General features: G+C 60.1%; 95 protein-coding genes, 3 pseudogenes and 1 riboswitch (2 of these 99 cut by a window edge). Of the genes and pseudogenes, 41 read left to right on the forward strand and 57 right to left on the reverse strand.

Going from position 1 to position 115,343, the window contains the following annotated elements; translation table 11 throughout:
• Together CFII64_RS24015 and CFII64_RS24020 are read right to left on the reverse strand one after the other, a co-directional pair.
• On the reverse strand, nucleotides 1-72 hold the 5' end (the start) of the coding sequence (locus CFII64_RS24015; RefSeq protein ID WP_020293457.1) for a pitrilysin family protein. Its footprint begins 1,407 nt before the window's first position; 72 of the gene's 1,479 nt are visible here — the first part of the coding sequence; it begins with the start codon at nucleotides 70-72; its stop codon lies beyond the left edge, outside the window.
• Nucleotides 69-1,421 (reverse strand): pitrilysin family protein, encoded by a 1,353-nt coding sequence (locus tag CFII64_RS24020; protein WP_020293458.1) that lies wholly within the window; start codon nucleotides 1,419-1,421, stop codon nucleotides 69-71. The genes CFII64_RS24015 and CFII64_RS24020 overlap by 4 nt, the downstream gene beginning before the upstream one ends.
• A 267-nt stretch (nucleotides 1,422-1,688) precedes the next feature.
• Between CFII64_RS24020 and ftsY the strand changes: the two genes are divergently transcribed.
• The 4 genes from ftsY (at nucleotide 1,689) to rpoH (ending at nucleotide 5,982) form a co-directional block, all read left to right on the forward strand.
• The gene (gene ftsY, locus CFII64_RS24025) at nucleotides 1,689-3,245 is read left to right on the forward strand and encodes a signal recognition particle-docking protein FtsY (protein WP_020293459.1); all 1,557 of its coding nucleotides are present in this window, start codon (nucleotides 1,689-1,691) and stop codon (nucleotides 3,243-3,245) included.
• On the forward strand, nucleotides 3,242-3,913 hold the full coding sequence (ftsE, locus tag CFII64_RS24030) for a cell division ATP-binding protein FtsE (RefSeq protein WP_020293460.1): 672 nt from the start codon (nucleotides 3,242-3,244) through the stop codon (nucleotides 3,911-3,913). Before ftsY ends, ftsE begins: the two co-directional genes overlap by 4 nt.
• Nucleotides 3,910-4,941, forward strand: coding sequence for a permease-like cell division protein FtsX (ftsX, locus tag CFII64_RS24035; protein ID WP_020293461.1), 1,032 nt, complete (start codon nucleotides 3,910-3,912; stop codon nucleotides 4,939-4,941). Before ftsE ends, ftsX begins: the two co-directional genes overlap by 4 nt.
• Nucleotides 4,942-5,127: 186 nt before the next feature.
• Nucleotides 5,128-5,982, forward strand: coding sequence for an RNA polymerase sigma factor RpoH (rpoH, locus tag CFII64_RS24040; protein ID WP_020293462.1), 855 nt, complete (start codon nucleotides 5,128-5,130; stop codon nucleotides 5,980-5,982).
• A gap of 218 nt (nucleotides 5,983-6,200) precedes the next feature.
• Here rpoH and mtgA read toward each other — a convergent pair whose 3' ends face one another.
• Nucleotides 6,201-6,911 (reverse strand): monofunctional biosynthetic peptidoglycan transglycosylase, encoded by a 711-nt coding sequence (mtgA, locus tag CFII64_RS24045; RefSeq protein WP_020293463.1) that lies wholly within the window; start codon nucleotides 6,909-6,911, stop codon nucleotides 6,201-6,203.
• A gap of 80 nt (nucleotides 6,912-6,991) precedes the next feature.
• On the opposite strand from mtgA, the gene CFII64_RS24050 reads away from it, so the two are divergent.
• Complete coding sequence (locus CFII64_RS24050; protein ID WP_020293464.1) at nucleotides 6,992-7,369, forward strand: DUF423 domain-containing protein; 378 nt, start codon at nucleotides 6,992-6,994, stop codon at nucleotides 7,367-7,369.
• A gap of 164 nt (nucleotides 7,370-7,533) precedes the next feature.
• Nucleotides 7,534-7,971 carry a DUF4399 domain-containing protein gene (locus tag CFII64_RS24055; protein ID WP_020293465.1) on the forward strand — a complete coding sequence of 146 codons (438 nt, stop codon included), beginning with the start codon at nucleotides 7,534-7,536 and terminating at the stop codon, nucleotides 7,969-7,971.
• Between the two features lie 193 nt (nucleotides 7,972-8,164).
• Here the strand turns inward: CFII64_RS24055 and serA are convergent, their stop codons facing one another.
• Entirely contained in the window at nucleotides 8,165-9,394 is a 1,230-nt protein-coding gene (serA, locus tag CFII64_RS24060; RefSeq protein WP_020293466.1) for a phosphoglycerate dehydrogenase, read from the reverse strand.
• Nucleotides 9,395-9,564: 170 nt separating this feature from the next.
• Here serA and CFII64_RS24065 point away from each other — a divergent pair, with 170 nt between their 5' ends.
• The 4 genes from CFII64_RS24065 (at nucleotide 9,565) to CFII64_RS24080 (ending at nucleotide 13,847) form a co-directional block, all read left to right on the forward strand.
• On the forward strand, nucleotides 9,565-10,959 hold the full coding sequence (locus tag CFII64_RS24065) for an FAD-binding oxidoreductase (RefSeq protein WP_020293467.1): 1,395 nt from the start codon (nucleotides 9,565-9,567) through the stop codon (nucleotides 10,957-10,959).
• Nucleotides 10,960-11,015: 56 nt separating this feature from the next.
• A complete protein-coding gene (locus CFII64_RS24070) occupies nucleotides 11,016-11,681 on the forward strand; it encodes a fumarylacetoacetate hydrolase family protein (protein ID WP_020293468.1) in 666 nt (221 codons plus the stop codon).
• Between the two features lie 177 nt (nucleotides 11,682-11,858).
• Entirely contained in the window at nucleotides 11,859-12,779 is a 921-nt protein-coding gene (locus tag CFII64_RS24075) for an SdiA-regulated domain-containing protein (RefSeq protein WP_020293469.1), read from the forward strand.
• 162 nt (nucleotides 12,780-12,941) lie between these two features.
• A complete protein-coding gene (locus tag CFII64_RS24080; protein WP_020293470.1) occupies nucleotides 12,942-13,847 on the forward strand; it encodes an SdiA-regulated domain-containing protein in 906 nt (301 codons plus the stop codon).
• A 136-nt stretch (nucleotides 13,848-13,983) separates the two neighbouring features.
• Here CFII64_RS24080 and rpiA read toward each other — a convergent pair whose 3' ends face one another.
• Nucleotides 13,984-14,655 (reverse strand): ribose-5-phosphate isomerase RpiA, encoded by a 672-nt coding sequence (gene rpiA / locus CFII64_RS24085; RefSeq protein ID WP_020293471.1) that lies wholly within the window; start codon nucleotides 14,653-14,655, stop codon nucleotides 13,984-13,986.
• Nucleotides 14,656-14,881: 226 nt separating this feature from the next.
• Between rpiA and ilvA the strand changes: the two genes are divergently transcribed.
• Both ilvA and CFII64_RS24095 read left to right on the forward strand, forming a co-directional pair.
• Complete coding sequence (gene ilvA, locus CFII64_RS24090; protein WP_020293472.1) at nucleotides 14,882-16,396, forward strand: threonine ammonia-lyase, biosynthetic; 1,515 nt, start codon at nucleotides 14,882-14,884, stop codon at nucleotides 16,394-16,396.
• Between the two features lie 142 nt (nucleotides 16,397-16,538).
• Nucleotides 16,539-16,964 (forward strand): DUF2269 family protein, encoded by a 426-nt coding sequence (locus CFII64_RS24095; protein ID WP_020293473.1) that lies wholly within the window; start codon nucleotides 16,539-16,541, stop codon nucleotides 16,962-16,964.
• A gap of 123 nt (nucleotides 16,965-17,087) precedes the next feature.
• Here CFII64_RS24095 and CFII64_RS24100 read toward each other — a convergent pair whose 3' ends face one another.
• Complete coding sequence (locus tag CFII64_RS24100; RefSeq protein WP_020293474.1) at nucleotides 17,088-17,744, reverse strand: HAD family phosphatase; 657 nt, start codon at nucleotides 17,742-17,744, stop codon at nucleotides 17,088-17,090.
• A 141-nt stretch (nucleotides 17,745-17,885) separates the two neighbouring features.
• Here CFII64_RS24100 and CFII64_RS24105 point away from each other — a divergent pair, with 141 nt between their 5' ends.
• A complete protein-coding gene (locus CFII64_RS24105; protein WP_020293475.1) occupies nucleotides 17,886-18,365 on the forward strand; it encodes an RNA pyrophosphohydrolase in 480 nt (159 codons plus the stop codon).
• A 21-nt stretch (nucleotides 18,366-18,386) separates the two neighbouring features.
• Complete coding sequence (gene ptsP / locus CFII64_RS24110) at nucleotides 18,387-20,666, forward strand: phosphoenolpyruvate--protein phosphotransferase (RefSeq protein ID WP_020293476.1); 2,280 nt, start codon at nucleotides 18,387-18,389, stop codon at nucleotides 20,664-20,666.
• Nucleotides 20,667-20,775: 109 nt separating this feature from the next.
• On the opposite strand, the gene CFII64_RS24115 is transcribed toward ptsP, so the two are convergent.
• The gene (locus tag CFII64_RS24115; RefSeq protein ID WP_020293477.1) at nucleotides 20,776-21,522 is read right to left on the reverse strand and encodes an NRDE family protein; all 747 of its coding nucleotides are present in this window, start codon (nucleotides 21,520-21,522) and stop codon (nucleotides 20,776-20,778) included.
• A gap of 207 nt (nucleotides 21,523-21,729) precedes the next feature.
• Here CFII64_RS24115 and lgt point away from each other — a divergent pair, with 207 nt between their 5' ends.
• Together lgt and CFII64_RS24125 are read left to right on the forward strand one after the other, a co-directional pair.
• Complete coding sequence (gene lgt, locus CFII64_RS24120) at nucleotides 21,730-22,536, forward strand: prolipoprotein diacylglyceryl transferase (RefSeq protein WP_020293478.1); 807 nt, start codon at nucleotides 21,730-21,732, stop codon at nucleotides 22,534-22,536.
• A gap of 52 nt (nucleotides 22,537-22,588) precedes the next feature.
• Complete coding sequence (locus CFII64_RS24125; protein ID WP_020293479.1) at nucleotides 22,589-23,560, forward strand: thymidylate synthase; 972 nt, start codon at nucleotides 22,589-22,591, stop codon at nucleotides 23,558-23,560.
• A gap of 297 nt (nucleotides 23,561-23,857) precedes the next feature.
• Here CFII64_RS24125 and cadR read toward each other — a convergent pair whose 3' ends face one another.
• Nucleotides 23,858-24,304: a Cd(II)/Pb(II)-responsive transcriptional regulator gene (cadR, locus tag CFII64_RS24130; protein WP_020293480.1), complete on the reverse strand. Its 447-nt coding sequence runs from the start codon at nucleotides 24,302-24,304 to the stop codon at nucleotides 23,858-23,860.
• Nucleotides 24,305-24,386: 82 nt separating this feature from the next.
• Between cadR and CFII64_RS24135 the strand changes: the two genes are divergently transcribed.
• Nucleotides 24,387-26,654: a heavy metal translocating P-type ATPase gene (locus CFII64_RS24135; protein ID WP_020293481.1), complete on the forward strand. Its 2,268-nt coding sequence runs from the start codon at nucleotides 24,387-24,389 to the stop codon at nucleotides 26,652-26,654.
• A 49-nt stretch (nucleotides 26,655-26,703) separates the two neighbouring features.
• Here CFII64_RS24135 and hutG read toward each other — a convergent pair whose 3' ends face one another.
• From hutG to hutC, 14 genes are all read right to left on the reverse strand, one after another.
• On the reverse strand, nucleotides 26,704-27,507 hold the full coding sequence (gene hutG, locus CFII64_RS24140) for an N-formylglutamate deformylase (protein WP_020293482.1): 804 nt from the start codon (nucleotides 27,505-27,507) through the stop codon (nucleotides 26,704-26,706).
• Nucleotides 27,508-27,517: 10 nt separating this feature from the next.
• Complete coding sequence (gene hutI / locus CFII64_RS24145) at nucleotides 27,518-28,723, reverse strand: imidazolonepropionase (RefSeq protein ID WP_020293483.1); 1,206 nt, start codon at nucleotides 28,721-28,723, stop codon at nucleotides 27,518-27,520.
• 15 nt (nucleotides 28,724-28,738) lie between these two features.
• Nucleotides 28,739-30,130, reverse strand: coding sequence for an amino acid permease (locus CFII64_RS24150; RefSeq protein WP_020293484.1), 1,392 nt, complete (start codon nucleotides 30,128-30,130; stop codon nucleotides 28,739-28,741).
• Nucleotides 30,131-30,249: 119 nt separating this feature from the next.
• A complete protein-coding gene (hutH, locus tag CFII64_RS24155) occupies nucleotides 30,250-31,926 on the reverse strand; it encodes a histidine ammonia-lyase (RefSeq protein ID WP_020293485.1) in 1,677 nt (558 codons plus the stop codon).
• Between the two features lie 11 nt (nucleotides 31,927-31,937).
• Complete coding sequence (locus CFII64_RS24160; protein ID WP_020293486.1) at nucleotides 31,938-32,768, reverse strand: glycine betaine/L-proline ABC transporter ATP-binding protein; 831 nt, start codon at nucleotides 32,766-32,768, stop codon at nucleotides 31,938-31,940.
• The gene (locus tag CFII64_RS24165; RefSeq protein WP_020293487.1) at nucleotides 32,765-33,616 is read right to left on the reverse strand and encodes a proline/glycine betaine ABC transporter permease; all 852 of its coding nucleotides are present in this window, start codon (nucleotides 33,614-33,616) and stop codon (nucleotides 32,765-32,767) included. The genes CFII64_RS24160 and CFII64_RS24165 overlap by 4 nt, the downstream gene beginning before the upstream one ends.
• 195 nt (nucleotides 33,617-33,811) lie before the next feature.
• On the reverse strand, nucleotides 33,812-34,780 hold the full coding sequence (locus CFII64_RS24170; protein WP_020293488.1) for an ABC transporter substrate-binding protein: 969 nt from the start codon (nucleotides 34,778-34,780) through the stop codon (nucleotides 33,812-33,814).
• 209 nt (nucleotides 34,781-34,989) lie between these two features.
• Nucleotides 34,990-36,675 carry a urocanate hydratase gene (gene hutU, locus CFII64_RS24175; RefSeq protein WP_020293489.1) on the reverse strand — a complete coding sequence of 562 codons (1,686 nt, stop codon included), beginning with the start codon at nucleotides 36,673-36,675 and terminating at the stop codon, nucleotides 34,990-34,992.
• A 330-nt stretch (nucleotides 36,676-37,005) separates the two neighbouring features.
• Nucleotides 37,006-37,728, reverse strand: coding sequence for an anti-sigma factor domain-containing protein (locus CFII64_RS24180; RefSeq protein WP_020293490.1), 723 nt, complete (start codon nucleotides 37,726-37,728; stop codon nucleotides 37,006-37,008).
• The gene (locus tag CFII64_RS24185; protein ID WP_020293491.1) at nucleotides 37,725-38,288 is read right to left on the reverse strand and encodes a sigma-70 family RNA polymerase sigma factor; all 564 of its coding nucleotides are present in this window, start codon (nucleotides 38,286-38,288) and stop codon (nucleotides 37,725-37,727) included. Before CFII64_RS24185 ends, CFII64_RS24180 begins: the two co-directional genes overlap by 4 nt.
• Nucleotides 38,289-38,393: 105 nt before the next feature.
• Nucleotides 38,394-38,927 (reverse strand): DUF3455 domain-containing protein, encoded by a 534-nt coding sequence (locus CFII64_RS24190; protein ID WP_020293492.1) that lies wholly within the window; start codon nucleotides 38,925-38,927, stop codon nucleotides 38,394-38,396.
• A 91-nt stretch (nucleotides 38,928-39,018) separates the two neighbouring features.
• Nucleotides 39,019-40,191, reverse strand: a complete 1,173-nt coding sequence (gene nhaA, locus CFII64_RS24195; RefSeq protein WP_020293493.1) for a Na+/H+ antiporter NhaA — start codon at nucleotides 40,189-40,191, stop codon at nucleotides 39,019-39,021.
• 219 nt (nucleotides 40,192-40,410) lie between these two features.
• Complete coding sequence (locus tag CFII64_RS24200) at nucleotides 40,411-41,004, reverse strand: HutD family protein (protein WP_020293494.1); 594 nt, start codon at nucleotides 41,002-41,004, stop codon at nucleotides 40,411-40,413.
• Complete coding sequence (gene hutC / locus CFII64_RS24205) at nucleotides 41,001-41,777, reverse strand: histidine utilization repressor (RefSeq protein WP_177325446.1); 777 nt, start codon at nucleotides 41,775-41,777, stop codon at nucleotides 41,001-41,003. Before hutC ends, CFII64_RS24200 begins: the two co-directional genes overlap by 4 nt.
• Before the next feature lie 150 nt (nucleotides 41,778-41,927).
• On the opposite strand from hutC, the gene CFII64_RS24210 reads away from it, so the two are divergent.
• Nucleotides 41,928-43,289 carry a formimidoylglutamate deiminase gene (locus tag CFII64_RS24210; RefSeq protein WP_020293496.1) on the forward strand — a complete coding sequence of 454 codons (1,362 nt, stop codon included), beginning with the start codon at nucleotides 41,928-41,930 and terminating at the stop codon, nucleotides 43,287-43,289.
• A 127-nt stretch (nucleotides 43,290-43,416) separates the two neighbouring features.
• Here the strand turns inward: CFII64_RS24210 and CFII64_RS24215 are convergent, their stop codons facing one another.
• The 7 genes from CFII64_RS24215 to CFII64_RS24245 form a co-directional block, all read right to left on the reverse strand.
• Nucleotides 43,417-43,995: a lipocalin family protein gene (locus CFII64_RS24215; protein ID WP_020293497.1), complete on the reverse strand. Its 579-nt coding sequence runs from the start codon at nucleotides 43,993-43,995 to the stop codon at nucleotides 43,417-43,419.
• Between the two features lie 3 nt (nucleotides 43,996-43,998).
• Nucleotides 43,999-44,253 carry a lipoprotein gene (locus CFII64_RS24220; protein ID WP_020293498.1) on the reverse strand — a complete coding sequence of 85 codons (255 nt, stop codon included), beginning with the start codon at nucleotides 44,251-44,253 and terminating at the stop codon, nucleotides 43,999-44,001.
• 267 nt (nucleotides 44,254-44,520) lie between these two features.
• On the reverse strand, nucleotides 44,521-45,123 hold the full coding sequence (locus tag CFII64_RS24225) for a DUF924 family protein (protein ID WP_020293499.1): 603 nt from the start codon (nucleotides 45,121-45,123) through the stop codon (nucleotides 44,521-44,523).
• A 3-nt stretch (nucleotides 45,124-45,126) separates the two neighbouring features.
• A complete protein-coding gene (locus CFII64_RS24230) occupies nucleotides 45,127-46,137 on the reverse strand; it encodes a class 1 fructose-bisphosphatase (RefSeq protein ID WP_020293500.1) in 1,011 nt (336 codons plus the stop codon).
• A 216-nt stretch (nucleotides 46,138-46,353) separates the two neighbouring features.
• Complete coding sequence (locus CFII64_RS24235; RefSeq protein ID WP_020293501.1) at nucleotides 46,354-47,736, reverse strand: DUF3999 domain-containing protein; 1,383 nt, start codon at nucleotides 47,734-47,736, stop codon at nucleotides 46,354-46,356.
• Nucleotides 47,733-50,597 (reverse strand): DUF2339 domain-containing protein, encoded by a 2,865-nt coding sequence (locus CFII64_RS24240; RefSeq protein WP_020293502.1) that lies wholly within the window; start codon nucleotides 50,595-50,597, stop codon nucleotides 47,733-47,735. Before CFII64_RS24240 ends, CFII64_RS24235 begins: the two co-directional genes overlap by 4 nt.
• Before the next feature lie 273 nt (nucleotides 50,598-50,870).
• Entirely contained in the window at nucleotides 50,871-53,321 is a 2,451-nt protein-coding gene (locus CFII64_RS24245) for a glycogen/starch/alpha-glucan phosphorylase (protein ID WP_020293503.1), read from the reverse strand.
• Between the two features lie 287 nt (nucleotides 53,322-53,608).
• On the opposite strand from CFII64_RS24245, the gene pip reads away from it, so the two are divergent.
• The 4 genes and pseudogenes from pip to mdoH all read left to right on the forward strand — a co-directional run bounded on the left by pip (nucleotide 53,609) and on the right by mdoH (nucleotide 59,882).
• On the forward strand, nucleotides 53,609-54,580 hold the full coding sequence (gene pip, locus CFII64_RS24250; protein ID WP_020293504.1) for a prolyl aminopeptidase: 972 nt from the start codon (nucleotides 53,609-53,611) through the stop codon (nucleotides 54,578-54,580).
• Between the two features lie 174 nt (nucleotides 54,581-54,754).
• Complete coding sequence (dtd, locus tag CFII64_RS24255; RefSeq protein WP_020293505.1) at nucleotides 54,755-55,192, forward strand: D-aminoacyl-tRNA deacylase; 438 nt, start codon at nucleotides 54,755-54,757, stop codon at nucleotides 55,190-55,192.
• A gap of 259 nt (nucleotides 55,193-55,451) precedes the next feature.
• The gene (locus tag CFII64_RS24260) at nucleotides 55,452-57,344 is read left to right on the forward strand and encodes a glucan biosynthesis protein G (protein ID WP_177325447.1); all 1,893 of its coding nucleotides are present in this window, start codon (nucleotides 55,452-55,454) and stop codon (nucleotides 57,342-57,344) included.
• Nucleotides 57,337-59,882, forward strand: a pseudogene (gene mdoH, locus CFII64_RS24265) (glucans biosynthesis glucosyltransferase MdoH). Before CFII64_RS24260 ends, mdoH begins: the two are co-directional and overlap by 8 nt.
• 207 nt (nucleotides 59,883-60,089) lie before the next feature.
• Here mdoH and CFII64_RS24270 read toward each other — a convergent pair.
• The 12 genes and pseudogenes from CFII64_RS24270 to ubiE form a co-directional block, all read right to left on the reverse strand.
• Nucleotides 60,090-61,715, reverse strand: a complete 1,626-nt coding sequence (locus CFII64_RS24270) for a methyl-accepting chemotaxis protein (protein WP_020293509.1) — start codon at nucleotides 61,713-61,715, stop codon at nucleotides 60,090-60,092.
• A gap of 268 nt (nucleotides 61,716-61,983) precedes the next feature.
• Nucleotides 61,984-63,033: pseudogene (locus CFII64_RS30610) on the reverse strand (methyl-accepting chemotaxis protein); the annotation flags it as partial.
• Between the two features lie 72 nt (nucleotides 63,034-63,105).
• A pseudogene (locus CFII64_RS30615) lies at nucleotides 63,106-63,900 on the reverse strand (methyl-accepting chemotaxis protein); the annotation flags it as partial.
• Between the two features lie 91 nt (nucleotides 63,901-63,991).
• A complete protein-coding gene (locus CFII64_RS24280) occupies nucleotides 63,992-64,699 on the reverse strand; it encodes a 16S rRNA (uracil(1498)-N(3))-methyltransferase (protein ID WP_020293511.1) in 708 nt (235 codons plus the stop codon).
• Nucleotides 64,696-65,493 carry a twin-arginine translocase subunit TatC gene (tatC, locus tag CFII64_RS24285; RefSeq protein ID WP_020293512.1) on the reverse strand — a complete coding sequence of 266 codons (798 nt, stop codon included), beginning with the start codon at nucleotides 65,491-65,493 and terminating at the stop codon, nucleotides 64,696-64,698. Before tatC ends, CFII64_RS24280 begins: the two co-directional genes overlap by 4 nt.
• Entirely contained in the window at nucleotides 65,490-66,002 is a 513-nt protein-coding gene (gene tatB / locus CFII64_RS24290; RefSeq protein WP_020293513.1) for a Sec-independent protein translocase protein TatB, read from the reverse strand. The genes tatC and tatB overlap by 4 nt, the downstream gene beginning before the upstream one ends.
• 10 nt (nucleotides 66,003-66,012) lie before the next feature.
• Nucleotides 66,013-66,288 (reverse strand): twin-arginine translocase TatA/TatE family subunit, encoded by a 276-nt coding sequence (locus CFII64_RS24295; RefSeq protein WP_020293514.1) that lies wholly within the window; start codon nucleotides 66,286-66,288, stop codon nucleotides 66,013-66,015.
• A 41-nt stretch (nucleotides 66,289-66,329) separates the two neighbouring features.
• Nucleotides 66,330-66,662 carry a phosphoribosyl-ATP diphosphatase gene (locus CFII64_RS24300; RefSeq protein ID WP_020293515.1) on the reverse strand — a complete coding sequence of 111 codons (333 nt, stop codon included), beginning with the start codon at nucleotides 66,660-66,662 and terminating at the stop codon, nucleotides 66,330-66,332.
• A gap of 3 nt (nucleotides 66,663-66,665) precedes the next feature.
• The gene (hisI, locus tag CFII64_RS24305; protein WP_020293516.1) at nucleotides 66,666-67,058 is read right to left on the reverse strand and encodes a phosphoribosyl-AMP cyclohydrolase; all 393 of its coding nucleotides are present in this window, start codon (nucleotides 67,056-67,058) and stop codon (nucleotides 66,666-66,668) included.
• Nucleotides 67,059-67,126: 68 nt separating this feature from the next.
• Nucleotides 67,127-68,746, reverse strand: coding sequence for a ubiquinone biosynthesis regulatory protein kinase UbiB (gene ubiB / locus CFII64_RS24310; protein ID WP_020293517.1), 1,620 nt, complete (start codon nucleotides 68,744-68,746; stop codon nucleotides 67,127-67,129).
• The gene (locus CFII64_RS24315; RefSeq protein WP_020293518.1) at nucleotides 68,743-69,366 is read right to left on the reverse strand and encodes an SCP2 domain-containing protein; all 624 of its coding nucleotides are present in this window, start codon (nucleotides 69,364-69,366) and stop codon (nucleotides 68,743-68,745) included. The genes ubiB and CFII64_RS24315 overlap by 4 nt, the downstream gene beginning before the upstream one ends.
• Complete coding sequence (gene ubiE, locus CFII64_RS24320; RefSeq protein WP_020293519.1) at nucleotides 69,366-70,136, reverse strand: bifunctional demethylmenaquinone methyltransferase/2-methoxy-6-polyprenyl-1,4-benzoquinol methylase UbiE; 771 nt, start codon at nucleotides 70,134-70,136, stop codon at nucleotides 69,366-69,368. Before ubiE ends, CFII64_RS24315 begins: the two co-directional genes overlap by 1 nt.
• Nucleotides 70,137-70,279: 143 nt before the next feature.
• Between ubiE and CFII64_RS24325 the strand changes: the two genes are divergently transcribed.
• The 3 genes from CFII64_RS24325 to CFII64_RS24335 all read left to right on the forward strand — a co-directional run bounded on the left by CFII64_RS24325 (nucleotide 70,280) and on the right by CFII64_RS24335 (nucleotide 71,998).
• The gene (locus tag CFII64_RS24325) at nucleotides 70,280-70,558 is read left to right on the forward strand and encodes a polyhydroxyalkanoic acid system family protein (protein WP_020293520.1); all 279 of its coding nucleotides are present in this window, start codon (nucleotides 70,280-70,282) and stop codon (nucleotides 70,556-70,558) included.
• A 176-nt stretch (nucleotides 70,559-70,734) separates the two neighbouring features.
• A complete protein-coding gene (locus CFII64_RS24330) occupies nucleotides 70,735-71,163 on the forward strand; it encodes a phasin family protein (RefSeq protein WP_020293521.1) in 429 nt (142 codons plus the stop codon).
• 10 nt (nucleotides 71,164-71,173) lie between these two features.
• Nucleotides 71,174-71,998 (forward strand): phasin family protein, encoded by an 825-nt coding sequence (locus CFII64_RS24335; RefSeq protein ID WP_020293522.1) that lies wholly within the window; start codon nucleotides 71,174-71,176, stop codon nucleotides 71,996-71,998.
• Nucleotides 71,999-72,147: 149 nt separating this feature from the next.
• On the opposite strand, the gene CFII64_RS24340 is transcribed toward CFII64_RS24335, so the two are convergent.
• From CFII64_RS24340 to CFII64_RS24385, 10 genes are all read right to left on the reverse strand, one after another.
• Entirely contained in the window at nucleotides 72,148-72,762 is a 615-nt protein-coding gene (locus tag CFII64_RS24340; protein ID WP_020293523.1) for a TetR/AcrR family transcriptional regulator, read from the reverse strand.
• 120 nt (nucleotides 72,763-72,882) lie between these two features.
• Nucleotides 72,883-74,568, reverse strand: a complete 1,686-nt coding sequence (gene phaC, locus CFII64_RS24345) for a class II poly(R)-hydroxyalkanoic acid synthase (RefSeq protein WP_020293524.1) — start codon at nucleotides 74,566-74,568, stop codon at nucleotides 72,883-72,885.
• Between the two features lie 173 nt (nucleotides 74,569-74,741).
• Nucleotides 74,742-75,596 (reverse strand): poly(3-hydroxyalkanoate) depolymerase, encoded by an 855-nt coding sequence (gene phaZ / locus CFII64_RS24350; RefSeq protein ID WP_020293525.1) that lies wholly within the window; start codon nucleotides 75,594-75,596, stop codon nucleotides 74,742-74,744.
• Nucleotides 75,597-75,744: 148 nt separating this feature from the next.
• Nucleotides 75,745-77,424: a class II poly(R)-hydroxyalkanoic acid synthase gene (gene phaC, locus CFII64_RS24355; RefSeq protein ID WP_020293526.1), complete on the reverse strand. Its 1,680-nt coding sequence runs from the start codon at nucleotides 77,422-77,424 to the stop codon at nucleotides 75,745-75,747.
• A 365-nt stretch (nucleotides 77,425-77,789) separates the two neighbouring features.
• Nucleotides 77,790-78,167: a gamma-butyrobetaine hydroxylase-like domain-containing protein gene (locus CFII64_RS24360; protein WP_020293527.1), complete on the reverse strand. Its 378-nt coding sequence runs from the start codon at nucleotides 78,165-78,167 to the stop codon at nucleotides 77,790-77,792.
• A gap of 102 nt (nucleotides 78,168-78,269) precedes the next feature.
• Nucleotides 78,270-79,607 (reverse strand): HslU--HslV peptidase ATPase subunit, encoded by a 1,338-nt coding sequence (gene hslU / locus CFII64_RS24365; RefSeq protein ID WP_020293528.1) that lies wholly within the window; start codon nucleotides 79,605-79,607, stop codon nucleotides 78,270-78,272.
• A gap of 67 nt (nucleotides 79,608-79,674) precedes the next feature.
• Entirely contained in the window at nucleotides 79,675-80,205 is a 531-nt protein-coding gene (hslV, locus tag CFII64_RS24370) for an ATP-dependent protease subunit HslV (protein ID WP_020293529.1), read from the reverse strand.
• A gap of 290 nt (nucleotides 80,206-80,495) precedes the next feature.
• Nucleotides 80,496-81,185, reverse strand: coding sequence for an SPOR domain-containing protein (locus CFII64_RS24375; RefSeq protein WP_020293530.1), 690 nt, complete (start codon nucleotides 81,183-81,185; stop codon nucleotides 80,496-80,498).
• Between the two features lies 1 nt (nucleotide 81,186).
• Nucleotides 81,187-82,923: an arginine--tRNA ligase gene (gene argS / locus CFII64_RS24380; protein ID WP_020293531.1), complete on the reverse strand. Its 1,737-nt coding sequence runs from the start codon at nucleotides 82,921-82,923 to the stop codon at nucleotides 81,187-81,189.
• Nucleotides 82,924-83,145: 222 nt separating this feature from the next.
• Nucleotides 83,146-85,365 carry a primosomal protein N' gene (locus tag CFII64_RS24385; protein WP_020293532.1) on the reverse strand — a complete coding sequence of 740 codons (2,220 nt, stop codon included), beginning with the start codon at nucleotides 85,363-85,365 and terminating at the stop codon, nucleotides 83,146-83,148.
• Between the two features lie 168 nt (nucleotides 85,366-85,533).
• On the opposite strand from CFII64_RS24385, the gene rpmE reads away from it, so the two are divergent.
• The 3 genes from rpmE to CFII64_RS24400 all read left to right on the forward strand — a co-directional run bounded on the left by rpmE (nucleotide 85,534) and on the right by CFII64_RS24400 (nucleotide 88,013).
• A complete protein-coding gene (rpmE, locus tag CFII64_RS24390) occupies nucleotides 85,534-85,767 on the forward strand; it encodes a 50S ribosomal protein L31 (RefSeq protein ID WP_020293533.1) in 234 nt (77 codons plus the stop codon).
• Nucleotides 85,768-85,790: 23 nt separating this feature from the next.
• Nucleotides 85,791-86,585, forward strand: coding sequence for a thermonuclease family protein (locus CFII64_RS24395; protein WP_020293534.1), 795 nt, complete (start codon nucleotides 85,791-85,793; stop codon nucleotides 86,583-86,585).
• Between the two features lie 159 nt (nucleotides 86,586-86,744).
• On the forward strand, nucleotides 86,745-88,013 hold the full coding sequence (locus CFII64_RS24400; protein WP_020293535.1) for a malic enzyme-like NAD(P)-binding protein: 1,269 nt from the start codon (nucleotides 86,745-86,747) through the stop codon (nucleotides 88,011-88,013).
• A gap of 162 nt (nucleotides 88,014-88,175) precedes the next feature.
• Here the strand turns inward: CFII64_RS24400 and CFII64_RS24405 are convergent, their stop codons facing one another.
• Nucleotides 88,176-90,635 (reverse strand): penicillin-binding protein 1A, encoded by a 2,460-nt coding sequence (locus CFII64_RS24405; protein WP_371106468.1) that lies wholly within the window; start codon nucleotides 90,633-90,635, stop codon nucleotides 88,176-88,178.
• Between the two features lie 209 nt (nucleotides 90,636-90,844).
• On the opposite strand from CFII64_RS24405, the gene CFII64_RS24410 reads away from it, so the two are divergent.
• The 11 genes from CFII64_RS24410 (at nucleotide 90,845) to hemE (ending at nucleotide 106,692) form a co-directional block, all read left to right on the forward strand.
• Nucleotides 90,845-91,909: a pilus assembly protein PilM gene (locus tag CFII64_RS24410; protein WP_020293537.1), complete on the forward strand. Its 1,065-nt coding sequence runs from the start codon at nucleotides 90,845-90,847 to the stop codon at nucleotides 91,907-91,909.
• The gene (locus CFII64_RS24415) at nucleotides 91,909-92,475 is read left to right on the forward strand and encodes a PilN domain-containing protein (protein WP_020293538.1); all 567 of its coding nucleotides are present in this window, start codon (nucleotides 91,909-91,911) and stop codon (nucleotides 92,473-92,475) included. The genes CFII64_RS24410 and CFII64_RS24415 overlap by 1 nt, the downstream gene beginning before the upstream one ends.
• On the forward strand, nucleotides 92,472-93,095 hold the full coding sequence (gene pilO / locus CFII64_RS24420) for a type 4a pilus biogenesis protein PilO (RefSeq protein WP_020293539.1): 624 nt from the start codon (nucleotides 92,472-92,474) through the stop codon (nucleotides 93,093-93,095). Before CFII64_RS24415 ends, pilO begins: the two co-directional genes overlap by 4 nt.
• Nucleotides 93,092-93,619, forward strand: coding sequence for a pilus assembly protein PilP (locus CFII64_RS24425; protein WP_020293540.1), 528 nt, complete (start codon nucleotides 93,092-93,094; stop codon nucleotides 93,617-93,619). Before pilO ends, CFII64_RS24425 begins: the two co-directional genes overlap by 4 nt.
• 56 nt (nucleotides 93,620-93,675) lie before the next feature.
• The gene (gene pilQ / locus CFII64_RS24430) at nucleotides 93,676-95,760 is read left to right on the forward strand and encodes a type IV pilus secretin PilQ (RefSeq protein WP_020293541.1); all 2,085 of its coding nucleotides are present in this window, start codon (nucleotides 93,676-93,678) and stop codon (nucleotides 95,758-95,760) included.
• A gap of 4 nt (nucleotides 95,761-95,764) precedes the next feature.
• Nucleotides 95,765-96,283 carry a shikimate kinase AroK gene (gene aroK / locus CFII64_RS24435; protein WP_044901649.1) on the forward strand — a complete coding sequence of 173 codons (519 nt, stop codon included), beginning with the start codon at nucleotides 95,765-95,767 and terminating at the stop codon, nucleotides 96,281-96,283.
• Between the two features lie 129 nt (nucleotides 96,284-96,412).
• Complete coding sequence (gene aroB, locus CFII64_RS24440; RefSeq protein ID WP_020293543.1) at nucleotides 96,413-97,516, forward strand: 3-dehydroquinate synthase; 1,104 nt, start codon at nucleotides 96,413-96,415, stop codon at nucleotides 97,514-97,516.
• A 10-nt stretch (nucleotides 97,517-97,526) separates the two neighbouring features.
• Nucleotides 97,527-99,158 (forward strand): AAA family ATPase, encoded by a 1,632-nt coding sequence (locus CFII64_RS24445; RefSeq protein ID WP_020293544.1) that lies wholly within the window; start codon nucleotides 97,527-97,529, stop codon nucleotides 99,156-99,158.
• Between the two features lie 356 nt (nucleotides 99,159-99,514).
• Entirely contained in the window at nucleotides 99,515-103,963 is a 4,449-nt protein-coding gene (gltB, locus tag CFII64_RS24450; protein WP_020293545.1) for a glutamate synthase large subunit, read from the forward strand.
• 114 nt (nucleotides 103,964-104,077) lie between these two features.
• Nucleotides 104,078-105,496, forward strand: coding sequence for an FAD-dependent oxidoreductase (locus CFII64_RS24455; protein ID WP_020293546.1), 1,419 nt, complete (start codon nucleotides 104,078-104,080; stop codon nucleotides 105,494-105,496).
• 131 nt (nucleotides 105,497-105,627) lie between these two features.
• Nucleotides 105,628-106,692: a uroporphyrinogen decarboxylase gene (gene hemE, locus CFII64_RS24460; RefSeq protein WP_020293547.1), complete on the forward strand. Its 1,065-nt coding sequence runs from the start codon at nucleotides 105,628-105,630 to the stop codon at nucleotides 106,690-106,692.
• A gap of 73 nt (nucleotides 106,693-106,765) precedes the next feature.
• On the opposite strand, the gene CFII64_RS24465 is transcribed toward hemE, so the two are convergent.
• Nucleotides 106,766-107,992, reverse strand: coding sequence for an MFS transporter (locus CFII64_RS24465; protein ID WP_020293548.1), 1,227 nt, complete (start codon nucleotides 107,990-107,992; stop codon nucleotides 106,766-106,768).
• A 159-nt stretch (nucleotides 107,993-108,151) separates the two neighbouring features.
• Here CFII64_RS24465 and CFII64_RS24470 point away from each other — a divergent pair, with 159 nt between their 5' ends.
• The gene (locus CFII64_RS24470; RefSeq protein WP_020293550.1) at nucleotides 108,152-109,042 is read left to right on the forward strand and encodes a LysR family transcriptional regulator; all 891 of its coding nucleotides are present in this window, start codon (nucleotides 108,152-108,154) and stop codon (nucleotides 109,040-109,042) included.
• 65 nt (nucleotides 109,043-109,107) lie between these two features.
• Here the strand turns inward: CFII64_RS24470 and CFII64_RS24475 are convergent, their stop codons facing one another.
• The 4 genes from CFII64_RS24475 to ahcY all read right to left on the reverse strand — a co-directional run bounded on the left by CFII64_RS24475 (nucleotide 109,108) and on the right by ahcY (nucleotide 115,027).
• A complete protein-coding gene (locus CFII64_RS24475) occupies nucleotides 109,108-111,021 on the reverse strand; it encodes a DEAD/DEAH box helicase (protein WP_020293551.1) in 1,914 nt (637 codons plus the stop codon).
• Nucleotides 111,022-111,391: 370 nt separating this feature from the next.
• Nucleotides 111,392-112,477 (reverse strand): hypothetical protein, encoded by a 1,086-nt coding sequence (locus CFII64_RS24480; protein ID WP_020293552.1) that lies wholly within the window; start codon nucleotides 112,475-112,477, stop codon nucleotides 111,392-111,394.
• 107 nt (nucleotides 112,478-112,584) lie between these two features.
• Complete coding sequence (gene metF, locus CFII64_RS24485; protein WP_020293553.1) at nucleotides 112,585-113,430, reverse strand: methylenetetrahydrofolate reductase [NAD(P)H]; 846 nt, start codon at nucleotides 113,428-113,430, stop codon at nucleotides 112,585-112,587.
• Nucleotides 113,431-113,602: 172 nt separating this feature from the next.
• Nucleotides 113,603-115,027: an adenosylhomocysteinase gene (gene ahcY / locus CFII64_RS24490; protein ID WP_020293554.1), complete on the reverse strand. Its 1,425-nt coding sequence runs from the start codon at nucleotides 115,025-115,027 to the stop codon at nucleotides 113,603-113,605.
• A gap of 21 nt (nucleotides 115,028-115,048) precedes the next feature.
• A riboswitch (S-adenosyl-L-homocysteine riboswitch) is annotated at nucleotides 115,049-115,153 on the reverse strand.
• A 93-nt stretch (nucleotides 115,154-115,246) separates the two neighbouring features.
• Between ahcY and CFII64_RS24495 the strand changes: the two genes are divergently transcribed.
• A protein-coding gene (locus CFII64_RS24495; RefSeq protein WP_256208171.1) for a patatin-like phospholipase family protein crosses the window boundary here: on the forward strand, nucleotides 115,247-115,343 show its 5' portion. 1,925 nt of this gene lie beyond the right edge of the window; the window shows 97 of its 2,022 coding nt (coding positions 1-97); the start codon lies at nucleotides 115,247-115,249; the stop codon falls past the right edge of the window.

Below are 115,343 nucleotides of genomic sequence, written 5' to 3' on the forward strand. Positions count from 1 at the left end.
CGTGAAAACACTGAGTCCGGTGCTCAACAACAGACCAAACAGCGTGTTACGTGGGCCGTTGCGCTCACTCATTTTGTTTTCTCCTCAGGCAGAACGTGCGCAACGCTGAGGCGCTCACGGGTGAAATAAGTGCTCGCGGCTTTCTGGATATCAGCCGGGGTGACGCTTTGCAGCGACGCCAGCTCTTCGTCAATCAACTTCCACGACAGGCCGACGGTTTCCAGCTCGCCAATGGTGCTGGCCTGGCTGGTGATGGAATCGCGTTCGTAGACCAGCCCGGCGATAACCTGCGCGCGGACCCGTTCCAGCTCTTCGGCAGAAGGCGGCTTGGTTTTCAGCTCGTTGAGCAGTTTCCAGATGCCGGCTTCCACGTTGGCGAGGGATTTTTTCTTCTGCACGTTGGGCGTGGCGCTGATTATGAACAGGCTGTCGCCACGGGCAAACGCGTCGTAGCTGGACGAAGCGCCGGAGACCAGTTCTTCGCCACGCTCCAGGCGCGACGGGATGCGGGCGCTGTAGCCGCCGTCGAGCAGGGCGGCGATCAGGCGCAGGGCATTGACCGAGCGCGGGTCTTCAGCGGTGGCCAGGCTCGGCACGTTGAAGCCGTACATCAGGCTCGGCATTTGCGTCTGCACATGCAGCGTGATCTGGCGTTCGCCGGGTTCGGCCAGTTCCAGGGGTTTTTTCGACGGCGGCACGTCACGACGCGGGATCGGACCAAAGAAGCGTTCGGCCAGGGCTTTGACCTCCTCCGGTTTTACATCACCGACCACCACCAGCGTGGCGTTGTTCGGCACGTACCAGGATTCATACCAGTGGCGCAATTCCTCGACTTTCATGCGGTCCAGGTCAGCCATCCAGCCGATGGTCGGCGTGTGATAGCCGCTGGCCGGGTAGGCCATGGCCTTGAAGCGTTCATAGGCCTTGGCGTTCGGTTTGTCGTCGGTGCGCAGGCGACGCTCTTCCTTGATCACTTCGATCTCGCGGCTGAACTCGTCAGGCGGCAGCTTGAGGCTGGCCATGCGGTCCGCTTCCAGCTCGAAGGCAACGCTCAGGCGGTCGCGGGCCAGCACCTGGTAATAAGCGGTGTAGTCATCGCTGGTGAACGCGTTTTCTTCGGCGCCCAGATCGCGCAGGATCAGCGAGGATTCGCCAGGGCCCGTCTTGGAGCTGCCCTTGAACATCATGTGTTCCAGCGCATGGGACAAACCGGTCTGGCCGGGCGTCTCGTAGCTGGAGCCGACTTTGTACCAGACCTGCGAAACCACCACTGGAGCGCGATGGTCTTCGCGTACGACCACTTTGAGGCCGTTATCGAGCATGAATTCGTGGGTGGGTTGCGGGTCGGCGGCCAATACTGTCAGGGGCAGACAAATTGTGCTGAGCAGCAGGCCTGCGGCGCGGCGGGCTAAAGCATTCATTCGTAATTTGAACCTGTAGGACGGCCCGCGTGAACTTAGCGTCGGCGGGCGCGGGGGTGTTAGGATACTGGTCCGTTGAGTCCGGAGCCACGGCTGAAACAGCCATCAACGTTTCGGACCTGACGAAACCTGCTCAAATCGGCTCGTACGGTACCCGTATAAAGAGCTGAAGGGTGAACAAGCAGTCGCAAACGTAGTCTGTTTTGCATGTCAGAATTTTCAGAGGCGCCGCTCTGGCGCGTCGCTACCTTGAGATAGCCGTCCTCCATGTTTGGTTCCAACGACGACAAGAAGAACCCAGCCCCGGCTGGCGAGAAGAAAGGCCTGTTCGGATGGCTGCGCAAGAAGCCGCAGGAAACCGTAGTCGAACAGCCACAAGAGCTCCCTGCAGATGCAGCCGCGCCTGAGCCGATTGTCGAATCGGCTCCGCTGGTCGCCGAGCCGCAGTTTGTCCCGGCGACGACGCCGGAACCTGTGCGCGAAGCCGTCCACGCCGAGCCGCAGCCGATCAATCCGCCTGCGCAGGCCCAGCCGTGGCTGACCTTGCCGGTTGCCGAAGAGTCGGTGGCGCTGATCGACGAGCTTGAGCCACACGTCACACCGCCGATTGGGCCGCCGGTGATTTTCCATCCGCAGCCGGCCCCGACTCCAGAGCCTGCGCTTGAACCAGAGCCGCGAATTGACGTGCCAATGGTCGAGCCCGAATCGACCATCATGCCAGAGCCGGAGCCGGAGCCGGAGCCAGAGCCAGAGCCAGAGCCAGAGCCCGTCGCTGTAGCGCCGGTGATCGTCCCGGTCGCGCCTGCTGCTGCGCCAGTGATCGCGCCTGTTGTGGTCGCTCCTGAGCCAGAACCTGCGCCTCCGGCCGTCGCGCCCGTGACCGAAGCCGCCAAAGCCGGTTTCTTTGCCCGCCTCAAGCAAGGCCTGTCGAAAACCAGCGCCAGTCTTGGCGAAGGCATGGCCAGCCTGTTTCTCGGCAAGAAAGTCATCGACGATGATTTGCTCGAAGAAATCGAAACCCGTCTGCTGACCGCCGACGTTGGCGTCGAAGCCACCGGCGTGATCATTCAAAGCCTGACCCAGAAGGTCGCACGCAAGCAGCTGACCGATGCCGACGCGCTGTACAAATCCCTGCAAGCCGAGCTGGCTGCGCTGCTCAAACCGGTTGAACAGCCGCTGATCATCGACAGCAGCCGCCGTCCGTTCGTGATTCTGGTGGTGGGCGTGAATGGCGCGGGCAAGACCACGACCATCGGCAAGCTGGCCAAGAAGCTGCAACTGGAAGGCAAGAAAGTCATGCTGGCTGCGGGCGACACCTTCCGCGCCGCCGCTGTCGAGCAGTTGCAGGTCTGGGGTGAGCGCAACAATATTCCAGTCATCGCCCAACACACCGGCGCCGATTCCGCTTCGGTGATCTTCGATGCCGTGCAGGCCGCCAAGGCCCGTGGCATCGATGTGTTGATCGCTGACACCGCCGGGCGTCTGCACACCAAAGACAACCTGATGGAAGAGCTGAAAAAGGTTCGTCGGGTCATGGGCAAGCTCGACGCCGACGCGCCGCACGAAGTGCTGTTGGTACTCGACGCCGGCACCGGCCAGAATGCCATCAACCAGGCCAAACAGTTCCACCAGACCGTTTCCCTGACCGGTCTGGCCCTGACCAAGCTCGACGGCACTGCCAAGGGCGGGGTGATTTTCGCGCTGGCCAAGCAATTCGGGCTGCCGATTCGTTACATCGGCGTGGGCGAAGGCATTGATGACCTGCGCACCTTTGAAGCCGAACCCTTTGTCCAGGCTCTGTTTGCGGAGCGGGAGCGCACATGATTCGTTTCGAACAGGTCGGTAAACGCTATCCGAACGGACACGTCGGCCTGCATGAGCTGAGCTTTCGAGTACGTCGCGGTGAATTCTTGTTCGTCACCGGCCACTCCGGTGCTGGCAAAAGCACCTTGTTGCGCCTGCTGCTGGCCATGGAACGCCCGACCACCGGCAAGCTGCTGCTGGCCGGTCAGGATCTGGGCCAGATCACCACGGCGCAGATTCCGTTTCTGCGTCGGCAGATCGGCGTGGTGTTCCAGAACCACCAGTTGCTGTTTGATCGCACGGTGTTCAACAACATTGCCTTGCCGTTGCAGATTCTTGGCTTGTCCAAGGCCGAGATCAACAAGCGTGTCGATTCCGCATTGGAGCGCGTGGCGCTGTCGGACAAGACCGATCTGTATCCCGGCGACCTGTCCACCGGTCAACAGCAGCGCGTCGGCATCGCCCGCGCCATCGTGCATCGCCCGGCTTTGCTGCTGGCCGATGAACCGACCGGTAACCTCGACCCACGTCTGGCGGCGGAAATCATGGGCGTGTTCGAAGACATCAATCGGCTGGGCACCAGCGTGCTGATCGCCAGTCACGACCTGGCCCTGATCGCCCGCATGCGCCATCGCATGCTGACCTTGCAGCGCGGCCGCTTGATCGGCGACGGGGAGGCTGGGGTATGAGTGCCACACGTTCGTCCAAGGTTTCCGATCGCGTCGCGCCAAAAGCCGCCGAACCGACGCCGCAGAAAAAACCCAAGAAAAACAGCCACGATGACGACGGACCGGATTTCGGCACGCTGTTCAACGCCTGGCTGGAAAGCCATCGCTCCAGTCTGGCCGACAGTTTGCGTCGCCTGGGCAAGCAGCCGATTGGCAGCTTCTTTACCTGTCTGGTCATGGCTATCGCCTTGAGCCTGCCGATGGGCTTGTCGTTGCTGTTGAACAACGTCGAGCGTCTGGGCGGTTCCTGGCAGCGCGCGGCGCAGATTTCGCTGTACCTCAAGCTCGATGCCAGCGCCAGTGAAGGCGACAAGCTGCGCGACGAAATCAAGCTGATGCCGGGGGTTGCCGACGCTGAATACATCAGCCGCGAGCAGGCCTTGACCGAGTTCCAGCAGCAATCGGGCCTGGGCGAGGCGCTCAAGGAGTTGCCGGAAAACCCGTTGCCGGGCGTCGTGCTGGTCACGCCGAACGAAGTCGACAAGCCCGCGCTGGAAGCACTGCGCACCCGTCTGGCGCAAATGCCGAAAGTGCAGCAGGCACAACTGGACCTGGTCTGGGTCGAGCGTCTGGCGGCAATCCTGAAACTGGGCGACCGCTTTGTGTTTGGCCTGACGGTCCTGCTGGTGCTGGCCTTGCTGCTGGTGATTGGTAACACCATTCGTCTGCACATCGAGAACCGACGCACGGAAATCGAAGTCATCAAGCTGGTTGGCGGCACCGATAGTTATGTACGGCGTCCGTTCCTTTATATGGGCGCATTGTATGGTCTCGGGGCAGGGTTTCTGTCTTGGGGGGTTCTGGCTTTTGGTCTAGACTGGCTCAACGACGCGGTTGTCGGGCTGGCCGGGCTGTATGGAAGTGACTTCGCGCTGGCCGGTGTTCCGCTCGCAGATGGCCTTTCGCTCTTGCTTGGAGCGGTGCTCTTGGGGTATATCGGTGCGTGGATTGCAGTAGCACGCCATTTGAGTGAGTTGGCACCTCGGTAAATTTTTCTTCATCTATTGACCATGTAGGACCGGCTTCAGCCGGGAGCAGGCGATTCACGGTGCGGAGGGTTTTCACGCACCTCGCGGCCAAAGCCGCTCCTGCGAGTTATGGAACTTGTCCAGCGGTTCCCGGTCAATTTCGCAGTGCTGAACTGCACGAGTCATGTGTCGGAGGTATCGTTTCGTATGACCACTTCTTTGCAACCTGTCTATGCATTAGCCCCAGGCGCGAACCTGGAAGCCTATGTACACACCGTGAACAGCATCCCTTTGCTGACGCCGGAGCAGGAGCGTGAACTGGCTGAGAGTTTGTATTATGAGCAGGATTTGGGGGCGGCTCGGCAGATGGTCCTCGCCCACCTGCGTTTTGTCGTGCATATCGCACGCAGCTATTCCGGCTACGGTCTGGCCCAGGCTGACCTGATCCAGGAAGGCAACGTTGGCCTGATGAAAGCCGTGAAGCGCTTCAACCCGGAAATGGGTGTGCGTCTGGTGTCCTTCGCCGTTCACTGGATCAAGGCGGAAATCCACGAGTTCATCCTGCGCAACTGGCGCATCGTCAAGGTCGCGACCACCAAGGCGCAGCGCAAGCTGTTCTTCAATCTGCGCAGCCAGAAGAAACGTCTGGCCTGGCTGAACAATGAAGAAGTGCATCGCGTGGCGGAAAGCCTCGGCGTCGAGCCACGTGAAGTGCGCGAGATGGAAAGCCGTCTGACCGGTCACGACATGGCGTTCGACCCGGCTACCGAAGCCGACGACGACAGCGCGTTCCAGTCGCCTTCCAATTATCTGGAAGACCACCGTTACGATCCGGCGCGTCAGCTGGAAGATTCTGACTGGACCGACAATTCAACGGCCAATCTGCATCAGGCGCTGGAAGTGCTGGACGATCGCAGCCGCGATATTCTCTATCAGCGCTGGCTGGCTGAAGAGAAAGCCACGCTGCATGACCTGGCGCAGAAGTACAACGTCTCCGCCGAGCGTATTCGTCAGCTGGAAAAAAGCGCGATGAATAAGCTCAAGTTGTCGATTGCCGCGTAAGCGCTAGCCGAACAAAAAAACGCCCCGAAAGGGGCGTTTTTTATTGGGCTGTCCGGCTCACTCTTCCGGCATCACGCAAACACTGGAATTGGAATGCATTCCGTAGGACTGGCTTTAGCCGGGAGGGGGGCGGTACATTCGCTGCGAACCCTTGGTCAGGAATGAAGCTCTCCCGGCTAAAGCCGGTCCTACGGTTCGCCTGTTTTCCGCGCGACCGGTCAAAACGTGCGGCTATGATTCAATCCGGTCAGATACTCATCCCCGCCCAACTGGCGCATCTGCTGGCGGATCCAGCCGGCTCGGCGCAGCACGTAGCTGCTCGGGCGGCTTGCGCTCCATTTGCGGGGGTTGGGCAGGACGGCGGCCAGATAGCTCGCCTGTTGCGTGGACAGGGCGCTGGCGTTGACACCGAAGTGGTGCTTTGCCGCCGCCTGGGCGCCGAACACGCCTTCATCCCATTCGACACTGTTCAGGTAGACCTCAAGAATCCGCTCCTTGGACCAGAGCATCTCGATCAGCAGGGTGAACCACGCTTCCAGGCCCTTGCGCAGATAACTGCGCCCGGACCACAGGAACAGGTTCTTCGACACCTGCTGGCTCAAGGTGCTCGCGCCGCGAATCGAACCGCCCAGCTCGTTATGGCTGATAGCAGCCTGAATGGCACCGACGTCAAACCCCCAATGCTCGGCGAATTTCTGATCTTCACCGGCAATCACGGCGATTTTCAGGTTATTGGAGATTTTTTCCCACGGTTCCCAGTCGCGTTGCAGATCGATGGGCTGGCCGTCGAACCAGGATTCAACCTTGCGCTCGACCATCAGTGCGGTGCCGGGCGGCGGCACGAAACGGAAGATCAAAACCAGAACGACGCTGCCCGCTGCAAACCAGAGCAGGCCTTTGATGAACCGTTGCACAATTAAACGCAGCATAGAGATGGCTTGGCCGAACCCGTTGAGCGGGCCATTATACAGACCGTGCGCCTTTGGACGATTTTTGACTGGAGTTCTCGATGCTTCGTAGCTTTTTAATGCTTGCCGCCTTCTTTGGTTTCACCGGCGTGGCCTTGGGCGCATTCGCGGCCCATGGCCTGAAAAACCGCTTGAGCGCTGAGTACCTGGCTATTTTCCATACAGGTGTGCTCTATCAGCTGGTGCATGCGCTGGCGTTGCTGGGCGTGGCGTTGCTCGCGGCGCAGATTCCCGGCCGCTTGATGACCCTGGCCGGTTACTCGTTCGCCGTCGGCATCCTGCTGTTCTCCGGCAGCCTTTATCTGCTGACGCTGACCGGAGTCAGCAAGCTGGGCATCATCACGCCGTTTGGCGGGCTGGCGTTTTTGATCGGCTGGGCGATTCTCGGTCTGGCCGCCTGGCGTCTGGGCGGGGTTTGATGACCGCTGCCGCAACATGAAATCTCTGACATAAAGGCACTTCGTTCAACGATAAATCCAGTGCCGCGCTATGGTAAGGATAACGCTTGAGCCTTGCGCGGCTTGAGCCGAAGCCACGGATCCAAGGTCTGATGGCTGAGTCTCATAAAAAATCTGGAGAAAACATGAAGACCTTGTTGGTAAAAACTGCTCTCACCGGCCTCTTGCTGAGCGCCTCCCTTCTCGCCAGCGCAGCCGACGTTCCGCACACCGCGTCACCTGCGGGCGCCGAGGTTTACATTATCTCGCCCAAGGACGGCGCGACCGTTCCGGGTACGTTCAAGGTTCAGTTCGGTCTCAAAGGCATGGGCGTTGCGCCAGCGGGCGTGGATGTTCCCGACACCGGTCACCATCATTTGCTGATTGATGTGAAAGATCAGCCTGACCTCAACGCGCCGTTGCCGGTGAGCGATAACATCCGCCACTTCGGCAAAGGCCAGACCGAAACCGAAGTCACCCTGGCGCCGGGTCGCCACACCCTGCAATTGATCGTCGGCGACAAGAGCCACATCCCGCTCAACCCTTCGGTCGAGTCGAAGGCGATTACGGTGAATGTCAAATAATCGGCGCCCATTACCGTAGGACCGGCTTCAGCCGGGAGGGGGGCGGTCCATTCGCTGCGAACCCCTGGTCAGGAATGAAGCTCTCCCGGCTAAAGCCGGTCCTACGGAGCGATGTTTGCCGAGCACATTCGGGTGAAATGCCCGCCACAAAAAAGGAGACCCGAAGGTCTCCTTTTTGGTTGACGCTGAGCGCCTAGAACAACACGCGGCTGCGGATGGTGCCTTTGATGTGTTGCAGTTTTTCCTGCGCCAGATCGGAATACTCGGCATCGACGTCGATGACCACGTAGCCGACTTTCTCGTTGGTCTGCAGGAACTGACCGGAAATGTTGATACCGTTTTCGGCGAAGACCTTGTTGATCTCCATCAGCACGCCCGGGATGTTCTGGTGAATGTGCAGCAGACGGTGCTTGCCAGGGTGAGCCGGCAGCGCAACTTCCGGGAAGTTGACCGAAGACACCGACGTACCGTTGTCGCTGTACTTGACCAGCTTCTCGGCCACTTCCAGACCGATGTTGGCCTGGGCTTCGGCAGTGGAACCGCCGATGTGCGGGGTCAGGATCACGTTGTCCAGGCCGCGCAGCGGGCTTTCGAAGATGTCATCGTTGGAGCGAGGCTCAACCGGGAATACGTCGATGGCCGCGCCGATCAGGTGCTTGTCCTTGATCGCGTCCGCCAGGGCGTCCAGTTCAACCACGGTGCCGCGCGCCGCGTTGATCAGGATGCTGCCCTTTTTCATGGCGCGGATTTCTTTCTCGCCGATCATCCACTGGGTTTCAGCGGTTTCCGGAACGTGCAGGGTCACGATGTCCGACATGCCCAGCAGTTCGGTCAGGCTCGACACCTGAGTGGCGTTACCCAACGGCAGCTTGGTCAGCGTGTCGAAGAAGTAAACCTGCATGCCAAGGCCTTCGGCCAGTACGGAAAGCTGGGTGCCGATCGAGCCGTAGCCGACGATACCGAGCTTCTTGCCGCGGATTTCGAAGGAGTTGGCCGCGCTCTTGATCCAGCCGCCACGGTGGCAGGATGCATTCTTCTCAGGGATACCGCGCAACAGCAGGATCGCTTCAGCCAGTACCAGCTCGGCAACCGAACGGGTGTTGGAGTACGGCGCGTTGAACACGGCGATACCGCGTTCGCGGGCAGCGTTCAGGTCGACCTGGTTGGTGCCGATGCAGAAACAGCCGACCGCGACCAGTTTCTTGGCGTTGTCGAACAGCTCTTCAGTCAGTTGCGTGCGGGAACGGATGCCGATGAAGTGAGCGTCGGCGATCTTTTCTTTCAGTTCGGCTTCCGGCAGAGACTTGGTGTGGTACTCGATGCTGGTGTAACCGGCTGCCTTGAGGACGTCCACAGCGGATTGATGGACGCCTTCGAGAAGAAGGAACTTGATCTTGCTCTTGTCGAGGGAAGTCTTGTTCATCTGCTTAAACCTGTGTCCCGGAGAAAAATGGCAGGAAGTGAAACCGTCGCTTTATCGGCCCGGAAGCTCGATTAGCGGGGGGCGTATGCTAGCATATGCACCCCGCGAAACCCCATTCCTGGACGTGAAGCGTTCTCAGGATGACCATGAATTGTTCGAGAGTTCCGTCGATGACCAATCCTGCGCTAATAGATGAGCTGAAGACCCTGGTTGAGCCTGGCAAAGTGCTGACTGATGCCAACTCCCTTGAGGCATATGGCAAGGACTGGACCAAGCAATACGCGCCTGCGCCTGTCGCTATTGTGTTTCCCAAGACCATCGAGCAGGTTCAGGCCATCGTCCTTTGGGCCAATGAACACAAGGTGGCGCTGGTGCCATCTGGCGGCCGCACCGGGCTTTCCGCCGCTGCCGTGGCCGCCAATGGTGAAGTGGTGGTTTCGTTCGACTACATGAACCAGGTGCTGGAACTGAACCTCACCGAGCGCACCGCGCGCTGCCAGCCGGGGGTGATCACCAAACAGTTGCAGAACCTCGCGGAAGAAAACGGCCTGTATTACCCGGTTGATTTCGCGTCGTCGGGTTCCAGCCAGATTGGCGGCAATATCGGCACCAATGCCGGCGGGATCAAGGTTATTCGCTACGGCATGACGCGCAACTGGGTCGCGGGCCTGAAGGTCGTCACCGGCAAAGGTGACATCCTCGAATTGAACAAGGACCTGATCAAAAACGCTACCGGCTACGACCTGCGTCAGTTGTTCATCGGCGGTGAAGGTACGCTGGGCTTTGTCGTCGAAGCCACCATGCGTCTGGATCGCGCACCGAAAAATCTGACCGCGATGGTCCTGGGGACCACCGACTTCGATTCGATCATGCCGGTGCTGCACGCCTTCCACGGCAGACTGGATCTGACCGCTTTCGAGTTTTTCTCCGACAAGGCCTTTGCCCGTGTCATGAGCCGTGGTGACGTACCTTCGCCGTTCGATACCCCGTGCCCGTTCTACGTCCTGCTGGAATTCGAAGCGACCACCGAAGACGTGGCCAACGAAGCGTTGGCGACATTCGAGCATTGCGTCGAGCAGGGCTGGGTGCAGGATGGCGTGATGAGCCAGAGCGAACAGCAACTGCAAAACCTGTGGAAGCTGCGCGAATACATCTCCGAAACCATCTCGCACTTCACGCCTTACAAGAACGACATCTCGGTCACGGTTTCGAAAGTGCCGGCATTCCTGAGTGAAATCGATGCGATCGTCGCCGAGCACTATCCGGATTTCGAAGTGCTCTGGTACGGCCACATTGGTGATGGCAACCTGCACTTGAACATCCTCAAGCCTGAGGCGCTGGACAAGGAAGAGTTCTTCGTCAAGTGCGCCAAGGTCAACAAGTGGGTGTTCGAGACCGTGCAGAAGTACAACGGCTCGATTTCCGCCGAGCACGGCGTGGGCATGACCAAGCGCGATTACCTGACGTACAGCCGTTCCCCGGTCGAGATCGAATACATGAAGGCCGTCAAAGCCGTATTCGACCCGAACGGCATCATGAACCCGGGCAAAATCTTCGCGGTTTAAGCGGCCTTTGCTATCTATAGTGGCAACACCTACATCGATCAGAGCCAGGAGCAGCCATGAGCTATCAGCACAAGTATGTCGACGGAACCAGCATCCACTTTCCAATGGGCAAAGTGGTGTGCATCGGCCGCAATTACGCCGAACACGCCAAGGAACTGGACAATCCGGTGCCGACCGAGCCGCTGTTGTTCATCAAGCCCGGCAGTTGCGTGGTGCCGCTGGAAGGTGGTTTCACGCTTCCGACTGATCGCGGCTCGGTGCATTACGAAGCCGAAATCGTCGTGCTGATTGGCAAGCCGCTGACCAAAAGCCCGACCCGTGAAGAAGTCCTGGATGCCATTTCCGGCTTCGCCCCGGGCCTGGACCTGACCTTGCGTGATCTGCAGTCGAAGCTGAAAGAGAAAGGCCTGCCATGGGAACTGGCCAAATCGTTCGACGGCGCGGCGGTTATCGCGCCTTTCGTCCCGGCTGAAACCTACGACGACCTGACCGATATCGGTATTCGTCTGACCATCAATGGCGAAGTTCGCCAGGACGGCAACAGCAGCTCCATGCTCAACCCTATCGTGCCGATGATTCAGCACATGGCGGCGTGCTTCTCGCTGCAAGCCGGTGACCTGATCATGACCGGCACGCCCGCCGGCGTGGGGCCGTTTCAGGCCGGAGACGATCTGGTGCTGGAGCTGACTGGTCACACCCGTTTTGAAAGCAGCGTTCGGTGATACTGACCTGAACCTGAAAAGCCGTCTGCGATGCTGTCGCAGGCGGCTTTTTTATGTCCGATCCGCACTGATCCGTGCAATTGGCGTTTTTTTCACAATTGATCTGGATAATCCCGCCTCGGCCCTGCTCGGGGGCATTGCGCAACCCGCCGCTGTATCTGCCCAGGAATGTCCTCCATGTCCACTCGCTCCGGATTGTTGAAACCCAAAGGCCGTCTGTCGCGGATGCGCTGGTATGCGGGATTGCTACTGGTCGCGGTGATTGGCTACGGCGTGGCTTTCCTGCTGCATTGGGACGATCGCGGCGTGCTGTGGCTCAAGGAAGCGCTGGAAAGCCCGTCCGAGCGCGCCGCCAGCGTCTGGTTGCCCGACTATAAGGTCGATATCGACGCCAAGCTGCTGCCGGGCATGGAGAAAGACGAGGCTTCCGATCTGTCCTACAGCCCGGCGAGCAAAACCTTGTTTTCGGTCATGGGCAAGAACCCTTTTCTGGTCGAACTGACGTTGAAAGGCGATGTGCTGCGCAAGATTGCGCTGGTGGGCTGGAGCAATCCTGAAGGCGTGGCGGTGCTGGAAAATGGCCTGATTGCGATCACCGATGAGCGCCAGCACCTGCTGACCATCGTCAAGGTGGCGCCGGATACCACGACGTTGAACATCGCTGAGGCCATGAAATACGACCTCGGCCCGTCTGAAGACCAGAACAAAGGCTTCGAAGGCATCGCCTGGGACCCGCGCCGCCAGCAGATCCTGCTCGGCGAAGAGCGTCCGGCAGCGATGTTTGCCTGGAAGAGTGATGGCAGCGGATTGCTTGAGGGCGACAAACAGAAACTCGAAGGTCTGGTATTGAATCTGCGCAACCTGTCGGCACTCAGCGTCGAGCCGCGCACCGGCCACACGCTGGCACTGTCCGCGGATTCGCACTTGCTGCTGGAGCTGGACGAGAAAGGCGAGCAGGTCAGCTTCATGACCTTGCTGGGCGGCTTCAACGGCCTGAACAAAACCATCCCTCGCGCCGAAGGTGTGGCAGTTGATGAAAGCGGCACGATGTACATGGTCAGCGAGCCGAATCTGTTTTATTCGTTCAAGAAGCAGTAGTGCTTAGCGCTGCCCTGTAAATATCGTGATCCTCGACATACACCATTTGAGGTTGAACACATCCTGCAAATTCTGGTTTTTGTGTAATGGCTCAAAGCTATTAAGCTTTAATTCAGTTTGGCGTGGTATTTATGCTGCCCGTCTGATCGTCGAGCCCTCTGCATGCGTCGCTTCTTCACTGCAAAAATTGTCTACCCGGTCCTGATTCTCCTGGCGTTGCTGATGTTTTTCGTTGGCCGCGAGTATCGGTTGATGGAGCGCGCCTGGTTCAATTGGCACGTGCTGTGGCAAGCAAATGATCTCGCGACGGTCGGGCTTGGCGACTATCGTGTGGTCATCGAGGCTCAGCCTATCGTTGGGCTCGACGATGACGTTTCCGCCCTCAGCTACGATCCGGACCGCAAAAGCCTGTTCACCGTGACCAACAAGAATGCGGAAATGGTCGAGCTGAGCCTCGATGGCCGGATTCTGCGCCGCATCGCGCTGACCGGTTTTGGTGATGCCGAGGCGGTGGAATACATCAGTCCGGGCATTTACGTCATCAGCGATGAATACCAACAACGGCTGATCAAGGTGCATGTGGACGACGACACGCTGTTTCTCGACGCGGCGGACGCCGAGCAACTGACCCTGGGCATCGATGCCGGCGGCAATAGCGGGTTTGAAGGCCTGGCCTACGACACCAAGGGCCAGCGCCTGTTTGTCGCCAAGGAGCGCAAGCCGGTGCAGATCATCGAAGTGCGCGGTTTCCCCAACCTCAGCACCGATACGCCCAACGTCATCGAAGTGGCCTCCAATGCGCGGCGCGATGCGGGATTGTTCGTGCGTGACTTGTCCAGCCTGCAGTTCGACGAGCGCAGCGGCCATTTGCTGGCGCTGTCGGATGAGTCGCGGCAGATCCTCGAGCTCAATACCGAAGGGCTACCGATTGGCAATGTCTCGCTAAGCAGCGGCCAGATGGGCTTGCGCAAGAATGTGCCGCAAGCCGAAGGCATCGCCATGGGCGATGACGGCACGCTGTATCTGGTCAGCGAGCCGAATCTGTTTTATGTGTTCAAGAAGCAGTGAGGCCAGCCTCGCTCTCATCCATTGGATTGGGATGAGCTCGTAGGACCGGCTTTAGCCGGGAGCTGGGACCTCCATCCGCAGCAGCATGGTCGTCGAACTACCCTCCCGGCTAAAGCCGGTCCTACGGGTGCAGGGTTTACCGCGTCAGCGTCTTCACGCCTTCGCTGGTGCCCAGCAGCAGTAGATCAGCCGGACGCGCGGCGAACAGACCGTTGGTGACCACGCCGACGATGGCGTTGATCTGGCTTTCCAGCTCGACCGGGTGGGTGATGTTCATGTTGAACACGTCGAGAATGATATTGCCGTTGTCGGTCAGCACGCCTTCGCGGTAAACCGGATCGCCGCCCAGCTTCACCAGTTGGCGAGCGACATGGCTGCGGGCCATGGGAATGACTTCCACCGGCAACGGAAACGCGCCCAACACCGGCACCAGCTTGCTGGCGTCGGCAATGCAGATGAAGGTCTTGGCCACGGCGGCGACGATTTTCTCGCGGGTCAACGCCGCGCCGCCGCCTTTGATCAGGTGCAGATGCTCGTCACTTTCGTCGGCGCCATCGATATAGAACTCCAGATCGCTGACGGTATTGAGCTCGTAGACCGGAATGCCGTGGCCCTTGAGACGTGCCGCTGTGGCTTCGGAGCTGGCGACCGCGCCATCGAAGGCGCCTTTATGTTTCGCCAGCGCATCAATGAAACAATTGGCTGTAGAGCCGGTACCGACGCCGACGACGCTCTTGTCGTCCAGTTTCGGAAGGATGAAGTCCACGGCGGCCTGGGCCACAGCTTGTTTGAGTTGATCCTGGGTCATGCGGGCTCCGAGTCAAAGCGACCTTGCAGGAACCAACTTGTTGGCGAGGGGCCTGACGTGCTGCTTCAGGATGCCGCCTCGCCAACAGGTTCGCGCCTGCATGGCTCAAAAGGGCCAGCATTATAGCGACATGCCGCCGGGAAAACCCCGTCATTCGTGTGGTCGTCCATCAGTGTGCGCGGTAGACTTCGAGGCCTTGCCCTTTTTCGCCAGTGATGTTTCCCCGATGCTTGAACAGTACGTCAAGAAAATCCTCACCTCCCGCGTCTACGACGTGGCCGTGGAAACCCCGCTGCACGGCGCTCGCCAGCTGTCCGAACGGCTGGGCAATCAGGTGTTGCTCAAGCGCGAAGACTTGCAGCCGGTGTTCTCGTTCAAGATTCGTGGCGCGTACAACAAGCTGGCGCAGTTGAGCCCGGAAGAGCTGGCGCGTGGCGTGGTCACCGCTTCGGCGGGCAATCACGCCCAAGGCCTGGCGCTGGCGGCGAAGACGCTGGGCGTCGAAGCGACCATCGTGATGCCCAAGACCACCCCGGAAATCAAGGTCGAAGGCGTGCGTTCCCGAGGCGGCAAAGTCGTGCTGCACGGCGATTCATTCCCCGAAGCGCTGGCCTATTCGCTGAAGCTGGTCGAGGAAATGGGTTTCGTCTACATCCATCCGTACGACGATCCCGACACCATCGCCGGGCAAGGTACGGTGGCCATGGAAATCCTGCGTCAGCAACCGGGCCAGCTGGACGCGATTTTCGTCCCGGTGGGCGGTGGCGGCTTGATCGCGGGGATTGCGGCCTACGTGAAGTACCTGCGCCCGGACATCAAGGTCATCGGCGTCGAGCCGGATGACTCCAATTGCCTGCAACAGGCCATGGCCTATGGCGAGCGCGTGGTGTTGCAGCAGGTCGGCCTGTTCGCGGATGGCGTGGCGGTGGCGCAGATCGGCAAGCACACCTTCGACATCTGCAAGGATTACGTCGACGAAGTGATCACGGTCAGCACCGACGAAATCTGCGCGGCAATCAAAGACATCTACGACGATACCCGCTCGATCACCGAACCTGCGGGCGCGTTGGGCGTGGCCGGGATCAAGAAATACGTCGAGCAGTACGGCGTCAGCGGCCAGACCTTCGTCGCCATCGATTCCGGGGCCAACGTCAACTTCGACCGCCTGCGCCACGTGGCCGAGCGCGCCGAGCTGGGCGAAGGCCGCGAAGCCATCATTGCCGTGACCATTCCCGAGCGGCCCGGCAGCTTCAAGGCCTTCTGCGAAGCCATCGGCAAGCGGCAGATCACCGAATTCAACTACCGCTATCACACCGACCGCGAAGCGCACATCTTCGTCGGCGTGCAGACCCATCCCGACACCGATCCGCGTGCGGCACTGGTGGCGAGCCTGACCGAACAGGGTTTCCCGGTGCTGGATTTGACCGACAACGAATTGGCCAAGCTGCACATCCGGCACATGGTTGGCGGGCATTCCGAGCGGGTCAGCGATGAAGTGGTGTTCCGCTTCGAATTCCCGGAACGCCCGGGCGCACTGTTCAACTTCCTCAACAAGCTGGGCGGGCAGTGGAATATCTCGATGTTCCATTACCGCAACCACGGCGCGGCCGATGGCCGGGTCATGGCCGGTCTGGTGGTGCCCGAGGATGAGCGGCACCTGATCCCGGCGGCGCTGGCCGAGATCGGCTATCCGTATTGGGATGAAAGCGAGAATCCGGCGTATAAGCTGTTTTTGGGGTGAATTGCGGGTTGTGGGCTCTCGTAGGAGCGGCTTTAGCCGCGAGAGCGCCGGTGCATCCGCTATATTTGTTGAGGCGCAATGATGAGCTCCCGGCTAAAGCCGGTCCTACGGGTTTCATCTATTTCACTGGAGCATTCCGAAAATGGAACATTTCACCACGATCAAAATCCTCCACGTCGTCACCACCGTGCTGTTTTTGCTCAGCGCGTTGGGGCTGGCTGGATTTGTCATCAAACAACGCCGTGCGGGCGATGCGAGCGTGCAAAACCGCTTGTTGCAGCGGCCGTGGCTGTTCGTCTGGCTGCTGATGGGACTTTGCCTGCTGATCATGCCGATCAGCGGCTGGTGGCTGGTGCATTACGCCGGCTGGTCGTTGGGCCAGACCTGGCTGTTGTCGAGCGGCGTGCTCTACACACTTGGCACGCTGAGTTGGGCCTGGCTGGTGGCGCGGCTCAATCGCCTGCGCACCGCAGGTGGCGGCAAGCCAGCGGTCACCCTGGGTTTGGCCATCTTCAGCGCCGTGTGCTTTATCGCCATTGCCGGGCTGATGGGTGCCAAGCCGGTTTAAGTGCCTACGGATCCTGTAGGACCGGCTTTAGCCGGGAGGAGGCTGGTGGAAAATGCATCTGCGCAGGCAGGCCAACCGCCCTCCCGGCTAAAGCCGGTCCTACCTGGTTGAGATGTTTGCGTGTCAACTGCGCAACGTAATCACCGGCCAGCCACGGCGTTCAGCTTCAGCCCGCAGTTTAGGGTCAGGATCGACGGCAACCGGGTGGGCAACCTGCTCCAGCAGCGGCAGATCGTTCAGCGAGTCGCTGTAGAAGTAGCTGTCGTCAAGATTGAAGTGGTTCTCTTCCAGCCATTTATTGAGCCGCGTCACTTTGCCTTCACGAAAGCAGGGTATATCGGTGGTGCGGCCGCTGTAGCGTCCGTCGATGACCTCACATTCGGTCGCCAGCAGCGTGTCGATACCCAGCCGCGCGACGATGGGAGCAGTGACGAAACGATTGGTTGCGGTGATCACCACGAGCTTGTCGCCGGCTTCGCGATGCTTGGCGATGAGTTCCATGGCCTTGGGCAGGATGATCGGTTCGATGCAGTCGCGCATGAAGTCGCGATGCCATTCGTCCAGTTGCGCCATATCGGTGCTGCCAAGGATTTCCAGGCTGAAGTTCAGGTAATCGGTCAGATTCAAGGTTCCGGCCAGGTAATCCTGATAAAACGCATCGTTACGCGTTTTGTAGACAACCGGGTCGAGGATGCCGCGCTGGCACAGGTAATCGCCCCACGCGTGATCGCTGTCGCCGCCCAAAAGTGTGTTGTCGAGGTCGAATAAAGCCAGACGCATGCAGTTACCCGCTGAAATTGCTGAAAAAGAGCCCAAGAATACGAGGTTTTCACAAGTCTTCACATAACCTGCTAAGCCTCGTTGCTGCTTTGATCGCCTTTGTGGAACAATGCGGCGACATGCGTTTGCGAGGTTGTTGCCGTGATCGACCCCGATGGTTTCCGTCCAAATGTCGGGATTATTCTGACAAACGATGCTGGCCAGGTCCTATGGGCTCGGCGAATCAACCAAGATGCCTGGCAGTTTCCACAAGGCGGGATCAACCCTCAGGAAACGCCGGAAGACGCGCTTTACCGTGAATTGAATGAAGAAGTCGGGCTTGAGCGCGAAGATGTGCAAATTCTTGCCTGTACACGAGGCTGGTTGCGTTATCGTCTCCCGCAACGACTGGTCAGGACGCACAGCCAACCGCTGTGTATCGGCCAAAAGCAAAAATGGTTTCTCCTGCGCCTGGTCTCCAACGAGCAACGGGTGCGGATGGATTTGACCGGGAAACCGGAGTTCGATGGCTGGCGCTGGGTCAGTTATTGGTATCCGCTGGGTCAGGTGGTGACATTCAAGCGCGAGGTGTATCGACGCGCACTCAAAGAGCTTGCCCCGCGCCTTTTATCGCGCGACTGACACGGAGTTCGACCCCGAGCCATGCTCAATACGCTGCGCAAGATCGTCCAGGAAGTTAACTCCGCCAAGGATCTAAAGGCGGCGTTGGGCATTATTGTGTTACGCGTCAAAGAGGCCATGGGCAGCCAGGTCTGCTCGGTCTATCTGCTCGATCCGGAAGCCAATCGTTTCGTGCTGATGGCCACCGAAGGCCTGAACAAGCGCTCGATCGGCAAAGTCAGCATGGCACCGAACGAGGGGCTGGTCGGTCTGGTCGGTACTCGCGAAGAACCGCTGAACCTCGAAAACGCCGCCGATCACCCCCGCTATCGCTACTTTGCCGAAACCGGCGAAGAGCGTTTCGCCTCATTCCTGGGAGCGCCGATCATTCACCACCGTCGCGTGGTGGGCGTACTGGTCATCCAGCAAAAGGAGCGGCGTCAGTTCGACGAAGGGGAAGAAGCTTTCCTCGTGACCATGAGCGCGCAGCTCGCCGGGGTTATCGCCCACGCTGAAGCCACCGGTTCGATCCGGGGTCTTGGCCGTCAGGGCAAAGGCATTCAGGAAGCCAAATTTGTCGGTGTCGCCGGTTCGCCCGGCGCTGCCGTGGGCGTGGCCGTGGTCATGCTGCCGCCTGCCGATCTGGAAGTGGTGCCGGACAAGACCGTCACTGATATCGCCGCCGAACTCGCTTTGTTCCAGACTGCCCTGGAAGGCGTGCGTGGCGACATGCGCACCTTGTCCGCCAAGCTTGCGACCCAGCTGCGGCCGGAAGAGCGCGCGCTGTTCGATGTTTACCTGATGATGCTCGACGATGCCTCGCTGGGCAGCGAAGTGACCAACGTCATCAAGACCGGCCAATGGGCGCAGGGCGCCTTGCGCTCGGTGGTCAGCGAACACGTCAAACGCTTCGAACTGATGGACGACGCTTACCTGCGTGAGCGCGCTTCCGACGTCAAGGATCTGGGCCGTCGCCTGCTGGCCTATCTGCAGCAAGCCCGGCAACAGACGCTGGTTTATCCCGACAACACCATTCTGGTCAGCGAAGAACTCACGCCCGCCATGTTGGGCGAAGTGCCTGAAGGCAAGCTGGTCGGGCTGATTTCGGTACTTGGCTCCGGCAACTCCCACGTCGCGATCCTGGCCCGCGCCATGGGCATTCCGACGGTCATGGGCGTGGTCGATCTGCCGTATTCCAAGGTCGACGGCATCGAACTGATCGTCGACGGCTATCACGGCGAAGTCTTCACTAACCCCAGCGATATCATGCGCAAGCAGTTCGCCGAGGTGGTCGAGGAGGAACGTCAGCTCTCCCAAGGCCTGGATTCCCTGCGTGAGCTGCCTTGCGTGACGCTGGACGGCCATCGCATGCCGTTGTGGGTCAACACCGGTCTGCTGGCCGATGTGGCCCGCGCGCAGCAGCGTGGCGCCGAAGGTGTTGGGCTGTATCGCACCGAAGTGCCGTTCATGATCAACCAGCGTTTCCCGAGTGAGAAGGAACAGCTGGCGATCTACCGCGAGCAACTGGCCGCTTTCCACCCGCTGCCCGTCACCATGCGCAGCCTGGACATCGGTGGCGACAAGGCGCTCTCCTACTTCCCGATCAAGGAAGACAACCCGTTCCTTGGCTGGCGCGGCATTCGCGTCACCCTCGATCACCCGGAAATCTTCCTGGTGCAGACCCGCGCCATGCTCAAGGCCAGTGAAGGCTTGAACAACCTGCGGATTCTGCTGCCGATGATATCCAGCACCCACGAAGTGGAAGAGGCCTTGCACCTGATCCACCGCGCGTGGGGCGAAGTCCGCGACGAAGGCACCGACGTGCCGATGCCGCCGGTGGGGGTGATGATTGAAGTGCCGGCGGCGGTGTATCAGACCCGTGATCTGGCGCGGCAGGTGGACTTCCTGTCGGTCGGCTCCAACGACCTGACCCAATATTTGCTGGCAGTGGACCGCAACAATCCGCGCGTCGCCGACCTGTACGACTACCTGCACCCGGCAGTCCTGCAAGCCTTGCAGAACGTCGTGCGCGATGCTCACGCCGAAGGCAAGCCGGTGAGCATCTGCGGCGAGATGGCCGGCGATCCGGCGGCTGCGGTGCTGTTGATGGCGATGGGCTTCGACAGCCTGTCGATGAACGCCACCAACTTACCGAAAGTGAAATGGATGCTGCGTCAGATCCACCTGAGCAAGGCCAAGGAAATACTTGCTCAACTGATGACCAACGACAATCCGCAAGTCATCAGCAGCTCGCTGCAACTGGCGCTGAAAAACCTGGGCCTGTCGCGGATGATCAATCCGGGATCGGTCAAAGGGCATTGATTCAATAACCACCGTAGGACCGGATTTATCCGGGAGGGCGATCGTTCCGGTCACGAATATCTGCCAGATGGGCTACTGCCTCGCGGATGAATCCGCTCCTACGGTGTTGTCATATATCCAGTTCCACCTCCCCCAATCTGCCGCCATACGGCCCGAAACTGTGTTCGACGAAGCGTCGGCTGCCATCGGCATTGACGATCAACGCGCTGCTGGCGCGGGTGCCGTAGGTTGGGCTGGCGATGAAGATGCTGGAAAGCAGGGTTTCCGTCGCCAGGCTGACACCGGTATCCGGCAAATCCGCGAGCGGCGCGGTCTGCGTATCCTCCAGTATGCCCAGCAGCGCCGCGGGTTGCGGATCGTCCAGCCGGGCGGTCAACGCAGCCTTGGCCTTCACCAATTTGGGCCACGGCGTATCAAGCCCGGCATTCGATAAGCCGTAGACGCCCTCGCTCAATTGCTGTGGTTCGGGGTTCGAGCTATTGAGGTAATGCAGCGTCTGACCATCACCGATCAGCAGGTTGAAGCCGCCGTATTCGTCCGCCTTACCGGCCACCTCGAACAGATAATCCGCAACTGATGCCTGGCCGGTCAAAAATTGCGCAACCAGTTCGCCCCGGGAGCGACGGCCCAAGGGTTGGCTGGGGTCGCGAATATTGGTCAGCGCCGCAAATCGCCCCTCGGCGCTGATGCCCAGCCAGGTGCCGCCCGCTTCCAGGTCGCGACCTGCATAGACGTGCGGCGCATCGTCCCATTGCGCCAAAGGCTGGGTGGGACGCGCGTAGAATTCGTCACGATTGGCGGCGACAATCAGCGGCTGCGCGTGGGCAGGGCGCCAGGCAAAGACGATCAGACACATGCGGTACTCCTTTTTTTCATCACTCTACGCATCCACCCGGCCAACATCCATCGTGCAGGTAGAGCGCGGGACCATGCTCCGGTAACATGCCGTTCTCATTTCGCGCGCTCGGGCAGCATTGCTGTTCAGCGCAGGTTTAAGTTTGCTGCTTTAGTGTGTTCTGATTTTGTTGCTCGCAAGGGCGTTCGAATTTTTTGAGGAGTCGCAATGCTGCCTTACCCGCAGATTGACCCAGTGGCGGTGGCTATCGGCCCGCTGCAAATTCACTGGTACGGATTGATGTATCTGGTCGGCATCGGTGGTGCGTGGCTGCTGGCATCGCGACGTCTGAACAGCTTCGATCCGACCTGGACCAAAGAAAAGCTCTCCGACATGATTTTCTGGCTGGCCATGGGCGTTATCGTCGGCGGGCGGCTGGGTTACGTGTTGTTCTACGATCTGCCCGCGTACATCGCCAATCCGCTGCTGATCTTCGAGGTCTGGAAGGGCGGCATGGCGTTCCATGGCGGGTTCGTCGGCGTGATGTTGGCGGCCTGGTTTTTCGCCCGCCGCAATGGCAAATCGTTCTTCGAACTCATGGACTTCATCGCGCCGCTGGTGCCAATTGGTCTGGGCGCCGGGCGTATCGGCAACTTCATCAATGCCGAATTGTGGGGCAAGCCGACTGACCTGCCGTGGGCCATGGTCTTCCCGCCGTTCAGCGACCCGGCGCAGCTGGCACGTCACCCGTCGCAGCTGTATCAGTTCGCGCTGGAAGGCGTAGCGCTGTTCCTCATCCTCTATCTGTTCTCGCGCAAACCCCGCCCGACCATGGCGATTTCCGGGATGTTCGCCTTGTTTTACGGGATTTTTCGTTTCATCGTCGAGTTCGTCCGCGTCCCGGATGCGCAGCTGGGCTATCTGGCGTGGGGCTGGCTGACCATGGGTCAGGTGCTCAGTTTGCCGATGATCATCGCCGGTATCGTGCTGATCTGGCTGGCGTACAATCGCGCACCCGCGGTCAAAACGGTTTAACACCGAAGCGCCGGGTTTTGCTGCCCGGCGGATTCATCGATGCAGGTAATTTATGAAGCAATATCTGGAACTCGTCGCTCACGTCATCAAGAACGGCACGCTGCAAGCCAACCGCACCGGCGTGAATACCATCAGCTTTCCCGGCGCCATGCTGCGCTATGACCTGCAGGAAGGCTTCCCGGCGATCACCACGCGGCGCATGGCGTTCAAATCGGCCATTGGCGAGATGGTCGGCTTTCTGCGCGGCGTGAACAACGCTGCTGAATTTCGCGAGCTGGGCTGTAAGGTCTGGGATCAGAACGCCAACGAAAACGCCCAGTGGCTGGACAATCCGTTCCGCAAGGGCGACGACGATCTGGGCGAAATCTATGGCGTGCAGTGGCGCAAATGGCCCGCTTACAAGCGTATCGACCTGAGCAATCCGGCGGCCATCGAGCTGGCGCTGAGCCATGGTTATCAGCAGATCGCCCAGTCTGAAGAAGACGGCCAGGCTTACGTCGTGCTGTACAAGGCCATCGACCAGATTCGCCAGTGCGTCGACACGATCATCAAGGATCCTGGCAGCCGCCGGATCCTGTTCCACGGCTGGAACTGTGCGCAACTGGACGAAATGGCTTTGCCGCCTTGCCATTTGCTGTATCAGTTTCACCCGAATCAGGCGACTAAAGAAATCTCCCTGACTCTGTACATCCGCTCCAATGATCTGGGGCTGGGCACGCCGTTCAACCTGACCGAAGGCGCGGCCTTGCTCAGTCTGATTGGTCGCCTGACGGGCTACACGCCGCGCTGGTTCACGTATTTCATCGGCGATGCCCATGTCTACGAAAACCATCTGGACATGCTCAATGAGCAACTGACCCGCGAGCCGTTCCCGATGCCGAAACTGGTGATCTCCGAGCGCGTGCCCGAGTTTGCCAGGACCGGCGTTTATCAGCCGGAATGGCTGGAGCAGATCGAACCCTCGGACTTCACCCTGGAAGGTTACCAACACCATCCGGCGATGACGGCGCCGATGGCTGTTTAATGCAAAGCCTGTAGGACCGGCTTTAGCCGGGAGGCTGTTATTTCTGACCTAGGAAATGCAGCGGGTGTTCTGGCCCTCTCCCGGCTAAAGCCGGTCCTGCATACATACCCGCGAGGCTTCAATGCCCATGACTCCTGCCCACATGGGAATGCTCTGACTCCAGCGTCGCCACGCCGCCGCTGACCCGTAGGACCGGCTTTAGCCGGGAGGCTGTTATTTCTGACCTAGGAAATGCAGCGGGTGTTCTGGCCCTCTCCCGGCTAAAGCCGGTCCTACGACATACATACCCGCGAAGCTTCAATGCCCATGACTCCTGCCCACATGGGAATGCTCTGACTCCAGCGTCGCCACGCCGCCGCTGACCTCCAGTCGATCCAGAATCCCGCAATGATCCGGGGCGCCTTCGCTGCAGCGTTCTCGCAGGTCGAGCAGTTGCGTCTGCAAGGCTTGCAGGCTGGCGATGCGGGTGTTGACGTGCTGGATGTGCTCGTCGATCAGCGCGTTGACGCTTTCACATTGGTCCTGCGGACTGTCGCGCAGGTTGAGCAGGCTGCGAATCTCTTCGAGGGTCATGTCCAGGCCACGGCAATTGCGGATGAACGTCAGCCGCTCCACATGCGCCTGGGTATACAGCCGGTAATTGCCCTCACTGCGCGCTGGAGGCGGCAGCAAGCCTTCGCGCTCGTAATAGCGGATGGTTTCCACCTGCGCGTCGGTCAATTTCGCCAGTTCGCCAATCTTCATCGCGTCGATCCTGTTTTGGTGCTTGACCCTATAGTGGCTACAGGGTGTTCACTTGGCAACAAGCAAGTCAAAGGACTGGACCATGAGCCAAGCGACCCCAATCGATCCGAAACACCAACATGCCGAACACGACCATTCGGCGCACGATCATGCCCATGCGGAACACAGTCACGCCAAGCATGAACACAGCTGCTGTTCGGCGGATGCCGCACCCGCTGTAGTTACCTTCGGCGATGCGCCTGCGTCTGGCGGTCGGCTGAGCAGTTTCCGCATCGAGCAGATGGATTGTCCTACCGAGCAGACTTTGATCCAGAACAAACTGGGCAAGCTGGCCGGGGTGCAGAAACTCGAATTCAACCTGATCAATCGCATGCTCGGCGTCTGGCACGAATTGCCGTCCACTGACCCGATTCGCGACGCGATTTCGTCATTGGGCATGCAGGCCGAGCCGATTGAAGAGGGCGCCGGTACTGAGTCGGCTTCGTTGCCACCGGCGAAAAAACCTTGGTGGCCGCTGGCGTTGTCGGGCGTCGCCGCGTTGACTTCGGAAGTGATTCACTTCGCTGAGCTGGCGCCGAACTGGGTGGTTGCACTGGTCGCGTTGGTCGCCATTCTCAGTGGCGGACTCACCACCTACAAAAAAGGCTGGATCGCCCTCAAGAACTTCAACCTGAACATCAATGCGTTGATGAGCATCGCCGTAACCGGTGCCGTGCTGATCGGGCAATGGCCGGAAGCGGCCATGGTGATGTTCCTGTTTACTGTGGCCGAGTTGATCGAAGCCAAATCCCTGGACCGCGCCCGCAACGCAATCGGCGGGCTGCTGCAACTGACGCCGGAAGTGGCGACGGTGCAGCAAGCGGATGGTCAATGGCTAGAACTGGACGCGAAAAGCATCGAGCTTGGCGCCATCGTCCGGGTAAAACCGGGCGAACGCATTGCGCTGGACGGCGAAGTGGTCTCCGGTAACTCCACCATCGATCAGGCGCCGATTACCGGGGAAAGCCTGCCGGTGGAGAAGGCTGAAGGCGACAAAGTCTTTGCTGGCACGATCAATCAGTCGGGATCGCTGGAATACAAGGTGACTGCTGCGGCCAACAACTCGACGCTGGCGCGGATCATTCATGCGGTGGAAGCCGCGCAGGGCGCACGCGCGCCGACTCAGCGTTTTGTCGACAGCTTTTCGCGCATCTACACCCCCGCGGTGTTCCTGCTGGCTTTGGCCGTGGCGATCATCCCGCCGCTGTTCATGGGCGCGGTATGGTTTGACTGGATCTACCGCGCGCTGGTGTTGCTGGTGGTCGCATGTCCGTGTGCGCTGGTGATTTCCACGCCAGTGACGATTGTCAGTGGCCTGGCGGCTGCCGCGCGTAAAGGCATCCTGATCAAAGGCGGCGTTTATCTGGAAATGGGCCAGGAGCTGGATTATCTGGCGCTGGACAAAACCGGCACCATTACCCATGGCAAGCCGGTGCAGACCGACTATGTGCTGCTTCAGGAATCAGCTGGCGAGCGGGTTCCGGCGATTGTCGCCAGCCTGGCTGGCCGCTCCGATCACCCGGTTTCCCTGGCCATCGCCCAGGCAGCGGAAAAGAGCCTGACGTTGCATGAGGTCATGGCTTTGGAAGCGTTGGCCGGTCGCGGGGTGCGCGGCGAGATCAATGGCCAGGTGTATCACCTGGGCAACCACCGCTTGGTGGAAGAGCTGGGCTTGTGTTCGCCAGAGCTGGAAGTGCAACTCGATGCGCTGGAAAAACAGGGCAAAAGCGTCGTGCTGTTGCTGGATAGCAGCGGTCCGCTGGCGTTGTTCGCCGTGGCCGATACCGTCAAGGACAGCAGCCGCGAAGCCATTGAGCAGCTGCATGCGCTGGGCGTGAAAACCCTGATGTTGACGGGCGATAACCCGCACACCGCCAAGGCGATCGCTGCGCAGGTGGGCATCGATCAGGCGCAAGGCAATCTGATGCCGGCTGACAAGTTGCAGGCCATCGAGGCGCTGTACGCCCAAGGTCATCGAGTCGGCATGGTCGGCGACGGCATCAACGACGCGCCAGCCCTGGCTCGCGCCGAAATCGGTTTCGCCATGGCGGCTGCCGGTACCGACACAGCGATTGAAACCGCTGATGTTGCCCTGATGGACGACGATCTGCGCAAGATCCCGGCATTTATACAACTGTCGCGCCGCACCTCGGCGATCTTGAAGCAGAACATCATCCTGGCGCTGGTGATCAAGGCGATCTTCCTGGTCGTCACCTTTGCTGGCATGGCGACCATGTGGATGGCGGTGTTCGCCGATATGGGCGTGAGCTTGCTGGTGGTGTTCAACGGGTTGCGGTTGCTTAAAAAGTAAACAGCGAGCCTCGTGTGGGAGCGAGCTTGCTCGCTCCCACGGATTACGATTACCTACCGTATTTAGCCTTGCCCCATTGAATCATCCCCTCCAGCAACTCCTTTAAAACCACCCGCGTCGGCTCCGCCAGATCAGGCCGGTAATGAAACGGCACAAACTCTTCCATGTACGTGCTCTGGGTCAGTTCCAGTTGCACGGCATGGATATTGTTGGCCGGATCGCCGTAGTGGCGGGTGATGTGGCCGCCTTTGAAGCGGCCATTGAGTACATGGCTGTAATCGGTCGCTGCGGCGCAGATGGCTTCGGCGTGCTGGCCCAACGCTGCATCGCAACTGGCGCCGTTGAAGGTGCCGAGGTTGAAATCCGGCAGGCGGCCTTCAAACAGGTGTGGGATATGTCCGCGAATCGAGTGGGCATCAAACAACAGCGCATAGCCGAATTCGTCACGCAGCCTTGTCAGCTCTTGCTCAATCGTCTGGTGGTACGGCGTCCAGATCTGCTCCAGATAACGTGCGCGTTCTTCGGCGCTCGGCGCCTGGCCTTCCTTGAACAGCGGCACGCCATCGAACAGGATCGACGGGAACAGCCCGGTGGTCGCGCCGGCATACAGCGGTTTGTCGTCGGACGGGCGATTCAGGTCGATGACGAAACGCGAGTATTCAGCTGCCAGGGTGCTGGCGCCCAGCTCGGCGGCGAAGTCATAGAGTTGCGGGATGTGCCAGTCGGTGTCCGGCAGGCTCAACGCCTCATCCACAAGGCCAGCTTGCACCGCAGGCGTCAGCTGTAATCCGGCGTGGGGCATGCTGATCAGCAGCGGCGCGCGGCCGCGAGAAAATGTCAGAACCTTGTCCATCGGTCTCTCCTTAAATCAGGGATTCGACGCCGTGGCGCACGATGCGTTTGTCCAGATCGCCGCCCAGCCAATAGGCCAGGTCGGCTGGGCGTTCGATGTTCCAGGCCACGAAATCGGCGAACTTGCCCACTTCCAGCGAGCCATGGGTGTCGCCCATGCCCAGCGCCTTGGCGGCATTGATCGTCACGCCCGCGAGGGCTTCTTCGGGTGTCATGCGAAACAGCGTACACGCCATGTTCAGCATCAGGCGCAATGACAGCGCGGGAGACGTGCCGGGGTTGAGGTCGCTGGCGATAGCGATATCGACGCCATGTTTGCGCAGGGCATCCATGGGCGGCAGTTGGGTTTCGCGCAGGAAGTAATAAGCGCCGGGCAGCAACACGGCGACGGTTCCGGCCGCACCCATGGCGATGGCGTCGGCTTCGGTCATGAACTCCAGATGGTCCGCCGACAACGCCTGATAGCGCGCCGCCAGACTGGAACCCGCCAGGGAGGATAATTGTTCGGCGTGCAATTTCACCGGCAAACCCAGCTGGCCCGCCGTGATGAACACCTGCTCGACCTGCGCCGGGGAAAACGCCAGGTATTCGCAAAACGCATCCACCGCGTCGACCAGCCCTTCATCGGCCAGCGCGGGGAGCATTTCGCTGCAGATGTGGTTGATGTAGTCGTCGGCGCGGTCGGTGTATTCCGGCGGCAAGGCATGAGCGGCCAGGCAGGTGCTGCGCACGGTGATCGGCAATGTGTTGCCCAGGCGGCGGATGACCCGCAGCAGCTTGCGCTCATTGGCCAGGTCCAGGCCGTAGCCGGACTTCATCTCGACTGTGGTCACGCCGTCCTTGAGCAAATGCCGCAGGCGATTTTCCGCGCTGGCGTACAACTCGTCTTCGCTGGCAGCGCGAGTCGCACGCACGGTGCTGGCAATGCCGCCGCCGGCTGCGGCGATCTCGGCGTAGCTCACCCCTTGCAGGCGCTGCTCGAATTCGCCGCTGCGATTACCGCCGAACACGGTGTGCGTATGGCAGTCGATCAGCCCCGGCGTGACCCACGCGCCGTTAAGATCAACGACGCTCTCATAGTTCGCCTCGGTCAGCTGTGCTTGAGGCCCGATCCATTCGATACACGCTCCAGAGGTCACGATGGCGGCATCCTCGATGATCGAGTATTTGCCTTGCGCCATGCTTGCCACATGGCAGTGCTTCCAGAGCGTTTTCATTCGGGGCCTCCGAGGCTATCGGGTCAGGTTGGTGTTTTTTTGATTATGGATGCCGGGTTTGAACCCGACGTTGTAAGCGACCACCAGCAACATGACCCAAGCCGCACCGACGATCAGCGCCGCGCGGTTGTCCGGGAAGTAGCCGAGCACGCCGAAGATGAACAGCATGAAAACGATGGCCGCTGCCGGAGCGGCGGGCCAGAACGGCACCGGGAATTTCAGCTGCGCGACTTCTTCGCGACTCATGGCGCGGCGCATCGCCACTTGCGTCAGCAGAATCATCAGCCAGACCCAGACAGTGGCGAAGGTGGCCAGCGAAGCGATCAGCAGGAACACGTTTTCCGGGATCAGGTAATTGAGCAGCACACCACCGAGCAAGGCGATGCCCATCACCAGCACGGTCATCCACGGCACGCCTTGTTTCGACAGTCGGGAAAAGCTTTTGGGTGCCTGGCCCTGTTGGGACAGGCCATACATCATGCGCCCGGCGCCGAAGATATCGCTGTTGATCGCTGACACAGCGGCGGAAATCACCACGATATTCAGCAGCGCGGCGGCCCATGGAATCCCAAGGCTGGAGAAAATCTGCACGAACGGGCTGTTGGCCTTGGTGATCTGCGACCAGGGAAACAGCGACATCAGCACGAACAGCGTCAGCACGTAGAACAGCAGGATGCGTAGCGGCACCGCGTTGATCGCGCGCGGGATGGTGTGTTGCGGATCCTGCGCTTCGCCCGCCGTGATGCCGATGATTTCGATGCCGCCGAACGCGAACATCACCACCGCGAAACAGGCAATCAGGCCGCCGATACCGTTGGGCATGAAGCCGCCGTGGCTCCACAGATTGCTGACGCTGGGCACGGTTTCTGCGCCCGTCAGAGTGACGCCGAACAGCAACAGGCCGAAACCGGCAACGATCATCGCGACAATGGCGCTGACCTTGAGCAGCGACAGCCAGAACTCGGTTTCGCCGAATACCTTGACGTTGCACAGGTTCAGCGCACCGATCAGGAACACGATGCCCAGCACCCAGATCCAGCGCGGCACATCCGGGAACCAGAAGCCCATATAAATGCCGAAGGCGGTCACGTCGGCGAGGCAGACGATGATCATTTCAAAGGCGTAGGTCCAGCCCAGAACAAAGCCCGCCATCGGTCCCAGATACGTGCTGGCGTATTCGCTGAACGAGCCCGCCACCGGATTGTGCACCGCCATTTCGCCCAGGGCGCGCATGACCATGAACACCGCCGCGCCGCCGATCAGGTAGGCGAGCAACACTGCCGGCCCGGCCATCTGGATGGCCGAGGCCGAACCGTAGAACAGCCCGGTGCCAATCGCCGATCCCAGCGCCATGAAGCGAATGTGACGGGCCGACAGCCCGCGTTTCAAACCTTGTTGTGACGTCATTTCCAATCCAATTCCGTTCTTTCCAGCGAACTGCCAGTTGTTCAGGGCGGCAAGGATAACCGCTTGGCTGCGTTGCTCGAATCAACGTGTGTCGGGTGTCGCCTGGCTGACATCTCGTGTCACGGATGTCTATACGTCTTGGGGTCGCCATCAATGTTGTTCGTTGGAGCGAGGCTTGCCCGCGAAGAGGCCGCTGCATCCGACCGATTCGTCGCGTCTGAGCCGTCGTATTCGCGGGCAAGCCTCGCTCCAGCGGTGTTAATGGCTGCTACGTTGCGACAACTGCGATACACCGTTTCCAGCAACGCTTCACTCCTGAGCAATTCCGCGCTGGCGGCGATGTCCGGGGCGAGCCAGCGGTCTTCGTCGTAGGCCGGGACCTGTTCGCGCAGCAGGCGCCAGGCGACGTCGGTGCCGACGCCAAAACGCTGGCCCTTGAGGAATTCGAACGCCTGGGCCGCCAGTAAATATTCGATAGCCAGAATCTGCGTGGCGTTATCCAGCACCCGGTGCAGTTTCAGCGCCGCGTTGGTGCCCATGCTCAGGTGATCTTCCTGTAAGCCGGAGGTCACGTAATTGTCGGTGACCGCCGGTTGCGCCAGTTGCCGGTTTTCCGCGCACAGCGACGCGGCGACGTACTGGACGATCATCATCCCCGAGTTGACCCCCGGCTGGCTGACCAGAAACGCTGGCAAACCGCTGACCGTCGGGTTGATCAGGCGATCCAGGCGACGCTCGGCGATTGAGCCCAGTTCCGCCACGGCAATCGCCAGCAAATCCGCCGCCATCGCCACGGATTGACCGTGCGGGTTGGCCTGGGACACCACGCGATACGCTTCGGGCGTGCCCAGCAATAACGGGTTGTCAGTTGCGGAATTCAGCTCGATTTCGATCTGCCGGGTTGCATGGGCCAGCTGATCGCGAGTGGCGCCATGGACCTGCGGAATCGAACGAATGCTCAGCGCGTCCTGAGTACGAATACCCTGGCTGTTGGCGAGCACTTCGCTGCCATCGAGCAGGCTGCGCAGGTTGCTGCCGACGATCTGCATGCCGGGATGCGGTTTAAGCGCGATGATTTCTGCGTCGAAAGCATTCAGTTGGCCGCGCAGCGCTTCGAAGCTCATGGCGCCGACCACATCGGCCCAGTGCGTCAGGCGTTGCGCGTCGGCGATGGCCAGGCAGCTCAAACCGGTCATGCACGGCGTGCCGTTGACCAGACACAAGCCGTCCTTGGCGCCGAGGACCACCGGGCTCAGGCCTTCAGCGTCCAGCGCCTGCAAGGCCGGCATGATGTGGCCGCGATAGCTGACGTTGCCGACACCCAGCAGCGCGATGCCGATGTGCGCCATGTGCGTGAGGTAGCCGACCGAACCCTGGGACGGAACCTGCGGAGTAATCTGCCGGTTGAGCAAGGTCAGCAAGGCTTCGACCACTTGCCGATGCAGGCCGGACTTGCCCTGGGTGTAATTGATGATTGCCGCGCAGATGATCGCTCGGGTCTGTTCATCGGGCAGCGCCGCGCCAACGCCGCAGGCATGGCTGAGCAAGGTGTTGCGTGACAGCTGGCTCAACTGCTCGCCATGCAGCGAGACGTTGCACAACGCGCCCAGCCCGGTATTCACGCCATAAGCGCGCTCGCCGCTGGCGACGATGCATTCGACGATGGCCTGTGCATTGTCGATTCGCGCCCAGGCGCTGGCCGACAGGCTCAAGTGCGCGCCGTTACGGGCCACCGCAACCACATCCTGCCAACGCAGCGGGCCTTCGCCGATTACGATTTCTTCAACTGGCGACATCTCGAACGTCCTTACAAAGTGACCGCACGACGCTGCACGAAACGATCTACGTAATCATCTGCAGGGGAGTGGAGGATTTCTTTTGGGGTGCCGACCTGAATCAGGCGGCCATCCTTGAGGATCGCGATCCGGTTGCCGATGCGCACGGCTTCGTCCAGATCGTGGGTGATGAACACGATGGTTTTCTTCAGGGCGCTTTGCAGTTCCAGCAACTGATCCTGCATCTCGGCGCGAATCAGCGGATCCAGGGCGCTGAACGCTTCATCCATCAGAATGATGTCGGTGTCCGCCGCCAGGGCTCGCGCCAGACCGACCCGTTGGCGCATGCCGCCGGAGAGCTGATGCGGGTATTTGTTTTCGTAGCCTTTGAGACCCACGGTGCTGATCCAGTGCAATGCGCGCTCGACGCAATGCTCTTTGGTCTCGCCGCGTACTTTCAGGCCGTAGGCGACGTTGTCCTGCACGGTCTTGTGCGGCAGCAGGCCGAAACTCTGGAACACCATGCTGATCTTGTGCCGACGGAATTGGCGCAAGGCTTCCATGTCGTAGGTCAGAATGTTCTCGCCATCGACGAGGATTTCGCCGCTGGTGGGATCGATCAGCCGATTGAAATGGCGCACCAGCGTCGATTTGCCCGAGCCGGAAAGGCCCATGATCACGAAAATTTCGCCGCTGCCAATCGACAGGGACAGGTCGTTCACGCCGACCACGCAGCCTGTCTGTGCCAGGACCTGATCCTTGCTCTGATTCTGGCGGACCATGTTCAGCGCGTCCTGGGCGCGGCTGCCGAAAATCTTGTAGACGTTCTTGACCACGATTTTATTCGGTTCAACGCTCATCATTTGTTCGCCTCATGCCGTGGGCGGCCATAGGCCTGAGTGATGCGGTCGATCACCACCGCGAGAATCACGATGGCCAGACCGGCTTCCAGCCCGCGCCCGACGTTGAGTGTCTGAATCCCTACCAGTACGTCTTCGCCCAGTCCGCGAGCGCCGATCATTGACGCGATGACCACCATCGACAGCGCCATCATCGTGGTCTGGTTGATCCCGGCCATGATGCTCGGCAGGGCCAGCGGCAGTTGCACGCCAAACAGTTGCTGCCAGCGATTGGCACCGAACGCGTTGATCGCTTCCATGACTTCGCCATCGACCTGGCGAATGCCCAGGTCCGTCAGGCGAATCAGCGGCGGCGCGGCGTAGATCACGGTGGCGAAAATCGCCGGCACCTTGCCCAGGCCGAACAGCATCAGCACCGGGATCAGGTACACGAAGCTGGGCATGGTCTGCATGATGTCCAGCAGCGGCATGAGAAACGAACGCAGGCGATTGCTGCGCGCCGACAGAATGCCCAGCGGTATGCCGATGACCACCGAAATCAACGTGGCGACCAGCATCAGCGCCAGGGTCTGCATGAGTTTGTCCCACAAGCCGACCGCGCCCACCAGAAACAGCAGGCCGACGATCACGGCAGTGGTGGTCCATTTACGCGTCGCATGCCAGGCAATGCCGCCGACAATGGCGAGCAACACCCACCATGGTGCGACGCGCAGCAAACCTTCAAGCCGGACGATGGCCCACAGCAGCGTGTCGGAAATGTGCCTGAACACATCGCCATAATTGGTGACCAGCTTGTCAACCCAGTCATTGACCCAGTTGGCGATGGAGAACGTGAAGCTTTCGGGGAACATAAAGGTGCTCTCTTACTGGATTGCAGTTGACCTGTGGGACCGGCTTCACCCGGGATGAAGCCTGGATTGCGGTTGATCTGCAGGACCGGCTTCAGCCGGGAGGACGCCGGTGCATTCGCTGCACATCTCCCGGCTAAAGCCGGTCCTACGGGGTTGTGCCGCCTTCCCGGCTAAAGCCGATCCCACACTTTGCCTTTACAACGAAGCATCAACCTTTTTGGCCGCTTCTTCGCTGACCCAGGCGTGCCAGACTTCAGGATGTTCCTTGAGGAAGATCTTCGCCAGTTTCGGCGACTCGATGCGATCCTTGGTCATCCGCGCCAGGTTCTGGTTCAGCAGATCAATCGGGATGTTGACCTTTTCCATCACCGCCACCAGCTCCGGTGCCTGCTCGTGGAAGGCTTTGGACAGGCCGACCTTGATGTCGATGGTCTTGTTCACCCCGGCTTTCTCTTCAAGACGAACCATGTCCACCTGGCCCATCAGCGGCGTCGGCGACCAGTAGTACGTCAGGATCGGCTCGCCACGTTTGTAGCTGGACAGAATCGCCGCATCCAGCGCCGGGCCGGTGCCTGGGCGGAAGTTGGTGTACTTGCTTTCCAGGCCGTAGCTCTTGAGCATCTCGGAGTTTTCCAGCTCGCAGGTCCAGCCTGCCGGGCAGTTGTAGAAACGGCCCTTGTCTGGTTCTTCGGCATCTTTGAACAAGGTCGAATACTGGGCCAGATCGCTGATCGACTTGAGGTTTGGCGCCTTGGCTTCCAGCTTGCGCTTGGCATCGCCTTCGATCACATAGCGCGGCACGTACCAGCCTTCGATTGCGCCTTTGACCGGCGCACCGACACCCACGACTTTCCCGGCTTTCTCGGCCTTGTTCCAGACTTCGCTGCGGCCTACCCATTCCTCGGCGAACACCTGAATGTCATTGGTGCTCAAAGCATTTTCCATGGTGATGGAGTTGCCAGGCAGGCTGTCGACTTCACAGCCGTAGCCTTTGTTCAGCACAACCTGCAGCACGTCGGTCAGCAGCATTGCGCTTTCCCAGTTCAGACCGGCGAATTTCACCGGCTTGCCAGACTCGCACCAGCCAGCTGCCTGGCTTGCACCGGCAGCGGTGAGCATTCCCAGGCAAAGCGTCGTGGAAAGCAGGGCCTTGTTCATTTTCATTATTGAAGCTCCGAGTCAGGAAATGGGATTGGCAGTTTCCGATCAAAAACAGGCATCCGGCCCGACGCTTGGACACTTGATGGTCCTGAGCGTTGTTGTCCCTGCTGGTGTTACTGGCTCATATCAAACATCGAATGTATCCGTAGGACCGGCTTCAGCCGGGAGAGCGCCCTCCCGGCTGAAGCCGGTCCTACGGGCATCTGTTTGTTTCAGCTGCCAATCATCGGCAGGTTCAAGCCCTTCTCGTTGGCGCAGTCAATTGCGATCTGATAACCCGCATCGGCGTGACGCATCACGCCCGTCGCCGGGTCGTTATGCAGGACGCGAGCTATGCGTTCGGCGGCTTCGTCAGTGCCGTCGCAGACGATGACCATGCCCGAGTGCTGGGAAAAGCCCATGCCGACGCCGCCACCGTGGTGCAGTGAAACCCAGGTCGCGCCGCTCGCGGTATTGAGCAGGGCGTTGAGCAGCGGCCAGTCGGACACTGCATCTGAGCCGTCCTGCATCGATTCAGTTTCACGATTCGGACTGGCGACCGAGCCGGAGTCCAGATGGTCGCGGCCAATCACCACCGGCGCCGACAGTTCGCCGCTGCGGACCATTTCGTTGAACGCCAGGCCGAGCATGGCGCGCTGGCCCAGGCCGACCCAGCAAATCCGCGCCGGAAGACCCTGAAACGCAATGCGCTCGCGGGCCATGTTCAGCCAATTGTGCAAGTGAGCGTCATCCGGGATCAGCTCCTTGACCTTGGCGTCAGTCTTGTAGATATCTTCCGGGTCGCCGGACAAAGCTGCCCAACGGAACGGTCCTACGCCACGGCAGAACAACGGACGAATGTAGGCGGGAACAAATCCCGGGAAGTCGAAGGCATTTTCTACGCCTTCTTCCTTGGCCATCTGACGAATGTTGTTGCCATAGTCGAACGTCGGAATGCCCATTTTCTGGAACGCGAGCATGGCTTCGACGTGGACCGCCATGGATTGCTTGGCAGCTTTGACCACCGCAGCCGGTTCGGTCAGCGAGCGGGCGCGGTACTCGTCCCAGCTCCAGCCTTTTGGCAGATATCCATTGAGCGGGTCGTGGGCGCTGGTCTGGTCGGTGACCATGTCCGGGCGCACGCCGCGACGGACCATTTCCGGAAGAATTTCGGCAGCGTTGCCACACAGCGCGATGGAAATAGCCTTGCCTTCAGCGGTGTATCTGGCGATGCGTGCGAGGGCGTCGTCCAGGTCCACGGCTTGCTCGTCGACGTAACGGGTCTTGAGGCGGAAGTCGATGCGGCTCTGCTGGCATTCGATGTTCAGCGAGCTGGCACCGGCCATGCCTGCTGCCAACGGTTGCGCGCCGCCCATGCCGCCCAGGCCTGCGGTCAGCACCCATTTGCCCTTGAGGCTGCCGTTGTAATGCTGGCGACCGGCCTCGACGAAGGTTTCGTAAGTGCCTTGCACGATGCCCTGGCTGCCGATGTAGATCCAGCTGCCGGCGGTCATCTGGCCATACATCGCCAGGCCCTTGGCATCCAGCTCGTTGAAGTGTTCCCAGCTGGCCCAGTGCGGCACCAGGTTGGAGTTGGCGATCAGCACACGGGGCGCGTTGCTGTGGGTCTTGAACACGCCGACCGGTTTGCCGGACTGAATCAACAGGGTTTCGTCGTCATTCAGGTTGGTCAGGCTTTCGACGATCTTGTCGTAGCATTCCCAATTGCGCGCGGCGCGACCGATGCCGCCATAAACCACCAATTCCTTGGGGTTCTCGGCAACTTCCGGATCGAGATTGTTCATCAGCATGCGCAGCGGTGCTTCGGTCATCCAGCTTTTGGCAGTGAGCTGGGTGCCACGGGCAGCACGTACTTCGACGTCACGGTAGCGGGTCCAGTGTTGGTTATTCTCGGTCACGAACGAACTCCTCAGCGATCAATCCGGCCCCGCCTTCAGATGGCGAGCGGGCAATTGGGGTCAGTGCGGCGCAGGCATCGATTGACTGTAGCAGGGGTCATTCGATGCACTTGGCTTTACTTGTACATACAAGCATATGCAATTGAAGGACCAATTTTTGTGGCGGTCGTTAAGTGAGCCACAGAAAAACGCGCAAGCCCACGTATTCCGGGCCTGTTGACGCATTGTGGTTTAGGCGAGGGGATCAAGCGGCGAGTCGGGAGGATGTTACTGAAACGACGTTTTGCCTCGTTTCGGGGCGTTCGGTAACAAAACGGGGCACGCTGTTGATCAGATGACTTTTACCGCGCGGCCAATGAATTGAATCGGGCCGGTGGGTTTGCCGATGGGGGAGCCGGTGGATTTTTCCAGGGTCAGCTCGAACAGCTGGTTGGGCTGCAGCGGCGGCAGTTTGTCCAGTGGGACATGCAGCGTCTCGCCCGGTTTGACCAGGCCCAGGGAAACAGGGCCTTGCCAGCCATCGGCCTTGGTCCAGAACTCCAGCGCCTTGTCGGCTGGCACTTCGGTAACGCTGAGCGGGATCAACTGGATTTCCTGGCTGTTGCTGGCCTGAATCACCCAGCCGGGCGACTTGTCTTGCGGGGCGACGAGCACCACCAGATAAGAAGGCGCATTCAGCGAGGGCCGCATGAGCAGCGTGATGCCCAGCACCAATGACGCGGCAAGGCCGGCACCGGCAAGGCCGCGCCACAGCGACAGGCTTTGCCACCAGCGTACGATTTCGCGACGCGATGTATCAATGGGTGCAACCAGCTCGTTGACACTGCGCTCGATGCGCGCCCAAAGCCGAGGCGGCGGAGTGACCGGTTCGGCCAGATTGGTCAGCGGCAGCAGGCGTTCTTCCCACGCCTCGACGGCAGCGCGCAACGCCGGTTCGTCAGGCATGCGGCGTTGCACTTCCCGACGCTGCTCGGCCGACAAGGTGCCCAATACGTATTCGCCGGCCAATGCATCAATCGGTTCGTGGGGATCGTTGCCCGGGCTGTTACTCATCCGATGCACTCCCGTAACGCCGTGAGGCTGCGCTTGATCCAGGCTTTGACCGTGCCCAGCGGCGCGCCGAGCTTGCTGGCGATTTCCTGATGTGAGTAGCCGTCGACATACGCGTGGAACACGCAATTGCGGCGCACCGGTTCCAGTTGTTCCAGGCAGAACTCGATGCGTCCCGGATTGACTCGCCAATCGAAGCTGTCCACGGTTTGGTTCCAGCATTCCAGAGTCGCCTGTGCTTCAAGGGATTGATCATCGCCATCGTCCTGAATTTCCCGGGCGTTGTCGCGGATCGTATTCAAAGCCAGATTGCGAGTGATGCTGAAAATCCAGCCACGGGCCGAGCCTCGGCTTGGGTCGAAGCTTGCCGCGCGGGTCCAGATCTTGATGAACGCGTCATGCACGATGTCCTGCGCCAGAGCGCTGTCGCGCACCAGTCGTTGCGCCACGCCCAGCAGCCGGGCGCTTTCCTGGGCATACAGCCGCTCAAGCGCCTGCCGTTCGCCTCGGGCGCAGGCATCCAGTGTTGCTTCGTAATCAAAATGGGATTCGTGTGAAGACAAGTCGATACGCCATCGGCAGAGCACTTATGCCCTGGCCTTTAGCCAGAGCGCCCGCGCAGGAGCATAGCTCAGTTCCTGCACGGCACTCATCTGGATTGAACTGAGTTATTTAGCGGCCCAGAAGATGTAATCGGCCTGATATTTCACCACTTCTTTCGCGCCGCTATTGCTGGCTGCGCAAGCCGTGGCAGGCGCTACGCCGCCTTTGATGGCGACGCGCTGGATGTACGCGACCCCGGTCATGGCACCTTTGCCTTCGGCTGGATTGGCCTTGACCAATTGATACGGAATGTTGCCAGCGCCAGCGGGCGCTACAGCCAGTTGCGTGCCGGTCACTTTCGAGCCGTCTTTGGCTTCCCAAGTGGCGGGCGGGCCAAAGTAAGTGCCGACCTGTTTGCCGCTGCGATCATTGAGCGCGGCTTTAGGGCCGACAAATGTCCATTCCATTTCATTGGGCATGCTGGCTTTGGCGCGGCACTCGTAGGTGATCTCGCCGACGCCGGTGGTTTCCATGCTGATTTTGTGGCCGTCAGGCACACGAACGGATTCCGGCAGATTGCTTTGGGCGAAGGCGGCAGGTGCCAGGCAAGTGAAGGCCAGGGCGGCACCGGACAGGCAGAGCAAGCGTTTTGCGTTCATGCAGGTTTCTCCAGATGAGCAGCCCGATTGGCTGCTTATCTGTACTACCCGCGAGAAATCAATCTGGATGCAGTGCCTGGAAAATAAAATTTCAGTGCTTGCAGACTTTGCTGCGCAGCAGGATCACGCCGACAATCGCCGCCAGTCCCGAACCCATCAGCACGCCGACTTTCACCTCGTCCACCAGATGCGCCGAACCCGGAAACGCCAGGTTGCCAATGAACAGGCTCATGGTGAAGCCGATGCCGCACAGAATCGCCACGCCGTAGAGCTGCACCCAGTTGCTGCCTTCGGGCAACACTGCCAGACCTGCGCGTATCGCCAGTACGGCGGCGAGGAATACGCCGATCTGTTTGCCCACGAACAAACCAAGGGCGACGCCCAACGGCACAGGATCGATGAGGTTTTGCAGGGATATCCCGGACAGCGATACGCCCGCATTGGCAAAACCGAAAATCGGCACGATGGCGAAGGCGACCCAGTAATGCATCTTCTCTTCGAGAAACAGCAGCGGCGAGCGCGCTTCTTCTTCGGGTTTGCCTAGCGGAATGCACAGCGCCAGCGCAACCCCGGCCAGCGTGGCGTGAACCCCCGATTGCAGGACGAAGAACCACAGCAGCAAGCCCAGCAGCAAATACGGCAGCAGGCGGCGCACTTGCAGGCGATTCATGGCGATCAATATGCCCAAGGTCACGAACGACGCCAGCAGCATCGGCATGTTCAGGCCGGAGCTGTAGAAGAAGGCAATGATCGTCACTGCGCCCAGATCATCGAGAATCGCCAACGCGGCGAGGAATACTTTCAGCGACGTTGGCACGCGCTTGCCGAGCAAGGACAGCACGCCGAGGGCAAAGGCGATGTCAGTGGCTGCCGGGATCGCCCAGCCGCTCATGGTTTCCGGGTTGCCCCAGTTGATGGCGATGTAGATCAGCGCCGGCACCAGCATGCCGCCCGCTGCGGCAAAACCGGGCAGCGCGCGTTGCCCCCAAGTGGCGAGGCCGCCCGCCAGCACTTCGCGTTTAATCTCCAGGCCGACCATCAGAAAGAAGATCGCCATCAGCCCGTCGTTGATCCATAACTCGACGGAAAGGCCGAACCACACGCTGTGCAATAGCGAAAAATAACCTGCTGCCAAACCTGAGTTGGCCACGATCAGCGCTGCCAGCGCGGCGCCCATCAGGACAATGCCGCCGGCGGACTCGGAAGCCAGGAAGCTGGCAAGAATGGCGATGGCGCGCGGGGTTTCTTTATTGTTGTTATTCATCGTCGTCATTGGCGGGCGAGGCTCCCTGAAAAAGTCAGCCAAGTTAGCACAGGTGATTCATGACAAAGCGCGTAGTCACGTGAATTATCGCGTCAGCGTCATACACCTCGGTAGGAGGGGACTTGTCCCCGAAGATGCCGGTGCCAGCGCTGAAGATGTCTTTGGCACACCCGACGCCTTCCCGGACAAGTGCGGTCCTGCCGAATGCGCGTAGCGAATTCAGATCTTGCTGAGTTCAATCAAGCAGCAGCGGCTGGCCTTGGGTGCGTAGAGCACCACTTCCTGCAGCGTGCCGGTCTCGTTGTCCAGTTGCAGGCAATCATGTTTTTCCAGCAATTGCGGCGGGTGTTCGCCCAGGTTCGCGGCCATTTGCTGGGCAATGCTGAACAGCAGCAGCGTATGCGCGGAGGTGAACAGGCGTTGCGGTTGCAGGACATCGATCCACTTCAGGCTCGCGCGGTAGCGCTGGGGAGCGTAGATCAGATTGAAGTCGCGAATCGGGCCATCAAGCAGATTGCAGCTGACCTGGCTGTCGCCGCTGAAGGCAAACGGATCGCCGGGGAGCAGCGGCTCGGTCAGCACGCCGTCCACATCCAGGGTCATGCCCGCCCCTTGCAGCACGGTGATGATGCGTTGGTAACCGGCAAATACGGAGAACCCGCCCGACGCTTCGATATCGGCAATCGACAGCCGCCAGCCGAAAGCATCCAGGCCAACGCCTGCATCGCGGGTGATCTCTTCGGTGCTGCCGCCGCCGTTCTTCCACGGCATGCGGGGGTAATCGGCGGCGCGCAGAGCAGTCAGTCGGGTCATTTGCTGAAACGTCCTTCCAGGCGGTGGCGGGAACCGGGATGAATCAGACGGGCCGCCGTGACGGGCTGACGGCCGGACCAGGTGCGGCGGCGAATCAGCAGGCAAGGCTCGCCCGGCTCGATTTGCAGCAGCGTGCATTCGTCGGGCTCGGCAAGAATCGCCTCGACCACGTGCTCGCCTTCGGTCAGCGGTGCGACTTGCGACAGATACGCATAGGGCGTTTGCAGGGTGAAATCCTGTCTGAGGTAATCCGGCGCGACCGACGCGTTGACGAAACGGTCTTCGATTTGCACCGGCAGATCGTTTTCGAAATGCACGATCAGGGAATGAAATACCCGTTGGCCTTCGCGCATGTCCAGAGCCAGGGCGCGTTCCGAGCCGGCCGCTTCTTCATTGAGCAGGATGACCTTGCAGCTGTGGCGATGACCGCGCGCGGCAATTTCATCGGCAATGTTATGGACTTCGAACAGCGCCGACTGACTCTTGGGCTCTGCAACGAATGTTCCTACACCTTGCATCCGCACCAGCAGGCCTTCGACGGTCAGTTCACGCAAGGCACGATTGATGGTCATGCGGCTGAAACCCAGTTGGGTGACCAGCTCGCTTTCCGACGGCACGCGGTGATGCGGCGCCCAGGTTCCATTCTGGATCTGCTGGGCGATCATGTGCTTGACTCGGGCGTACAGCGGCGCCGGACTGTCACCCATCTGGGCGGCCAGTGGAGAAAGGGCAGGCGGAGTCGGCACTGGGCAATCCTTGTTTTCAATGGTCATGTCGACGCAGGTTACGTGGCGCGTCGACTGTTACGTAAGTGTGCTCACGCTAACCACTAACCGGTCCGGCGGCAAGCTTGTCGGAGTTTACTCAGCAGGCAGACGTCTGTATATGTATATACAAATCACTTCTTTTCGGGATGCAGAGCCATGTCCGCCTTCTTTGCCGAGCGTGCATTATTACCCAGTGGCTGGGCCAACAATGTGCGTCTTGAAGTCAGCAATGGCTTTATTACGCAGCTGACAACCGATGCCGACGCTCAGGGCGCCGAGTTGCTCAAGGGGCCTTTGCTGGCGGGCATGCCGAATCTGCATTCCCACGCCTTTCAGCGGGCGATGGCCGGGCTGGCCGAGGTGGCGGGCAATCCCAACGACAGCTTCTGGACCTGGCGCGACCTCATGTACCGTCTGGTCGGGCAGATCAGCCCGCAGCAACTGGGCGTCATCGCCCGTCAGCTGTACATCGAGATGCTCAAGGGCGGTTACACCTCGGTGGCTGAATTCCACTATGTGCATCAAGACACCCACGGCAAGTCTTACGCCGATCCCGCCGAACTTGCGTTGCAGATCAGCCAGGCCGCCAGCTCCGCCGGTATTGGCCTGACGCTGCTGCCGGTGCTGTACAGCCATTCCGGTTTTGGCGGGCAAGCGCCGAATGAAGGTCAGCGTCGATTTATCCACAGCACCGAGAGCTATCTGGATTTACAGGCACGCTTGCAACCGCTGCTGGCAAAACAGCCCGCGCAAGCCTTGGGGCTGTGCTTTCACTCGTTGCGCGCGGTCACGCCGCAGCAGATCAGCGATGTGCTGGGCGCCAGCGACCGGCAATGTCCGGTGCATATCCACATCGCCGAACAACAGAAGGAAGTCGATGACTGCCTGGCCTGGAGCGGGCGGCGGCCATTGCAATGGCTGTACGAGAACGCGCCGGTGGACGAGCGCTGGTGTCTGGTTCACGCCACTCACGCCCAGCCGGACGAGGTTGCGCTGATGGCCAAAAGTGGTGCTGTGGCGGGTTTGTGCCTGACCACGGAAGCGAACCTGGGCGACGGGATTTTCCCGGCTGTCGACTACATTGCCCAGGGCGGGCGCTGGGGGATTGGCTCGGACAGCCACGTTTCCCTCAGTGTCGTCGAAGAGCTGCGCTGGCTGGAATATGGGCAGCGCTTGCGAGACCAGCGTCGTAACCGGCTGTATCGCAGCGATCAGCCAATGGTGGGCCGCACGTTATATGACGCGGCGTTGGCAGGCGGGGCGCAGGCCTTGGGTCAGCCAATCGGCCAGTTGCAGGTCGGGCAACGCGCCGACTGGCTGGTGCTGGACGGCAATGATCCGTATATCGCCACGGCGTCGGGCGACGGGATTCTCAATCGTTGGTTGTTTGCGGGTGGTGATCGGCAGATTCGCGACGTGATGGTCAACGGCCAATGGGTCGTGCGCGAAGGACGTCACGCTGGGGAAGAGCAGAGCAATCGGGAATTTGCCCAGGTATTGCGGGAGATGTTGGGTTAACTCCGACGTTTGTAACGTTGGAGCGAGGCTTGCCCGCGAACAGGGCTGACGCGGTTCATCAGGCATACCGCATCAAATTCTTCGCGAGCAACCTCGGCTCCAACGGGAAATCATTTCAGGTCAGAGATCACTTCCCAGCCTTACCGATCTTCGAATCTTCAACCCGCCAGATCAGCTTGGTGGTGTCATAGCCTTGTTGCTGGGCTTTGCTCAGCAGTTCGGCCTTGGTGGCGTCCGAAACGGTGGGCGTGCGCGACAGCAGCCACAGGTATTTGCGATCCGGATTGCCGACCACGGCGGTCTTGTAACCGTCGCCGATGTACAACACCCAGTAATCGCCCTTGGCCAGGCCCGGCAGCAGGCGCGAAAACCAGTTGTCGAACACGACCCACAGCTTGTCGGTCTTGCCCGGAACCTGTGGCGATGCCGTTCCAGTTGCTTCTTGCCACTTGCCTTCATCCGTCTGGCAGCGGTTGGTCACGCCAACGTTGCCGTCGTCCTTGAGCGAATAATGAGCTTCGGACTGGGCGCAATTGCGCTGGAAAAACATCGGCAGGCGCGCCAGCTCGTACCAGGTGCCCTGATATTTCTTCAGGTCGACGTTATCAACCGTCTTTGGCTCAAGCGAGTCAGCCGAATGAGCAAAACCAATGGCCAGAAAGCTCGCCATGAGCACCAGGCTGAATCGCATCAGTACTTTGATCATGATTTACTTCAGACCCTGACCCGAAAACAGCACCACTTTGTCGGCGGCATATTGCACGCTGATAAAGCTGTTCTTGTCGCCCCAGGTGCAACTGGACATGCCCAGCGCGCCGGAACATTCAGTCGGGCTGCCGAGCAGACTCTCAACCTGGCCCTTGCCCATGCCGGCAGAAATCTTCGAATAATTTTCCTGAGTGACCTTGCTGCAAGCTGCCAGCAAAACGCAGAACGACAACAACGCGAGAGAGCGCAAAGACATGGATGAAGCTCCTGAACGGAAGGGGGCAACGTCACAGCAACGGTCCGGCGGACAAGCATGCTGGCGTAGTGCCGATAGCTTAGAAGAGAAAAACCGGATCTGGTTCCCTTGGTGGGTGAATCGATCGGGCTTTGAACCCCCGCGATACCGTAGGACCGGATTTATCCGGGAGGGGGGCAGTGTGCCAGTGGAAATTTTTGCATTTATCACGACCTCTCGCGAATAAATTCGCTCCTACAGATGATCGTCATCACAACGGTTCTATCGTTAAAACCTCGACCCGCGCCCCTTCAGGAACTCGATTTCCTCATCCGTCGAAGGGCGGCCGAGGATTTCGTTGCGGTGGGGGAAGCGGCCGAAGCGGGCGATGATTTGCTGGTGGCGCTCGGCATAGTCGAGGCTTTCTTTGAAGTAGTCGCGGTCGGTGGCGGGCAGGAGCGGGAGCAGTTCGGCGAAACGGGCGACGGCCTGATTTTGCGCGTCGATGTTTTCGCTGTGTTCCAGAACCAGATAGATAAAGGTGCGCTGCAGCGGATCGAGCAATTGGTCGCGGCCAAGTTTCAAGCCATGTTCGACCAACGCCTGAGCGCGGGCATCACCGGCGAAGGCTTTCGGGGTGTCGCGATAAATCATGCGTGGCAGTTGATCGAGCAACAGCACCAGGGCCAGCCAGCCGTCCGGGTTTGCCACCCATTCGTTCAGACCGCCCGCCGATGCCTTGTCGACCAGATCACCGAAGCGAGCGAGGGCCTCGGCGTCCTGGGCTTTTTTCTTGCCGAACCACAGCTTGCCCTTGGCCAGCACCACTTCAGTGGCGGTTTCGGCACAACCGAACCACCACTCCAGCAGAGGCAGCCAAGGGGCAATCATGGTTTATTCCTTGTGGTAGGCCGTAGCGCGCTCGACTTCTTCCTTGGAACCCAGGTAAACCGCGACGCGCTGGTGCAGGCCTTCAGGTTGAATGTCGAGGATGCGTTGATGACCGTCGGTGGACGCGCCGCCCGCCTGCTCGACCAGGAACGACATCGGGTTGGCTTCATACATCAGGCGCAGTTTGCCCGGCTTTGAAGGCTCGCGGCTGTCGCGCGGGTACATGAACATGCCGCCACGGGTCAGGATGCGATGCACATCGGCAACCATCGCCGCGACCCAGCGCATGTTGTAGTTCTTCTTCAACGGGCCTTCTTCGCCAGCCAGCAGCTCGCTGACATAGCGTTGGACCGGGGCTTCCCAGTGACGCTGGTTGGACATGTTGATCGCGAATTCCTGAGTGGATTCCGGGATGGTGATGTCTTCGTGGGTCAGCACGAAGCTGCCCATTTCGCGGTCCAGGGTGAAGCCTTTGACGCCATCACCCAGGGTCAGCACAAGCATGGTTTGCGGGCCGTAGATCGCATAACCGGCAGCAACCTGCTCGGTGCCAGGCTGCAGGAAAGCCTTTTCGTTCAGGTGTTCGTTCTGGCTGAGGTATTCATTCGGGCAACGCAGCACCGAGAAGATGGTGCCGACCGGGGCGTTGATATCGATGTTCGACGAACCGTCCAGTGGGTCGAAAACCAGCAGGTACGCACCTTTCGGGTATTTGCCCGGGATCTGGTAGGCGTTGTCCATTTCTTCGGACGCCATGCCGGCCAGGTGACCGCCCCATTCGTTGGCTTCGAGCAGGATTTCGTTGGAGATCACGTCGAGTTTTTTCTGAACTTCGCCTTGTACGTTTTCAGTACCCATGCTGCCGAGCACGCCGCCCAGCGCGCCTTTGGAGACGGCGTGGCTGATTTCCTTGCACGCACGCGCCACCACTTCGATCAGGAAACGCAAATCGGCAGGAGTGTTGTTGCTGCGGGTTTGCTCAATCAAATAGCGACTCAGGGTAACGCGGGACATGGAGAGCTCCGAATATGGGGGATAAAAACCCGCGCAGTTTAACGCGAGTGGGGACGTAATACTGCCCATAAGACTGGGTTAACACCCATTGAGTTCACGTGTTTGCTGAGCGTAGCTGGAAATCGCACATATGTGAGTCCTGCAATGCGGTAGGACCGGCTTCAGCCGGGAGGGAGTTTCTCGCGACTCAAGCCGCTCCTGCGATTCGGCGCCGACTCAGGGTTTGGGCGTCGACGCCCGCAGCGTACTCACGGCCATCCAGCCGAGGAAGATCACGCCCAAGACCAGCACTGACCACAGCCCGACACGCTTCCAGTCAATGCTGGCGGCGGGTTCGGGCTGCGCGGCAACGATGACCGGGGAACCGGCAGGTTCGGCTTTGCCCAGGGTGTTCATTTTTTGCACGCTGTAATCGGGAATGAGCGTCGACAATGGCAGATTGGCCGCTTTGGCCGCCGGATTGCCGATGGCCAGGGTGAACGGCCCGTTGCCCCGGGCCAGAAACACAACCTGAGTGGCGCGCACGGCAAAGCGTACGGTTGGCGCTTCGTTGCCCAGGCCGCCGCCACGTTCATCGACTTCCAGTTTCAGTTGGCGAACTATCTGGCCGGACAACAGCAGTTCGTCCTGCACCACGTCCTGGCCGTTCTGGGTCAGGCGATACAGCAAGCCGCTGCTGACCGGTTGCCACGCGTCCTGATCGCTGCGCCGTCCAGATAGCGTGCCCGGTGCGAGACTGTTGGCCTGGGCGATATCAAATTTCACGCGCTCGACCGGCAACCCGCTGGGCAACTGCCAGACATATTCACCCGGTTTTTCGACTTTGCCGCTGACCGGCGCTGACCAGTTGAGCGGTAATTCCGGGCGCTCGGTGGTGGCGCTGAGCAACTGCGCCGAGGTCAGGTTCGGCGCCGTCTGCGGTGCGTTCCACAACAAACGCAGATAACGCGCCGAGCGGCCCGGCAAGGCCACTTCGCGCTGTTCGACCAGCTCGTCAGCGAAGGAAAGACGCGCCACTTGCCCGTCACCCCAGGCCTTCCAGTGTTGCAGGTCGTCGCTGGCTTCGATGCTGAAACGCTGGAAGCCCTCGTGCTCGGTGTCCCAGTCGATGATCAGCTGTTCCAGCGGTGCCTTGATCGCGCTGGTGTCCAGCAACCAGCCGCGCAGCACTTCTTCGCCCGCCTCGATATCACTTTGCGGCTGCACCTCGATCACTGTGCCGCTGGCCGTACGCTGCACGCGGATGCCAGGCGCGGTTTCGGTATGGTCGGCGGCGCTGTAGAGCGCAAACCACTTCACGGCGGTGGACGGCTGGTCTGCAAGCTTTGCGGCCGGACTTAGCGTCAGCGCATAGGCCTGGGGCTGGCCTTCGCTGTTGAACACCCGCAAGTCGCCGAGGCTGTTCTGGCGCGAATTGAGCTGCACCGCCAGCGGCAGATCGACGCGATACCAAGGGCCTTCGCCGGTCAGCTTCAATGGTGTCTGGCTGGCAAAGTCGCTCAGGTTTTCCTGGGCGCTGGCCAGCGTCGCTGCCAGCAACGCAGCGCCGAACACGACAGTTTTGAACAGCAGCTGACGACTCACGAACGCGATCCTCATGGGTTTTCCGGCTCAGGATTGAGCGCGTCTGGTTTTTCGGTTACCGACGTTTTCGGCGGCAGTGGTGCGAAATATCCCACCACTAATAGCAAAACGCCAACGCCGATGAACGAGACGATGCGCGCCATGCCGCCTCGATTGCTCAGTTCGACGAAGAACAGCTTGGCGACCACCACGGCGATCAACCCTGCGCCGGCGATCCAGACTTCGCGTCTGGCGCGCACATGGCCGCCGATCATCAAGGTCAGCGCCATCAGCGTCCAGACGATGGACAGCCCGGCCTGCACTTGCATGGAATCGAGCAGGCTATGGATATCCCACGGCACGCCTGCCCAGTGATGAGCGCTGCGCGTGACCATGGCGCTGAACAGCACGAACAGCGAGGCGCCCGCTGCGATCAGGGCGACACGTTGCGCATCGGGTTCGCTCACGCCCAGTTGCGGCAGCCGGGTGCGAGTCCAGACAAATACTCCGAGCAAGGCCAGCAACAGACCAAGTTCCAGTGGATTGAGCAGCGGAACATACGGCAGCGGATTGGCTGCGCCGTCGCTGAACGCGTTGGCCAGCCAGAACCAGACCAGCATCAGCAGCGCCAACGGCGCGGCGACCCAGACGCGATACTCTTTCGGATACGCGGCAATCGGCCATGTCCAGCTGCGCGACGAGGTCATCGCCAGCAAATACAGGCTTGGCAGCAGCGCCCAGCCGAGCCAGCGCCAGGCGTTGTAATGCTCGGACAGCTGCGCCATGGCCCAGCTCAATTCCAGCGCCAATACGCTGATCGCCAGCCAGCAACCCAGGATATGCGCCAGGCTCAAGGCTTTGCCGGGCAGCATGTCTGCCAGTCGGCGCAGGGCAATCAGGTGTGCGGCGAGTAACGCAAGCCAGCCGATCCAGGCCCAGTGGGCGAACGGATGAGCGTTATCCAGCCAGTTGAAGAGCATCAGCACGCCACCGATTGGCGTCAGTGCCAGCGTCAGTTTCGCCAGGCCCGGCCAACGCAGGCGCAGGGCGATAAGTGTCCAGAGCCCGACGCTGGCGGCCGCAGCCAGCAGCATCCAGGTCGTCAGCAGCTCATCGGGGGAGAAACGCAGCGCCGCGACGGTCAGTGACAATATCCACCAGCCGCCACCCCAGAGCATCAGCAGCGGCGCCAGATATTCCGCCCGGAGCGGGCCGGAAACCGTGATACGCAGCACCAGCAGGGCGCTGATCAAACCCGCCAGGGCGATAATCATCGGCGTCCAGAAGTCGCCATGGGCCAGCAGCGGCGAATACCAGGCGTTCATTTCGTTGAGGAACACCAGTCCGGCGGCGGCTTGCAGCAACAGCCCGAAGATCCGCGCCAGCAGCCGTTGCTGGCGCATGCCCAGCCAGAACACGGCGGCGCCTTCAATGGCCCAGGCGCAGGTCGTCCATTGCGCGTCCAGGCCCAGCGGAATCGCCAGCGTTGCGAACACCACGCCCAGCGCCAGACAGGTTTCCACCAGCAACAGCGCGCGTCCCGGCGCACGACCGGCCAGCAAGCGCGCGATGCCCATATAAAGCAGGCCCAAGACCAGAGCGCTGAAGGCTGCACCCAATTCGACGGTCTGCATGAGGGCGTATTGCAGACCGAAGCCGGCGATGGGCGTGCCGAACAGCAAGGTGCCGTCCACGTAATCGCCCTGACGCCGGGACCAGCGCAGCATGGCGGCGCGGCTGTCGTCTTGCGGCGCGCTCGGCAGCTCTTGAAGCGTGCGCCGGGCAAACAGCAGGCCGATGGCCAGATACATCAGGAAGAACAACACTAGAAACGGTTCGGTGCTCCAGAACAGATCCGGCGTGTAACCGCGCAGGCCCCACGCCAGACCGATGCCGAAAGTGCCGAAGAAACCGATCAGGTTCAGCAGGCGCCAGGCCTTGAACCAGGCGATGGCGAAAATGCCAGCGTTGAGCAAGGCAAAGTAGCTGAACAGGGTTATATGACTGCCTTGCCCTGTGGAAGAGAGGATTGGCGCCGCGAAACCGCCGAGCGCCGCCGCGCAGGCCAGGGCCAGCGAGTTCTGGGTGATCGCCAGCATCGCGGAAAAGGCCGTCGCCGCCACCAGCAGGACAAACCCGAGGCTGGGATCGAGCAAACCATGGACTTTCATCGCGCCGAGCACCGTCAGGTACAGCACGCCGATCCCGGTGCCCTGCATCATCAGGGCGAAAGCCCTGTTGCGCTGGCGCAACCACCAACCCAAAGCTAACAAAGCCAAGGCGCTGGCGGCGACTCCGGCGTAACGGGCTTCAATCGGCACGACCATGCCTTCGGTGGCATAACGCAACAGAAATGCCAGACCGAGAAACAGCAACACCACGCCGACGCGCAACACGGTATTGCCGCCCAGCAGCCAGTCCCGAGCCTTCTGAATCACGGCATCGATGGGGTTAGGGCCGATGGGTTCTGCTTTGGGCTTGGCTTCAGTTGGCGCGGCGCGCGTCAAAGGCGCTGCCGGTTGTGGCCATTGCGAGTGAGCCTGGGCTTCGTCCGGCAAGTCCCAGATCAGCTCCGGGCCAGCGGATTGCGTTGCGACAATCACGGCGTCTTCGGGCAGCGGCGCAGGGGCCAACGCCGGTTCGGCTTTGCTGAACGGGGAAGTGGGTGGGAATTCCAGGCGGGTCAGGCGTTGTTGCAGGGATTCGATGTTTTTCTGTGCCGCGTCGAGTTGCTCGCGTTGCTCCGCCGATTCCTTGCGCAGCTTCGCCACACGCACCGCCAGCCAGGCGGCAAAGCCCAGGGCAATCGCCGCGCTGCTGTTCATCCAGGGAAAAAACAGGCCATCGGTCAAAAAGCCCACAGCGCCAAGCCCCACCACCAGCAAGATCCATTGCACGCAGGACATCCTTTTCGGTCAGTAGTCGTTCAGGGGCGAACGCAGCGGCGCAGTATAGCGGGCTGCGCCGGGGAATGGCGTGATGGGGTTGGCTAAGCCTTGCAGCAATACTCACCTTCACCCGTTGGAGGCTTGCCGTAGGACCGGCTTTAGCCGGGAGAGCAGTTGACGCAAGGCTTGCCGTAGGACTGGCTTTAGCCGGGAGGGCAATTGGCGCCCTCGCGACTAAAGTCGCTCCTACGGTTGCGGGGGTTGCGGGTTGCGGGTTCGCCCTTAATCCAGCGCCTTCCAGATATCGCCCGCGTATTCACGAATGGTCCGGTCCGAGGAGAACCAACCCATGCGCGCCGTGTTGAGCACAGCCGAGCGCCACCATTCCTTGGAGTCGTGCCAGTGCGCTTCGACCTTGGCCTGGGCGGCCCAATACGAGTCGAAGTCGGCGCAGACCAGGAAGCGGTCGTAGGCCATCAGTTGGTCGATCAGGCCCACATAGCGGTTCGGATCATCCGGCGAGAACACCCCGCCACGAATCGCTTGCAGCACGTCATTGAGCCGACCGGAAGCCGCCGCTGCGGCATAGGCGCTGAAATCGCCGGTCTGCTTGTGCGCTTCGACTTCCTGAGCGGTCATGCCAAAGATGAACATGTGTTCCTGGCCGATCAGCTCGCTCATTTCCACGTTGGCGCCGTCCAGCGTGCCGATGGTCAGCGCGCCGTTAAGGCCGAACTTCATGTTGCTGGTGCCCGATGCTTCCAGGCCCGCCGTGGAAATCTGCTCCGACAAGTCGGCCGCCGGAATGATGCTTTCCGCCAGACTGACGTTGTAGTTGGGCATGAACACCACTTTGAGCAGGCCGCGTACGGTTGGATCGTTGTTCACGGTCCGCGCGATGTCGTTGGTCAACTTGATGATCAGCTTGGCCGAGTGATAACTGGCCGCAGCCTTGCCGGCGAAGATTTTCACGCGCGGCACCCAATCAGTGCCTGGCTCGGCACGAATGGCCTGATACAGCGCAACGGTGTGGAACAGGTTCAGCAACTGACGCTTGTATTCATGAATCCGCTTGACCTGCACGTCGAACATCGCCGCCGGGTTGACCACAATCCCCATGCGTTCATGGATGATCGCCGCCAGGGCGCGCTTGCTGTGCAGACGCTGATCGGCAAATTGCTTGCGGAACGAGCTCTTGTCAGCGAACGGCTCCAGCTCGATCAAACGCGTCTCGGCATTGTCGAGCACCTCGTCGCCAAGGGCGTCCTTGAGCATTTCGGTCAGCTTCGGGTTGGCCTGGAACAGCCAGCGGCGGAAGGTAATGCCGTTGGTTTTGTTGTTGATGCGTTCCGGATACAGCTTGTGCAGCTCGGCGAACACTGTCTTGCGCATCAGTTGCGTGTGCAGTGCCGACACGCCGTTGACGCTGTGGGAACCGAGGAACGCCAGGTTACCCATGCGCACGCGGCGGCCGTTGTCTTCTTCGATCAGCGACACAGCGCGCAGTACGTCGAAATCATGAATGCCTTTGGCACGCAGGGTGTCGATGTGTTGTGCGTTGATCATGTAGATGATCTGCATATGGCGCGGCAACATCCGCTCCATCAGGCCCACCGACCAGGTTTCCAGCGCCTCGGGCAGCAAGGTGTGGTTGGTGTAGGCGAGGGTGCCGACGGTGATTTTCCAGGCGGTGTCCCATGCAATGCCGTGATTGTCGATCAACTGACGCATCAGTTCGGCCACGGCGATTGACGGGTGTGTGTCGTTCATCTGGATCGCCGCATGATCGGCCAGATCCAGCAGCGTGGCGTGCATGTTCAGGTGGCGACGCAGCAAGTCCTGCAGGGACGCGGAGACGAAAAAGTATTCCTGGCGCAGGCGCAATTCCTGACCGGCTTCCGTGGCGTCGTTGGGGTACAGCACGCGGGAAATGCTTTCCGCACGCACCACTTCGGCGACCGCGCCGAAGTGATCGCCGGCGTTGAAACGCTCAAGGTGCAGATCGCCCACGGCACGGGCGCGCCACAAGCGCAAAGTGTTGACACTCTTGCCGCGCCAGCCAACCACGGGCGTGTCATAGGCGATGGCTCGCACGGTTTCCGATGGACGCCAGACCTGATGCGATTCGCCCGCGTCATTGAGGACGGTTTCGACGCTGCCGCTGAAGCCGATGGGGTAAACCACTTCCGGGCGTTCGAATTCCCATGGGTTACCGAAGTCCAGCCAGTTTTCCGTTTGTTCCTGCTGCCAGCCGTCGACGATCGCCTGACGGAACAGGCCGTGTTCGTAGCGAATGCCGTAGCCGTGCCCGGCAATGCCCAGCGTCGACATGCTTTCCATGAAGCACGCGGCCAGACGACCGAGGCCGCCATTGCCCAGCGCTGCGTCAGGTTCGAGCAGACGAATGCGCTCAATGTCCACGCCCAGTTCGGTCATGGCCTCGCGAGCGATTTCCAGCAAGCCGAGGTTGCTCAGGCTGTCGTACAGCAGACGCCCGATGAGAAATTCCAGCGACAGGTAATAGACGCGTTTCTGTACCTTGCGGTAAATCTGCCGGGTGTGGTCCATCCAGTGCTCGACCATGTGGTCGCGAGCGGCCAGTGCCACGGCCTCGAACCAGTCATGCTCAAAGGCATGGTCGGGGTCCTTGCCCACCGCATAGGTGAGTTTGGCAAGTACAGCGGCGCGGAAAGCAGCCACCTCAGCGTCACGAACGAGTGGTTCCTGAGACATCAATGCGACCTCAAGTAGTCAGACGAATGAAAGATGGGTTGTTTTGACTGTAGGGCGTCTCTCCGGTTATTTCCTGAAATTTCGGAAATAACTGGGGAAGCGTCCCACGCTTCGACACAAGCTTGACGCTCTGGTTCGCGAACCCATGTAATTGGCTAAACGCTTGCATTGATCGTTCCATGCGTAAGAAAGCCTGTCATGTGACAGCATGAACATTCACCGTTTCGGGTTTATGATGCCCAACGGCAAATAGATAGAAGCCCTCCAATCGCAATTACGGAGCACCTATGCAGACCTTGTACCCGCAGATCAAACCCTACGCCCGGCACGATCTGGCCGTGGAGCAGCCGCACGTGTTGTATGTCGACGAGAGCGGGTCGCCGGAAGGTCTGCCGGTGGTCTTCATTCACGGTGGCCCCGGTGCGGGCTGCGATGCGCAAAGCCGCCGTTATTTTGACCCTAACATGTATCGCATCATCACTTTCGATCAGCGCGGTTGCGGTCGTTCGACGCCCCACGCCAGTCTGGAAAACAATACGACCTGGCATCTGGTCGAGGATCTGGAGCGGATTCGCGAGCATCTGGGTATCGATAAATGGGTGTTGTTCGGCGGTTCCTGGGGCTCGACTCTGTCCCTGGCCTATGCCCAGACGCATCCGGAGCGCGTGCATGCGCTGATCCTGCGCGGCATTTTCCTGGCCCGCAAGCAAGAGATCGACTGGTTCTACCAATGTGGTGCGAGCCGCATGTTCCCGGATTACTGGCAGGATTACGTGGCGCCGATCCCGCTGGACGAGCGCGACAATTTACTGGCTGCTTTTCATAAGCGCCTGATCGGCTCTGACCAGATCGCCCAGATGCACGCGGCCAAGGCCTGGTCCACCTGGGAAGGCCGCGCCGCGACCTTGCGCCCCAATCCGCAAGTGGTCGATCGCTTCTCCGAGCCGCAACGGGCGCTGTCCATCGCGCGCATCGAATGCCATTACTTCACCAACCAGTCGTTCCTCGAAGAAAACCAGCTGATTCGCGACATGCCCAAGATCGCTCATCTGCCGGGCATCATCGTGCATGGCCGCTATGACGTGATTTGCCCGTTGGACAACGCCTGGGAGTTGCATCAAGCGTGGCCCAACAGCGAGCTGCAAGTGATTCGCGATGCCGGTCACGCCGCCTCGGAGCCGGGCATCACCGACGCCTTGGTCCGCGCCGCCGCGCAGGTCGCTCGCCGATTGCTGGATTTGCCGCCTGAAGAGGCGTAGAGCCCGCATTTGTATCTGTAGGACCGGCTTTAGCCGGGAGGACGTCGGCGGGTTCAAATGCAAGTCTGTTGCGTAGAGTGGGCTCCCGGCTAAAGCCGGTCCTACCAGCCGATCCTACGAGCCGGTCACAAAAGCCGGTCCGGGAGCTACGTTACTGAAAACAAGGAAACCGTAATGAAAGCCTTGCTGCAACGCGTGCGCGCTGCCCGGGTCGAGGTGGATGGGCAGATTGTCGGGTCCATCGACCAAGGGTTGCTGGTGCTGGTCGGGGTCGAACCTCAAGACACGCAGGCCAGTGCCGATAAGATGTTGCACAAGCTGCTCAACTACCGGGTGTTCAGCGATGCCGAGGGCAAAATGAACCTGTCGGTACGTGATGTTGCGGGCGGACTGCTGCTGGTTTCGCAATTCACCCTGGTCGCTGACACCAAAAGTGGCATGCGCCCAAGCTTCTCCAAGGCGGCGCCTCCGGCGCTGGGTGCGCAGTTGTTCGACTATTTACTGACACAGGCTAAAAGCTCGCATGCGCCGGTTGCAGCGGGCCAATTTGGTGCAGATATGCAGGTGCATTTGGTCAATGATGGCCCAGTGACATTTTTGCTTGAGTCATAAATGACAATCTGGCCTGCGTGCCCCGAATTTATTAGGCGATAAAGCGATAAATACTTTGCTGCACCTGATGCGTTGTAACGCGTGCTACTAGATAATCCCGCGTTGCCGGTATCGGCGTTTGTAGGTCCGTTCGGCAAGGTCAGTAGGCTGGTTCGACACCGTTTGGGGAATCATTACGCCCTTTCGGAGTCGGAACAATGCTCGCCAACCCGGCACTTGATAGCTGGCCGTTGGTTTTTTCATCTGTTTTCGGCGAGGGTTGCTCGTGATTGTTAGTCCCTGTAATGCAGCAAAGACACCTGGCAAACGGTTGCGTAGCGCGCTGTTGGCAAGCTCGGCCCTGATCTGTCTGTTCGGCTCCACTTCCCTGTGGGCGTTCGATCTGGATGACGTAGCCGCCAAGGCAAAGGAAATGTCCGGGCAGAAGTTCGAAGCTCCAAAGAGCAATCTGCCTGCAGAGTTCCGCGACATGAAGTTCGCGGACTATCAAAAAATTCGTTTCCGTGAGGACAAGGCTGAGTGGGCGGCAGACAAGACGCCGTTCAAATTGTCCTTCTACCATCAGGGCATGCATTTCGACACCCCGGTCAAAATCAACGAAGTCACGGCGACCACCGTTGAAGAAATCAAGTACGACAGCAGTCGCTTCGATTTCGGCGACGTCAAAGTCGACCCTAAAGCCACCGAAAAACTCGGCTATGCCGGTTTCCGCGTGCTTTACCCGATCAACAAAGACGACAAGCGTGACGAGATCATGACCATGCTGGGCGCGAGTTATTTCCGCGTCATCGGCAAGGATCAGGTCTACGGCCTGTCGGCGCGTGGCATGGCAATCGATACCGCCTTGCCATCGGGCGAAGAATTCCCGCGTTTCACTGAGTTCTGGATTGAAAAGCCAGGTGCTGATGACAACCATCTGGTGATCTTCGCGCTGCTGGATTCGCCACGTGCGACCGGCGCGTACAAGCTGACCCTGCGTCCTGGCACCAACACGCTGGTGGACGTCGAATCGCGCATGTTCCTGCGTGACAAGGTCACCAAGCTGGGCGTTGCGCCGTTGACCAGTATGTTCCTGTTCGGTGCCAACCAGCCTTCGCGCGTGCTCAACTATCGTCGCGAGCTGCATGACTCCAGCGGTCTGTCGATTCAGGCAGCCAATGGTGAATGGATCTGGCGTCCGCTGAACAATCCGAAACACCTGTCGGTCAGCAGCTTCTCGGTGGAAAACCCGCGTGGCTTCGGTCTGTTGCAGCGTGGCCGTGAGTTCAGCAGCTACGAAGACCTCGATGACCGTTACGACAAGCGTCCAAGCGCATGGATCGAGCCTAAAGGCGATTGGGGCAAAGGCACCGTCGATCTGGTCGAGATCCCGACTGCCGACGAAACCAACGACAATATCGTTGCGTTCTGGAAGCCGGAAACGCTGCCAGCACCTGGCGAGCCGGTGAACTTCAACTATCGCATTCACTGGACCATGGATGAAAAATCCATTCATTCGCCGGATCTCGGCTGGGTCAAACAGACCCTGCGTTCGCTCGGTGACGTGAAACAGTCCAACCTGGTTCGTCAGCCCGACGGCAGCGTGGCGTTCCAGGTCGATTTCGTCGGTCCGGTCCTGGCTCGCTTGCCGGAAGACAAGACCATTCGCAGCCAGGTCACGACCGATGACAACACTGAATTGGTCGAGAACAACCTGCGCTATAACCCGGTTACCAAGGGCTATCGCCTGACGCTGCGCGTGAAGGTCAAGGACACCAACAAGCCGATCGAGATGCGCGCTTACCTGCTGCGCGAGATTCCTGCCGAACCGGGCAAGGAACCTGCACTGCTTGTTGTTGACAAAACACATGTTGAAGAGAAAAAAGCTGCGCCTAAAGAGGCTGTAAAAGTAGCCCCTAAAGAAGCACAGACTGATCTGGCCAAGGCCGCAGCCGGTACGCCGGCAGACGCTGCCAAGGCGGATGCGGCGAAGACCGAAGCAGCCAAGGCTGATGTCGCCAAGGCCGACGTTGCTAAAGACGTTGCCAAAGACAAAGACGGCAAAGAGATCCAGCAGCCTGTAGCCGAAGCTGCGCCCACCCATCCGGAACCGGCCAAGACGCTGCAAGTCATGACCGAGACCTGGAGCTACCAGTTGCCAGCCGATGAGTAATTCTCTACCGGTGCCAGAGTCGCTCAGCGAATACCTGGCACATCTACCGATGAGCGACGAGCAGCGGGCCGAACTGGCTTCCTGTAAATCGTTCACCGAGTTGCATGAACGTCTTTCGGCACAGCCGATTGCCGACCCAGCCGATGCCGCCCAGGCATCGGTGGGCTGCAAGAAGCCGAGATGCTTGGCCTTGATGCAAGCGGGCGGGTGTGCCTGAAAGCCACGCCACCGATTCGTCGGACCAAAGTCGTTCCCGAGCCATGGCGCACCAATATCCTGGTGCGCGGCTGGCGTCGGCTGACCGGGCGCACCAACCCGGTCGAGCCGGTGCCGGATCGCCTGCCCAAGGCACGCTGGCGCACGGTCGGTTCGACGCGCCGCTATATCCTGCTGATCCTGATGCTGGGTCAAACCATCGTCGCCAGCTGGTACATGAAAGGCATCATGCCGTATCAAGGCTGGTCCCTGGTTTCGCTGGACGAAATCACCCACCAGACCTTCGTGCAAACGGCGATGCAAGTGCTGCCGTATGCCTTGCAGACCAGCATTCTGTTGCTGTTCGGCATCCTGTTCTGTTGGGTGTCGGCGGGTTTCTGGACGGCTCTGATGGGCTTCCTCGAATTGCTCACCGGGCGCGATAAATACCGCATCTCCGGCGCCAGTGCTGGCAATGAGCCGATTGAGAAGGGCGCGCGCACCGCGCTGGTCATGCCGATCTGCAACGAAGATGTGCCCCGGGTTTTTGCCGGTCTGCGCGCTACGTTCGAATCGGTAGCCGCGACCGGTGACCTGGATCGCTTCGATTTCTTCGTGCTCAGCGATACCAATGATTCCGACATCGCCGTGGCCGAGCAGCAAGCCTGGCTTGAGGTGTGTCGCGAGGCCAAAGGTTTCGGCAAGATTTTCTATCGTCGTCGTCGCCGTCGCGTAAAACGCAAAAGCGGCAACCTCGATGACTTCTGCCGTCGCTGGGGCGGTGACTACAAGTACATGGTCGTGCTCGACGCAGACAGCGTGATGAGCGGCGAATGCCTGACCAGTCTGGTGCGCTTGATGGAAGCCACGCCGGACGCCGGTATCATTCAGACCGCGCCACGCGCATCGGGCATGGACACGCTTTACGCACGTATGCAGCAATTTGCTACCCGTGTGTATGGCCCGCTGTTTACGGCCGGTTTGCACTTCTGGCAGCTGGGTGAATCCCACTATTGGGGTCACAACGCGATCATTCGCATGAAGCCGTTCATCGAGCACTGCGCCCTGGCGCCGTTGCCCGGGAAAGGCGCGTTTGCCGGTGCGATTCTCTCCCACGACTTCGTCGAAGCTGCGCTGATGCGCCGTGCCGGCTGGGGCGTGTGGATTGCCTACGATTTGCCGGGCAGTTACGAAGAGTTGCCACCCAACCTGCTGGATGAGCTCAAGCGCGACCGTCGCTGGTGTCACGGCAACCTGATGAACTTCAGGCTGTTCCTGGTCAAAGGCATGCACCCGGTTCACCGGGCGGTGTTCCTGACTGGCGTGATGTCGTACCTGTCGGCGCCGTTGTGGTTCTTCTTCCTGGTGTTGTCCACGGCCTTGCTGGCAGTGAACACGCTGATGGAGCCGACCTACTTCCTCGAACCACGTCAGTTGTATCCGTTGTGGCCACAATGGCACCCGGAAAAAGCCGTTGCGCTGTTCTCGACGACGATTGTCCTGCTGTTCCTGCCCAAACTGCTCAGCGTGATTCTGATCTGGGCCAAGGGCGCAACGGGCTTTGGCGGCAAGTTCAAGGTCACCGCTTCGATGCTGATGGAAATGCTCTTCTCGGTGCTGCTGGCTCCGGTGCGCATGCTGTTCCACACCCGCTTCGTACTGGCTGCTTTCCTGGGCTGGGCTGCGACCTGGAACTCGCCACAGCGCGACGATGACTCCACGCCATGGCTTGAGGCGGTCAAACGTCACGGCCCGCAAACCCTGTTGGGCGCGTGCTGGGCATTGCTGGTGGCCTGGTTGAACCCGAGCTTCCTGTGGTGGCTGGCGCCGATTGTCGGTTCGTTGATGCTGTCGATCCCGGTCTCGGTGATCTCCAGCCGCACCAACCTGGGCCTGAAAGCGCGCGACGAGAAGCTGTTCCTGATTCCTGAGGAATACGCGCCGCCGCAAGAGCTGATCTCCACTGATCTGTACACCCATGAAAACCGCTGGCATGCATTGAAGCAGGGTTTCATCCGGGCAGTGGTCGATCCGCAGCAGAACGCCCTGGCCTGTGCGTTGGCGACTTCACGTCACCGCGTCGTCGAGCCGATTGAGTTCGTGCGTACCGAACGGGTGCGTCACGCGCTCAAAGCCGGTCCCGACAAGCTCGATAACCATGAGCGGCTGATGCTGTTGAGCGACCCGGTTGCCCTGGCTCGCTTGCACGAACAGGTCTGGAACGAAAGCCATCCAGAATGGCTGGCGGCCTGGAGAGCCTCCATCGAAGCGGATCCACACGCTCCGTTGTTGCCTCTCAAACCCGTCGAGCACGAGCCTGAACCTTCGTTGGTGCATGCTTGATAGCTGAGCGGTAAAAACAAAAAACGGCGCCCGAACAGGCGCCGTTTTTTTGTTTGAAGAATCCTGTAGGACGGGCTTTAGCCGGGAGGGCAATGTGATGCCCTCGCGACTAAAGTCGCTCCTACGAGTCGCTCCTACAAATCGGTCCTACGAGTCGCACCTACGAGTCGCTCCTACGGCCTATTCGCGGGCAAGCTTCCAACGGTCTTACGCAACCCTGAACTTCGCCACCAACCCCTGCAAATGTGTGCCCAATCTGGCCAGCTCCACGCTCGAGGCTGCGGTTTCATCGCTGGCGGCGGCGGTCTGTTCGGACACGTCCCGCACACTCAGCACGTTGCGGTTGATCTGTTCGGCGACAGTGCTTTGCTCCTCGCTGGCCGTGGCGATCTGCAGGTTCATGTCCTGAATGGTCGATACGGTTCGGGTGATCTGCTCCAGAGCGCTGCCGGCGCGGCGGCTCAATTGCACGCTGTTGTCGGTCAGGCTGCGACTGTTGTCCAGCGTCGTGGCGACTTGCTGGGTGCCGTTTTGCAGTGCGGCGATCAGCTCTTCGATCTCTTCGGTGGATTGCTGCGTGCGTTGCGCCAGGCTTCTGACCTCATCGGCAACCACCGCAAAACCCCGCCCGGCCTCACCGGCCCGCGCCGCCTCGATGGCCGCGTTCAGGGCCAACAGATTGGTTTGCTGGGAAACCGACTTGATCACGTCGAGAACTCCGCCGATCTTGTCGCTTTCTTTTCTGAGCAGGTTCATCGCTTGAGTTGAATTGGCCACTTCCTGCGCCAGTTGCTCAATCTGGTCGATGGCTTCGCCCACCACCTGATCGCCCTCACGCGCCTGTCTATCGGCATGTACCGCCGCCTCGGACGCCTGCTGCGCGTTGCGTGCCACTTCCTGCACCGATGCGGCCATCTGATTCATGGCCGTTGCAACCTGATCGGTCTCGTTTTTCTGGCTATTGATGCCGACGCTGGTTTGCTCGGTGACCGCCGACAATTGCTCGGCGGCGCTGGCGATTTGCGTGACCCCGTCGCCGATTCCGCCGATCAGATCCCGCAGGCTCAGCGTCATGGCCTGGATACTCGCTTGCAACTGGCCCATTTCGTCGCTGCGCGCGACGTTCATGTCCCGACTCAAATCACCTTTGGCGATGCGTTCGGCAGCGTCCAGGGTCAAGCGCAGCGGCGTGATGATCTGCCGGGTGATTATCCAGGCGCAGAGCAATCCCAGCAGAATTGCCAGGCTGGCGACGCCGGTCAGCGTTGTCCGGGAAGTTGCAGCTTCGGCGCTACGCTGGCCGCTTTGCAGGCTGATCAACTCGGCAACCGAGGCGAGCATTCGGTCGCCCAGTTCGTCCAGCCGCTGCTGGGCGGCTTTGATTTTGATCTGCGCCTGTTCCGATTGTTGTTCCGACATGTCGGGGGATTGGTTGCGCGCTTGATGCTCGGCGCTCAGCTCGGTGAAGGTGGCTTCCATCTTGCTGACCAGCTGACTTTGTTCGTTCAGCAACTTCAGGCTGCCGTCATCGTCAGTTTCCTTGCGCAGCGACTCCAGATGAGCCTCCAGTGCATTCAGGCGATCTGTGACGTTCCTGGCGTTTTCTGCGCTTTGATCGATACGAAACAGGATCCGCTCGGCGCGCAGATCCTTGGTCAGGTTGCTCAGCTGGCCAGTGGCGGTCAGCGATTCCGACCAATCGATCATTTTGTCCAGGCCGTGCCAGCCCGTCAGGGTGATTGCCAGCGTCAGCAACAGCACCAGCCCGAAGCCCAGCGCCAGTTTGACTTTGACGCTCGTATTGCCGAGCGCATGGTTGAGCCATCTAAACATGGAGAATCTCCTGCAAGTGATCCAGACAGGCAGGTCCGAGGCGAGCCCCGGCCTGCGTTGTCAGCGCATCGGCAGATGATTCAGAAGCGCGACCTGAAGAGGTCGTAGGAGATTTCCGAGAGGAAGAGCGGAGTGATCGGTGTCACGTTTTGAGACTTCAGTCCGTTGGAGCGAGGCTTGCCCGCGAAGGCGTCATTTCATGCGATAAAAATATCGAATGAAAATCCGATTCGCGAGCAAGCCTCGCCAACGGTGTTACGTGCAGGCATCAAACCCTGAACTTGCTCACCAGCACCTGCAGGTGACTGCCCAACCGCGCCAGTTCGACGCTGGAGGCGGCGGTTTCTTCGCTGGCGGCGGAGGTTTGTTCCGAGACGTCGCGCACGTTGAGGATGCTGCGATTGATTTCCTCGGCGGTGGCGCTTTGCTCTTCGGCTGCGGCGGCGATCTGCTGGTTCATCGCCTGGATCGCCGAAACGGTCCGGGTGATGTTTTCCAGCGAGTTTCCGGCACGGCGGGTCAGGTCGACGCTGCTGATGGTCAGTTCGCGGCTGTTGTCCATGATCGTTGCCACTTGCTGCGTGCCGCTCTGCAAGCCGGAAATCAGCTGCTCGATTTCCTCGGTGGATTTTTGCGTGCGCTGGGCCAGGCTGCGCACTTCATCGGCCACCACGGCGAATCCGCGACCCGCTTCACCGGCGCGCGCGGCCTCGATGGCGGCGTTCAAGGCCAGCAGGTTGGTTTGCTGGGCCACCGACTTGATAACGTCCAGGACGCTGCCAATCTTGTCGCTCTCGCGCTTGAGTTCGCTCATGGCTTCGGTGGAATTACCCACTTCGGCGGCCAGACGCTCGATCTGGGCGATGGCCTCGTTGACCACGCGATCACCTTCGCGTGCTTGCTGATCGGCAGCCACTGCGGCCTCTGAGGCCTCCTCGGCGTTGCGCGCGACTTCCTGCACCGTGGCGGTCATTTCGTGCATGGCGGTGGCGACCTGATCGGTCTCGACTTTCTGGCTGTTGACCCCGGCGCTGGTTTGCTCGGTCACGGCGGACAGTTCCTCGGCCGCGCTGGCGATTTGCGTGACGCCATCGCGGATGCCGCCAATCAGCTCGCGCAGGCTGACGGTCATGCGCTGGATGCTGCCCTGCAGCTTGCCCAGCTCATCCTTGCGGTCGATTTTCAGGTTGTTGCTCAGGTCGCCCGACGCCACGCGTTCGACAATCTGCAAGGTTTGCAGCAACGGTACGACGATCTGACGGGTGATGACCCAGGCGGCGATGACGCCGAACAGCAGAGCCAGTGCGGTGGCTATGCTCAGCATCGACCGGGCGTTCTGGCTTTCAGCGCCCCGTTTGGCGTATTGGTCGGCGCTCAACTGGTCGCTGACATCCAGCAGATCCTGGCCGGCCTTGGTCATTTTCTCCAGGGCCTGTTTACCGGCCAGCTGGCCATCGCGGTATTGCCCCACGGCCGCCTGATAAGCCTTGAGACCGACAGTGGCGGTTTGCAACTGCCCCAGATAAACCGGCGGGATGCTGCCTGCCAGGGCATTGATGCCGACCAACGCCTGATCGATCCCGGCATTGGCGTTCTTTTCGAATTCGGCCTTGCCGCTGTAGGTGTAACCGCGCACCTGATAACGCGCTTGCTGGATCAGTTTGCTGACCTCAACCGCGCCGTTGAATTGAAGCATGTCGTCGCCTTGCAGCAGCGACGCTTCGATCTTGTCGATCTCTGCCACCGCTTTATCGGCAGCGTCGCCCATCAGGCCTCGGCTGGCTTCCCGGGACGTAATGGCCTTGGTCATATCAGCGAACGCCTGGCGGTATTCACTGGCCAATTGTTGCTGCTGATCCAGCCACTTCAGGCTTTCGGGGCTGGCAACCTGGCTGCGGGCTTTTTTCAGCGCGGCATCGAGCTTGTCCAGAGTGGCGGCCACAGCCGCTGCCGATTCGGCGTCGTACTGCCGCTCGTAGATCAGCCGTTTGATGCGCAGCTCCATCGTCTGGTCACTGACTTCCTCAATGGACGCAAGCTTGTCGCCGCGCTCGATCAAGGATGTCACGCTCAGCCAACCGGTGATGGTAATCAGCACGGTCATTAACAACACCAGGCCGAAGCCCACTGCCAGCTTGAGACTGACGCTCATGTTTCCGAGGGCTTGGGTGAACCAGCGTGGCATCGTGCAACTCCTTGTAGCGAATAATTGTAGGCGTAGTCCTACATCGGCTGTCCGTAGGGAAACTGAAGGCGCTGGCCCCTCAAATGGGGGGCTAGAAAAGGCGGGCGAGAAGGGCGGTTACAGCAGTCTCGACACGCAGGATGCGCTCGCCAAGCTGCACAGGCTGCAGGCCGGACTTGTTCAGCAGGTCGATTTCATAAGGAATCCAGCCGCCTTCCGGACCTATCGCGAGTGTTACAGGTTGTTGCACCGCTCTCGGGCAGGCCGGGAACTGGCCGGGATGTCCCACCAGACCGAGCGTGCCTTCGACGAGCTGCGGCAGGCGGTCTTCAACGAACGGCTTGAAGCGCTTCTCGATGATGATTTCCGGCAGCACGCTGTCTCGTGCCTGTTCCAGGCCTAGAATCAGCTGCTCGCGAATCGCTGCGGGCTCCAGGAACGGGGTCTGCCAGAAGCTCTTTTCGACCCGGTAACTGTTGAGCAGGATGACCTTTGGCACACCCATGGTCGCGACGGTCTGGAACACCCGACGCAGCATTTTCGGCCGAGGCAGGGCCAGCAGCAGGGTCAAGGGCAATTTGGCAGGCGGTGCGCTGTCGAGGCTGACGCGCAGTTCCGCTTCGTGATTTTCCAGGCGCAGCAACTCGGCATTGCCCATCAATCCGCCGATCCGGCCAACGCGCAGGCTGTCGCCGACCACGGCACGATGCACCTCTTGCATGTGCTTGAGGCGCCGGTCGCGCAGGATGACCCGGTCAGCCGCAATAAAATCAGCGTCTTCGAGAAGCAGCAGATTCACGGCTGCGTCGCAGGCGGCTGGTCTTGCTTGTCTTCGTCGGCGGGCTGGTCTTCAGCGTGGTCGCCACGCTTGGTGATCATCGAGCTGCACAGCACGCCGATCTCAAACAGCAGCCACATCGGCACCGCGAGCAGGGTCTGGGAGAAAATGTCCGGCGGCGTGAGGATCATGCCGACCACGAAGCAACCGATGACCACGTAAGGGCGGATCTTGCGCAGGTACTTCACATCAACGATGCCGATCCACACCAGCAGCACCACGGCCACTGGAATCTCGAACGCCACGCCAAAGGCGAAGAACAGCGTCATGACGAAGTCCAGGTAACTGGCGATGTCCGTCATCATCGACACGCCTTCGGGCGTCACGCTGGCGAAGAAGTGGAAAATCAGCGGGAAAACCAGGTAATAGGCGAAGGCCATACCCGAATAAAACAGGATGATGCTCGACACCAGCAGCGGCACGGCGACGCGTTTTTCGTGCTTGTACAGGCCCGGTGCGATGAAGCCCCAGATCTGGTGGAGGATGACCGGCATGGCCAGGAACAGCGCGACCATCATGGTCAGCTTGAACGGCGTGATGAACGGCGAGGCCACGTCGGTGGCGATCATCGTTGCGCCTTCGGGCAGGAATACCCGCAGCGGTGCCGAGACGAAGGTGTAGATCTTCTGGGTGAAGTAAAACAGGCAGCCGAAGATTACGAAGATCGCCAGGACGCAGCGCAGCAGGCGTGAACGCAGTTCTGTGAGGTGCGAGACCAGCGGCATTTGCTGGTCGTTTTCCGGAATATCGCTCATGGGGCTCGCGGGGGCAGTGACGAATCGTTGGCGGAAGGCGCGCTGGGGATCGGCGTCGGTTCAGCGTGCGGCAATGCTTCAACAGGCGTCGCGTCGGCAGGTTTTGCCGGCTCCACCGGCGCGGTTTCGGCAGGCGTAGTCCCGGCAGGCGCGGCAGGGCCCAGCTCGGCAGGTGTCGGCGCGGGCGGGGTAACCGGCACGGTGGAGACCACCGGCTCGGTCGCTGCAGCGCTTGCCTCCACAACCGGTGCAGCGGCAGGCGGTTGCGGCGACATGATTTTGCGCGCTTCCTGTTCCAGCGACAGAATGTGTTCGTTATGCAGCTGCCGACGGATTTCGTCGGCGCCGATTTCGCGTTCAACTTCCTGTTTGATCGCATTGAAGCTGCGTTTCAACCGGCCTACCCAGAGTCCGGCGGTGCGCGCGGCACCCGGCAGACGCTCCGGCCCCAGCACCAGCAAGGCGACGAGACCGACGAGCAGCAGTTCAGAGAAGCTGATACCAAACATTCGATACGACCTAGTCTTTGCGGATTGGCTCTTCGACTTTGTGCGCTTGCGCGTCGATCGTGTGCGGCTGGTTCAGGGGCGAACCCTGTGGCGCGGCCTGCGGTGGCTGCTGCGGCTGCACCGGCGGCGGAGTCTGATCGGCTTTTTCTTCATCGCTCATGGCTTTGCGAAAGCCCTTGATCGACTCGCCGACATCAGTGCCCAGGCCCTTGAGTTTCTTGGTGCCGAAAATCAGTACCACGACAACCAGGATGACGATCCAGTGTTTCCAGTCAAAAATACCCATGAAGCATTCCTCGTAGAAGTTTCAAATTCGAAAATTGACAATCAGTCGGCCGGTCGCGCGGCTTTTTCCGCGTGGCCCGACAGGCCGAAACGACGGTCCAGCTCATCGAGCACCGCCTGTGGATGCTGACCCAGCGCGGCAAGCATGACCATGCTGTGAAACCACAGGTCAGCGGTTTCATAGATGACGTCGCTGCAATCGCCGCTGACGGCGGCATCCTTGGCGGCAATGATCGTTTCCACCGACTCTTCGCCGACCTTTTCCAGAATCTTGTTCAGACCCTTGTGATACAGGCTGGCGACGTAAGAGCTGTCGGCCGCCGCGCCTTTGCGCGACTCAAGCACTTCGGCCAGGCGGGACAAGGTATCAGTCATGTTTCAGTGTCCTGCGTGATAAATGGCGTCCGGATCTTTCAGCACCGGGTCCACGGTTTTCCAGCCCGCATCCTCGTAGACGCGGTAGAAACAGCTTTCGCGGCCGGTATGGCAAGCGATGCCGCCGATTTGCTCGACCATCATGATGATCACGTCGGCGTCGCAGTCCAGGCGCAGCTCATGCAGTTTCTGCACATGGCCCGATTCTTCGCCTTTGCGCCAGAGTTTGCCACGTGAACGCGACCAATAGATGGCGCGATTTTCGGCGGCGGTAAGGCTCAGCGCCTCACGGTTCATCCACGCCATCATCAACACGCGCCCGGTTTTGTGATCCTGGGCAATCGCCGGCACCAGGCCGTCGCTGTCCCACTTGATTTCGTCCAGCCAGTCTTTCATATCTACTCCGGCAGCCGGGCTTGGGGCCTCGGCGGGTTGAACAGTGTGCCAGCGGCCAGCGCCGCTGGCTATCGGCGCACGACCAGATACAAACCGGCAACGAGCATGATCCACGATGGCCACGCGGTCGGCGCGAGCAGTTCGCCACCGTCTGCGGCAAGCGTCGAGGCCATCACCGCGCCGCCAGCCAGCAACCCTGCGCCCAGCAGGCGCAAGGCCCAGCCGTCACCGCGCTCGCGCCATGGTGGCGGCGGATCGTTGGCGTGCGGTTGGGACATGCGCTCCAGCAGGTCGCGGGTCATGTTGGCCAGATGCGGAATCTGCTCGACCTGGGCTTGCAGGTTACCGAACAGGGTTTTCGGGCTGACGCGCTCACGCATCCAGCGTTCCAGGAACGGCTGGGCGGTGCTCCACAGGTCCAGGTCCGGATACAACTGGCGACCCAGGCCTTCGATGTTCAGCAGGGTTTTCTGCAACAGCACCAGTTGCGGCTGGACTTCCATGTTGAAGCGGCGCGCGGTCTGGAACAGGCGCATCAGCACCTGACCGAAGGAAATATCCTTGAGCGGCTTTTCGAAGATCGGCTCGCACACGGTGCGGATCGCCGCTTCGAACTCGTTGAGCTTGGTTTCCGCCGGCACCCAGCCCGAATCAATGTGCAGCTGCGCCACGCGGCGGTAGTCACGCTTGAAGAAAGCAAACAGGTTACGCGCCAGATAGTCCTGATCTTCCGGGGTCAGGCTGCCGACGATCCCGCAGTCGATGGCGATGTATTGCGGGCTCCACGGGTTCACCGTGCTGACGAAAATATTGCCGGGGTGCATGTCGGCGTGGAAAAAGCTGTCGCGGAACACCTGGGTGAAGAAAATCTCCACGCCGCGTTCGGCGAGCATTTTCATGTCGGTGCGCTGATCGGCCAGGGTCGCCAGATCGGTGACCTGAATGCCGTAGATACGCTCCATGACCAGCACTTTCGGCCGGCACCAGTCCCAATAGACTTGCGGCACGTACAGCAGCTGCGAGCCTTCGAAGTTGCGGCGCAGCTGGCTGGAGTTGGCCGCTTCGCGCAGCAGGTCCAGCTCGTCGTAGATGGTTTTTTCGTAGTCGGCGACCACATCCACCGGATGCAGCAGGCGCGCATCGGCGGACATGCGCTCGGCGGTGCGGGCCAGAATGAACAACCACGCCAGGTCCTGGCCGATGATGGGCTTGAGACCCGGACGCACCACTTTGACCACGACTTCTTCGCCGGTCTTGAGCTTGGCGGAGTGAACTTGCGCAACCGACGCCGAGGCCAGCGGCGTGACGTCAAAGCGGCTGAACACTTCGCTGATCTTCGCGCCCAGCTGCTCTTCGATCAATTTGATCGCCAGTTGCGGATCGAACGGCGGCACGCGGTCCTGCAGCAGCATCAACTCGTCGGCGATGTCTTCCGGCAACAGGTCGCGGCGGGTGGACAGCAACTGGCCGAACTTGATGAAGATCGGCCCCAGATCCTGCAACGCCATGCGCAGTCGAGCGCCGCGCGGCAGCTCCGACACCTTGCGCGGAAACCAGCGCCACGGCATCACGAAACGCAAGGCGAGCATCCACCAGGGCAGCGGCAGGGCGAACAGCAAGTCATCGAGACGGTAGCGGATCACGACACGCTGGATGCGGAACAGACGGCGGACGGCAAGCAACTTCATGCGTTATCGCTGGAATTAAGGGATTGGGCGAGGCGCTCAAAGCGCGCCTCAAGGCGTTCCAGATCGAGTTTGATCTGATCGAGTTCGGCAAAACGTGCTTCGGCTTCGTGCGTACCAACCAGTGTGCGCGATTCTTCGCTCAGGTAATCCGCAAGATTCTGACTCATGCTGGCGAAGCTTTCGCTGCTCCAGCGGGCGCGACTGCGCAGATGATTGCCCAGCAGCGTGCTGGCGACCGGGCCGAGCCAGCGCGACAGCTCGAATTCCCAGTCCAGCTCCAGGTCTTGCAGAATGCCGAACAGTTCCAGCAACACTGAACTGTCACCATCGAGCTCGACATCCGGGCCGTGCAACACGGCGGTCTTGTCCTGGCTCAAGGCCAGACGCATCAGGCTGGCGGCCGGCGCACGCAAGGTGCAATCGGCCTCGACTTCCCAGTGCGCGGCGAGCATCAGGCCTTCGTCGCTGGGCAGGATGAACAGCTGCAATGCCGGGTTACGACAGTCAACCACGATCACCTTGCCGCTCAAACGCTGCAGGCGCGGCAATGCCGTGCTGTCCAGACGCAGCACACGGTTCAGGCCGTGCTCGACACTGGCGAGCAAGCCGCGCAGCAACATCAGGGCTTGATGCCGCGATGCAGCGCGACAACGCCGGCGGTCATGTTGTGATAGGTCACGCGGTCGAAACCGGCCTCGACCATCATCGACTTCAAGGTTTCCTGATTCGGGTGCATGCGGATCGACTCCGCCAGATAGCGGTAGCTTTCCGAATCGTTGGTGACCAGCTTGCCCATCAGCGGCATGAAGGCGAACGAGTAGGCGTCATAAGCCTTGGACATCAGCTTGTTGGTCGGCTTGGAGAATTCCAGCACCAACAGACGACCGCCTGGCTTGAGCACACGCAGCATGGAACGCAGCGCGTCTTCCTTGTGCGTCACGTTGCGCAGGCCGAAGGCGATGGTTACGCAGTCGAAATGGTTGTCCGGGAACGGCAGCTTTTCAGCGTCGGCCTGGACGAACTTGACGTTGCCGGCGACGCCCAGATCCAGCAGGCGGTCACGACCGACCTTGAGCATGGAGGCGTTGATGTCGGCCAGCACCACTTCGCCGGTCGGGCCGACCAGGTGCGAGAATTTTTTGGTCAGGTCGCCGGTGCCGCCGGCGATGTCCAGCACGCGGTTGCCCGTGCGGACGCCGGACAGCTCAATGGCAAAGCGTTTCCAGAGGCGGTGCATGCCACCGGACAGCAGGTCGTTCATCAAGTCGTATTTGGCCGCGACGGAGTGGAAAACCTCCGCAACTTTTTCGGCCTTCTGGCTTTCCGGCACATTTTTGTAACCGAAGTGAGTCGTGGGTTCGGCATCGCTGCCTTTGCGCGGATCGTTCATATCGCGGTCACCGGAATAAAGTGCGGCCATTCTAATCGCCGGGGCTGGCTTTGTCTTGACAAGGCTCATCGACAACAGTTTCTTCGTCTGGAGCGGCTGTTATAGTTGCGCCACGATTTACCTTGCGCTGAAGGAGCCCTTTAATGGCCCGAATCACTGTTGAACGCCCGCACGCACTGGGCAAAGAAAAGGCCCGCGAGAAGGCTGAGGTGCTGGTGGAAAAGCTGGCGGAAAAATATGGCATCGCCCACGAGTGGAATGGCGACAGCGTCGAACTCAACGGCAAGGGCGCCAAGGGCACTGTCGATGTCGAAGACGCGCTGGTGCGAGTCAACCTTGAGCTGAACTTCTTTTTGTCGGCCATGAGCGGGCAGATTCAGGCTGAAGTCGAAAAGCAGCTGGATAAGGCGTTGCTGGCGTAATTCGCTTCAATCCCGTAGGAGCGGCTTCAGCCGCGAGGAACATCCTCCCGGCTAAAGCCGGTCCTACACATTCAACGCCACCAACCTAGGGTGAGCATTCTAATTTTTGCGCCTACTTTGTGCTTATGCCCCATTCCCACGGGGATGTCCTCCAACTTCAGAATGAGAGGTGCAGCATGGCCAAAGTAAGGTTGTTGAAGAAAAAAGCCGAAGACGAACAGGACACGGCGCTTTCCGAAGTCAGACTCTATGCACGCAAGATCTGGCTCGCCGGCCTGGGCGCTTATTCCTGGGCCGAGCAGGAAGGCAGCGAATACATCAAAGAGCTGATCCGTACCGGCGAAGAAACCGAAAAGAAAGCCAAGCGCGTTATCGACGAAAAAGTCGAGGCGGCGAACAGCGAAATCATGGCCTTCACCGATGATGTGGCCGAAGTCGCAGACGACGTTGAAAGCCGCCTGGACAAAATCGAAAACGCCTTTGATCGGCGTGTTGCCAGTGCCCTGAATCGCATTGGCATCCCTTCCAGACATGACGTCGAGACACTCTCTGCTAAGCTCGATGGGCTGACGGCATTGCTCGAACGTGTCGTCAATAAAAAATAAGGAGAGCGGGATGGCTGGCAAGAAAAAGCTTGAGAAAGAAGGCAGCTCCTGGATCGGCGGAGTCGAAAAATACTCCCGTCAAATCTGGCTGGCTGGCCTGGGTGCTTACTCCAAAGTCAGCAATGACGGCAGTAAGCTTTTTGAAACCCTCGTCAAAGATGGCGAGAAGGCCGAGAAAGAAACCAAGGCCGACCTCAGCAAAGAGGTCGATGAAGTCAAGGGCAAGGCGAAGTCGCGCGTTGGCGATGTGAAAGACCTGGCGCTGGGTAAATGGAGCGAGCTGGAAGGGGCTTTCGACAAGCGTCTGAACAGTGCCATTTCCCGTCTGGGTGTGCCGAGCCGCAATGAAGTCAAGGCACTGCACAACAAGGTTGATCTGCTGACGCGGCAGATCGAAAAACTGACCGGCGAATCGGTTCCGCCGGTTACTCGTGCGTCGGCATCCCGGCCCAAAGCCACGGCCAAGCCGTTGGTCAAGGCAGCCGCCAAGACCGTCGCGAAAACCGCGGATAAAGCGGCGAGCAAAACCGCTGCGGCCAAGCCAGCAGTGAAAGCGGCAGCGGCCAAACCGGTTGCAGCAGCCAATAAAGCGGCGACGACCACGGCCAGCAAGGCTAAAGCGGTGGCGGCCAAGGCTTCCACGCCGAAGAAACCGGCCGCGCCGAAAAAGCCTGCTGCACCGAAAGCCGCAGCCGCCAAGCCGGCCGCTGCGAAACCTGCGGCGAAACCTGCGGCCACGCCGACCGCAAGCGCGACACCGGCTGCCAGCACTACCGCAGCTTCCCCGGCAGCGAGCACCAACTCGACCTCGTCGACGCCTGCCAGCCAGTCCTGATTCAAGGCTGGAAAACAAAAAACCCGACCTGTGCAAGCAGGCCGGGTTTTTTTGAGCCCCGTAGGAGCGGCTTCAGCCGCGAGGAACCTCAGCCGCGAGCGACGTCCTCCCGGCTAAAGCCGGTCCTACAGCGAATCGTGGGTCCCACTTCACGCCTCCAGATAATGCATCGCCAACTGCTGCGCAGCATCGCGGGAGGCGGGGATCAGGTGCGGCGCGACCAGCATCATGATCTGGTAGACCACCACCTCGCTCTGACCTTTGCGGCCCAGAATGCGCTGGTAATCCAGGGAAAACAGCAAGGTCATGCTGATCTGCTCCACCAGTTGCCCCAACGCCTGGGTATCGCTGACGATCTGCCCTTCGGCTTTGAGACGCGCCAGCAGCGACGCCAGCGTGCGTTTGATGGCATTGAGCAGGTTGCGAATCCCCCGCGCCAGCTTCGGCAGGCGTGAGGCAAGATTGGACAGGTCCTGAAACAGGAACCGGTAATACGCCAGGCGCTCAACGATCAGGTGCAGGAACAGCCAGTAATCCTCTGCCGCCAGCTGCGCGTTGTCCGGTGGGTCGAGCAGCGGAGACAGTTCGGCGTGAAAGCGTTCGAACAGCTCCAGGATCACCGGCTCCTTGCCATGAAAGTGGTAATACAGATTGCCGGGGCTGATCCCCAGTTCGTTGGCAATTTCCAGGGTTGAAACGTTCGGCTCGCCCTGCTCGTTGAACAGGGTCAAGGCACATTCAAGTATGCGGTCGCGGGTTTTCATCCAGTCTTCTTGTTTTGAATTGTTGGAGCGCGGCTTGCCCGCGAAGGGGTCATGTCAGTCGATACCAATGTCGACTGATCGATGGGTTCGCGGGTAAGCCTCGCTCCAGCAGAATCACGCCTAGCGCACATGCACATAAGTCCCCGGCGCCGCTTCCATGGGCGGGTAATTGGCGTTGCCCAGGGTGGTCAGGGTTTCCCGTTGTGCGCCAGACCGCGCCTGGACCCACTCCAGCCAGGTCGGCCACCAGCTGCCGTCATGGCTTTTGGCGTCGTAATACCAGGCGCGCGGGTCGCTGCTGAGTTTTTCATGTTCGACAAAGGTCGATTTAGGATTGCCCGGCGGATTCAGGATGCTCTGCACATGGCCGCTGTTGGACAGCAGGAAACGTCGTTCGCCGCCCAGCAACAAGGTCGAGCGATAGACCGCGTCCCAGGGCGTGATGTGGTCGTTGATGCCGGCAACGTTGAAGCTGTCGACGTTGACTTTCTGCAGATCGATGGGCGTGCCGCACACTTCAAGACCGCCTGGATGAGTCAGCGGGTTGTGCTTGAAGAAGTCCAGCAAGTCGCCATGCATGGCCGCCGGCAAGCGTGTGGTGTCGTTGTTCCAGTAGAGAATGTCGAACGCTGGCGGCGATTTTCCCAGCAGGTAGTTGTTGATCCAGTAGGTCCAGATCAAGTCGTTGGGGCGCATCCAGGCAAAGACCTTGGCCATGTCGCGGCCGTCCAGTACGCCTTGTTGATACGAGCGCCGCTTGGCCGCTTCCAGCGCTTCTTCGTCGATGAACAGCGTGGCCGGGCTTTCGATCTGGCTGTCCAGCAGGCTGACCATGTAGGTAGCGCTGGAAACGCGACGCAGTTGACGCTTGGCCTGCAAATGGCCTTGCAGCGCAGCGATGGTCAAGCCTCCGGCACAGGCGCCCACCAGATTCACTTCCCGCGCACCGGTAATGGCGCGGCAGACGTTCAGGGCTTCTTCTGCGGCCTGAACATAGCTGGAAAGCCCCCACTCGCGATGACGCACATCCGGGTTGCGCCAGCTGATGACAAAGGTTTGCAGGCCGTTCTTGAGGCAGTACTGCACGAAGCTGTTATTCGGGCTGAGATCGAAAATGTAGAACTTGTTGATCTGCGGCGGCACGATCAGGATCGGCCTTGCGTACTGTTTTTCACTCATGGGTTTGTACTGGATCAGCTCCAGCACTTCATTGCGAAACACCACCGAACCGGGCGTCGTCGCCACCGTGCGGCCCACTTCAAACGCGTCCTTGGTGGTTTGTCTGGGTAAACCGTTGTTGTGCAGCATGTCGTCGAACAGATGGCTCAGGCCTTTGAACAGACTGTTGCCACCGGTATTGAACAACTCCTTGACTGCCACTGGATTGAGCAGGGTGTTGGACGGCGACACCGCGTCGTTGATCAAGGAGAAAATGAAATGCGCACGCGCCCGGTCGTCTTTGGACAGATCGCTGTCGTCGATCCAGTGCCTGACCTGATGCTGCCAGCTCAAATAGGCTTGCACGCCACGCCGGTAAAGCGGGTTGAGGCTCCACGTCGGGTCATTGAAGCGGGTGTCGCGCGGGCTCGGCGTGTAGGGCGTCTCGCCAAGCAACAGGATTCGGCTCAATTGGCGGCCCAGCGCCAGCGTGTGTCGGGCGCTGCGTAATGGATGGCGCAAGCCCTGCGCGGCCATGGTGCGCAAGGTTGAAAATAGATCCTGACCGCGCAGGCCGGTAATCGCGCTTTGCGCATTGATATAGGTCTGCGCTGTAATGTCGCTGCTTTTTACGGGCTTGTCTCGCATGGGGGCAACACTCCTTCGTCGTACCATCGAACCAATACAGCTACGCAAGCCCCTGTCCGAGCGGGCTTGCGTCGTTCTGCGCTGTGCGAAACTCCGATCTTCGCGTGCAGTCAGTGAAGCGTCTTGCCAATCGTGAATCGTGAACCTTGAGTGGTGGATTAAAGACGATGAATTCAGCGCGCGCTGGGCGCGGGGTGTGGATGCATGACGGCGCGCTGCCGTTCCTGCTCCAGAAATTTCATGATGATGGGCGCCACGGCTTCAGCCCGGGTGATCAAAAACAAATGACCGTCATCGATTATGTGTAGCTGGGCGTTGGGTATCCGCCAGGCCAGCAGTCGCATGTTGATCAGCGGGATCAGCGGATCGTCGTCACCGGCCAGCACCAGCGTTGGCTGATGGATCTTGTGCAGCCAGTGAATGCTGGTCCAGCCCATGCCCGCGAATAACTGCCAGTAATATCCCAGCTTGCCGGACGAGCGAACCTTGGCCGCATGATTCGCCGCCAGGTGCGGATCGCGCCGAAAAGCACCGCCGTAGATTTCCGGCGCGATGCGAATCACATGGGACGGCTGGATATAACGCCGCGGGCTGGCCATCAACCACAGCACGCGGGGTTTGCCCGGCACCATGACCGCGCCTGCCGCCGTAGCCGCCAGCACCAGCTTTTTGCAGCGCTCGGGATAATCGTAGGCGAACTGTTGGGCCAGCGCGCCGCCCCATGAAACGCCGATGACGTTGACCTGACCGTAATCCAGATAATCGAGCATCCGCGCCGCCAGTTTGGCCAGGCCGGGAAAGCGATACGGGCGACTTGGCGTGGAAGAACCACCGACGCCCGGCACATCGAACGCGATCACTTCCAGATCCGGGTCCAGCGCATCGACGAACGGAAACACCAACTCCAGGTTGGCACCGATGCCGTTGAAAATCAGCAAGGGTGTCAAATGAGGTTTGCCGGGGCGCACTGCGGTGCGAATGCTGTGACCATTCAAATCAATGGTGCGAAAAATAAACGGTTGCGGCATGCGCGAAAGCCCATTTGGATTTTTGAGAAGCTCGCCCTGTAGGACCGGATTCATCCGGGAAGAGGCCCGTATAGCCGCTGCATTTTCGTCGTCGCAAATGCCGCCTTCCCGGATAAATCCGGTCCCACAATAGCCAAAACACTAGCTGTCAGCGCTCGTGTACATAAGTCCCCGGTGACGCCTCGCCCGCCGGCCAGGTTTTATTGCCCAGTTGCGTCGGGGTCTTTTTCAGCTTGCCCGAACGCTCGGCCTGCCAGGCTTGCCAGTGCAGCCACCAGGAATCGGTGTGTTTGGTGCCGTTTTCTTGCCAGACTTTTGGGTCTGCGGGCATATCGGTATTGGTCATGTAGCGCGACTTGGGGTTGCCCGGCGGGTTGAGAATGCTCTGTATGTGACCGCTGCTGGACAGCACGAATTCAGTCTTGCCGCCAAACAACTGCGCCGACTTGTAGCAGGACAACCAAGGCGTGATGTGGTCGTTGGTCCCGGCCAGACAGAACACGTCGCTGGTGACCTGCTTGAGGTCAATCGGCGTGCCGCAGACTTCCAGGGCGTTGGGCCGAATCAGCGGATTGTTCTTGAACATCTCGATCAGGTCGCCATGAAACGCCGCCGGCAGACGCGTGGTGTCGTTGTTCCAGAACAGGATGTCGAAAACCGGCGGTTCGTTGCCCAGCAGGTAATTGTTGACCCAGTAATTCCAGATCAGATCGTTGGGGCGCATCCAGGCGAAGACCTTGGCCATGTCGCGTCCTTCCAGCACGCCCGCCTGATAGGAATGGCGCTTGGCCGATTCCAGGGTTTGCTCGTCGACAAACAGCGCCACATCGCTGTCCAGCGTGGTATCGAGGACGCTGACCAGCAACGTCAGGGCGTGAACCTTCTGTTCGCCCAGCGCGGCGTAATGCCCCAGCAGCGCGGTGCAGGTGATGCCGCCGGAACAGGCGCCCAGCATGTTGATGTCTTTGCTGCCAGTGATGGCCATGACCACTTCCACCGCGTCCTTGAGGGCGTCGATGTACGTCGAAAGGCCCCATTCGCGCTGGGCCTTGGTCGGGTTGCGCCAGCTGACGATAAAGGTCTGCACCTGACTGCGCAGGCAGAAACGCGCGAGGCTCTTTTCCGGGCTCAGATCGAATACGTAGAACTTGTTGATTTGCGGCGGCACGACCAGCAGCGGCCGCTCATGCACCTGCTCGGTGATCGGCTTGTACTGGATCAGCTCCAGCACGTCATTGCGATAGACCACGGCGCCTTCGGTGGTGCCCAGACTCTTGCCGACTTCGAAAGCGTCCATGTTGACCTGGCTCGGCATGCCGCCGTTGTGGACCAGATCCTTGGCCAGATGCGACAAACCATCGAGCACGCTTTTGCCACCCGTTTCGAAGAAGCGCTTGACCGCGGCGGGGTTGGCCGCACTGTTGGTGGGCGACATGGCTTCGGTCAGCAGATTGATCACAAAGTGACCACGACTGATGTCCTGCGCTGACAGATTGCTGGAGCCGACCCAGTCATGCAGCTCTTTGCGCCAGGCCAGATACGTTTGCAGATAACGGCGATACAGCGGGTTCTGGCTCCAGGCCGGATCGAGAAAACGCCGGTCGTCGCTGTCCGGTTGCAGGGCCGATTTGCCCAGCAATACGTTTTTGAGTTCGAGGCCAAAATGCGCGACATGTTTGGCGCTGTGCCAGGGTTGCTTGAGCGCCTGACGCAAGACGGTCCGCGCAGTGCTGAGTAAATCCTTACGACGCAAGCCCACCACGGGATTGAGTCCCAGGGTGTGTTCAGAAGCTTGCTTTTGCAGGTCATCGTTGCTTTTGCTACTCATCTACGACGCTCCATTGTCCTGAGACGAGCGCTGACTTCCCTGTGAAAAAAACAGCGCCACAGGCTAATGCCAGCACTAATGCTCGGGTTACCGATGATGGCTAAACACACGTGTTCCAAGGGGATCCGGCAACGCCACCGTCTTGCGCGTCTGAACAGCTGCGCTCCCTGCGACGGTTTACGATGCACACCCTTTGTGCTGCATGTTTTTCAATGCAGGGAACTTGCCAGAGTCATTGGTTACGCGAGATTTCAAAAATTCGCAAGCAGCGCCAGTCATTGGCCGCTGCGCGGAACATTGAAACAAAAGGAATTAGAAAGCGCGTCCTAAAACGCCCGGCGGCCAGGAGCTGCGGGCTAGAGCGATCACAGCATCAGCTTGACGATTTGCTCGGCAGGATCGCGGGATTTGCCGGCGTTTTTCAGCTCCAGCAAATAATCGTCCCAGAGGGATTCCTGGCGTTGCGCCAGTTGATAGAGATATTCCCAGGTGAACAATCCGCTGTCATGACCGTCATCGAAGGTCAATTTCAGTGCGTACTGACCGGCCGGTTCGACCTTGCTCAAACCAACACCGAGCTTGCCGAATTGCAGGATCGGTTTGCCATGGCCCTGAACCTCGGCGGAAGGCGAATGCACCCGCAAAAATTCAGCCGGCAGATGATATTCCTCGTCGGGCCCGTACTTCAGTGTCAGGGTTTTCGAGGCTTTGTGGAGCTGGATGGCGGTGGGGAGTTTGGTCATAGGAGGCAGCGTAAAGCTGCAAGCCACAAGCTGCAAGAGGGAGCCGCGAAGCTCCGAGCCACAAGCCGATCAGCTTGTAGCTTGGAGCTTGCGACTCGAAGCTTAAAGAATATACCGCGACAGATCTTCGTCGTTCGCCAGTTCACCCAGGTGACTGTTGACGTAGTCGGCATCGATCCGGATCAGCTCTGCACCCGGCGCGCTGGCCAGGTCACCGGCGCTGAACGACACTTCTTCGAGCAGGCGCTCAAGCAAGGTGTGCAGGCGGCGGGCACCGATGTTCTCGGTCTTCTCGTTCACTTGCCAGGCAATCTCGGCGATGCGCTTGATGCCGTCCGGCTGGAACTCGATGTTCAAACCTTCGGTCTTGAGCAGCGCGCAGTATTGTTCGGTCAACGACGCATGAGGCTCGCTGAGGATGCGTTCGAAATCCTGCGGCGTCAGGGCCTTGAGTTCGACGCGAATCGGCAGGCGACCTTGCAGCTCGGGCACCAGATCGCTCGGCTTGCTCAAATGGAACGCACCGGACGCGATGAACAGGATGTGGTCAGTCTTGACCATGCCCAGCTTGGTGTTGACCGTGCAGCCTTCGATCAGCGGCAGCAAGTCGCGCTGCACGCCTTCGCGGGAAACGTCGACGCCGCCGGAATTACCGCGCTTGGCGACCTTGTCGATTTCGTCGATGAACACGATGCCGTGCTGCTCGACGGCTTCCAGCGCCTTGGCTTTGAGTTCTTCTTCGTTGACGAGGCGCCCGGCCTCTTCTTCGCGCACCAGTTTCAGTGCTTCCTTGACCTTGAGCTTGCGGCTCTTCTTCTTGCCCTTGCCCATGTTGGCGAACAGGCTTTGCAGCTGATTGGTCATCTCTTCCATGCCCGGCGGCGCAGAAATATCGACACCGACGGATTCGCTGATCTCGATTTCGATTTCCTTGTCGTCCAGCTGGCCCTCGCGCAGGCGCTTGCGGAACAGCTGGCGCGTGTTGGAATCGCTGGCCGGCAGGGCGTCTTCATTGAAACCGGCGCGGGCTGGCGGCAACAGAGCATCGAGAATGCGTTCTTCAGCGGCGTCTTCGGCGCGATGGCGCACCTTGACGATTTCCTGCTCGCGCAACAGCTTGATGGCGGCGTCGGCGAGGTCGCGGATGATCGACTCCACGTCGCGGCCGACATAGCCGACTTCGGTGAACTTGGTCGCTTCAACCTTGATGAACGGCGCGTTGGCCAGCTTGGCCAGGCGACGGGCGATTTCGGTCTTGCCGACACCGGTCGGACCGATCATCAGGATGTTCTTGGGTGTCACTTCAACGCGCAGCTCTTCGGGCAGCTGCATCCGGCGCCAGCGGTTACGCAAGGCGATGGCGACGGCGCGCTTGGCATCGTCCTGGCCGATGATATGGCGATTGAGTTCGTGGACGATTTCACGGGGAGTCATTGACATGGTAGTTGGCGGCCCTCCAGCTGAATCGAGGTCTGCATGGCCGCTCACGGGAGCGGCCAAGGCAGGCTCATTCAGCGAGGTCCTGCTCCTCAATGGTGATGTTGTGGTTGGTGAACACGCAGATATCGCCAGCGATATGCAATGCGGTTTCGGCGATTTCACGGGCCGACAGTTCAGTCTTGAGCAGCAGGGCGCGGGCGGCGGCCTGTGCGTAAGGTCCGCCGGAACCCATGGCGATCAAGCCATCTTCGGGCTCAACGACGTCGCCGTTACCGGTGATGATCAACGAAGCGTCTTTGTTGGCAACGGCCAGCATGGCCTCAAGACGGCTGAGGGAACGGTCGGTACGCCATTCTTTGGCGAGTTCGACGGCGGCACGCACCAGATGACCTTGGTGCTTCTCAAGTTGCCCTTCGAAGCGTTCGAAAAGAGTGAACGCATCGGCTGTGGCCCCGGCGAAACCGGCGATCACTTCACCATGGTAGAGACGACGCACTTTTTTCGCGTTGCCTTTCATGACGGTGTTGCCCAGAGAAACCTGGCCGTCGCCAGCCATGACGACTTTGCCGTGGCGGCGCACTGAAACGATGGTGGTCAAGGGGAGAGTCTCCACGCAGCGGGGCGAAAATGCCCTGTGCAAACTCATATGGGGGTGGGGAAGGGTATTTCAACCTTGAGCAAGGTTGGGGGATGAATGGTGTTGAACGAAATCATCCCATTGGACCAACGCATGACTGGCTGTAGTGGGGCGGACTCGTTTTGTAGGACCGGCGTTGGCCGGGAGGACGACGGTGCGTCCACAGCCGTTCTGTCATAAGAACGACCGCTCTCCCGGCTGAAGCCGGTCCTACAGTATGGACAGATTCAGTGTGCCGCGTGCCCCGGCGATTACTTACTGCGCTGCTGCAACAACAGGTTACTAAACCCGCCGCCCGCCAATTGCTTCTGGGCAACGGTCAGCTGTTCGCGGTTGCTGAACGGTCCGACCAATACGCGGTACCAGGTTTCTTCCTTGACCGTACCCGATTCAACGCCAGCCGTTTGTCCCAGCAAAATGATCTGCGCACGTACTTTGTCCGCATCCTCTTTCTTGCGGAACGAGCCCGCTTGCAGGAAGAACTGCGTAACCGCGGCAGGTTTGGCAACCGGTGGCGGCGGTGGCGGAGTCAGGCCGCTGAGTGCTGCCTGGGCCCGTGCCGTATCAATTTTTGCGGCTTGCTCCGGCGTCACCGGAACCACCGGCGCGACCACCGCAGGCGGGGTTTTTTCCGGCACGGCTTCGTTGGGCACGATGACTTCCGATTCCGGCAGCAGCGTATAGAAATCGTACTTGGGCTTGACCGGTGCAGTCGGGCTCGGCGGCGTCTTGTTCGCTTCGGCGATCTTGGCTGCCTTGGCATCGGCCTTGACCCGCTTGACGTCTTCGCCACCCGGTTCGAGCTTCATCAGGAACACGACGAACGCACCCACGCTCAGGCCAATTACCAGCCACAACCATCCAGGAATCGCCTTCTTCGCGGGTGCCTGATGACGGCTGGCGCCGCGCTTGGGAGCCGGTTTCTTCTTCGCAACTGCCAACTTACATACGCTCCAGAGTTTCCAGGCCCAAGAGATCCAGGCCTTGCTTGAGGGTGCGGCCGGTCAGGGCAGCAAGGCGCAGACGGCTTTGTTGTTGATCCGCATTGTCGGCGCCGAGGATCGGACAGTTCTCGTAAAAACTGGAGAACAGACCCGCCAAATCATAGATGTACGCACAGAGTACGTGAGGCGTGCCTTTTTCGGCGACGTTATTCAGGATTTCGCCGAACTGGGCCAGACGCGCCGCCAGCTCGGTTTCCTGGGGCGCCTGCAACACGATCTGGCCTTTGCTGGCGTCGAACGGCGTGCCGAGCTTGCGGAACACACCGGCCACGCGGGTGTAGGCATAAAGCAGATACGGCGCGGTGTTGCCTTCGAAACTGAGCATCTGCTCGAAGTTGAAGCTGTAATCGCTGGCGCGGTGCTTGGACAGGTCGGCGTATTTCACCGCACTGATGCCCACGGCCTTGGCGATGGTGCGCAATTCGTCCTCGGCCAGCTCCGGGTTCTTCTCTTTAACCAGTGCATAGGCGCGTTCTTTGGCTTCATCAAGCAAGTCGATCAGCTTCACGGTGCCGCCGTCGCGGGTCTTGAACGGGCGGCCGTCGGCGCCGTTCATAGTGCCGAAACCCATGTGTTCCAGTTGCATGCCGTCGTGGACAAAACCGGCCTTGCGGGCCACTTCGAACACTTGCTGGAAGTGCAGCGCCTGACGCTGATCGACGAAATACAGCGCACGATCGGCTTTCAACACCTTGCTGCGATAGCGAATCGCCGCGAGGTCAGTGGTGGCGTAAAGATAACCACCGCCTGCCTTTTGCACGATCACTGGCAGCGGCGTGCCTTCGGCGGTCTTGAATTCTTCGAGGAACACGCACTGCGCGCCGTTGCTTTCCACCAGCAGGCCAGTGGCCTTCAGATCGGCGACCACATTGGCCAGATCATCGTTGTAGGCGCTTTCGCCCATCACGTCGGCCGGGGTCAGCTTGACGTTCAGCAGGTCATAGACTTTCTGGCAGTGAGAAAGCGAGATGTCCTTGAATTTTGTCCACAGGCTCAGGCATTCGGCGTCGCCCGCCTGCAACTTGACCACCAGGCCACGCGCGCGCTCGGCGAATTCTTCGGACTCGTCGAAGCGTTTTTTCGCTGCGCGGTAGAAATCTTCCAGATCGGACAACTCATCACTGGCAGCCGGCTGTTCCTGCAAATACGCCAGCAACATGCCGAATTGCGTGCCCCAGTCGCCGACGTGGTTCTGACGAATCACAGTGTCGCCAAGGAACTCAAGGACATTGGCCACGCCATCGCCGATGATCGTCGAGCGCAAGTGACCGACGTGCATTTCCTTGGCCAGATTCGGCGCGGAAAGATCCACCACAGTGCGTTGGATCGGGCCTGCTTTGTGGATCGACAATTTCGCATCGGCCAACGCGGCATCCAGGCGCGCCGCCAAAGCCTGGGTGTTCTGGAAGAAGTTGAGGAAGCCTGGACCGGCGATCTCCACGTTGCTGACCTGCTCGTCGGCAGGCAGCGCGGCAATGAGTTTTTCGGCCAGGTCACGCGGCTTCATGCCGGCCGGCTTGGCGAGCATCATCGCGATATTGCTGGCGAAATCGCCGTGGGTCTTGTCCTTGGCGTTTTCCACCTGAATCGACGGCGACAGCCCTTCTGGCAAGACGCCTTCGTTGACGAGGCGGGTCAGTGCTTGTTGGATCAGCTGGCGAATGGTGTCTTTCATGGTGCTCTCTTCGACCGCAAGCGCGGCAGCGCCTGGATGCGCGGGTGGAAAAACTGGGCATTATCCGTTGCCGGAGCCACCTTGCCAACCGCGATGGATGTGCGGTTGTAAATCACCATTGAAATGCAATGCTCTCCGTAGGACCGGCTTCAGCCGGGAGGATCACGGGTGACTGAAGAATGGCCCTCCCGGCTGAAGCCGGTCCTGCGGGGTCGCTGCAAATCAATAAAGATCCACCGGATCCACATCCAGCGACCACCTGACCTGGCGTCCGCTGGGCATTTGCTCCAGCGCCAGCAGCCAGGAACTCAGCAGCCGATGCAGTGGTGCGCGGGCGCTGGCCTGCACCAGCAGTTGCGCGCGATAGCGTCCGGCGCGGCGTTCCATCGGCGCCGGGACCGGGCCCAGCAGCTCGATGCCGCCCAACTGCATGTCGATCAACAGTTGCTCGGCTTCGGCGCAGGCTTCGTCGAGGAAACCTTCCGCCTGACCCGGCTTGTGCGCCTCGGCACGCAGCAGCGCCAAGTGGGAAAACGGCGGCAGACCAGCGGCGCGGCGTTCACTCAAGGCTTGCTCGGCAAAGGCGAAGTAACCTTGCTCGGTGAGCTGAATCAGCAACGGATGCTCAGCCAGATGCGTCTGGATGATCACCCGCCCAGGCTCTTCGGCGCGACCGGCACGCCCCGCGACCTGCACGATCAACTGCGCCATGCGCTCACTGGCGCGGAAGTCGCCGGAGAACAAGCCGCCGTCGGCATCGAGGATCGAGACCAGCGTGACTCGGGGAAAATGGTGCCCTTTGGCAAGCATCTGCGTGCCCACCAGAATGCACGGCTGGCCGCGCTGAATCGTCGCGAACAGCTGATTCATGGCGTCCTTGCGCGAGGTGCTGTCGCGGTCGACGCGCAGCACCGGGAAATCGGGAAACAGGATGCCCAGCCGCTCCTCGGCGCGTTCGGTCCCGGCACCGACCGGGCGCAAATCCACCTTGCCGCACGACGGGCATTGACGTGGCACGCGCTCGACGTGGCCGCAGTGATGGCAGCGCAACTCGCCGGAGCGCTGATGCACCGTCATCCGCGCATCGCAACGCGGGCAGCCGGACAGCCAGCCGCAGTCGTGGCACAGCAAGGTCGGCGCAAAGCCGCGTCGATTGAGGAACACCAGCACCTGTTGCCCGGCGGCCAGCGTCTGGCCGATGGCCTGCTGCATCGGACCGGAAATGCCGCTGTCCAGCGGGCGGCTTTTTACATCCAGACGCAGGAATTTCGGCTGTTGCGCGCCACCCGCACGCTCATTGAGGCGCAACAGGCCATAACGACCGGTGTAGGCGTTGTGCAGGCTTTCCAGCGAGGGCGTCGCGGAACCGAGCACGATGGGAATGTTTTCCTGCCGCGCGCGCACCAATGCCAGGTCCCGGGCGTGATAACGCAAACCTTCCTGCTGTTTATAGGAGCCGTCGTGTTCCTCGTCGATGATGATCAAGCCGGGATTCTTCATCGGCGTGAACAGCGCCGAACGGGTGCCGATAATAATGTCGGCATCGCCGTCGCGGGCGGCAATCCAGGCGTCCAGGCGCTCCCGGTCGTTGACCGCCGAATGCACCAGCGCGATGCGCGCATTGAAACGCTGCTCGAACCGCGCCAGGGTTTGCGGGCCGAGGTTGATCTCCGGGATCAGCACCAGCGCCTGCTTGCCGGCTTCGAGGGTTTCGCGAATCAGCTGCAGATAGACTTCGGTCTTGCCGCTGCCCGTGACTCCAGCCAGCAGGAATGCATGAAAACTGTCAAAGCCCGCGCGAATGGCTTCATACGCTGCGCGTTGTTCGGTGTTGAGCGGCAATTCCGGCTGAGCCAGCCAGTGCTCGTGACGTGGCGTCGGCGCGTGGCTGCGCACCTCGACCTCCACCAGCTGTTTGGCCAGCAGCAGATTCAGGCTTTCCTTATTAAGCATCAATTTGCTGAGCAACTGATGCGCCACGCCGTGGGGATGCTGGGCGAGTGTGGTCAACGCTTCACGTTGCTTGGGCGCGCGGGCGATGCGCGGGTCGTCGATACTGGCGCCGGATGCCGCTTGCCAGAAGCGCTCCTGGCGTGATTCGGCGAGTTCGCCCTGGCGCAGCAAGACGGGCAGCGCCCAGCTCAAGGTGTCGCCGAGGCTGTGCTGGTAATACTGGGACGTCCACAGGCACAGCTTGAACAACGCGGGCGGTAACGGCGCATGCTGGTCGAGGATGGTAATGGCCGGCTTGAGCTTTTCGGCGGGGACTTCGCTGTGATCGGCGACTTCTATCAGGATGCCGATCATTTCCCGACGGCCGAACGGCACCCGCACGCGCATGCCAGGTTCCAATGCGCTGCGCAGCACTCCGGCGGGGGCGCGGTAGTCGAACAGACGACGCAATGGCGAGGGCAGGGCAAGGCGCAAAATGGCGTCGGGCACGCGGGGGTTTTCCTGTTACGGAGTATGACGGATGCGCGATCTTAGCAGACGACCGGTTTAAACGGCTGCTTGCGTGTTCTGCATTCTCTGGTACTATCCGCAGCACTAATTACGTGCGGTATTCGACAATAGTGTTGGATGGCGGCACGCTAGCCCGAGGAAGTACCGATGAAAGCTGATATCCATCCAGTTTACGAAGCCATTGACGCTACTTGCAGCTGCGGCAATGTCATCAAAACTCGCTCCACACTTGCCAAGCCGCTGAGCCTGGACGTGTGCAACGAATGCCACCCGTTCTACACCGGTAAGCAGAAGACTCTTGACGTCGGCGGTCGTGTTGACAAGTTCAAGTCGCGCTTCGGTGCTTTCGGCGCAACCAAAGCTCCTGCTGCTGCAGAGTAAGGTTGGCCGTTCTGGGATCTCCAATGGATTTCTCCAGGCTGCTTAAAAAGGCGTCCCTCGCGGGCGCCTTTTTTATGTCTGCGATTTGGCTGTCCAGCGCCCAGGCGCTGTGCCCGGCGCCCGCTTCCCTGCCGGTTTATCAGGTTGAGCGCGTGGTCGATGGCGACACGGTGCGCCTGACCGATGGTCGCAGCGTACGCATGATCGGCTTGAATACGCCGGAGACCGGCAAGCAAGGCCAGTCCGCCGAGCCATTCGCCGAAGTCGCCAAGCGCCGGTTGCAAGCGTTGGTCGCGGAAAATGACGGCCGGATCAGCCTGCAAGTGGGCGAGCAGGGCAAAGACCGTTACGGCCGGACGCTGGCCAATGTCTACGGGCGCAACGGCGCCAATCTTGAAGCGCAGTTGCTCAGCGAAGGCCTGGGTTATCTGGTGGCGGTCGCGCCCAATGTGGCGTTGGTGGGTTGTCAGCAGGCCGCCGAGCGCATTGCGCGGCAGAGTCGGCTTGGGCTGTGGCGTAATTCTCCAGTGCAGGCCGCGCAGCAGATCGATAAAGGCGGCTTCGCGGTGGTCGCGGGGCAAGTCATCGATGTGCAGCAAAACGGTGGCGGCCTGTGGATCGAGCTGCAGGGCGAATTGGTGCTGCGCATCGCGCCTGACCTTTTGAAACAATTCGACGTTGCGGCAGTTCGCCGCATGAAAGGCCAGCAGATCGAAGCTCGTGGCTGGATCATAGATCGCGCACGAGGTGGCGGCCTGGCTTCAGGGCAGTCGCGCTGGATGATGCCGATTACCCATCCGGCGATGCTTGGCCTGTAGCTCCAACGAATCTCCGGCGTACAAGTTGGCTCCTATTTAAGCGTAAAGTCGTAATCCTCGCCCCTTGACAGTAGTGACCGGCCAGTCTTGTTAGGACTTTGCATCTTGCGTATCCTCGGCGGTCCGTCTGTCCCACAGTAAAAAAAGCGGAATGCCCACATGTCTGATTTGAAAACTGCCGCGCTCGAATATCACGCCAACCCGCGTCCAGGGAAACTGAGCGTCGAACTCACCAAGCCAACCGCAACCGCTCGTGACCTGGCCCTGGCTTACAGCCCTGGCGTCGCTGAGCCGGTGCGTGAAATCGCCCGTGATCCCGAGCTGGCCTACAAATACACGGGCAAGGGCAACTTGGTAGCAGTCATTTCCGATGGCACCGCCATTCTCGGTCTGGGTAACCTGGGCCCACTGGCTTCCAAGCCAGTGATGGAAGGCAAGGGCGTTCTGTTCAAGCGTTTCGCCGGCATTGACGTGTTCGACATCGAAGTCGACTCGGAAAGCCCGCAAGCCTTCATCGATACCGTTAAACGCATCTCCATCACCTTCGGCGGCATCAACCTCGAAGACATCAAGGCGCCAGAATGCTTTGAGATCGAGAAAGCACTGATCGAACAATGCGACATCCCGGTTTTCCACGATGACCAGCACGGCACCGCGATTGTGACGGCGGCCGGCATGATCAACGCCCTGGAAATCGTCGGCAAGCGCCTGGAAGACGCCAAGATCGTCTGCCTGGGCGCTGGCGCTGCGGCCATCTCCTGCATGAAGTTGCTGGTGAGCATGGGCGCGAAAATCGAAAACATCTTCATGGTTGACCGCACCGGTGTGATCCACGCCGAGCGTACTGACCTGAACCAATACAAGGCGGTGTTCGCCCACGCCACTGAAAAGCGCACGCTGTCCGACGCCCTCGACGGCGCTGATGTGTTCGTCGGTCTGTCCGGCCCGAATCTGCTGAGTGCTGAAAACCTCAAGCTGATGGCCAAGGATCCAATCGTGTTCGCCTGCTCGAACCCGGACCCGGAAATCGCCCCGGAACTGGCCCACGCTACCCGCGACGACGTGATCATGGCGACCGGCCGTTCGGATTACCCGAACCAGGTCAACAACGTGCTGGGCTTCCCGTTCATCTTCCGTGGTGCTCTGGACGTTCGCGCCAAGCGCATCAACGAAGAAATGAAAATCGCTGCGGCCAATGCCTTGCGTGAACTGGCCAAGCTGCCTGTACCGCAGGAAGTGTGTGACGCCTACGGCGGTATCAAGCTGGAATTCGGTCGTGAGTACATCATCCCGAAGCCAATGGACACCCGCCTGCTCGGCCTGATCGCCGACGCAGTGGCCAAGGCTGCCATCGAAAGCGGCGTTGCCACCCTGCCGTATCCAAAGCACTACCCGCTGACCAGTGTTGATGACGTGTTTAACGGCTAAACGCTGATTCGGAAACACAAAAAACCCTGCAGCGATGCAGGGTTTTTTTGTGACCTCCATTTGTGGGGCCGGCTTTAGCCGGGAAGAGGCCGGTGCATCCTATGCACAAGTTGTGTCAGGAGTGCAGCCCTCCAGGCTAAAGCCAGTCCTACGGTTCTCGGTTCAGAACAAATCAATCGGCGCCGACTCGTCCGCTGGCAGCGGGCTGCCCGGTGCGCTGCCGCCGCCCAGTTCGTTGACGCTTGGCGGCGTGTCTTCGCTCTTGAACATCTCGAAGAACGCATTCGGCGTGCTTGGCGAAGCCGCGCGGCCGCTGATCGGGTCGACGCGCAGACTGAGGATGCCATCCGGCTCGGCCTGAACATGCGGCGGCTTGTCTTTCAACGCGGCGCTCATGTAGGTCATCCAGATCGGCAGCGCCACGGTACCGCCAAATTCATGACGTCCCAGGCTTTCCGGTTGGTCGAAGCCGGTCCAGACGGTGGTCACGTAATCGGCGTTATAGCCGGTGAACCAGGCATCCTTGGATTCGTTGGTGGTACCGGTCTTGCCCGCGATGTCCGGACGATTCATCGCCAGGGCGCGACGACCTGTGCCGCGCTTGATCACGTCCTGCAACATGCTGTTGAGGATGTAGGTGGTACGGCCATCGACAATCCGTTCGGCCACGGCCGGGGCTTTCGGATCGACCGGCGGTGTCGCCGGTGGCGGGCCTTCGGTCGAGGAGGTCACGAGCGCCGGGCCGTTGGCGACGGCAACCACTTTGGTGTCCGGGGCGATCTTGCTGTCGACGGCGGGCACGGTTGGCGGGTTGGCCTCGAACAGCGTGGCACCGTCGCGGCTTTCGATTTTCTGGATCAGGTACGGGCTGACTTTGTATCCGCCGTTGGCGAACGCACTCCAGCCGCTGACGATTTCCATCGGCGTCAGCGTTGCAGTACCCAGCGCCAGAGACAGGTTGCGCGGCAAGTCGTCCTTGTTGAAACCGAAACGGGTGATGTAGTTGATCGCGGTGTCGATGCCCAGTTGTTGCAGCAGGCGAATCGAAACCAGGTTGCGAGACTTGTACAACGCTTCGCGCAGGCGGATCGGGCCGAGGAAGGTGCCGGTGTCGTTCTTCGGACGCCAGACTTTATCCAGGTATTCGTCGACGAACACGATCGGTGCGTCGTTCACCAGGCTCGATGCGGTGTAACCGTTGTCCAGTGCCGCGCTATAAAGGAAGGGCTTGAAGCTCGAACCCGGTTGGCGCTTGGCCTGCATGGCACGGTTGTAGTTGCTCTGCTCAAAGGCAAAACCACCCACCAGGGCCCGGATCGCGCCGTTTTGCGGATCAAGGGAAACCAGCGCGCTTTGCGCCACAGGAATCTGGCTGAATTTCAGCGAGCCATTTTCCTGGCGTTGCAGGCGCACCAGATCACCAACATGAGCTACGTCAGCTGGTTGCTTTGGATTTGCGCCCAGACTGTTGGTGTTCAGATAAGGCCGCGCCCATTTCATGGTGGCCCACTCAACGGTTTCTTCCTGTTCGCCATTGCGGGTCAGCACGCGCAGGCCGGTCTTGTCGACCTGAGTCACGATGGCCGGCTCAAGGGTGCTGATGGTGCGCTGTTTTATCAGTTCCTGCGCCCAGGCCTCGCGAGTCATGGCCGGGAAGCGGCTTTCAGGGCCACGATAACCGTGGCGCTGGTCGTAATCGATCAAGCCGTCCTGAACCGCCTTGTTGGCGTGTTCCTGAAGGTCGCTTGGAACTGTAGTAGTGACGCGGAAGCCTTCGGTATAGGCTTCGCTGCCGTAACGGCCGACCATCTCGGCGCGGGCCATTTCGGCGATGTACGGCGCGTTAACTTCAGGCGTCGGTACGTGATAGCTGGCGTTGATTGGCTCGTTGAGCGCGGTCTGATAAGCGTTCTGGTCGATCTTGCCGAGCTTGAACATGCGGCCCAGGATCCAGTCGCGACGTTCTTTGGCGCGAACCGGGTTGGCCAGCGGGTTGAAGCGCGAAGGTGCCTTGGGCAGGCCGGCGATCATCGCCATCTGCGCCAGAGTTACGTCGCGGATGGATTTGCCGTAATACACCTGCGCGGCCGCCTCGATCCCGTAGGCGCGGTTGCCCAGGTAGATTTTGTTGACGTAGAGCTCAAGGATTTCATCCTTGGTAAGTTGGCGCTCAATTTGCAGGGCCAGAAGTATCTCGGTGGTTTTGCGCGAGAAACTGCGTTCGCTGGTCAGGAAATAGTTTTTCGCCACCTGCATGGTGATGGTACTGCCGCCTGATTGAATGTGGCCGCTCTTCACCAGTTGTGAAGCGGCACGCATCAGGCTGCCAGGGTCGACGCCGTAGTGATTGGCGAAGTTGTCATCCTCGGCGGACAGCAGGGCATTGATGAAGCTGGGCGGTATTTCGGCGAAACGGATTGGAGTGCGGCGCATTTCGCCAAATTCAGCAATCAATTTGCCGTCGCTGCTGTATACACGGAGCGGGATTTGCAGTTGGATACTGCGCAGCGCGTCTACCGAGGGCAGGCTTGGGCTCAAATAAAGGAATGCACCGCTCAAACCGAGCAACAGCCCGCAGAATATAGCGACGAGAGACCACCAGAAAAACTTCAGCAGGCGTATCAAGGCTTTTGGATTTCCAGAAAAAAGAATGGGTTAAGCGTAGGCCGTTACAATTGAACACGCCTTGAAGCTTGGTTAAACGAAAAAAACGCTGGGCATTATAAGCATTTTTCGTCCCCGAGCGTTATTTGCGCTACTGTCAAGACTGCCGACAGTGGCTTTGCACAGAAAATTATCCGTAAGTGACGGAAACTCATAGGAATTAGGTTGTGTTCGAACTCTTCAGTAAGAAGGCCAATACCCTTCTAGGGATCGATATAAGCTCCACCTCGGTAAAACTCCTTGAGTTGAGTCGTTCCGGCACCCGGTACAAGGTCGAGTCTTACGCGGTTGAACCGCTCCCGGCCAATGCCGTGGTCGAGAAAAATATTGCCGAACTCGAAGGTGTCGGCAATGCGTTGTCACGCGTGCTGATCAAGGCCAAGACCAACGTCAAAGGCGTCGCCGTTGCGGTAGCCGGATCGGCCGTGATCACCAAGACCATCGAGATGGACGCCGGTCTGTCCGACGACGACATGGAAAACCAGCTCAAGCTCGAAGCTGATCAATACATCCCTTATCCGCTTGAAGAAGTCGCCATCGATTTTGAAGTCCAGGGCTATTCGGTGCGCAATCCCGAGCGTGTCGAAGTGCTGCTTGCCGCCTGCCGCAAGGAAAACGTCGAAGTCCGCGAAGCTGCGCTGGCGCTGGCCGGGCTGAATGCCAAGGTCGTGGATGTCGAGGCCTACGCGCTGGAGCGCGCCTTCGGTCTGCTGTCGGCGCAACTGGGCAACGGCCACGATCAGCTGACCGTCGCTGTCGTCGATATCGGCGCAACCATGACCACCCTGAGCGTGCTGCACAACGGCCGCATCATCTATACCCGCGAACAGCTGTTCGGCGGGCGCCAGCTCACTGAGGAAATTCAGCGTCGCTACGGCCTCTCGATGGAAGAGGCCGGGCTGGCGAAGAAGCAGGGCGGTCTGCCCGACGATTACAACGCCGAGGTGTTGCAGCCGTTCAAGGATGCCGTGGTTCAACAGGTGACGCGTTCGCTGCAGTTCTTCTTTGCTGCCGGGCAATACAACTCGGTGGACTACATCATGCTGGCGGGCGGCACGGCCTCGATCGCCGGCCTCGACCATCTGATTCAGCAGCGCATCGGCACGCCGACGCTGGTGGCCAACCCGTTCGCCGACATGGCCCTGAGCGCCAAGGTCAACGCGGGCGCTCTGGCCAGCGATGCGCCCGCCCTGATGATCGCCTGCGGTCTGGCCCTGAGGAGTTTCGACTAATGGCCCGGATCAACCTTCTCCCCTGGCGCGAACAGCTTCGCGAAGAGCGCAAGAAACGCTTCCTGACCGCATTGGCCGGTGTGCTGGTCGCGGCGGTCGGTACGCTGCTGCTGGTCGATCAGTACGTCAGCAATGCCGTGACTCACCAGCTCGCGCGCAATGCCTTTATCCAGAAGGAAATCGTCCAGCTGGACGAGCGCATCAAGGAAATCAGCGAACTGCGCGCGCGCCGCAAACAGCTGCTGGAACGCATGAAGATCATTCAGGACTTGCAGGGCAACCGCCCGATCATTGGGCGAATCTTCGATCAGATGGCGCGCACGTTGCCTGATGGCGTGTATTTCTCTGAAGTGAAAATGACCGACAAGTTAATCAGCATCAACGGCGCGGCCGAATCCAACAACCGTGTTTCGGACCTGATGCGCAACCTTGATGCGTCCGACTGGCTGGAAGCGCCGGTGCTCAACGAGGTCAAGGCCAACGCCGACAACGCGACGGATCGGGCCAATTCCTTCCAGTTGACGGTACGCCAGACCCAGCCGGCGATTGAAGGAGCCAAGCCATGAATCTTTCGGAATCCCTGGAAGGGCTGCGGCGGATCGACATCAGTGAGCTGGACCTGAATAACCTCGGTTCGTGGCCTGCTGCGGTCAAGGGCATCGCGGGCGTGTTGCTGCTGGTTCTGGTGCTGGCTTTGGGTTACTTCTTTTTCATTCAGGACCTGGAAGTCCAGCTTGATGGCGCGCGCGCCCAGGAGGCCACGCTCAAGGAGCAGTTCACCACCAAGGCGTTCCAGGCCGCGAACCTGGTGCCTTACAAGACCCAGATGACCGAGATGGAAAACACCTTCGGCGCCTTGCTGCGTCAGCTGCCAAGTGACACCGAGGTGCCGGGGCTGCTTGAGGACATCACCCGTACCGGCTTGGGCAGCGGGCTGGAGTTCGAGGAAATCAAATTGCTGCCCGAAGAGGCCCAGCAGTTTTACATCGAACTGCCGATACAAATCACCGTGGTCGGCGCGTATCACGATCTGGCGACGTTCGTCAGTGGCGTCGCCAGCCTGCCGCGTATCGTCACCTTGCATGATTTCGACATCAAGCCGATGGACCCCAAGAGCCCGACCATGTTGCGCATGAGCATTCTGGCCAAGACCTACCGCTATAACGATCAAGGGCTGAAGAAATGAGGGCGCCGCGACTGTTGTCCATCGGCATCGTGCTGATGAGCCTGGCCGGTTGTGAGGGAGACAGCGCCTTCACCGACCTCAGCGCCTTCATGGACGAGGCCCGCGCACGGCCTTCGGGCACTATCGAACCGTTGCCCAAGTTTCGTCCTTACGAAGCCTTCACCTACAACGCGGCGAACCTGCGCAGTCCGTTTCAGCCGCCGATCAAGATCGATATGATCAACCGCCCGAAAGGCTCGCGTCTGGTCAAGCCCGATGACGCACGTCCTCGGCAGTTTCTCGAAGGATTCAATATCGAGTCGTTCGATATGGTCGGCACCATGGCCAACGATTCCGGTACCTTCGCCCTGCTCAAGGGCGCTGGCGGTGTACACCGCGTAAAAGTCGGGGATTACCTGGGACGCAACAATGGCCGGATCATCTCGATCAACGAAGCACAAGTCGATGTCATTGAAATAGTTCCTGATGGAGAGGGGGCATGGTTGGAAAGGCCGCGCAGTATTTCCCTGAAAGAACGCTCATGAAATGGGCCAAGCCAAGCACGCAACAGACCCTCGTGTCAGCAGGACGGAAATTGAACATGACTAGGATTCTCTCGATTATCGGCGTGTCGCTATGGATTGCGATGACGTCGCCGATTGTCCAGGCTGCCAACCTCAAAACGCTGGATGTCGCTGCGCTGCCGGGTGACCGGGTCGAGCTCAAGCTGACGTTCGACGCTCCCGTTCCTGCCCCGCGCGGCTACACCACCGAGCAGCCGGCACGTATCGCCCTGGATCTGCCGGGCGTGACCAGTCAGCTGGCAACCAAGACCCATGATCTGGGTACCGGCAACGCGCGCAGCGTGGTGGTCATCGAAACCAAGGATCGCACGCGCGTCATCATTAACCTGACGGCGCTGGCCCCTTACAGTTCGCGGGTCGAAGGCAACAAGCTGTTCGTCGTCATTGGTCAGGGCGCGGCGGCTGCCCAGGCATCGCAACCTTCCAGCGCCCAGGGCGCGACGCGCGTAGCGGTCCCGCCTCCTGCACCAAAGCCTTACGTGCCGGTGGGCAAGGCAGTGAAGAATGTCGATTTCCAGCGCGGCGAGCTGGGTGAAGGCAATGTGGTCATCGAACTGACCGATCCAAGCATCGCCCCGGATATCCAGGAGCAGGGCGGCAAGATTCGCGTCGATTTCCCCAAGACCCAGCTACCGGAACGACTCCGTGTGCGCCTGGACGTCAAAGACTTCGCGACTCCAGTGCAGTTCATCAATGCCAGTGCTTCCGGTGACAAGGCCAGCATCAGCATCGAGCCTTCCGGCGCATTCGACTATTCGGCGTACCAGACCGAAAACAAACTGACCATCAGCGTGCGGCCGTTGACCCACGAAGACCTGGATCGCCGCAATGCGGAAAAACCGGTCTACACCGGCGAGAAGCTGTCGCTTAACTTTCAGGACATCGACGTGCGCTCGGTGCTGCAACTGATCGCGGATTTCACCAGCCTCAATCTGGTGGCCAGTGACACGGTTGAAGGAAATATCACGTTGCGGTTGCAGAACGTTCCATGGGATCAAGCACTCGACCTGGTCTTGAGAACCAAAAGCCTGGATAAACGCCTCATTGGCAACGTCTTGATGATTGCCCCCGCTGCGGAAATATCTGCGCGCGAATTGCAGGAGATGGAGTCTGCAAAACATGTATCTGAGCTAGCGCCGCTGCGTCGAGAGCTGATGCAGGTGAATTACGCAAAGGCTAAAGACATCGCGGAACTTTTCAAGTCTGTAACGAAGCAGGAAGGTAACGCCGAAGACGGTCAGCAGGAGCGCGGCTCGATCACGGTCGATGATCGCACCAACAACATCATTGCCTACCAGACTCAGGATCGCCTCGACGAACTGCGCCGCATCGTTTCGCAGCTGGACATCCCGGTGCGTCAGGTGATGATCGAAGCGCGCATCGTCGAAGCGACGGTCGGTTACGACAAGGCGCTGGGCGTGCGCTGGGGCGGTTCGAGCACCAACGGCAACTTCACCGCGGGCGGCGGGACTGCCCAGCCGACGACGTTGACCGGCCAAAGCACCAGCGCACCTTATGTTGACCTCGGCGCTGCCGGCGCCACTTCCGGCATCGGCATCTCGTTCCTGACTGACAACACCACGCTTGACCTGGAACTGAGTGCCATGGAGAAGACCGGTAACGGCGAGATTGTCTCTCAACCGAAAGTGGTCACCTCCGACAAGGAAACCGCGAAAATCCTCAAAGGTACGGAAATCCCGTATCAGGAATCCAGCTCCAGCGGCGCGACCTCGGTATCGTTCAAGGAGGCTTCGCTGTCTCTGGAAGTGACCCCGCAGATCACTCCGGATAACCGCATCATCATGGAGGTCAAGGTGACCAAGGATGAGCCGGATTATCTGAACATGGTCAATGGTGTGCCGCCGATCAAGAAAAACGAGGTCAACGCCAAGGTGCTGGTTTCCGATGGCGAGACCATCGTGATCGGCGGAGTGTTCTCCAACACGCAAAGTAAAACCGTCGACAAGGTGCCATTTCTTGGCGATGTGCCGTATCTTGGCCGCCTTTTCCGGCGCGATGTGGTTTCAGAGGACAAAACCGAGCTGTTGGTGTTTCTCACTCCGCGTATCATGAACAACCAGGCGATTGCGGTGAGTCGTTGATTCTGTGCGAAATTTAATTCTTGTAGGACCGATGGGGGCTGGCAAAAGCACCATCGGTCGTTTGCTGGCTAAAGAGCTGAGGCTGCCGTTCAAGGATTCCGACAAGGAAATTGAACTGCGGACTGGGGCGAATATTCCCTGGATTTTCGACAAGGAAGGCGAGCCCGGCTTTCGCGACCGCGAGCAGGCGATGATTGCCGAACTCTGCGACAGTGACGGCATCGTCCTGGCGACAGGCGGCGGTGCAGTCATGCGCAGCGAAAACCGTCAGGCGCTGCATGCCGGTGGGCGTGTGGTGTATCTGCACGCGTCGGTCGAACAGCAGGTCGGACGCACGGCGCGTGATCGCAATCGTCCTTTGCTGCGCACCGGCAATCCAGCCCAAGTGCTGCGCGATCTGCTGGCGATCCGTGATCCGCTGTACCGGGAAATCGCCGACGTGGTGATTGAAACCGACGAGCGGCCGCCGCGAATGGTGGTGATTGACATCCTGGCGCGCTTGGCAGAGCTTCCTCCCCGTTAAAGCGCAGACGGAAATGCGCTATCCTCGGCGACCATAAAAAGCAGGGTCGTGACATGGCATTAAGCCATTTTTTACGCGGACGCCAAGATGCGTGCGCGAACACCCATTCGGTAATCAATGTGGGGACACATGCAGACACTTAAGGTCGAGCTTGGCGATCGGAGCTACCCGATTCACATTGGCGAAGGATTGCTGGATCGCCCTGAATTGCTGGCGCCGCATATCGTCGGCAGGCAGGTCGCGATTGTTTCCAATGCCACCGTCGCGCCGCTTTACCTTGAGCGACTGACGCGCACCCTGGCCGGCTATAACGTGCTGCCGGTCGTGCTTCCCGATGGCGAAGCCTTCAAGAATTGGGAAACCCTGCAAACCATTTTCGACGCGCTGCTCACTGCCCGCCATGATCGTCGTACGACGGTTATCGCGCTGGGCGGCGGTGTGATCGGCGACATGGCTGGCTTTGCTGCTGCGTGCTACCAGCGCGGCGTCAATTTCATCCAGATCCCGACCACGCTGCTGTCCCAGGTGGACTCATCGGTGGGCGGCAAGACCGGCATCAACCATCCGTTGGGCAAAAACATGGTCGGCGCGTTTTATCAGCCGGGCGTGGTCCTGATCGATACGACGACGCTCAATACCTTGCCGGAGCGCGAGCTGTCGGCGGGCCTGGCGGAAGTCATCAAATACGGCTTGATCTGCGATGAGCCGTTTCTGACCTGGCTCGAAGAAAACGTTGATCGCCTGCGCGGGCTGGATCAGGCCGCGCTGACCATCGCCATCGAACGTTCATGCGCCGCCAAGGCGCTGGTGGTCGGCGCCGATGAGCGTGAGTCGGGTGTGCGCGCTACGCTTAATCTCGGCCATACGTTCGGCCACGCCATTGAAACCCATATGGGCTACGGCGTCTGGCTGCACGGTGAAGCGGTTGCGGCGGGCACGGTCATGGCGCTGGAAATGTCCTCGCGCCTGGGCTGGATCAGCACCGAGGAGCGTGATCGTGGCATTCGCCTGTTCCAGCGCGCCGGTTTGCCGGTGGTGCCGCCAGAAGACATGACCGAAGACAATTTCCTCGAACATATGGCAATCGACAAAAAGGTGATCGACGGTCGCCTGCGTCTGGTGTTGCTGAGCCGGATCGGCGAAGCGGTGATCACCGACGAATATCCGAAAGAAGTATTACAGGCCACGCTGGTTGCGGATTACCGCGCTCTCGTGGATCAGCTTAGAGGTTAACGAAAAATCCATGACTAGTTTGCACGCGGACGAGGCCTTCCTCGGCCATTACCAGTTGAGTCATGACCCCTTTGCAACGCGGGTGCCTGGCTTCAAGTTTTTCCCTGCCCAGCGCAAGCCTGTACTGGGTCAGCTCCATCATCTGGCCCGTTACAGCCAGTTGCTGCTGGCGGTTACCGGTCCTCAAGGCAGCGGCAAGACCTTGCTGCGTCAGGCATTGGTGGCAAGTACCAACAAGCAATCGGTGCAGAGCGTCGTGGTTTCGGCGCGTGGCGCCAGCGATGCGGCCGGGGTTTTGCGTCAGGTTGCGCAAGCGCTCAGTGTCGCTCAGGCCGAGATGCGCGCCATCCTTGCCCAGGTCGTGCAATTGGCGCTGACCGGCCAGGAAGTCTATTTGTTGGTGGACGATGCCGAACAACTGGGCGAATCCGCACTCGAAGCATTGCTGGGTCTGGCGGCGGGTACGCCGGAAGGTCGTCCGCATGTGTTCCTGTTTGGCGAAGCCTCGCTGATCGATCGTCTGGAACAGCTGTGTGCCGAGTCTGAAGTCGAGGGTGAGCGCTTTCACGTCATCGAGCTTGAGCCTTACACCGAAGACGAAACCCGGGAATACCTGGCGCAGCGGCTGGACGGTGCGGGACAAGGCATCCAGCTGTTCACGGCCGAGCAGATTACCGACATTCACGAGCATTCCAATGGTTGGCCAGGTGCTATTAACCAGGTGGCTCGAGATTCAATGATTGAAGCGATGATCGCCAGTCGTACTGCGGTCAAGCGTCCAAGTATGGGGTTCAAAATGCCGAAGAAACACGTATTGGCTCTGGGTGCGGTGGTTGTGGTGGGGGTTCTGGCAGCAGTGCTGATTCCCGGCCGCGGCAACAACACCACAGCGCCAGCCAACGCGCCTGCCAATGCCCAGGCGCAATTGCCTCTTGGGCAGGGCACGCCAACGACTCAGCAATCGAACAATGGCGCTCCGGCTATCGAATTCGCCGGTAATTCACAGCCAGTGCCGTTACCGCTGGGCGGAAACTCGCAGCCGGTCATGCGCGGTCCGCTGGCCGAAGCGGCGGGTTCCGGTGATGGCGACGATGACGGCGTGCCGGTTTCGTCTGCTGCACAGCCGCCAACGGTTACCACCACCGCGCCACCTGCTGGCGTAGCGGCGGGTGCTACACCGCGATCTTCCATCGCCCCGCCTCCGGCAGCTGCGGCTGCTGTGCCTAAGCCAGCCGCTCCGGTAGCCAAGCCAGCGGCCGTGCCAACGCCGCCGCCGGTGCAGGTCGCCACGGCCAAGCCCGCAGCCAAACCTGCAGCGCCGGCGCCCGCCGCTGCGGCTGCAAAACCGGCTGCCGGCGGCAGTTGGTATAGCGGCCAGGCTCCAGGCCATTACGTCGTGCAGATTCTGGGTACCAGCTCCGAAGCCACCGCTCAGGCTTTCGTGGCCGAGCAAGGTGGCGAGTACCGCTACTTCAAGAAAACCCTGCAGGGCAAGCCGCTGTATGTGATCACTTACGGTAACTTTTCTGACCGTGCTGCCGCCCTGGCAGCCATCAAGGTATTGCCAGCCAAGGTTCAGGCTGGTAAACCTTGGCCTCGTACTGTCGCCAGCATCCAACAGGAGCTCGGCGCAACTCGCTGAAGTCGCAGCGGCTTTATCCAGGCCGCTCACCCAGCAACCCTGTTTTAACGCTTGAGCGTGCTGCCAGTTGGCAGCGCGCCTTGTGCTGTCTGCGTTGCAGGCGCATCGTGTTTTCAGGGAGCCTCGGTCAATCTCGCAAAAAAGATTTTGACTAGCACACCATCTCGCTATAAACCTTCATAAATGCGACACGAATTTACGACTGTTCGTCGTTAAATTTGTGACGCCTTCGGTCGGTGTGTACAATGACCTCCCTTTTGCCCCCGCTAAGCTGACGTACGTTCAGCGCGAGAGGTAACTGGTTGAATTGAAAAGAAATTTGCCTCGAATAGAGGCAGCCTGGTGAGAAAGCGTCTATGAAAGCAGGTCTGTACCATCCAGATGAATTCAAGGATAACTGTGGTTTTGGCCTGATCGCCCATATGCAAGGCGAGCCCAGTCATCACCTGTTGCAGACGGCCATCCAGGCCCTGACCTGCATGACCCACCGTGGTGGGATCAACGCTGACGGCAAGACCGGCGACGGCTGCGGGCTGTTGATTCAGAAGCCAGATGCATTCCTGCGCGCCATTGCCAAAGAGCACTTTGGTAACGAGCTGCCGGGGCAATATTGCGTGGGTATGGTGTTCCTCAATCAGGACGACGCCAAGGCTGAAGCGGCCCGCGAGAACATGAATCGCGAAATCCTGGCTGCCGGCCTGACGTTGATCGGCTGGCGTCAGGTGCCTATCGACACCAGCGTGCTGGGTCGTCTGGCGCTGGAGCGGTTGCCGAAAATCGAGCAGGTGTTCATCGGTGGTGAAGGCCTGAGCGATCAGGAAATGGCCATCAAGCTGTTCAGCGCCCGTCGCCGTTCGTCGGTGGCCAACGCTGAAGATACCGATCACTACATCTGCAGCTTTTCCCACAAGACCATCATCTATAAAGGTCTGATGATGCCGCGCGACCTGACGGCATTTTTCCCGGACCTGAGCGACGAGCGCCTGCAAACCGCGATCTGCGTGTTTCACCAGCGTTTCTCGACCAATACCCTGCCGAAATGGCCGTTGGCGCAGCCGTTCCGCTTCCTCGCCCACAACGGCGAGATCAACACGATTACCGGCAACCGCAACTGGGCTCAGGCCCGGCGCACCAAGTTCGCCAACGAACTGATGCCGGACCTCGACGAATTGGGCCCGCTGGTCAACCGCGTCGGCTCCGACTCGTCGAGCATGGACAACATGCTCGAACTGATGGTCACCGGCGGCATCGACCTGTTCCGTGGCGTGCGCATGATCATTCCGCCTGCGTGGCAGAACGTTGAAACCATGGACCCCGATCTACGGGCGTTCTATGAGTACAACTCCATGCACATGGAACCGTGGGACGGCCCGGCTGGCGTCGTGATGACCGAAGGTCGCCACGCGGTCTGCCTGCTCGACCGTAACGGTCTGCGCCCGGCGCGCTGGGTCACCACCAAGAATGGCTACATCACCCTGGCGTCGGAAATCGGCGTGTGGGACTACAAGCCCGAAGACGTCATCGCCAAGGGCCGTGTCGGTCCGGGCCAGATCTTTGCCGTGGACACCGAAACCGGCCAGATCCTCGACACCGACGCCATCGACAACCGCTTGAAGTCGCGTCATCCGTACAAACAGTGGCTGCGCAAGAATGCTTTGCGTATCCAGGCGACCATCGAAGACAACGACCACGGTTCGGCTTTCTATAATGCCGATCAGCTCAAGCAGTACATGAAGATGTACCAGGTCACCTTCGAAGAGCGCGACCAGGTATTGCGTCCGCTGGGCGAACAAGGCCAGGAAGCGGTCGGCTCCATGGGCGATGACACGCCAATGGCCGTGCTGTCGCATCGTGTGCGTTCGCCTTACGACTATTTCCGCCAGCAGTTCGCGCAGGTCACCAACCCGCCGATCGACCCGCTGCGTGAAGCCATCGTCATGTCGCTGGAAATCTGCCTCGGTGCCGAACGCAACATTTTCCAGGAATCGCCAGAGCACGCTTCCCGCGTGATCCTCAGCTCGCCGGTCATTTCCCCGGCCAAGTGGCGTTCGCTGATGACCCTGGAGCGTCCGGGTTTCGAGCGGCAGATCATCGACCTCAACTACGACGAGCACATCGGCCTGGAAGCAGCGGTGCGCAACATCGCCGATCAGGCTGAAGAAGCCGTGCGCGCCGGTCGGACCCAGATCGTCCTGACCGACCGTCATATCGCGCCGGGCAAACTGCCGGCTCACGCTTCGCTGGCTGTAGGCGCTGTGCACCACCGCCTGACTGAAAAAGGCCTGCGCTGCGACAGCAACATCCTGGTTGAAACCGCAACGGCCCGCGATCCGCACCATTTCGCGGTGTTGATCGGTTTCGGCGCCTCGGCGGTCTATCCGTTCCTGGCCTACGAAGTGCTGGGCGACCTGATCCGTACCGGTGAAGTGCTGGGCGACCTCTACGAGGTGTTCAAGAACTACCGCAAAGGCATCACCAAAGGTCTGCTCAAGATCCTGTCGAAGATGGGTATTTCGACCATCACCTCGTACCGTGGCGCGCAGCTGTTCGAAGCCATCGGCCTGTCCGAAGCGGTCTGCGACCTGAGTTTCCGTGGCGTACCGAGCCGCATCAAGGGCGCGCGTTTCGTCGATCTGGAAGCCGAGCAGAAAGCCCTGGCCGCCGAAGCCTGGAGCCCGCGCAAGCCGATCCAGCAAGGTGGTCTGCTCAAGTTCGTGTTCGGCGGTGAATACCACGCCTACAATCCGGACGTGGTCAGCACCCTGCAAGCTGCCGTGCAACAAGGCGACTACAGCAAGTTCAAGGAATACACCGCGCTGGTGGATAACCGTCCGGTTTCGATGATCCGTGACCTGTTTCAGGTCAGGACCCTCGAAACGCCGTTGTCCATCGACGACATCGAGCCGCTGAGCGAAATCCTCAAGCGCTTCGACTCGGCCGGTATTTCCCTGGGCGCGCTGTCGCCGGAAGCTCACGAAGCACTGGCTGAAGCCATGAACCGCCTGGGCGCGCGCTCGAACTCCGGTGAAGGCGGCGAAGATCCAGCCCGTTACGGCACGATTCGCAGTTCCAAGATCAAACAGATCGCCACCGGTCGCTTTGGCGTTACGCCTGAGTATCTGGTCAACGCCGATGTGTTGCAGATCAAGGTTGCCCAAGGCGCCAAGCCGGGTGAAGGCGGGCAACTGCCGGGCGGGAAAGTGAACGGCCTGATCGCCAAGCTGCGTTATGCAGTGCCGGGCGTGACGCTGATTTCGCCACCGCCGCACCACGACATCTATTCCATCGAAGACTTGTCGCAGCTGATTTTCGACCTCAAGCAGGTCAACCCGGCTGCGCTGGTTTCGGTCAAGCTGGTGGCCGAAGCGGGCGTCGGTACGATTGCCGCGGGCGTCGCCAAGGCGTATGCCGACCTGATCACCATTTCCGGTTATGACGGCGGCACCGGCGCATCGCCACTGTCGTCGATCAAATACGCCGGCGCTCCTTGGGAACTCGGCCTGGCCGAAACTCACCAGACCCTGCGCGGCAACGACTTGCGCGGCAAGGTTCGGGTCCAGACTGACGGCGGTCTGAAAACCGGCCTCGACGTAATCAAGGCGGCCATTCTCGGCGCTGAAAGCTTCGGCTTCGGTACCGCGCCGATGATCGCCCTGGGCTGCAAATACCTGCGTATCTGCCACCTGAACAACTGCGCCACCGGTGTTGCGACCCAGAACGAAAAGCTGCGCAAGGATCACTACATCGGCACCGTCGACATGGTGATCAACTTCTTCACCTACGTGGCCGAAGAAACCCGCGAGTGGCTGGCCAAACTGGGCGTGCGTTCCCTGGAAGAGCTGATCGGACGTACCGATCTGCTCGACATCCTGCCGGGCGAAACCGCCAAGCAGCAGCACCTGGACCTGACGCCGCTGTTGGGCAGCGATCACATTCCGGCTGACAAACCGCAGTTCAGCCTGGTGGACCGCAATCCGCCGTTCGACAAAGGCCTGATGGCCGAACGCATGGTTGAGCTGGCCAAACCGGCCATCGTCAGCATGAGCGGCGGCGAGTACGCCATGGATATCTGCAACTGCGACCGGTCCATCGGCGCGCGGATTTCCGGCGAAATCGCCAAGCTGCACGGCAACCAGGGCATGAACAAGGCACCGATCACGTTCCGCTTCAAAGGCACGGCCGGGCAGAGCTTCGGCGTGTGGAACGCGGGCGGCCTGAACATGTATCTGGAAGGCGACGCCAACGACTACGTCGGCAAAGGCATGACCGCTGGCAAACTGGTCATCGTTCCGCCCAAAGGCAGCCCGTTCAAGACTCAGGACAGCGCCATCATCGGCAATACCTGTCTCTACGGCGCCACCGGCGGCAAGCTGTTCGCGGCCGGTACGGCGGGTGAGCGTTTCGCAGTGCGCAACTCCGGTGCCCATACCATCGTCGAAGGCACCGGCGACCACTGCTGCGAATACATGACCGGCGGTTTCGTCTGCGTGCTGGGCAAGACCGGCTACAACTTCGGCTCCGGGATGACCGGTGGTTTCGCCTACGTGCTGGACCTGGACAACACCTTCGTTGACCGGGTCAACCACGAACTGGTGGAAATCCAGCGCATCAGCGGCGAGTCGATGGAAGCCTATCGCAGCCATCTGGAGCGTGTTCTGGCCGAGTATGTCGAGGAAACCGACAGCGAGTGGGGCCGTAACGTCTGGGAAAACCTTGACGATTACCTGCGCCGCTTCTGGATGGTCAAGCCCAAGGCTGCGACGCTCAAATCGTTGCTCTCCAGCACCCGCGCCAATCCACAGTAACTGCAGCCACAAGCGGCAAGCCTGAAGCTACACGCTTGCCGCTCTGTGGGTTGAACAGAATTTGATTTCTTGCAGCTTGAAGCGTGTCGCTTGAAGCTGCCGAAGAGGCACAAAATGGCTGAACGTCTCAGTAACGACTTTCAATTCCTCGATGTCGGGCGCAAAGATCCGAAGAAGAAACTGCTGCGCCAGCGCAAGAAAGAGTTCGTGGAAATCTACGAACCTTTCAAGCCTCAGCAGTCGGCCGATCAGGCCCACCGCTGCCTGGGTTGCGGTAACCCGTACTGCGAGTGGAAGTGCCCGGTACACAACTTCATTCCCAACTGGCTCAAGCTGGTTGCCGAAGGCAACATCCTCGCGGCCGCCGAGCTGTCGCACCAGACCAATACCTTGCCGGAAGTTTGCGGTCGGGTGTGTCCGCAGGATCGTCTGTGCGAAGGTGCCTGCACCCTGAACGACGGTTTCGGCGCGGTAACCATCGGTTCGGTGGAGAAGTACATCACCGACACCGCGTTCGCCATGGGCTGGCGTCCAGACATGTCCAAGGTCGTGCGCAACGGCAAGCGCGTCGCCATCATCGGTGCCGGTCCTGCGGGCCTGGGCTGCGCCGACGTGCTGGTGCGTGGCGGCGTGACGCCGGTGGTTTTCGACAAGAATCCGGAAATCGGTGGTCTGCTGACTTTCGGTATTCCGGAGTTCAAGCTGGAAAAAACCGTGCTGAGCCATCGTCGTGAAGTGTTCACCGGCATGGGTATCGAGTTCCGCCTCAATACCGAAGTCGGCAAGGACGTCACTGTCGATCAACTGCTTGAAGAATACGATGCGGTGTTCATGGGCATGGGCACCTACACCTACATGAAAGGCGGTTTTGCCGGTGAAGACCTGCCGGGTGTGCACGACGCACTCGACTTCCTCATCGCCAACGTCAATCGCAATCTGGGCTTCGAAAAGTCGCCGGAAGATTTCGTCGACATGAAGGGCAAGAAGATTGTCGTGCTCGGCGGTGGTGACACGGCCATGGACTGCAATCGGACGTCGATCCGCCAGGGCGCCAAGTCGGTGACCTGCGCGTATCGTCGCGACGAAGCCAACATGCCTGGCTCGCGCAAGGAAGTGAAGAACGCCAAGGAAGAGGGCGTGAAGTTCCTCTACAACCGCCAGCCAATCGCTATCGTTGGCGAAGATCGGGTCGAAGGCGTGAAAGTCGTCGAGACGCGTCTTGGCGAGCCTGATGCACGCGGCCGTCGCAGCCCTGAGCCGATTCCGGGCTCCGAAGAGATCATCCCGGCTGACGCCGTGGTCATCGCTTTCGGCTTCCGTCCAAGCCCGGCGCCGTGGTTCGAGCAGTTCAGCATCCAGACCGACAGCCAGGGCCGCGTCATCGCCCCGGAACAGGCGCAGTTCAAGCACCAGACCAGCAACCCGAAAATCTTCGCCGGTGGCGACATGGTGCGCGGCTCTGACCTGGTGGTGACCGCAATCTTCGAAGGCCGCAATGCGGCGGAAGGGATTCTGGATTATCTGGGCGTGTAACGGCTCCAACGGGTGAAGTGTTTGTTGTTCTTATGCGACAAATCGCCACGATAGATAAAAGGCACGGCTCTTGCCGTGCCTTTTGCGTCCGTGTCTGAGAAAATGCCCGCACTTTTTTTGCGGATGCCGACATGACTGCCTTGAAGAACGACCGTTTCCTTCGTGCCCTGCTCAAGCAGCCCGTGGACGTGACGCCTGTCTGGATGATGCGCCAGGCCGGCCGCTACTTGCCTGAGTACCGCGCCAGCCGGGCCAAGGCCGGCGATTTCATGAGCCTGTGCATGAACCCGGAGTTCGCCTGCGAAGTCACGCTGCAGCCGCTGGACCGCTATCCGCTGGATGCCGCGATTCTGTTTTCCGACATCCTGACCATCCCTGATGCCATGGGGCTGGGCCTGTATTTCGAGACCGGCGAAGGTCCGCGCTTCAAGAAAACCGTCAACACCCTGGCTGAAATCGAAGCCTTGCCGATCCCGGATCCGCAAAAAGACCTCGGCTATGTGATGGATGCCGTCAGCACCATCCGCCGCGAGCTTAACGGCCGTGTACCTTTGATCGGTTTCTCCGGCAGCCCGTGGACACTGGCCACCTATATGGTTGAAGGCGGCTCGTCGAAAGACCATCGCAAGTCCAAAGCCATGCTCTACGAAAATCCCCAGGCCATGCACCTGTTGCTGGACAAGCTGGCGCAGTCGGTGACGTCGTACCTCAACGGCCAGATTCTGGCTGGCGCGCAGGCTGTGCAGATTTTCGACAGTTGGGGCGGCAGTCTTTCCGATGCGGCGTATCAGGAATTCTCGCTGGCCTACATGCAGAAAATCGTCAACGGCCTGATTCGCGAGAATGACGGGCGCAAAGTGCCGGTGATCCTGTTCACCAAAGGTGGCGGTCAGTGGCTGGAAAGCATGGCTGACACGGGTGCCGACGCTTTGGGACTGGACTGGACCACCCACATCGGCGACGCCCGCCGTCGCGTGGGTGGCAAAGTCGCGCTGCAAGGCAACATGGACCCGTCCGTGCTGTACGCCAGCCCGCAGGCGATTCGTGCCGAAGTGTCACGTATCCTCGAAAGCTACGGCAGCGGCAACGGTCACGTGTTCAATCTGGGCCACGGCATCACCCCGGAAGTCGACCCGGCCCGTGCAGGTGCGTTCATTGAAGCAGTGCATGAGCTTTCGGCGCAGTATCACGGCTGATTGCAGTAACTGATAACGAAACCGGTAGGAGGGGACTTGTCCCCTCCTACACAGTCTGTACGGGTTCGTTTCGTTATAGCTGCACTTTCGCTTCCAACGGCGGCAACTTCGCCAGGCGCAATGCCACGGCCAGGGCCACCAGCAGCAGCGCGCCGATGAACAGGCCGATGCCGTTCCAGCCTGCGTAATGCCAGAACACCCCACCGCCGGTCCCGGCGACGCTCGATCCTACGTAATAACTGAACAGATACAGCGAAGACGCCTGACCCTTGGCGGTTATTGCGCGGCGGCCGATCCAGCTGCTGGCCACCGAGTGCGCGCCGAAGAAGCCGAAGGTGAACAGCAGCACACCGATAATCACCATCGGCAGCGGGGTGAACATGGTCAGGCTGACGCCGATCAGCATCATCACGATCACTGCCCATAACACTTGGCGACGGCCCAGCTTGTCGGCCAGCGAACCGATTTTCGCCGAGCTGTAGATCCCCGACAGGTACACCACCGAAAACAGCCCGACCACCGCCTGGCTCAAGTGATAAGGCTCGGCCAGCAAGCGATAGCCGATGTAGTTGAACAGGGTCACGAAGCTGCCCATCAGCAGGAAAGCTTCGATGAACAGCAGCGGTAGGCCAGCGTCGCGGAACTGCACGACGAAGCCTTCCAGCAGGCTGCGCGGATGCAGCGAGCGGGCGCGGAAGTTACGCGACTCCGGAAGAATCTTCCAGAACACTGCCGCTGCAATCAACGCCAACCCGCCGACCACCATGATTGCCGCGTGCCAGCTGACGTAATCGATCAGTACGCCGGTAATCACCCGACCACTCATGCCGCCGATGGCATTGCCGCCGATATACAGGCCCATCGCCAGGCCAATGTGATTGGGGTGAATCTCTTCGCTGAGGTAGGTCATCGCCACCGCTGCCAGCCCGCTCAGGGACAAACCCACCAGCGCCCGGGTAATCAGCACGCCTTCCCAGCTCGGCACCATGCCGCCGGCCAAGGTGAAGATCGCTGCGGAAAACAGTGACAACACCATCACTGGCTTGCGTCCGAGGCGGTCGGAAATCGGCCCGGTGATCAGCAGGCCCAGGGCGAGCATCGCCGTGGAAACCGAGAGAATCAAACTGCTCTGCGCGGCATTGATGGAAAACTCGCGGGACAACACCGGCATCATCGGTTGCACGCAATACAGCAGCGCGAAGGTCGCGAAACCGCCGGAGAACAAGGCCAGGACCGTGCGCATGAACATCGGCGTGTCTTTTTCGATGTAGGTGTCGCCCAGCGGAACAGCCGCTTGCATGGGCGTGGACACAGTGTCGGATGGAGCAACAGCAGGATTCACAATGGACCTCGGAGACGATTGGGCAGGCGATGACGAAAAAGAATATAGCCCGCTAATGATTCTTTCCAATATATTGTTCGACCTGTTTGATATCTAAAACGACCTAATGGAAGGCTCATGGAATTACGCCATTTGCGCTACTTCATCGCCGTCGCCGAAGAGCTGCATTTCGGGCGCGCCGCGCAATTGCTGGGGATCTCACAACCGCCGTTGAGCCAGCAGATTCAGGCGCTGGAGCAGGAACTGGGCGCGCGATTGTTTGACCGCACCAACCGGCGCGTCGAACTCAGCGAAGCGGGGCGTCTGTTCCTTGATGAAGCGCGTCTGGTGCTGGCACAAGTGGGCAAGGCCGCCGACGTGGCCCGGCGCGCGCAACTGGGTGAACTGGGTGAATTGAAGATCGGCTTTACCGCTTCGGCGCCGTTCACGTCGAGCATCCCGCAGGCGATCTTTGCGTTTCGTCAGGCGTTCCCGGCGGTGCATCTGGCATTGCAGGAAATGAGCAGCAAGGAAGTGGCGGCGGGGCTTGAGGATGAATCCATGCAGGTCGGCATTATGCGCCCGCTGCCGTTGCCCGAATCGCTGATTGCCGTCGAATTGCTGCGTGAACCCTTGGTGGCAATCATCCGCGCCGATCATCCTTTGGCCCAGGGCAGCGAAAACGGCCTGCATCTGGCGGAACTGGCCGCCGAGCCGTTTGTGTTCTTCCCGCGTTCCTATGGCAGCGGTTTATACGCCCAGTTACTCGATCTGGCGCGCGCCGCAGGGTTCAGCCCGCTGATCACCCAGGAAGCCGGCGAAGCCATGACCATTATCGGCCTGGTCGCCGCAGGCCTGGGCGTCACCGTTCTGCCCGCTTCCTACCGCCGTATGCGCATCGAAGGCGTGGTCTATCGAACCCTGCTCGACCCAGCCGCCACCAGCGCGGTCTGGCTGGTGCAACGCAAGGACCAGCAATCGCCCATGGCCAAGGCGTTTGTGGAGCTGGTGACGCGCAACGCCGGATGATATCCGGATGCAAAAACGCCCCGAACTGAAACCAGTCCGGGGCGTTTTTTTTTTGCCGGTTTTGCTTAACCTTCGCGGTTGCGCGTCAGCAAGGCCGGTTTTTCACCGCGTGGGCGGCTTGGCAATTGATCGAGTTGTTCCGCGGACGGGAACCGATCGCTTTTCGACTCTTTGTGCATGATCTTCGGTGCTGGCTGGCCATCGCGAGGGCCCTGGACTGCAGGTTCCTGACGGGCTGGCTGGTCATCACGCGCCGGACGACGGTTGCGCGGCTGCTCCTCGCGACGGGCCTGGCCGTCACGGGGTGCGCCACTGCGTGGGCCATTGCGCTTGGCCGGCGGAGTGCCGGTGCTTGCGCCAGCGCCGGTACGCGGACCACTTGGGCGTGGGCCACGCGCGGCAGGTGCTGCGCCGGTTGTAGTTGCAGCCGGAGCGGACGCCGGAGCGCCGGGACGACGACCGCGACCCTGGTTTTTGCCCTGGTACGGACTGACGTAGTCAGCGCGGTTGCCGAAGTTATCCACTTCGTCATCCAGGAACTCATCCGGAGCGCGATTGGCCGACTGCGGCTGGGCTGCGCGGGGCGTGGACGGCTGACGCTGTTCACGGGCCGGGCCAGCTTCGCGAGGCTTTTGCTCACGCGGCTGACGAGCCGGACGTTCGCCGGGAGTCGCCGTTGCCGACTTTTCCTTGCCCTTGTCCTTGCCTTTATCCTTGCGACCGCTGCCACCGCCACCACCGTTCGGCCCATCACCACGCGGACCGCGCGGATTGCGTGGGTTACGCACGTCCGGACGCTCGCGAACTTCAGGCTTTTCGGCTTCGACCGCAGTGATGTCAAAACCCATCAGATCGCCGTCGGCAAGTTTCTGCCGGGTCATGCGCTCGATGCTTTTCAGCAGTTTTTCTTCGTCCGGGGCAACCAGCGAGATCGCTTCGCCGCTGCGGCCTGCACGGCCAGTCCGGCCGATACGGTGCACGTAGTCTTCGTCGACGTTAGGCAGCTCGAAGTTGACCACGTGGGGCAACTGGTCGATATCCAGGCCACGCGCGGCGATATCGGTGGCAACCATGATGCGCACGTCGCCAGCCTTGAAGTCAGCCAAGGCTTTGGTCCGGGCGTTCTGGCTCTTGTTACCGTGGATCGCCACAGCGCTGAGGCCGTGTTTGTCCAGGTATTCGGCCAGACGGTTGGCGCCGTGCTTGGTGCGGGTGAAGACCAGCACCTGTTCCCAGGCGCCAGCGGTGATCAAGTGCGCGAGCAGCGAACGCTTGTGGTTCGACGCCAGACGGAACACCCGTTGCTCGATACGCTCGACCGTGGTGTTCGGCGGCGTGACTTCGATGCGCTCGGGGTTATGCAACAGCTTGCCGGCCAAGGCCGTGATGTCGTTGGAGAACGTTGCCGAGAACAGCAGGTTCTGACGCTTGGCAGGCAGGCGCGCGAGGACTTTCTTCACGTCGTGGACGAAGCCCATGTCGAGCATCCGGTCGGCTTCATCGAGCACGAGGATTTCAACGTGGGACAGATCGACACTGCCGGAGCCTGCCAGATCGAGCAGACGGCCAGGGCAGGCCACCAGCACATCAACGCCTCGGGCCATGGCCTGAATCTGCGGATTGGTGCCGACGCCGCCAAAGATGCAGGCGCTGACGAACTTCAAGTCGCGGGCGTAGACCTTGAAGCTGTCATGCACCTGGGCGGCGAGTTCGCGAGTAGGGGTCAGGACCAGTACGCGCGGTTGGCGCGGGCCGTGACGCTGGGATTTGTCCGGATGACCACCGGGAAACAGCCGCTCCAGAATCGGAAGGGCGAAACCGCCGGTTTTACCAGTACCTGTCTGAGCCGCGACCATCAGGTCACGACCTTGCAACACGGCGGGAATTGCCCGCTGTTGCACCGGAGTAGGCTCGGTGTAGCCCGCTGCCTCGATGGCGCGGACTAAAGCCTCGGAGAGACCGAGGGAAGCAAAGGACATGAGTAATCCTGTTCTGGTTAGAGCTTTAGCTCAAAGGGATGATCTTGCCTGGCGCGAATGGCGGTCCGGACTGAACAGAAATTGTCTGTGCGCCGATCGGGCTGGGTTGCCTGATCGCCGCTCGGTGACGTTTCGTTCGAATCCTGGAAGACGCAATCCCGTCCGGTCCTGCTGGTCTTTAGTACATCTCGTGACATGGGCGCGGGAAAAAGAAGTGCGCTGCTGACGTGATCGAGGTGCCTTCTGCGAGACCGAGCATCCGGGCGTAAGCCTGGCGGGAACGCGGAGTATAACAGAGCAATCGCCCCGCGCCGCGTTCCTGCTGCTCAACGGTGTCAGAGCCGCGTTTCAGCGCGACTCCGGACAGGACTCAGCCGGCTTTGCGTTGCAGCAAATGCTCGTAGATGGCCCGACGCCGGCGCCCCAGAATCTGCCGCACCACCCAATGATCCAGCCAGTGTTCCAGCTGATGCGGTTCAAGGGGCTGATTCAGGCGTTGCTCGGCGTTGTCCTGGGCTTTTTCCCACCACACAGTCGCGCAGGCGCGGTCGAATTCATTGCTGTGCCGACAGCAACCGTAAAGGATTTCCCGCACGAACTGCCGCTGATGGGCCGGCACGCCCAGGGTTGCGCCCTTGTACAGCATGCGTTGCCAGGTTGGCGGTCGCGGCAGGCGCGTGGTCACCTGTTGAGTGTCATCCAGCGCGTGTTCGCTGGTCGGATCGTCGCCATGCTTGCACAACCAGGCGCGGACCTTGGCCCGAAACAGCTGCTTGCGGCTCCAGTAATGATGAATCAGGTCGGGGCACTGACTGACGTTTTTGCTGCGATACGCCGCCACGCCGAGACAGAACTCTTCAAGGGTGTACGCACCTTTTGCCAGCGGATACAGCTCGTCCATCAGCGCAATCGACTGGTCCAGCACATCTGCATCCTGACGTTCCAGGCCGATGACGCCGGAGTTGATCAGCGGCATGTCGTCATCCGCCAGCCCGCGTGCCTTGAGGATCGGTGCGAGTTTGGTGTACAGCTCGGATTCCTGATACATGCCGTAGCGCAGGTTGAACGCATTACAGAGAAGCGTGCCGGGTTTGACCCGTTCGAACAGCTCCAGCGGCGAGCCGTGGAAGAACGTATCGGTATCGATCAGCAAGGCACGCTCGCATTCCTCCAGCACCGTGCGCAATGCGACGTGTTTGGTGCGGAAGTGATAACCGTGCGGGGCGCTCCAGGCTTTACGGGTCTGTTCGTCCAGCGTTCGCACGCGGACCGGCAGATGCTCGTAAGGCTTGGGGTTGTCGCTGAAGACTTGAATGTCGAGGGCTTGATCGGGCGTCTTGCGCATCCCGGCCAGGGCGCTGGCGATGCTGAAGACAGCTTCCTGATGATAGGTCGGGGCGCCGAAGACCAGATAGACAAGTTGGGGGGTCGAAGTGAATGTATTGCGTGAAGTCAAAAATCTACACCGTTATCAGGGCAATGGCAGGTCTTCGGGTGAAGAAAACCTACCAGATGAACATTGCCCGAATGTGACAGACCCGCTTCTACAAATAAACCCCGCGTTTATCGCGGCAGCTTGAGGTTATTCCAGATGGCAAGGCTAGGATCCGCCTGGTTCAAGGTGTAGAAGTGCAAACCGGGTGCGCCGCCTTGTAACAGCTGCTCACACATCTGTGTGATGACCTGCTCGCCGAACGCCTGAATGCTCTGCACGTCGTCGCCGTAGGCTTCCAGTTGCTTGCGGATCCAGCGGGGGATTTCCGCACCGCAGGCATCGGAAAAACGCGCCAGCTTGCTGTAATTGGTGATCGGCATGATGCCCGGCACGATCGGGATGTTTACGCCCAGCTTGCGCACCCGCTCGACGAAGTAGAAATAACTGTCGGCGTTGAAGAAATACTGGGTGATCGCACTGTCGGCACCGGCCTGGGCCTTATGCACGAAGTTTTTGATGTCGTCTTCGAAATTGCGCGCTTGCGGGTGCATTTCCGGGTAAGCGGCGACTTCGATATGGAAGTGGCTACCGGTTTCTTCGCGAATGAACGACACCAGGTCGCTGGCATAACGCAGCTCACCGCTGGCCATGCCCATGCCGGAAGGCAGGTCACCGCGCAGGGCAACGATGCGCTTGATCCCGGCTTCCTTGTATTGGGTCAGCAGGGCGCGCAGATCGGCCTTGCTGTCGCCAACGCAGGACAAATGCGGGGCCGCGGGAATCTTAACTTCGCTCTCCAGCTGCAGCACGGTATTGATCGTGCGATCGCGGGTCGAGCCACCGGCACCGTAGGTGCAGGAGAAAAAATCGGGGGTGTAGCTGGCTAGCTGACGAGCAACATTCAGCAGCTTTTCATGGCCAGCATCGGTCTTCGTCGGGAAGAATTCGAAGCTGTAGCGACGGTCGAGGGACATGGACGCCGATCTCATTGTAGGAGCGAACTTGTTCGCGATAAGGTCGGAACGACCTTCAGGTACTGAAGATCACCGGAGTGTCAGCCACTGCCGGTGAAGCTGGTTGCGACCGCTGCGCGCTCGATCGCGGACAAGTCCGCTCCTACCGGAGAAGCGGACGTGTCTTGCTCAATCAGTAGCGATAAGCGTGCGGCTTGAACGGACCTTCGACAGTCACGCCGATGTAGTCGGCCTGGGTCTTGGTCAGTTGAGTCACGACGCCGCCGAAACCGCGAACCATTTCCAGGGCCACTTCTTCGTCGAGTTTCTTCGGCAGTACTTCAACGGTCAGGCGCTCGGCTTTCTGGGCTGGCGACAGATCGGCGTATTTCTGACCGAACAGGAAGATTTGCGCCAGAACCTGGTTGGCAAACGAACCGTCCATGATGCGGCTTGGGTGACCTGTGGCGTTGCCCAGGTTTACCAGACGGCCTTCGGCCAGCAGAATCAGGTAGTCGTCGTTCTGTGGATCGAAAGCGCCAGCGCCGGTGCGGTGAATCTTGTGCACCTGCGGCTTCACTTCTTCCCATGCCCAGTTCTTGCGCATGAAAGCGGTGTCGATTTCGTTGTCGAAGTGACCGATGTTGCACACTACCGCGCGTTTTTTCAGCGCCTTGAGCATGTTCGAATCACAAACGTTGACGTTACCGGTGGTGGTCACGATCAGGTCGATCTTGCCCAGCAGCGCTTTGTCGATGCTTGCTTCGCTGCCATCGTTGATGCCGTCGATGAACGGCGAAACCAGTTCGAAACCGTCCATGCACGCTTGCATGGCGCAGATTGGATCGACTTCGGAAACCTTGACGATCATGCCTTCCTGACGCAGCGACTGAGCCGAGCCCTTGCCCACGTCACCGTAGCCGATTACCAGAGCCTGCTTGCCGGACAGCAAGTGGTCGGTGCCGCGCTTGATGGCGTCGTTCAGGCTGTGACGGCAGCCGTATTTGTTGTCGTTCTTGCTCTTGGTCACCGAGTCATTGACGTTGATGGCCGGGATTTTCAGCTCGCCCTTGGCCAGCATGTCCAGCAGGCGGTGAACGCCGGTGGTGGTCTCTTCGGTCACGCCGTGGACGCGGTCCAGGATCGCCGGGTATTTCTTGTGCAGCAGCTCGGTCAGGTCGCCGCCGTCGTCGAGGATCATGTTGGCATCCCAAGGCGCGCCATCTTTCAGGATGGTTTGCTCAAGGCACCACTCGTATTCTTCTTCGGTTTCGCCTTTCCAGGCATAAACCGCGATACCGGCAGCAGCGATGGCCGCAGCAGCCTGGTCCTGAGTAGAGAAAATGTTGCACGACGACCAGCGAACTTCGGCACCCAGGGCAACCAGGGTTTCGATCAGCACGGCAGTCTGGATGGTCATGTGGATGCAGCCGAGAATCTTCGCGCCCTTGAGCGGTTGTTCGCCAGCGTATTTGCGGCGCAGACCCATCAGGGCAGGCATTTCGGATTCAGCGATGATGGTTTCGCGACGGCCCCAGGCAGCCAGGGACATGTCGGCGACTTTATAGTCGGAAAAATCTGCGGGCGTGTTTTCTGTAGGCGTAAGTCCAGCACTCATTGAGAGTCTCCATTCGTAGTGTGCGAATGGGCGCCGTTGTGCGTTTAAGGCCCGACGGAACAATCCGGTCGAACAACGCCCCATCCGAGCCTGACAGGAAAACCTGCTGCAGCGCCCCTCGGACAGGTGGCGGGAAAACGGTATCAAGGGTAGATGACCGTTGTGAAGCGGTGGGCATTATAGCGGCGCTGGCGAATCTTCCCAAGGTTTTCTATCGGTTTGCAGCCACGTCTGGTCGCTCGTGCTTTTTTTTGCGAAAAATATTCTTCTACCGCAATCCGCTTTCGATCACTTTTACAGTGTGGCTACCAATCAA

The organism is Pseudomonas sp. CFII64 (assembly GCF_000416235.1).
Taxonomy (GTDB): domain Bacteria; phylum Pseudomonadota; class Gammaproteobacteria; order Pseudomonadales; family Pseudomonadaceae; genus Aquipseudomonas.

Coding starts and splice junctions, on each gene's coding strand:
- CFII64_RS24020 (WP_020293458.1), bottom strand. CDS start 1,421: ATGAATGCTTTAGCCCGCCGCGCCGCAGGCCTGCTGCTCAGCACAATT.
- ftsY (WP_020293459.1), top strand. CDS start 1,689: ATGTTTGGTTCCAACGACGACAAGAAGAACCCAGCCCCGGCTGGCGAG.
- ftsE (WP_020293460.1), top strand. CDS start 3,242: ATGATTCGTTTCGAACAGGTCGGTAAACGCTATCCGAACGGACACGTC.
- ftsX (WP_020293461.1), top strand. CDS start 3,910: ATGAGTGCCACACGTTCGTCCAAGGTTTCCGATCGCGTCGCGCCAAAA.
- rpoH (WP_020293462.1), top strand. CDS start 5,128: ATGACCACTTCTTTGCAACCTGTCTATGCATTAGCCCCAGGCGCGAAC.
- mtgA (WP_020293463.1), bottom strand. CDS start 6,911: ATGCTGCGTTTAATTGTGCAACGGTTCATCAAAGGCCTGCTCTGGTTT.
- CFII64_RS24050 (WP_020293464.1), top strand. CDS start 6,992: ATGCTTCGTAGCTTTTTAATGCTTGCCGCCTTCTTTGGTTTCACCGGC.
- CFII64_RS24055 (WP_020293465.1), top strand. CDS start 7,534: ATGAAGACCTTGTTGGTAAAAACTGCTCTCACCGGCCTCTTGCTGAGC.
- serA (WP_020293466.1), bottom strand. CDS start 9,394: ATGAACAAGACTTCCCTCGACAAGAGCAAGATCAAGTTCCTTCTTCTC.
- CFII64_RS24065 (WP_020293467.1), top strand. CDS start 9,565: ATGACCAATCCTGCGCTAATAGATGAGCTGAAGACCCTGGTTGAGCCT.
- CFII64_RS24070 (WP_020293468.1), top strand. CDS start 11,016: ATGAGCTATCAGCACAAGTATGTCGACGGAACCAGCATCCACTTTCCA.
- CFII64_RS24075 (WP_020293469.1), top strand. CDS start 11,859: ATGTCCACTCGCTCCGGATTGTTGAAACCCAAAGGCCGTCTGTCGCGG.
- CFII64_RS24080 (WP_020293470.1), top strand. CDS start 12,942: ATGCGTCGCTTCTTCACTGCAAAAATTGTCTACCCGGTCCTGATTCTC.
- rpiA (WP_020293471.1), bottom strand. CDS start 14,655: ATGACCCAGGATCAACTCAAACAAGCTGTGGCCCAGGCCGCCGTGGAC.
- ilvA (WP_020293472.1), top strand. CDS start 14,882: ATGCTTGAACAGTACGTCAAGAAAATCCTCACCTCCCGCGTCTACGAC.
- CFII64_RS24095 (WP_020293473.1), top strand. CDS start 16,539: ATGGAACATTTCACCACGATCAAAATCCTCCACGTCGTCACCACCGTG.
- CFII64_RS24100 (WP_020293474.1), bottom strand. CDS start 17,744: ATGCGTCTGGCTTTATTCGACCTCGACAACACACTTTTGGGCGGCGAC.
- ptsP (WP_020293476.1), top strand. CDS start 18,387: ATGCTCAATACGCTGCGCAAGATCGTCCAGGAAGTTAACTCCGCCAAG.
- CFII64_RS24115 (WP_020293477.1), bottom strand. CDS start 21,522: ATGTGTCTGATCGTCTTTGCCTGGCGCCCTGCCCACGCGCAGCCGCTG.
- lgt (WP_020293478.1), top strand. CDS start 21,730: ATGCTGCCTTACCCGCAGATTGACCCAGTGGCGGTGGCTATCGGCCCG.
- CFII64_RS24125 (WP_020293479.1), top strand. CDS start 22,589: ATGAAGCAATATCTGGAACTCGTCGCTCACGTCATCAAGAACGGCACG.
- cadR (WP_020293480.1), bottom strand. CDS start 24,304: ATGAAGATTGGCGAACTGGCGAAATTGACCGACGCGCAGGTGGAAACC.
- CFII64_RS24135 (WP_020293481.1), top strand. CDS start 24,387: ATGAGCCAAGCGACCCCAATCGATCCGAAACACCAACATGCCGAACAC.
- hutG (WP_020293482.1), bottom strand. CDS start 27,507: ATGGACAAGGTTCTGACATTTTCTCGCGGCCGCGCGCCGCTGCTGATC.
- hutI (WP_020293483.1), bottom strand. CDS start 28,723: ATGAAAACGCTCTGGAAGCACTGCCATGTGGCAAGCATGGCGCAAGGC.
- CFII64_RS24150 (WP_020293484.1), bottom strand. CDS start 30,130: ATGACGTCACAACAAGGTTTGAAACGCGGGCTGTCGGCCCGTCACATT.
- hutH (WP_020293485.1), bottom strand. CDS start 31,926: ATGTCGCCAGTTGAAGAAATCGTAATCGGCGAAGGCCCGCTGCGTTGG.
- CFII64_RS24160 (WP_020293486.1), bottom strand. CDS start 32,768: ATGATGAGCGTTGAACCGAATAAAATCGTGGTCAAGAACGTCTACAAG.
- CFII64_RS24165 (WP_020293487.1), bottom strand. CDS start 33,616: ATGTTCCCCGAAAGCTTCACGTTCTCCATCGCCAACTGGGTCAATGAC.
- CFII64_RS24170 (WP_020293488.1), bottom strand. CDS start 34,780: ATGAAAATGAACAAGGCCCTGCTTTCCACGACGCTTTGCCTGGGAATG.
- CFII64_RS24180 (WP_020293490.1), bottom strand. CDS start 37,728: ATGAGTAACAGCCCGGGCAACGATCCCCACGAACCGATTGATGCATTG.
- CFII64_RS24190 (WP_020293492.1), bottom strand. CDS start 38,927: ATGAACGCAAAACGCTTGCTCTGCCTGTCCGGTGCCGCCCTGGCCTTC.
- nhaA (WP_020293493.1), bottom strand. CDS start 40,191: ATGAATAACAACAATAAAGAAACCCCGCGCGCCATCGCCATTCTTGCC.
- CFII64_RS24200 (WP_020293494.1), bottom strand. CDS start 41,004: ATGACCCGACTGACTGCTCTGCGCGCCGCCGATTACCCCCGCATGCCG.
- hutC (WP_177325446.1), bottom strand. CDS start 41,777: ATGACCATTGAAAACAAGGATTGCCCAGTGCCGACTCCGCCTGCCCTT.
- CFII64_RS24210 (WP_020293496.1), top strand. CDS start 41,928: ATGTCCGCCTTCTTTGCCGAGCGTGCATTATTACCCAGTGGCTGGGCC.
- CFII64_RS24215 (WP_020293497.1), bottom strand. CDS start 43,995: ATGATCAAAGTACTGATGCGATTCAGCCTGGTGCTCATGGCGAGCTTT.
- CFII64_RS24220 (WP_020293498.1), bottom strand. CDS start 44,253: ATGTCTTTGCGCTCTCTCGCGTTGTTGTCGTTCTGCGTTTTGCTGGCA.
- CFII64_RS24225 (WP_020293499.1), bottom strand. CDS start 45,123: ATGATTGCCCCTTGGCTGCCTCTGCTGGAGTGGTGGTTCGGTTGTGCC.
- CFII64_RS24230 (WP_020293500.1), bottom strand. CDS start 46,137: ATGTCCCGCGTTACCCTGAGTCGCTATTTGATTGAGCAAACCCGCAGC.
- CFII64_RS24235 (WP_020293501.1), bottom strand. CDS start 47,736: ATGAGGATCGCGTTCGTGAGTCGTCAGCTGCTGTTCAAAACTGTCGTG.
- CFII64_RS24245 (WP_020293503.1), bottom strand. CDS start 53,321: ATGTCTCAGGAACCACTCGTTCGTGACGCTGAGGTGGCTGCTTTCCGC.
- pip (WP_020293504.1), top strand. CDS start 53,609: ATGCAGACCTTGTACCCGCAGATCAAACCCTACGCCCGGCACGATCTG.
- dtd (WP_020293505.1), top strand. CDS start 54,755: ATGAAAGCCTTGCTGCAACGCGTGCGCGCTGCCCGGGTCGAGGTGGAT.
- CFII64_RS24270 (WP_020293509.1), bottom strand. CDS start 61,715: ATGTTTAGATGGCTCAACCATGCGCTCGGCAATACGAGCGTCAAAGTC.
- tatC (WP_020293512.1), bottom strand. CDS start 65,493: ATGAGCGATATTCCGGAAAACGACCAGCAAATGCCGCTGGTCTCGCAC.
- tatB (WP_020293513.1), bottom strand. CDS start 66,002: ATGTTTGGTATCAGCTTCTCTGAACTGCTGCTCGTCGGTCTCGTCGCC.
- CFII64_RS24295 (WP_020293514.1), bottom strand. CDS start 66,288: ATGGGTATTTTTGACTGGAAACACTGGATCGTCATCCTGGTTGTCGTG.
- CFII64_RS24300 (WP_020293515.1), bottom strand. CDS start 66,662: ATGACTGATACCTTGTCCCGCCTGGCCGAAGTGCTTGAGTCGCGCAAA.
- hisI (WP_020293516.1), bottom strand. CDS start 67,058: ATGAAAGACTGGCTGGACGAAATCAAGTGGGACAGCGACGGCCTGGTG.
- ubiB (WP_020293517.1), bottom strand. CDS start 68,746: ATGAAGTTGCTTGCCGTCCGCCGTCTGTTCCGCATCCAGCGTGTCGTG.
- CFII64_RS24315 (WP_020293518.1), bottom strand. CDS start 69,366: ATGTTGCTGCGCGGCTTGCTCGCCAGTGTCGAGCACGGCCTGAACCGT.
- ubiE (WP_020293519.1), bottom strand. CDS start 70,136: ATGAACGATCCGCGCAAAGGCAGCGATGCCGAACCCACGACTCACTTC.
- CFII64_RS24325 (WP_020293520.1), top strand. CDS start 70,280: ATGGCCCGAATCACTGTTGAACGCCCGCACGCACTGGGCAAAGAAAAG.
- CFII64_RS24330 (WP_020293521.1), top strand. CDS start 70,735: ATGGCCAAAGTAAGGTTGTTGAAGAAAAAAGCCGAAGACGAACAGGAC.
- CFII64_RS24335 (WP_020293522.1), top strand. CDS start 71,174: ATGGCTGGCAAGAAAAAGCTTGAGAAAGAAGGCAGCTCCTGGATCGGC.
- CFII64_RS24340 (WP_020293523.1), bottom strand. CDS start 72,762: ATGAAAACCCGCGACCGCATACTTGAATGTGCCTTGACCCTGTTCAAC.
- phaC (WP_020293524.1), bottom strand. CDS start 74,568: ATGCGAGACAAGCCCGTAAAAAGCAGCGACATTACAGCGCAGACCTAT.
- phaZ (WP_020293525.1), bottom strand. CDS start 75,596: ATGCCGCAACCGTTTATTTTTCGCACCATTGATTTGAATGGTCACAGC.
- phaC (WP_020293526.1), bottom strand. CDS start 77,424: ATGAGTAGCAAAAGCAACGATGACCTGCAAAAGCAAGCTTCTGAACAC.
- CFII64_RS24360 (WP_020293527.1), bottom strand. CDS start 78,167: ATGACCAAACTCCCCACCGCCATCCAGCTCCACAAAGCCTCGAAAACC.
- hslU (WP_020293528.1), bottom strand. CDS start 79,607: ATGTCAATGACTCCCCGTGAAATCGTCCACGAACTCAATCGCCATATC.
- argS (WP_020293531.1), bottom strand. CDS start 82,923: ATGAAAGACACCATTCGCCAGCTGATCCAACAAGCACTGACCCGCCTC.
- rpmE (WP_020293533.1), top strand. CDS start 85,534: ATGAAAGCTGATATCCATCCAGTTTACGAAGCCATTGACGCTACTTGC.
- CFII64_RS24395 (WP_020293534.1), top strand. CDS start 85,791: ATGGATTTCTCCAGGCTGCTTAAAAAGGCGTCCCTCGCGGGCGCCTTT.
- CFII64_RS24400 (WP_020293535.1), top strand. CDS start 86,745: ATGTCTGATTTGAAAACTGCCGCGCTCGAATATCACGCCAACCCGCGT.
- CFII64_RS24415 (WP_020293538.1), top strand. CDS start 91,909: ATGGCCCGGATCAACCTTCTCCCCTGGCGCGAACAGCTTCGCGAAGAG.
- pilO (WP_020293539.1), top strand. CDS start 92,472: ATGAATCTTTCGGAATCCCTGGAAGGGCTGCGGCGGATCGACATCAGT.
- CFII64_RS24425 (WP_020293540.1), top strand. CDS start 93,092: ATGAGGGCGCCGCGACTGTTGTCCATCGGCATCGTGCTGATGAGCCTG.
- pilQ (WP_020293541.1), top strand. CDS start 93,676: ATGACTAGGATTCTCTCGATTATCGGCGTGTCGCTATGGATTGCGATG.
- aroB (WP_020293543.1), top strand. CDS start 96,413: ATGCAGACACTTAAGGTCGAGCTTGGCGATCGGAGCTACCCGATTCAC.
- CFII64_RS24445 (WP_020293544.1), top strand. CDS start 97,527: ATGACTAGTTTGCACGCGGACGAGGCCTTCCTCGGCCATTACCAGTTG.
- gltB (WP_020293545.1), top strand. CDS start 99,515: ATGAAAGCAGGTCTGTACCATCCAGATGAATTCAAGGATAACTGTGGT.
- CFII64_RS24455 (WP_020293546.1), top strand. CDS start 104,078: ATGGCTGAACGTCTCAGTAACGACTTTCAATTCCTCGATGTCGGGCGC.
- hemE (WP_020293547.1), top strand. CDS start 105,628: ATGACTGCCTTGAAGAACGACCGTTTCCTTCGTGCCCTGCTCAAGCAG.
- CFII64_RS24465 (WP_020293548.1), bottom strand. CDS start 107,992: ATGCAAGCGGCTGTTCCGCTGGGCGACACCTACATCGAAAAAGACACG.
- CFII64_RS24470 (WP_020293550.1), top strand. CDS start 108,152: ATGGAATTACGCCATTTGCGCTACTTCATCGCCGTCGCCGAAGAGCTG.
- CFII64_RS24475 (WP_020293551.1), bottom strand. CDS start 111,021: ATGTCCTTTGCTTCCCTCGGTCTCTCCGAGGCTTTAGTCCGCGCCATC.
- metF (WP_020293553.1), bottom strand. CDS start 113,430: ATGTCCCTCGACCGTCGCTACAGCTTCGAATTCTTCCCGACGAAGACC.
- ahcY (WP_020293554.1), bottom strand. CDS start 115,027: ATGAGTGCTGGACTTACGCCTACAGAAAACACGCCCGCAGATTTTTCC.